This is a genomic window from Rhodococcus sp. ZPP (assembly GCF_017656075.1).
Lineage (GTDB): Bacteria > Actinomycetota > Actinomycetes > Mycobacteriales > Mycobacteriaceae > Rhodococcus_F > Rhodococcus_F oxybenzonivorans.
The window spans coordinates 115,344-230,686 of sequence record NZ_CP058640.1; the positions used below are offsets into that span (position 1 = coordinate 115,344).

General features: G+C 63.6%; 80 protein-coding genes and 27 pseudogenes (1 of these 107 only partly in view). 68 read left to right on the forward strand and 39 right to left on the reverse strand.

Annotation, left to right across the window (positions count from 1 at the left end):
• Positions 1–60 precede the first annotated feature (60 nt).
• From HYG77_RS36115 to HYG77_RS36130, 4 genes and pseudogenes are all read left to right on the forward strand, one after another.
• Positions 61–1,113: a site-specific integrase gene (locus tag HYG77_RS36115; protein WP_208964140.1), complete on the forward strand. Its 1,053-nt coding sequence runs from the start codon at positions 61–63 to the stop codon at positions 1,111–1,113.
• Positions 1,114–1,115: 2 nt separating this feature from the next.
• The gene (locus tag HYG77_RS36120) at positions 1,116–1,433 is read left to right on the forward strand and encodes a helix-turn-helix transcriptional regulator (protein ID WP_208964141.1); all 318 of its coding nucleotides are present in this window, start codon (positions 1,116–1,118) and stop codon (positions 1,431–1,433) included.
• Between the two features lie 563 nt (positions 1,434–1,996).
• The gene (locus HYG77_RS36125; RefSeq protein ID WP_244461510.1) at positions 1,997–3,046 is read left to right on the forward strand and encodes an integrase; all 1,050 of its coding nucleotides are present in this window, start codon (positions 1,997–1,999) and stop codon (positions 3,044–3,046) included.
• A 48-nt stretch (positions 3,047–3,094) separates the two neighbouring features.
• Positions 3,095–3,694, forward strand: a pseudogene (locus HYG77_RS36130) (IS256 family transposase); the annotation flags it as partial.
• Positions 3,695–3,803: 109 nt separating this feature from the next.
• Here the strand turns inward: HYG77_RS36130 and HYG77_RS36135 are convergent.
• Positions 3,804–4,685, reverse strand: coding sequence for a dihydrodipicolinate synthase family protein (locus HYG77_RS36135; protein WP_208964374.1), 882 nt, complete (start codon positions 4,683–4,685; stop codon positions 3,804–3,806).
• 52 nt (positions 4,686–4,737) lie between these two features.
• Entirely contained in the window at positions 4,738–5,523 is a 786-nt protein-coding gene (locus tag HYG77_RS36140) for an aldolase (RefSeq protein WP_208964375.1), read from the reverse strand.
• Between the two features lie 187 nt (positions 5,524–5,710).
• On the opposite strand from HYG77_RS36140, the gene HYG77_RS36145 reads away from it, so the two are divergent.
• Positions 5,711–6,262 (forward strand): XRE family transcriptional regulator, encoded by a 552-nt coding sequence (locus tag HYG77_RS36145; RefSeq protein ID WP_208964376.1) that lies wholly within the window; start codon positions 5,711–5,713, stop codon positions 6,260–6,262.
• A 281-nt stretch (positions 6,263–6,543) separates the two neighbouring features.
• On the opposite strand, the gene HYG77_RS36150 is transcribed toward HYG77_RS36145, so the two are convergent.
• Both HYG77_RS36150 and HYG77_RS36155 read right to left on the reverse strand, forming a co-directional pair.
• Positions 6,544–7,749 (reverse strand): IS4 family transposase, encoded by a 1,206-nt coding sequence (locus HYG77_RS36150; protein WP_208964377.1) that lies wholly within the window; start codon positions 7,747–7,749, stop codon positions 6,544–6,546.
• Between the two features lie 649 nt (positions 7,750–8,398).
• Positions 8,399–8,695 carry an antibiotic biosynthesis monooxygenase gene (locus tag HYG77_RS36155; protein ID WP_208964378.1) on the reverse strand — a complete coding sequence of 99 codons (297 nt, stop codon included), beginning with the start codon at positions 8,693–8,695 and terminating at the stop codon, positions 8,399–8,401.
• 103 nt (positions 8,696–8,798) lie between these two features.
• On the opposite strand from HYG77_RS36155, the gene HYG77_RS36160 reads away from it, so the two are divergent.
• Positions 8,799–9,797 (forward strand): helix-turn-helix domain-containing protein, encoded by a 999-nt coding sequence (locus HYG77_RS36160; protein WP_208964379.1) that lies wholly within the window; start codon positions 8,799–8,801, stop codon positions 9,795–9,797.
• A 1,529-nt stretch (positions 9,798–11,326) separates the two neighbouring features.
• On the opposite strand, the gene HYG77_RS36165 is transcribed toward HYG77_RS36160, so the two are convergent.
• On the reverse strand, positions 11,327–11,869 hold the full coding sequence (locus HYG77_RS36165) for a DUF779 domain-containing protein (RefSeq protein ID WP_208964380.1): 543 nt from the start codon (positions 11,867–11,869) through the stop codon (positions 11,327–11,329).
• Complete coding sequence (gene adh, locus HYG77_RS36170) at positions 11,869–13,392, reverse strand: aldehyde dehydrogenase (protein WP_208964381.1); 1,524 nt, start codon at positions 13,390–13,392, stop codon at positions 11,869–11,871. The genes HYG77_RS36165 and adh (HYG77_RS36170) overlap by 1 nt, the downstream gene beginning before the upstream one ends.
• A 664-nt stretch (positions 13,393–14,056) precedes the next feature.
• Here adh (HYG77_RS36170) and acs point away from each other — a divergent pair.
• From acs to HYG77_RS41085, 5 genes are all read left to right on the forward strand, one after another.
• Positions 14,057–16,048, forward strand: coding sequence for an acetate--CoA ligase (acs, locus tag HYG77_RS36175; protein ID WP_208964382.1), 1,992 nt, complete (start codon positions 14,057–14,059; stop codon positions 16,046–16,048).
• A gap of 276 nt (positions 16,049–16,324) precedes the next feature.
• The gene (locus HYG77_RS36180; protein WP_208964383.1) at positions 16,325–19,870 is read left to right on the forward strand and encodes a serine/threonine-protein kinase; all 3,546 of its coding nucleotides are present in this window, start codon (positions 16,325–16,327) and stop codon (positions 19,868–19,870) included.
• Between the two features lie 793 nt (positions 19,871–20,663).
• Positions 20,664–20,852: an IS110 family transposase gene (locus HYG77_RS40290; protein ID WP_244461557.1), complete on the forward strand. Its 189-nt coding sequence runs from the start codon at positions 20,664–20,666 to the stop codon at positions 20,850–20,852.
• 180 nt (positions 20,853–21,032) lie between these two features.
• Positions 21,033–21,389: a transposase gene (locus HYG77_RS40295; protein ID WP_244461558.1), complete on the forward strand. Its 357-nt coding sequence runs from the start codon at positions 21,033–21,035 to the stop codon at positions 21,387–21,389.
• A 603-nt stretch (positions 21,390–21,992) separates the two neighbouring features.
• Positions 21,993–22,157 carry a hypothetical protein gene (locus HYG77_RS41085; protein WP_348273609.1) on the forward strand — a complete coding sequence of 55 codons (165 nt, stop codon included), beginning with the start codon at positions 21,993–21,995 and terminating at the stop codon, positions 22,155–22,157.
• Positions 22,158–23,058: 901 nt separating this feature from the next.
• On the opposite strand, the gene HYG77_RS36195 is transcribed toward HYG77_RS41085, so the two are convergent.
• Entirely contained in the window at positions 23,059–23,985 is a 927-nt protein-coding gene (locus HYG77_RS36195; RefSeq protein WP_244461559.1) for a GAF domain-containing protein, read from the reverse strand.
• Between the two features lie 603 nt (positions 23,986–24,588).
• On the opposite strand from HYG77_RS36195, the gene HYG77_RS36200 reads away from it, so the two are divergent.
• The 3 genes and pseudogenes from HYG77_RS36200 (at position 24,589) to HYG77_RS36210 (ending at position 28,013) form a co-directional block, all read left to right on the forward strand.
• On the forward strand, positions 24,589–25,365 hold the full coding sequence (locus HYG77_RS36200; protein WP_208964384.1) for a 3'(2'),5'-bisphosphate nucleotidase CysQ: 777 nt from the start codon (positions 24,589–24,591) through the stop codon (positions 25,363–25,365).
• Between the two features lie 342 nt (positions 25,366–25,707).
• Positions 25,708–26,899, forward strand: a pseudogene (locus HYG77_RS36205) (IS630 family transposase).
• A gap of 49 nt (positions 26,900–26,948) precedes the next feature.
• Positions 26,949–28,013, forward strand: a complete 1,065-nt coding sequence (locus HYG77_RS36210; protein WP_208964385.1) for an IS630 family transposase — start codon at positions 26,949–26,951, stop codon at positions 28,011–28,013.
• Between the two features lie 2 nt (positions 28,014–28,015).
• Here the strand turns inward: HYG77_RS36210 and HYG77_RS40300 are convergent.
• Positions 28,016–28,200, reverse strand: a pseudogene (locus HYG77_RS40300) (IS630 family transposase); the annotation flags it as partial.
• A 310-nt stretch (positions 28,201–28,510) separates the two neighbouring features.
• Here HYG77_RS40300 and HYG77_RS36215 point away from each other — a divergent pair.
• From HYG77_RS36215 to HYG77_RS36280, 13 genes and pseudogenes are all read left to right on the forward strand, one after another.
• Positions 28,511–29,027 (forward strand): annotated as a pseudogene (locus HYG77_RS36215) (IS30 family transposase); the annotation flags it as partial.
• Positions 29,028–30,318: 1,291 nt separating this feature from the next.
• Positions 30,319–31,899, forward strand: coding sequence for a methane monooxygenase (locus HYG77_RS36225; protein WP_244461560.1), 1,581 nt, complete (start codon positions 30,319–30,321; stop codon positions 31,897–31,899).
• Between the two features lie 107 nt (positions 31,900–32,006).
• Positions 32,007–33,233, forward strand: coding sequence for a toluene hydroxylase (locus HYG77_RS36230; RefSeq protein ID WP_208964387.1), 1,227 nt, complete (start codon positions 32,007–32,009; stop codon positions 33,231–33,233).
• 105 nt (positions 33,234–33,338) lie between these two features.
• Entirely contained in the window at positions 33,339–33,773 is a 435-nt protein-coding gene (locus HYG77_RS36235; protein ID WP_208964388.1) for an MmoB/DmpM family protein, read from the forward strand.
• A 374-nt stretch (positions 33,774–34,147) separates the two neighbouring features.
• Entirely contained in the window at positions 34,148–35,164 is a 1,017-nt protein-coding gene (locus HYG77_RS36240; protein ID WP_244461579.1) for a 2Fe-2S iron-sulfur cluster binding domain-containing protein, read from the forward strand.
• The gene (locus tag HYG77_RS36245; RefSeq protein WP_244461561.1) at positions 35,161–35,751 is read left to right on the forward strand and encodes a methane monooxygenase; all 591 of its coding nucleotides are present in this window, start codon (positions 35,161–35,163) and stop codon (positions 35,749–35,751) included. Before HYG77_RS36240 ends, HYG77_RS36245 begins: the two co-directional genes overlap by 4 nt.
• 77 nt (positions 35,752–35,828) lie before the next feature.
• A complete protein-coding gene (gene groL, locus HYG77_RS36250) occupies positions 35,829–37,415 on the forward strand; it encodes a chaperonin GroEL (protein ID WP_208964390.1) in 1,587 nt (528 codons plus the stop codon).
• Between the two features lie 152 nt (positions 37,416–37,567).
• Complete coding sequence (gene adh, locus HYG77_RS36255) at positions 37,568–39,091, forward strand: aldehyde dehydrogenase (protein WP_208964391.1); 1,524 nt, start codon at positions 37,568–37,570, stop codon at positions 39,089–39,091.
• 250 nt (positions 39,092–39,341) lie between these two features.
• On the forward strand, positions 39,342–40,070 hold the full coding sequence (locus HYG77_RS36260) for an energy-coupling factor ABC transporter permease (protein WP_208964392.1): 729 nt from the start codon (positions 39,342–39,344) through the stop codon (positions 40,068–40,070).
• Positions 40,067–40,444, forward strand: a complete 378-nt coding sequence (locus HYG77_RS36265; RefSeq protein ID WP_208964393.1) for a PDGLE domain-containing protein — start codon at positions 40,067–40,069, stop codon at positions 40,442–40,444. The genes HYG77_RS36260 and HYG77_RS36265 overlap by 4 nt, the downstream gene beginning before the upstream one ends.
• Positions 40,445–40,447: 3 nt before the next feature.
• A complete protein-coding gene (locus HYG77_RS36270; protein WP_208964394.1) occupies positions 40,448–41,218 on the forward strand; it encodes an energy-coupling factor transporter transmembrane component T in 771 nt (256 codons plus the stop codon).
• Positions 41,215–42,012: an ABC transporter ATP-binding protein gene (locus HYG77_RS36275; protein ID WP_280123343.1), complete on the forward strand. Its 798-nt coding sequence runs from the start codon at positions 41,215–41,217 to the stop codon at positions 42,010–42,012. The genes HYG77_RS36270 and HYG77_RS36275 overlap by 4 nt, the downstream gene beginning before the upstream one ends.
• A gap of 1,230 nt (positions 42,013–43,242) precedes the next feature.
• Positions 43,243–43,380, forward strand: a complete 138-nt coding sequence (locus HYG77_RS36280; protein ID WP_208964395.1) for a hypothetical protein — start codon at positions 43,243–43,245, stop codon at positions 43,378–43,380.
• Between the two features lie 114 nt (positions 43,381–43,494).
• Here the strand turns inward: HYG77_RS36280 and HYG77_RS36285 are convergent, their stop codons facing one another.
• Positions 43,495–44,601 (reverse strand): IS630 family transposase, encoded by a 1,107-nt coding sequence (locus HYG77_RS36285; RefSeq protein ID WP_208964396.1) that lies wholly within the window; start codon positions 44,599–44,601, stop codon positions 43,495–43,497.
• Positions 44,602–44,831: 230 nt separating this feature from the next.
• Here HYG77_RS36285 and HYG77_RS36290 point away from each other — a divergent pair.
• The 8 genes and pseudogenes from HYG77_RS36290 (at position 44,832) to HYG77_RS36320 (ending at position 55,544) form a co-directional block, all read left to right on the forward strand.
• Positions 44,832–46,254: pseudogene (locus HYG77_RS36290) on the forward strand (IS3 family transposase).
• A gap of 290 nt (positions 46,255–46,544) precedes the next feature.
• Positions 46,545–47,549: an IS110 family transposase gene (locus tag HYG77_RS36295; RefSeq protein WP_244461563.1), complete on the forward strand. Its 1,005-nt coding sequence runs from the start codon at positions 46,545–46,547 to the stop codon at positions 47,547–47,549.
• A 58-nt stretch (positions 47,550–47,607) separates the two neighbouring features.
• Complete coding sequence (locus HYG77_RS36300) at positions 47,608–49,371, forward strand: IS1634 family transposase (RefSeq protein ID WP_244461564.1); 1,764 nt, start codon at positions 47,608–47,610, stop codon at positions 49,369–49,371.
• Between the two features lie 84 nt (positions 49,372–49,455).
• Positions 49,456–49,605, forward strand: a pseudogene (locus HYG77_RS40305) (IS110 family transposase); the annotation flags it as partial.
• 530 nt (positions 49,606–50,135) lie between these two features.
• A pseudogene (locus HYG77_RS36305) lies at positions 50,136–51,351 on the forward strand (IS110 family transposase).
• 249 nt (positions 51,352–51,600) lie between these two features.
• Positions 51,601–52,785 carry an iron-containing alcohol dehydrogenase gene (locus HYG77_RS36310; protein WP_208964449.1) on the forward strand — a complete coding sequence of 395 codons (1,185 nt, stop codon included), beginning with the start codon at positions 51,601–51,603 and terminating at the stop codon, positions 52,783–52,785.
• Positions 52,786–53,304: 519 nt separating this feature from the next.
• Positions 53,305–53,946 (forward strand): response regulator transcription factor, encoded by a 642-nt coding sequence (locus HYG77_RS36315; RefSeq protein ID WP_208964450.1) that lies wholly within the window; start codon positions 53,305–53,307, stop codon positions 53,944–53,946.
• Between the two features lie 149 nt (positions 53,947–54,095).
• Positions 54,096–55,544, forward strand: coding sequence for a PepSY domain-containing protein (locus tag HYG77_RS36320; RefSeq protein ID WP_208964451.1), 1,449 nt, complete (start codon positions 54,096–54,098; stop codon positions 55,542–55,544).
• A 708-nt stretch (positions 55,545–56,252) separates the two neighbouring features.
• Here HYG77_RS36320 and HYG77_RS36325 read toward each other — a convergent pair.
• The 6 genes and pseudogenes from HYG77_RS36325 to HYG77_RS36350 all read right to left on the reverse strand — a co-directional run.
• Positions 56,253–56,591, reverse strand: coding sequence for a transposase (locus tag HYG77_RS36325; RefSeq protein ID WP_244461565.1), 339 nt, complete (start codon positions 56,589–56,591; stop codon positions 56,253–56,255).
• 94 nt (positions 56,592–56,685) lie between these two features.
• A pseudogene (locus HYG77_RS36330) lies at positions 56,686–57,087 on the reverse strand (transposase); the annotation flags it as partial.
• Between the two features lie 55 nt (positions 57,088–57,142).
• Positions 57,143–58,362 (reverse strand): IS3 family transposase gene (locus HYG77_RS36335; protein WP_208964443.1). Its coding sequence is split into 2 segments (ribosomal slippage): positions 57,143–58,053 and positions 58,053–58,362, totalling 1,221 coding nucleotides; the frame shifts between segments, so codons are not numbered across the junction.
• 51 nt (positions 58,363–58,413) lie between these two features.
• Positions 58,414–59,595: an ISL3 family transposase gene (locus HYG77_RS36340; protein ID WP_244461566.1), complete on the reverse strand. Its 1,182-nt coding sequence runs from the start codon at positions 59,593–59,595 to the stop codon at positions 58,414–58,416.
• A gap of 136 nt (positions 59,596–59,731) precedes the next feature.
• Positions 59,732–60,397, reverse strand: a pseudogene (locus HYG77_RS36345) (transposase); the annotation flags it as partial.
• Between the two features lie 113 nt (positions 60,398–60,510).
• Positions 60,511–60,666: pseudogene (locus HYG77_RS36350) on the reverse strand (IS256 family transposase); the annotation flags it as partial.
• An 845-nt stretch (positions 60,667–61,511) separates the two neighbouring features.
• Between HYG77_RS36350 and HYG77_RS36355 the strand changes: the two are divergent.
• The 6 genes and pseudogenes from HYG77_RS36355 to HYG77_RS36370 all read left to right on the forward strand — a co-directional run.
• Positions 61,512–62,084, forward strand: a pseudogene (locus HYG77_RS36355) (reverse transcriptase N-terminal domain-containing protein); the annotation flags it as partial.
• A gap of 146 nt (positions 62,085–62,230) precedes the next feature.
• Positions 62,231–62,578, forward strand: coding sequence for a ribbon-helix-helix protein, CopG family (locus HYG77_RS36360; RefSeq protein WP_208964397.1), 348 nt, complete (start codon positions 62,231–62,233; stop codon positions 62,576–62,578).
• Between the two features lie 113 nt (positions 62,579–62,691).
• A pseudogene (locus HYG77_RS36365) lies at positions 62,692–64,171 on the forward strand (recombinase family protein).
• Positions 64,172–64,250: 79 nt separating this feature from the next.
• Positions 64,251–64,554 (forward strand): annotated as a pseudogene (locus tag HYG77_RS40310) (helix-turn-helix domain-containing protein); the annotation flags it as partial.
• Between the two features lie 613 nt (positions 64,555–65,167).
• The gene (locus HYG77_RS40835) at positions 65,168–65,293 is read left to right on the forward strand and encodes a hypothetical protein (RefSeq protein WP_280123344.1); all 126 of its coding nucleotides are present in this window, start codon (positions 65,168–65,170) and stop codon (positions 65,291–65,293) included.
• A 254-nt stretch (positions 65,294–65,547) separates the two neighbouring features.
• Complete coding sequence (locus HYG77_RS36370; protein ID WP_208964399.1) at positions 65,548–66,807, forward strand: ISL3 family transposase; 1,260 nt, start codon at positions 65,548–65,550, stop codon at positions 66,805–66,807.
• Between the two features lie 299 nt (positions 66,808–67,106).
• Here HYG77_RS36370 and HYG77_RS36375 read toward each other — a convergent pair whose 3' ends face one another.
• From HYG77_RS36375 to HYG77_RS36405, 7 genes are all read right to left on the reverse strand, one after another.
• Entirely contained in the window at positions 67,107–67,646 is a 540-nt protein-coding gene (locus HYG77_RS36375) for a carboxymuconolactone decarboxylase family protein (RefSeq protein ID WP_208964400.1), read from the reverse strand.
• 3 nt (positions 67,647–67,649) lie between these two features.
• Positions 67,650–68,237, reverse strand: a complete 588-nt coding sequence (locus tag HYG77_RS36380; RefSeq protein WP_208964401.1) for a peroxiredoxin — start codon at positions 68,235–68,237, stop codon at positions 67,650–67,652.
• 1,806 nt (positions 68,238–70,043) lie between these two features.
• Positions 70,044–71,579 carry an AMP-binding protein gene (locus HYG77_RS36385; protein ID WP_208964402.1) on the reverse strand — a complete coding sequence of 512 codons (1,536 nt, stop codon included), beginning with the start codon at positions 71,577–71,579 and terminating at the stop codon, positions 70,044–70,046.
• A 508-nt stretch (positions 71,580–72,087) separates the two neighbouring features.
• A complete protein-coding gene (locus HYG77_RS36390; protein WP_208964403.1) occupies positions 72,088–72,345 on the reverse strand; it encodes a hypothetical protein in 258 nt (85 codons plus the stop codon).
• An 88-nt stretch (positions 72,346–72,433) separates the two neighbouring features.
• Entirely contained in the window at positions 72,434–73,714 is a 1,281-nt protein-coding gene (locus tag HYG77_RS36395; protein WP_208964404.1) for a methane monooxygenase/ammonia monooxygenase subunit B, read from the reverse strand.
• Between the two features lie 4 nt (positions 73,715–73,718).
• A complete protein-coding gene (locus tag HYG77_RS36400) occupies positions 73,719–74,489 on the reverse strand; it encodes a methane monooxygenase/ammonia monooxygenase subunit A (RefSeq protein WP_208964405.1) in 771 nt (256 codons plus the stop codon).
• Positions 74,490–74,706: 217 nt separating this feature from the next.
• Complete coding sequence (locus HYG77_RS36405) at positions 74,707–75,588, reverse strand: methane monooxygenase/ammonia monooxygenase subunit C (protein WP_208964406.1); 882 nt, start codon at positions 75,586–75,588, stop codon at positions 74,707–74,709.
• 346 nt (positions 75,589–75,934) lie between these two features.
• Here HYG77_RS36405 and HYG77_RS36410 point away from each other — a divergent pair, with 346 nt between their 5' ends.
• On the forward strand, positions 75,935–77,182 hold the full coding sequence (locus tag HYG77_RS36410) for an IS256 family transposase (RefSeq protein ID WP_208964407.1): 1,248 nt from the start codon (positions 75,935–75,937) through the stop codon (positions 77,180–77,182).
• Positions 77,183–77,802: 620 nt separating this feature from the next.
• Positions 77,803–78,039 (forward strand): transposase, encoded by a 237-nt coding sequence (locus HYG77_RS36415; protein ID WP_208964408.1) that lies wholly within the window; start codon positions 77,803–77,805, stop codon positions 78,037–78,039.
• Between the two features lie 693 nt (positions 78,040–78,732).
• Here HYG77_RS36415 and HYG77_RS36420 read toward each other — a convergent pair.
• Positions 78,733–79,953, reverse strand: a pseudogene (locus HYG77_RS36420) (IS3 family transposase).
• Between the two features lie 570 nt (positions 79,954–80,523).
• On the opposite strand from HYG77_RS36420, the gene mdo reads away from it, so the two are divergent.
• The 5 genes from mdo to HYG77_RS36445 all read left to right on the forward strand — a co-directional run bounded on the left by mdo (position 80,524) and on the right by HYG77_RS36445 (position 86,538).
• Positions 80,524–81,816 carry an NDMA-dependent methanol dehydrogenase gene (mdo, locus tag HYG77_RS36425; protein ID WP_208964409.1) on the forward strand — a complete coding sequence of 431 codons (1,293 nt, stop codon included), beginning with the start codon at positions 80,524–80,526 and terminating at the stop codon, positions 81,814–81,816.
• Positions 81,817–81,882: 66 nt separating this feature from the next.
• Positions 81,883–83,073, forward strand: coding sequence for a MoxR family ATPase (locus tag HYG77_RS36430; protein ID WP_244461580.1), 1,191 nt, complete (start codon positions 81,883–81,885; stop codon positions 83,071–83,073).
• Between the two features lie 3 nt (positions 83,074–83,076).
• Positions 83,077–84,603, forward strand: a complete 1,527-nt coding sequence (locus HYG77_RS36435; RefSeq protein WP_208964411.1) for a VWA domain-containing protein — start codon at positions 83,077–83,079, stop codon at positions 84,601–84,603.
• 343 nt (positions 84,604–84,946) lie between these two features.
• Entirely contained in the window at positions 84,947–85,174 is a 228-nt protein-coding gene (locus HYG77_RS40315; protein WP_244461569.1) for a hypothetical protein, read from the forward strand.
• 5 nt (positions 85,175–85,179) lie between these two features.
• On the forward strand, positions 85,180–86,538 hold the full coding sequence (locus HYG77_RS36445; RefSeq protein WP_208964452.1) for a hypothetical protein: 1,359 nt from the start codon (positions 85,180–85,182) through the stop codon (positions 86,536–86,538).
• 155 nt (positions 86,539–86,693) lie between these two features.
• On the opposite strand, the pseudogene HYG77_RS36450 reads toward HYG77_RS36445, so the two are convergent.
• Positions 86,694–87,578, reverse strand: a pseudogene (locus HYG77_RS36450) (DDE-type integrase/transposase/recombinase); the annotation flags it as partial.
• Positions 87,579–87,688: 110 nt separating this feature from the next.
• Between HYG77_RS36450 and HYG77_RS36455 the strand changes: the two are divergent.
• The 4 genes from HYG77_RS36455 to HYG77_RS36470 are packed head-to-tail and all read left to right on the forward strand — an operon-like array spanning position 87,689 to position 88,491.
• Entirely contained in the window at positions 87,689–87,961 is a 273-nt protein-coding gene (locus tag HYG77_RS36455; protein WP_208964413.1) for a transposase, read from the forward strand.
• A gap of 26 nt (positions 87,962–87,987) precedes the next feature.
• Complete coding sequence (locus tag HYG77_RS36460) at positions 87,988–88,134, forward strand: hypothetical protein (protein ID WP_208964414.1); 147 nt, start codon at positions 87,988–87,990, stop codon at positions 88,132–88,134.
• A complete protein-coding gene (locus HYG77_RS36465; RefSeq protein WP_208964415.1) occupies positions 88,131–88,304 on the forward strand; it encodes a hypothetical protein in 174 nt (57 codons plus the stop codon). Before HYG77_RS36460 ends, HYG77_RS36465 begins: the two co-directional genes overlap by 4 nt.
• Positions 88,288–88,491 carry a hypothetical protein gene (locus HYG77_RS36470; RefSeq protein WP_348273610.1) on the forward strand — a complete coding sequence of 68 codons (204 nt, stop codon included), beginning with the start codon at positions 88,288–88,290 and terminating at the stop codon, positions 88,489–88,491. The genes HYG77_RS36465 and HYG77_RS36470 overlap by 17 nt, the downstream gene beginning before the upstream one ends.
• A gap of 791 nt (positions 88,492–89,282) precedes the next feature.
• Here the strand turns inward: HYG77_RS36470 and HYG77_RS36480 are convergent.
• Together HYG77_RS36480 and HYG77_RS36485 are read right to left on the reverse strand one after the other, a co-directional pair.
• Positions 89,283–89,477, reverse strand: a complete 195-nt coding sequence (locus HYG77_RS36480) for a hypothetical protein (protein ID WP_208964416.1) — start codon at positions 89,475–89,477, stop codon at positions 89,283–89,285.
• A 216-nt stretch (positions 89,478–89,693) separates the two neighbouring features.
• Positions 89,694–89,994: pseudogene (locus HYG77_RS36485) on the reverse strand (IS701 family transposase); the annotation flags it as partial.
• Positions 89,995–90,525: 531 nt separating this feature from the next.
• Between HYG77_RS36485 and HYG77_RS36490 the strand changes: the two are divergent.
• Together HYG77_RS36490 and HYG77_RS36495 are read left to right on the forward strand one after the other, a co-directional pair.
• On the forward strand, positions 90,526–91,965 hold the full coding sequence (locus tag HYG77_RS36490) for a GAF domain-containing sensor histidine kinase (RefSeq protein WP_208964417.1): 1,440 nt from the start codon (positions 90,526–90,528) through the stop codon (positions 91,963–91,965).
• Positions 91,946–92,218, forward strand: a pseudogene (locus HYG77_RS36495) (response regulator); the annotation flags it as partial. The gene HYG77_RS36490 and the pseudogene HYG77_RS36495, both read left to right, overlap by 20 nt.
• Before the next feature lie 30 nt (positions 92,219–92,248).
• On the opposite strand, the gene HYG77_RS36500 reads toward HYG77_RS36495, so the two are convergent.
• Complete coding sequence (locus HYG77_RS36500) at positions 92,249–93,556, reverse strand: IS256 family transposase (RefSeq protein WP_208962146.1); 1,308 nt, start codon at positions 93,554–93,556, stop codon at positions 92,249–92,251.
• Positions 93,557–93,672: 116 nt separating this feature from the next.
• Between HYG77_RS36500 and HYG77_RS36505 the strand changes: the two are divergent.
• Positions 93,673–94,104, forward strand: a pseudogene (locus HYG77_RS36505) (response regulator transcription factor); the annotation flags it as partial.
• A gap of 287 nt (positions 94,105–94,391) precedes the next feature.
• Positions 94,392–94,799 carry a VOC family protein gene (locus HYG77_RS36510; RefSeq protein ID WP_208964419.1) on the forward strand — a complete coding sequence of 136 codons (408 nt, stop codon included), beginning with the start codon at positions 94,392–94,394 and terminating at the stop codon, positions 94,797–94,799.
• A 489-nt stretch (positions 94,800–95,288) separates the two neighbouring features.
• Here HYG77_RS36510 and HYG77_RS36515 read toward each other — a convergent pair.
• A pseudogene (locus HYG77_RS36515) lies at positions 95,289–95,419 on the reverse strand (steroid 3-ketoacyl-CoA thiolase); the annotation flags it as partial.
• Between the two features lie 166 nt (positions 95,420–95,585).
• Between HYG77_RS36515 and HYG77_RS36520 the strand changes: the two are divergent.
• From HYG77_RS36520 to HYG77_RS36550, 7 genes and pseudogenes are all read left to right on the forward strand, one after another.
• On the forward strand, positions 95,586–95,951 hold the full coding sequence (locus tag HYG77_RS36520; protein ID WP_208964420.1) for a metalloregulator ArsR/SmtB family transcription factor: 366 nt from the start codon (positions 95,586–95,588) through the stop codon (positions 95,949–95,951).
• 120 nt (positions 95,952–96,071) lie between these two features.
• A complete protein-coding gene (locus tag HYG77_RS36525) occupies positions 96,072–96,953 on the forward strand; it encodes a hypothetical protein (RefSeq protein ID WP_208964421.1) in 882 nt (293 codons plus the stop codon).
• A 194-nt stretch (positions 96,954–97,147) separates the two neighbouring features.
• Positions 97,148–98,271 (forward strand): annotated as a pseudogene (locus HYG77_RS36530) (phosphoenolpyruvate carboxykinase domain-containing protein); the annotation flags it as partial.
• A 145-nt stretch (positions 98,272–98,416) separates the two neighbouring features.
• A pseudogene (locus tag HYG77_RS36535) lies at positions 98,417–99,716 on the forward strand (SulP family inorganic anion transporter); the annotation flags it as partial.
• Positions 99,713–99,979, forward strand: coding sequence for a DUF5313 family protein (locus HYG77_RS36540; RefSeq protein WP_244461571.1), 267 nt, complete (start codon positions 99,713–99,715; stop codon positions 99,977–99,979). The pseudogene HYG77_RS36535 and the gene HYG77_RS36540, both read left to right, overlap by 4 nt.
• Before the next feature lie 393 nt (positions 99,980–100,372).
• Positions 100,373–100,561, forward strand: coding sequence for a hypothetical protein (locus tag HYG77_RS36545; protein WP_208964422.1), 189 nt, complete (start codon positions 100,373–100,375; stop codon positions 100,559–100,561).
• A 164-nt stretch (positions 100,562–100,725) separates the two neighbouring features.
• Positions 100,726–100,983 carry a hypothetical protein gene (locus HYG77_RS36550; RefSeq protein WP_208964423.1) on the forward strand — a complete coding sequence of 86 codons (258 nt, stop codon included), beginning with the start codon at positions 100,726–100,728 and terminating at the stop codon, positions 100,981–100,983.
• 91 nt (positions 100,984–101,074) lie between these two features.
• On the opposite strand, the pseudogene HYG77_RS40320 reads toward HYG77_RS36550, so the two are convergent.
• Both HYG77_RS40320 and HYG77_RS40325 read right to left on the reverse strand, forming a co-directional pair.
• Positions 101,075–101,228: pseudogene (locus HYG77_RS40320) on the reverse strand (IS256 family transposase); the annotation flags it as partial.
• 21 nt (positions 101,229–101,249) lie between these two features.
• Positions 101,250–101,710: pseudogene (locus HYG77_RS40325) on the reverse strand (site-specific integrase); the annotation flags it as partial.
• 267 nt (positions 101,711–101,977) lie between these two features.
• Between HYG77_RS40325 and HYG77_RS40330 the strand changes: the two are divergent.
• On the forward strand, positions 101,978–102,172 hold the full coding sequence (locus HYG77_RS40330) for a hypothetical protein (RefSeq protein ID WP_244461572.1): 195 nt from the start codon (positions 101,978–101,980) through the stop codon (positions 102,170–102,172).
• Here the strand turns inward: HYG77_RS40330 and HYG77_RS40335 are convergent.
• Positions 102,164–103,156 (reverse strand): hypothetical protein, encoded by a 993-nt coding sequence (locus HYG77_RS40335; RefSeq protein WP_244461573.1) that lies wholly within the window; start codon positions 103,154–103,156, stop codon positions 102,164–102,166. The genes HYG77_RS40330 and HYG77_RS40335 overlap by 9 nt on opposite strands.
• Positions 103,157–103,283: 127 nt before the next feature.
• Here HYG77_RS40335 and HYG77_RS40340 point away from each other — a divergent pair, with 127 nt between their 5' ends.
• A complete protein-coding gene (locus tag HYG77_RS40340) occupies positions 103,284–103,646 on the forward strand; it encodes a hypothetical protein (protein ID WP_244461574.1) in 363 nt (120 codons plus the stop codon).
• A gap of 675 nt (positions 103,647–104,321) precedes the next feature.
• Here the strand turns inward: HYG77_RS40340 and HYG77_RS36565 are convergent.
• Positions 104,322–104,657, reverse strand: a complete 336-nt coding sequence (locus HYG77_RS36565) for a helix-turn-helix transcriptional regulator (protein WP_208964425.1) — start codon at positions 104,655–104,657, stop codon at positions 104,322–104,324.
• Positions 104,658–104,729: 72 nt separating this feature from the next.
• On the opposite strand from HYG77_RS36565, the pseudogene HYG77_RS36570 reads away from it, so the two are divergent.
• The 3 genes and pseudogenes from HYG77_RS36570 (at position 104,730) to HYG77_RS36580 (ending at position 107,670) form a co-directional block, all read left to right on the forward strand.
• A pseudogene (locus HYG77_RS36570) lies at positions 104,730–105,300 on the forward strand (PAS and ANTAR domain-containing protein).
• 150 nt (positions 105,301–105,450) lie between these two features.
• Complete coding sequence (locus HYG77_RS36575; protein ID WP_208964426.1) at positions 105,451–105,825, forward strand: transposase; 375 nt, start codon at positions 105,451–105,453, stop codon at positions 105,823–105,825.
• A 1,458-nt stretch (positions 105,826–107,283) separates the two neighbouring features.
• On the forward strand, positions 107,284–107,670 hold the full coding sequence (locus HYG77_RS36580; protein ID WP_208964427.1) for a hypothetical protein: 387 nt from the start codon (positions 107,284–107,286) through the stop codon (positions 107,668–107,670).
• Between the two features lie 83 nt (positions 107,671–107,753).
• Here the strand turns inward: HYG77_RS36580 and istB are convergent, their stop codons facing one another.
• The 7 genes and pseudogenes from istB to HYG77_RS36615 form a co-directional block, all read right to left on the reverse strand.
• Positions 107,754–108,527, reverse strand: coding sequence for an IS21-like element helper ATPase IstB (gene istB / locus HYG77_RS36585; protein ID WP_208964428.1), 774 nt, complete (start codon positions 108,525–108,527; stop codon positions 107,754–107,756).
• A gap of 651 nt (positions 108,528–109,178) precedes the next feature.
• Positions 109,179–109,997 (reverse strand): annotated as a pseudogene (istA, locus tag HYG77_RS41090) (IS21 family transposase); the annotation flags it as partial.
• A gap of 314 nt (positions 109,998–110,311) precedes the next feature.
• A protein-coding gene (locus HYG77_RS36595) for an IS3 family transposase (RefSeq protein WP_208964082.1) occupies positions 110,312–111,531 on the reverse strand; the annotation gives its coding sequence in 2 pieces (ribosomal slippage) (positions 110,312–111,276 and positions 111,276–111,531; 1,221 coding nt in all).
• 282 nt (positions 111,532–111,813) lie between these two features.
• Positions 111,814–112,796, reverse strand: a pseudogene (locus tag HYG77_RS36600) (site-specific integrase).
• 100 nt (positions 112,797–112,896) lie between these two features.
• Complete coding sequence (locus HYG77_RS36605; RefSeq protein WP_208964429.1) at positions 112,897–113,898, reverse strand: alkylmercury lyase family protein; 1,002 nt, start codon at positions 113,896–113,898, stop codon at positions 112,897–112,899.
• Positions 113,895–114,296 carry a MerR family DNA-binding protein gene (locus tag HYG77_RS36610; RefSeq protein WP_208964430.1) on the reverse strand — a complete coding sequence of 134 codons (402 nt, stop codon included), beginning with the start codon at positions 114,294–114,296 and terminating at the stop codon, positions 113,895–113,897. Before HYG77_RS36610 ends, HYG77_RS36605 begins: the two co-directional genes overlap by 4 nt.
• A gap of 92 nt (positions 114,297–114,388) precedes the next feature.
• Positions 114,389–115,343, reverse strand: a pseudogene (locus HYG77_RS36615) (Tn3 family transposase) (its annotated part continues 862 nt past the right edge of the window); the annotation flags it as partial.

Consider the following 115,343-nt stretch of genomic DNA (forward strand, 5'->3'; position numbering starts at 1 on the left):
AGGTGTAAGCCCGCAAGTTAAGGTACTGCCATGAAACCCCAGGTGTGAGGAAGGTGTGCGGTGGGTGACGGGCGACTGCGGGTGATCCCGGGCGAGGTCGCGCCGGTCGTGGCGACGCGAGATCCGCTGCGGTTCCAGGCCGAATGCGTGGAGGCGTTCGTCGCGTCGTGGACCGTGCGTGGGTTCGCGGACTCGACGATCGCGAACGATGTCGGTGTGCTGGAGCGGATGCTCGCGGGGCTGGGTCGGCCGGTGTGGGAGGTGACCGCCGCCGATGTCGACCGGGTGGTGGGCGAGCTGGCCAGCTCGGGCCGGGCGGTGTCGACGCGGCGGAACTATCTGCAAGTGTTCAAGGGGTTTCACCGGTTCCTCGAGGTCCGCAAAGCGGCGGAGATCGAGGCAGCGTTCGGGGTGCGGCTGGCCTGTCCGCTGGACGAGTTCAACGCCGCGCGCCACGTCAGCGACGACGCACCGGCCGCGGAGGCGCCGCCGGCGCCGGAGCGGGTGGCGGCGTTCTTCGAGTTCCTCAAGGCGCGGATTGCGACCGCCCGCAAGTACGGCCCGGCCGCCCGGGACTATGCGTTGTTCCGCACGCTGTATCACGCCGGGCTGCGCGCCGAGGAGGTCGTGATGCTCGACCGCGGTGACGTGCACTTCGGGCGCGGCACGTTCGGCAAGCTGCATGTGCGGTTCGGGAAGGGCGCCAGGGGATCCGGGCCCCGGCCCCGGTGGGTGCCGATGTTGGACGGGCTGGATCTGGTTCTGCGTTGGTATCTCAATGACGTGCGTGGCCGGTTCCCGGACAGCTCGGTATTGCTGTGCGACGAGTCCGGCGGCCGGATGGCCGCGGCCACGATCCGCAACCGGCTGCGGCACCTGATGGGTGTGGAAGGACGGCCGGAAGCGGAGTGGTTCAGCCCGCACGCGATGCGCCGTGCCTGCGCCACCCACAACTACGAGCGAGGAGTGGATCTCGTTGCTATCCAACAACTCCTAGGCCACTGGACGGTCGCGTCGACCATGCGGTACGTGCGCCCGTCGGAAACGTTCATCGAAGACGCCTACCAGCGCGCGATCTCGTCGACGCTGACCGAGTTGACCGGACAGGAGTGAGCATGCAGATCAGGTGGAAACTCCGGATGGCCGCCGCTCAACGCGAGGTCTGGACCGGCACCCAGCTGCAACGGTTGCTCGCCGAGAAGGCCGGATTAGAACTGTCCTCGGCGTCGGTGTCGGCGTTGTTCACCAAACAACCCAGCCAACTCAAGCTGACCACCCTGATCGCGCTGTGCACCGCCTTGGACTGCACACCGAACGACCTGTTCGACATCGATACCACCCCAGTCGCACAACCGATCTCGTCGAACCCGGCCAAGATCGCGGCGAACGACACACAGGCGTCGCGGCGAGGCCGGTCGATGCCGCCGATCTGAGCATGACCCGCCGGATCCGGGACTGCCGCCGCTGCGGTCGCGCGGTCGGCAAACCCGATCGGGACCTGTGTGCACGCTGCCACTGGGCGGCCTCGCACGCTCCGGCCAAACATCGTTGCCCAGGCTGCGGTGCCGACCGGGTGCTGCAGCCGGGCACCGGTCGTTGCGTGCGCTGCTCGCGCACCTGCCGACAGTGCCAGGCCCCGGTGTTGTTCGTCGACCGTGACCTGTGCAAGGAATGTCTCCGACGTCAACGGCGAGACGCCGATCGAGCCGACTGCCCACGCTGCAGCAAACGCAGGATCTTGCGATCCGACACCGGCTGGTGCGGCCCGTGTTCACATCCGGGCCGGCCACCAAATCCGGATGCGGCCTGCGTCGACTGCGGCCGGGTCACCCGGCTCTACGGTGCCGGGCGGTGCCGATACTGTTGGGAACGCTCGCCACACAGGATTGCCGTCCGCGCGGCCAATCTTGCTGAAACACTGAATACTCCGCCAGGCTGGCTGTGTGCCTTCGCCGCCTACCTGATCGGCCGCCATCACCCCAGCCGCGCGTGCGCCATGCTCACCCGACTCGGCAAGCACCTGACCAACGATGCCCCGGTGCATCCGCAGGTACTACTGGACGCTGTCGCCACCGATGTGCCCCTCGCGCGGGCCCTCGAGGACTTCCTCACCACGAGCAAGCTGGCTCTGCCGCCGGACCGGGACGAACGCCGCGCCGCCGTCCGCCGACAGTCCCGCATCGACGCGGTCCCCGCACCCCTGCAACCAGCCGTGGCCGGATTCGCCGAGCACCTGGTCGCCGGCCGCGACCGCGCCCGCCGCACCGGCACCCAGCCCCGCGGGCACGCCACGCTCGAAGCGCGCTTGACCGCCCTGCGCGACTTCACCGAGTTTCTGACCACCCGCCGCGGCAAAACCGACTGGGCCGTCGTCGATGTCGGCGACGTCGAAGCGTTCCTGCACGCGCATCCCCGCCGGCGCTCCTTCTATCTGACCGGAGTGCGGCAGTTCTGCCGCTACGCGCTGCGCCGACGGTTGCTGCTCATCGACCCCACCGCAGGGGTGCAAGCGCCGCAGACCATGGCATTCCGCGGACCGACGCTTCCCGTCGACCGCCAGCGCGAATTGTTCCGGCGATGGAGCACCGACCCCGACGTGCACCCGCACGAGGCGTTCGTCGGGCTGGCCGCCCTCCTGCACGGCGCGACCACCCAGGACCTGCAGCACCTCACCGACGACGACATCGACCATGACCAGCGCCGCATCAGGCTGGGGCGTCGACCGCAGCCCACTCCGTTGGACCCGTGGACCTGGACCGCGCTGCACCGCTGCCTGCAGCACCGGCGGAACCTGAGCAGCAGTAACCCCCATGTGCTGATCACCATGCAGACCAAGGCCACCCGCACGGCCGCCTCCGACAGCTACGTCAAGCACACCCTGCGCGCGGTCGATATCCAACCCAGAATCCTGCGCTCCACCCGGCTGGTCGACCTCGTCGGCACGGTCGACGCCAAACTCGTCGCCGCCGCTTACGGCATGACCAACGAGGCCGTCATCGCCTACCTCTTCGACCACGTCGACACCGCCCGCCTGGCGAACCCGTGACAGTTCAGGCGCCACCTCGCACACGTTCGCGCGAACATGTGCGCTTTCGCGAAGTTCTGGCTCGCCGTCCTCACCGAGCTCAAGCATCGAGGTGTCGCCGATGTGTGCATTGTGGTGTGTGACGGGCTGAAGGGCCTGCCGGACGCGATCACCGCGGTGTGGGATCGAACGATTGTCCAGACATGTGTCATTCATCTGCTCCGCAACACGTTTCGGTACGCCTCCCGCAGATACTGGGACGAGATGGCACGAGATCTACGACCGATCTATACCGCTGCAAACGAGGCTGCGGCGCGGGAGCAGTTCGACGAGTTCACCGGCAAGTGGGGCTCGCGGTATCCGGCGATCATCCGGCTCTGGCAGAACGCCTGGACGGAATTCATTCCCTTCCTCGACTACGACGTCGAGATCAGGCGAGTCATCTGCTCGACGAATGCCATCGAGAGCCTCAATGCCCGGTACCGGCGGGCAATCCGGGCACGCGGGCACTTCCCAACGGACCAATCGGCTCTCAAGTGTCTGTATCTCGCGACCCGGGCCCTGGACCCGACCGGGAAGGGCAGAGCACGATGGGCAATGAGGTGGAAGCCAGCACTGAACGCATTCGCGATCACGTTCGAGGGCCGGCTCACCCCGAGTGAGAATTAAACGATGTGCCAGATCCAGATCCACCGAATATCTGATAGTCCCTTCAGAGTTACACCGTTGTTCTTACAGTCCCATGCCTGAGCCTGGGGAATTTCGTGACCGCTGACTCTCATCTGGTGGAGTCAAGGAGATCGGAAAGCGTGGTGCGGTCGGCTTCGTCTAGTGGGAGCAGAGGCGCGCGGGGATCGCCAACTTTTGTCCCGAGGATATCGAGACCTGCCTTGACAGTGGTCGGGAGACCTCCCGCGACAATGAACTCAAGGAGGGGGCGCAATGACTCGTAGATCTGTTGGGCGCGGTTGAACTCTCCGGCGTCCATAGCGGTGAACAGGTCGAGGCACGGCTGGGGTCGTAGACATGGCGCTGCAGTGCACCAGCCGGCAGCCCCTGCTTGAAGTGCCTTCAGAATTAGTGGGTTGCTGCCGTTGAAGAAGGGAAGCTCACCGTCGGTAAGTGCTTTGATGCGATTCATGCGGGTGATGTCGCCCGTTGACTCTTTGATCATTGTGACGTTGTCGACTGTCTCGAACAGCTCCGCCAACAATTCCGGGCGCATGTCTATACCGCTCGTCGCCGGGTTGTTGTACACCATGATCGGGATGTCGATCGCATCGCTGATGGCCTTGTAGTGTGCTTTGATCTCGCGGTCGGAGAGGGGCCAGTACGACACCGGCAGGACCATGACCGAGTTCGCGCCAGCTCGTTGCGCATATTCGGCGCGGCGGATTGTGTTCGCGGTAGTGAGATCTGAGGCGCCCACAACTACGGGTAGGCGTTTACCAACCGCCGCGACTGTGGTGTCTACTACTGCGTCCCATTCGTGCTCTTCGAGATAGGCAGATTCGCCGGTGCTGCCTAGAGGCGCGATCGCGTGTACCCCGTCATCGACAAGTTTGGTTACCAGGGCATGGAGTCGTGGGGTGTCGATCTTCCCGTCCTCAGAAAAAGGGGTGACAGGGTAGGCGACGATGCCTACGAGGGGCGTAGTCATTGATCATTCTCCGTCTGCTCGGAAGGGTGTGGGCGGAAGGGTGTGGGCGGAATCAGTTGTCGAGGGCGTCGGGGTGGCGAGTGAGTGCGCGACGTGCGTAGTAGGTGAAGTTCGCAAGGCTGCGGCGGGGGGTGAGTGTCCAGTCGTGTGCTTCTCGTGCAAGGCGTTCCGGCAGTGGCGCGATTTCGCCGGCGCTCATGGCGAGTAGCTGGAGCTGGGCGCCGCGTTCGATGAGCGTTGCTAGGGAGCAGGCTTCCTCGATACTCGCGCCGGCTACGACATGGCCGTGGTGAGCGAGGAGAATGGCCTTCTTGGCGCCCAGTGCTGCTGTGATAATCTCCCCCTCTTCGTTCCCGACCGGCACGCCAGGCCAGTCGGGAAGGAACGCGCAGTCGTCGTAGAGCGGAGCAATATCCATGTGAGACACGGCGAGCGGAATTTCGAGCATCGACAGTGCAGCGACATGTAACGGGTGCGTATGGACGATGCAGTTGACATCGGGACGTGCACGGTAAATCCAACTGTGAAAACGGTTGGCCGGGTTGGCCATTCCGCTTCCTTCGAGAACATTTAGCTCTTCGTCCACGACCAGGAGGTTTCCAGCCGTGATCTCGTCGAATCCGAGTCCTAGGCGTTGGGTGTAGTATGTACCGGGCTCTTCTGCGCGTGCGGTGATCTGCCCCGCGAGGCCGGAGTCATGGCCGGCATCGAACAGTGCCCGGCAGGTCAGGGCGATTTTCTCCCGTGGGCTCCACTCGGACGCGCCGAAGTTTTCCTTCATCTGGTTCTCGGCGCGCTGCATCAGTGTGGACTTCGACTCGTTCAGCGTCTTCGTCATCGCTATCACTCCGTTCATAGCCGATTGGGATGGTGGCGCTACACCTGAGGACACTAGATGTACGATAGGACACAATGTGTCGTCTAGCAATGGTTTGCCGGCCCGGAGTAGGAGGTGCAGGTATCTTGACGCGTCGTACAGTGGCCTGTCGGTCTCCGCGTGGAGAGAAGATGTTCGAGGTGGTTGGGTGACCGCGCTTCTACGTACAGTTCGTACACAACGGGGTCTGACATTGGATGCCGTTGCGGAGAAGACCGGACTCACCAAGAGTTACTTGTCGAAGATCGAGCGCGGCCGGAGCGTGCCGTCGATCGCGGTGGCGCTCAAGATATCGCAGGCGCTTGGAGTCGACGTCAGTCTGCTGTTCTCGGATCCAACCGCCGACAACCGTGTTGCGGTCTCCCGCGCAGGCGACGTCACCGAGAACAGCGGTCTGGGGTACCGGGCGATTGCTGCGGGATTGGTCGGTAAGGTCATGTCCCCGTTTCTTTTGCGGCCGGAATTCGACTTCAAAGGGGAATTTCATGATCATCCGGGACAGGAGTTGGTCTTTGTCCACGCGGGTGCGATCGACCTCGACCTAGATGGCCGAACGGAACGCCTCGGGGTCGGAGACGCAACCTACTTTGATGCCTCCATCCCGCATCGGATCAAGTCGGTTGGTAACGATCGAGCTGAGGTGGTCATAGTCGTCGAAAACGTTCCTGGTCGTGCACCAGATCACGAACCGCATCCCTGATGTGCGCGACCGTCTGGCGGCCGGTGCCATCGGAACAGGCTTGGCGGCCGGTGCCATTGGAACAGGCTTAGACCCAATACCGTTCAGTTAGCGTCCGCGGATGGTGCATAACGGTGACTGGGTAGGTTGCGGATGGTGTTGGTGGTGCGCGCGTTTGGCCGGCCCATTTGAGGACTTTGCGTTTGACGACGCGGGGGTTGGCTCGGAGTCGGCGTGCCGGGTTGACGCGGCGCAGTAGTTTGGCGATGCCCTGATCCCACAGTCGGATGACTGCAGTGTGGTTATGAGGGGGAAAAAGAACTGTGGGACAGCGATCGTCGGGTGATCCGCAGGGCGGCGATGAAGGACATCCGGTCGGGGTCGTGACGGCCGGCGGTTGCGGCGTCGCGCATCAGGGTGCGGATGGCGTAGTGGCAGCAAAGGTGCCCCCAGATTTCCTGGCGGACCAACGGTGGGGATTTCGACCGCAGGACGGCGCGGGGGCCGCGTTGGTGGGTTTTGAGTTCGTCGAAGGTGTTCTCGATTTCCCAGCGCTGGGCGTAGGCGAGGGCGAGTTCTTCCGCGGGTGCGTCGGAGGGGTCGAGGATCGTGGTCAGCAGTCGGTATTGCTCGGGGTTTTCCCGTCCGTCGCCCTGGGTGTAGTCGATTACGCGCACCGTGAGCGGTGTGCGTTGCTGCCGATCCGTGCCGGAGGTCGGGACGATTTGTGCCAGCCAGGATCCGTCGTCGAGGGTCTCGAGGTGTCGAGGTGTGAGGGTCGATGTGACCCTCCACAGCAGGTCGGCGCCGGTGGCGGCCGCTCGGGTCCACATGTCGAACCCGTAGAAGCCGCGGTCGGCGAGCAGCAGCATCCCGGGTTCGAGGGTGTCCATCAGGTCGTGTGCCAGCTCCCGCTCGGAGGTGCGGCACGGTCCGATCGCGGCGTCGAATACCGCGTGGGTGCCGCATTCGGCGACCGCCACCAACCGTGCCTGCGGGAACGCGGACTTCTCGCCGCGGCTCGATGCCGGCCGCCCGAAATGCTCGACGTTGGCCGGTGTATCGGGCAGGTCGAGGCAGGTCCCGTCGAGGGCCACCAACCAGCGCCCCGCGAGCCAGGATCCGGGTGTATCCGTGTCGGCGAGAGGTCGGGCGACCCGGCGGAACAGCTCCCGCACCGGTTCGTATCCCAGGCGTGAACGGGCCTGGAAGATAGCCGATTTCGTCGGCGGCGACCAGGACTGCGACCATCCTGACGACCACGACAAACCGTCGGTGAGCTGCTCGAAGACCTCCTCGTAGGAGCCTTCCGAATTCAATGCCATCCCGATCGCGAAATACGCCGTCACACGAGCGGTCAACGTCCGACTTCGCTGCTCCCGACGACCGCATTCCGCGATCACCTCATCGACCAAGGACGCGGGAAACACCCTGGTCAACAACCCTACCGACACCACATCCGATAACCGCCGATCCGATACCGGCTTCACCCATCCACTCCGAGGCACGCCTCATCATAACCCAAGCCTCACTAACTGAACGGTATTGGGCTTAGACCACTGGGGGTCGGTGGAGCGGCGGCGGCATTCCAGAGTCGGTGAGGGCCATGAGCCAGCGACCAAAGACCTCAGCCGCGACAGCTTCGAGGCGGTGCCCGAACTGGGTAGCGTCTCGTCGAGCGGCGTTCAGGTCGACTCCGGTTGTGGATAGCTCATGGGCTGCGTGTTCATACAGAACATCACGCGGCGTATGGGCTCTGGCTTCGGAGAAGTCCCTGACCCTGCGGCGCGCGGTCCACGTCACCGGTGTCGGCCGGTTGCGGAGGCACACGAGGATCGGGGACTGTTTCCCTGACTGTCGTCCCGCGTCGGGGTTAAGCCGTGAACACCCGATCGGAGGCTTCGGCACGAAGGTGATGTTCGTCGTCGCCCGGTGTGTCCGAATGGTTTGGTCAGCTCGTCGAGAAGGATGTATCCCCCGTAGCCGAGGCCGGCGACGGCGAGGACCGCGGCGTACAGTCGGTCGAGCATCAGTTCTCCGTATCGGTTTCGGAACCCGAGTCGGCCAAGTGTGCCGCGGCGCGTGCGCCACGGACCCCACCCGTTCGGCTAGGTTTCCGGGCAGTATTCGCTGACCATACGTTCGGAAACCTGGCGACTACTTGACGGCGATGACGTCGACGGGCCGAATGTCGGGATCCCGGGCGAGTAGTTCGGGGCCGACCTTCCCGAGTGCTTCGGGGATGGGGCCGGTCAGGTGCGCCTGTCGGCCGTCCTCGTTTTCAAAGGTGTCGAAGATGCCGTAGGTGGTGTCGCTGATCTTGAACGCGTACCAGGTGACGGTGCCGTTCTCTGCCGCCGCCAGTGCGCGTCCCTGTTCCAAAAATGCGGCCAGTTCTCCGCCCTTTCCCGGCTTGGCCTCGAGCAGCGCCAGTAGTCCCCTGTCGATTGCCATGATGTCTCCTCGTGGTCGGTTCCGGCTGCGTCCACCTCTGACGTTAGGGGCGCCGAAGGGCGAGCGGGGCGGCGGATGCGCCACTTTTGTTACCGTTTCCGTCATGAGGGTGGCGGTTCTCGCCGTGGACGGCATGTTCGATTCGGGCCTGAGCGTCATGCTCGATGTCCTGGCGACGGCCGACGCCCTGCGCGGCGACTCGGAGGCCGTCGAGCCCCCGTTCACGGTGACACCGGTCGCCGTCAGGTCGTCGGTGCACACCGGTCACGGACTGACACTGGCGACCACGCCGCTGGCGGAAGTCGCGGAGCCGCCCCACATCCTCGTCATGCCGGCGATCGGGGTGAAGACCCCAGCGCAGATCGTCGACGTGGTGCGCGGGCATCCGGCCCTCGACTGGGTGGTCGAGGGGCGCAGCGGGGGCGCCGCCCTGGCCGCGGCCTGCAGCGGCACCTTCTTCCTGGCCGAAGCGGGCGTGCTCGATGGGCTGGCCGCGACGACGAGCTGGTGGCTCGGGCCGGCGTTCCGCGCCCGCTATGCACGCGTCCACCTCGACGAGCGCCGCACCCTCACCCAGGACGATCGGGTGACGACGGCAGGGGCAGCGTTCGCCCACATCGATCTTGCACTGACGATCGTCCAGCAGCACAGTCCGGCGCTGGCCGACCTGGTGGCGCGGTACCTCCTGATCGGGGACCGACCGTCTCAGGCCATCTTCGCCGTGCCGTCCCTGCTCGCCACCGCAGATCCCACGATGACCGCGTTCGAACGATGGATCCGCGACCATCTCGCCGAACCGTTGCCGATCAACGGTGTCGCGCGTGTGATCGGGGTCAGCGAACGAACGCTGCAACGCACCACCGCCGCAGTCCTCGGCATGTCACCGGTGGAGTTCGTCCAGGAGATCCGACTCGATCAGGCGACGTTCCTCCTACGCACCACCCAGCAGAGCGTCGACACGATAGCTGGCGCGGTGGGGTACCGGAACGCGGCCACGCTGCGCGCGTTGATCCGCCGTCGACGACACACGAGCATCACCGAGATCCGTCGTGGCAAAGACGCATTCGGACCCGCACATCACCAGGGTCGGGCCGGAAGGTAGTCGGCGCTGGCGCGGAAGAGGCCATTCCGCGGGCGAATGGATATCGCGCAGGCACCCACCCAACTGGTGGCGAGATTCACCTACTCAACTTCCCGCCGCCGAACTTTTGCCCAGAACATGTGGTCCTATGCCGGTATCGCCCCGAAATCACCGTCACACAGTCGCTCCGATTGGCCTACTTCGTTCGGGCGGCATCAGGACCGTGCTCAGCACTACTGTTCCCGGGGTGATGTGGGGACGACACGAAGCGGTGAACGCCAACGTGATGTTGAGTCGCTACCCAGTACCGATGTTGCCTGAACACCCGCGAACTGCGGAGCTGAGCATTCAACCCGCCCATGGACAGGGCATCCGTCAAGGTGTGTACGGCGCATCCGTGCCACTCATGGGCGTTGTCAAGGGCGAAAATCTTCACCGCGGTCGGGTCTCAATATGAGACAGGATGGAGACTTCATGCCCTGTGCAGGCACCCTCCGGGCCCGCGTACTCGAGGCCTCGGCGGGACTCATCCACGACAGAGTGGAGTACTTGTGGGGTGCCTGCGGCCGGCAGGGATGCCCGGGTGCAGCCGTTCAGCCGTTGTGCCGCCCAGCCGTCCGCAGCACTGGTCAGTGGTGGTGAGGCGCCCGCTTGCGGTTGCCTGCGGTCGGGCGCCGGGAGGCTCGAGCCGGTGAGGCTGCCTGCCGCCCAGGATGAGCGTTTGTTGGGTCTGGCTGGGTGCCGGTGAGTGCGGTGAGGACGCAGGCGAGATCGGTGACGGTGAGGGTGCTCGGGGCCGGGGCCGGGGCCGGGGCAGGGGCAGGGGCCGGGGGCGGGGGCGGGGGCGGTCCGGGTTCAGTGCGGGGACGGCCGTGTGGCCGGTGGTTTCCTGTCATCGACGTGGCCTTTCGTCGCCGGAAGAGCGGGGATGAGGGGTTCGCTGTAACCCAGCGGCGCACGCAGCGAGAAGACGGTGCTGGAGGGAGTCGCCGAGGGCCGGGAAAGGGTGCCGGACGCTATTTTGCAGGCGCTGAAAGTACTGCGTCTCGGTCCACCTGAAGGTGGCGAATGTCTTCGGCGCTGCCGGCGCCGAACTGTGCCCACCGGGTGGCGCTGTGAATCGAGTGTCGCGCTGCCTCGGCGGTGGTGAAATCCGGGTCGAACGGACTGCCCGCGGTCGGTCCGTTGCCGCTGCGACATGGTCCCCGCGGCTGCGGCCATGAGGGACCTCCACGAGATCGAACGAGGCGTGCAATTTTGCCCAAGTAGCAGCGCGTCGGCCATCTGGGCTGCGGTATCTGTTGCCCCGGTCGGGTAACCAGGTGCGCATCAGATCGTCGCGCACGGCGGGTCGGTCGGCGGGTTTACGCTGCTACTCAAGGCGGCAACGAGCCAGACCCGCGCGGAGGGTGTAATCGGATACGCGCACATGGCGTTTGCCCTGTGCCCGTTCGTCGAGACAGTCATAGTGGTTGGCCTTTCCCCATTCCCGCTCGCTGTTCCGCGGTGGGAGTCGTGGCGAACTTCGAGGACCTGCGGCGCTTCGGGTGCTAGGGACTCTCGCGGCGGGCAGGCACGGGGCACGCCTCCACGGCTTCGGCGACCACCTGCGGCTCGGCGGACGGGGCGGGCCGCCAGCCCTGCTCCCACCGCTCACCGACGATGACGTCTTCGGCTGCGAGGCTGGTGTTCTCCTCGGTTGTGAAGGCGCGGGCCCGGCTGAGGAACCGCATCCCTTCGGGGCTTTCGACGCTGAAGCCCGACCCACGACCCGGCACGACGTCGAGTACGAGCTGCGTATGCTTCCACGCCTCGAACTGCGAACCGGAAATCCACACCGGAACCGCGTCGACGCCCTCGGGGCGCGTCGGCAACGTCTCGCCGACGCCGAGACGGAGGTCCAGGACGCCGAGCAGCACGTCCCGGTCCCCCACGATGAACTCGCCGTCCGGGTAACACATCGGCGCGGAGCCGTCACAACATCCACCCGACTGATGCATCATCAGCGCGCCGTGGATACCGCCGAGGCGGCGGAGAAGCTCCACCGCCCCGGCGGTTGCCTTCAGGCGCGCGGGCGCCCGAACCGCGTCCATCAGAAGAAGCCCTGAGCCTTCGCGGCGTAGCTGACCAGCAGGTTCTTGGTCTGCTGGTAGTGCTCGAGCATCATCAGGTGGTTCTCACGGCCGATGCCGGACTGCTTGTAGCCACCGAATGCGGCGTGCGCCGGGTACTGGTGGTACGTGTTGGTCCACACCCGGCCGGCCTGAATGTCACGGCCCGCGCGGTAGGCGACCCCGCCGTCACGCGACCACACACCGGCTCCCAGGCCGTACAGGGTGTCGTTGGCGATCTCGATGGCCTGCTCGTAATCCTTGAACGAGGTGACCGACACGACGGGCCCGAAGATCTCCTCCTGGAAGATCCGCATCTTGTTCTGGCCGGTGAAGATGGTCGGCTGAACGTAGTACCCGCCCGACAGATCGCCGCCGAGCTCCGCGCGCTCGCCACCGGTGATGACCTTGGCGCCCTCACCCTTGCCGATCTCGATGTAGGACAGGATTTTCTCGAGCTGATCATTGGACGCCTGCGCGCCGATCATCGTGTCGGTATCGAGCGGGTCACCCTGACGCACGGCCTTGGTGCGAATGGCGGCCATCGCCAGGAACTCGTCGAAGATGTCTTCCTGGATCAGCGAGCGCGACGGGCACGTGCACACCTCACCCTGGTTGAGGGCGAACATAGTGAATCCCTCGAGTGCCTTGTCCTGGTAGTCGTCGTTGGAGGACAACACATCCGAGAAGAAGATGTTGGGGCTCTTGCCACCCAGCTCGAGGGTGACCGGAATCAGGTTCTGCGAGGCGTACTGCATGATGAGCCGGCCCGTGGTGGTCTCGCCCGTGAACGCGATCTTCCTGATCCGGGGGCTCGACGCCAACGGCTTGCCCGCTTCGACACCGAAGCCGTTGACGATGTTCACCACACCGGCAGGCAGAAGGTCACCGATGACGGAGATCAGGTGCAGGATCGACGCCGGAGTCTGCTCGGCGGGCTTGAGCACTACCGCGTTTCCGGCGGCCAATGCCGGCGCCAGCTTCCACACGGCCATCAGGATGGGGAAGTTCCAGGGAATGATCTGGCCGACCACGCCGAGCGGCTCGTGGAAGTGGTACGCGACGGTGTCGTTGTCTATCTCCGACAGCGCCCCCTCCTGCGCTCGAATGGCCCCGGCGAAGTAGCGGAAGTGATCCACGGCCAACGGAATGTCCGCGTTCAGGGTCTCGCGGATCGGCTTGCCGTTGTCCCAGGACTCGGCGAGCGCGATGGATTCGAGGTTCTCCTCGATACGGTCGGCGATCTTGTTCAGGATGATCGCGCGCTCGGCCACGGACGTCTTGCCCCAAGCCGGTGCCGCGGCGTGAGCGGCGTCGAGCGCGAGCTCGATGTCCTCGGACGTAGACCGGGCGACCTCACAGAACGGCTGGCCGGTGACGGGTGTCGGATTCTCGAAGTACTGGCCCTTGACGGGCGCAACCCACTGGCCGCCGATCCAGTTGTCGTAACGCGATTGGAAGGACATGACGGCGTCGGGCGAACCCGGGCGGGCATACACACTCATCGAAAAGCTCCTGGTCGTGGACTTCAGTGGATTCTGTTGTGACCTACGACACTAAAAGTCGTACCGTTGCAACTACGTTGCAACTCTGCTGGGTGCACCTTTGTCAGGTCCCTGGTCGGTAGCGGCCACCGACAGGTCGAGAAGCAATGTGAACCACCACCTCGGTAGTCAGAAGCTGGTACGAGAACATGGTGACCACAAACTTGGTCACCCATATTCGCGTATCAGGTCCGGGTAGCACCGATGCCCGCATATTTCAGACTATGGGCGTTCAACCGCAGATGTGCGCGATACCCTTCCACCTCCTGCCGTGCGATCGACACCGAGTGGCTTGTCAAGCCGACCGCCGCCGTCCGCTGTGGAGAAGTCTGGTGATCGCTTGACGGCCGTGCCACCCGTTCGGACGTGGTGGCTGCAAACTCCCGCTGGGAACTCAAGACAGGGATCCGTGAGTCCTAGCGACCAAGTTTCGACTTGCGCACTGTGGCCTTCGCGGGGGTGGCGGTCTTGATGCACTTGGAGGCACCACAGTGGCGGACGGACGCTTTACGTTGCCGTTGACTCGAGTAGCAAAGGGGCTTGCAACCGTGTTGCAACGGTGTCCGTGACTACGCTCACGTGCTAGATGTGCCGTTTTCGAGACTGGAAAGAAGGCCGGGCCACAATGACCAGTGCAGCACAGGCGAACGGGTCGACGGAGAAATCCGCACAGCCGGATGCCGTCCCGCAGGTGTACCCGCCGAGCCCCGAGTTCACCGCGACCGCGAACGCCGGACCCGAACTCCAGGCCGAGGCAGATGCCGATCGCCTCGCATTCTGGGCGAAACAGGCGCAGCGACTGCACTGGCACGCACCATTCACCGAGGTCCTCGACTGGTCCGATGCCCCCGTGGCGAAGTGGTTCGTCGGCGGCCGGCTCAACGTCGCATTCAACTGCGTCGACCGCCACGTCCTCGAAGGCAACGGCGACCGCGTCGCCATCCACTTCGAGGGCGAACCCGGCGATACCCGCGACCTCACCTACCACGACCTCCTCACCGAAGTGAGCAAGGCGGCCAACACCTTCAGCGACCTCGGACTGGTCCCCGGCGACCGCGTCGCCATCTACATGCCGATGATCCCCGAGGCCATCGTCACCATGCTCGCCTGTGCACGCCTGGGCCTGACCCATTCCGTCGTCTTCGCCGGTTTCTCCGCCAGCGCCCTGCGCTCCCGCATCGACGACGCCGAAGCCAAACTCGTCGTCACCGTCGACGGCCAATGGCGCCGAGGCCAGGCCGCCCCCCTCAAACCCTCGGTCGACGACGCTCTGGCCGGCGCAGCCGATGATCCGACGGATGCTGGCGCCGAATCCGTCAGGAACGTGCTCGTCGTCAAACGCACCGGCATCGACGTCGACATGGCCGAGGGCCGGGACCTGTGGTGGCACGACACTGTCGAAAAAGCCTCCGACACCCACGAGCCGAAGCCGTTCGACTCCGAACATCCCCTGTTCATCCTTTACACCTCCGGCACCACCGGAAAGCCCAAGGGCATCATCCACACCTCCGGCGGCTACCTCACCCAGGCCTCCTACACCCACCACAACGTCTTCGACCACAAAGTCGGACAGGACGTGTACTGGTGCACCGCCGACATCGGCTGGGTCACCGGGCACACCTACATCGTCTACGGACCGCTGTCCAACGGCGTCACCCAGGTGGTCTACGAAGGCACCCCCAACTTTCCCGACGAGCACCGCCACTTCCAGATCATCGAAAAGTACGGTGTCAGCATCTACTACACCGCTCCCACCCTGGTGCGTACCTTCATGAAGTGGGGCCGGGAGATCCCCGACGCCCACGACCTGTCCTCGATCCGGCTCCTCGGCAGCGTCGGCGAACCCATCAACCCCGAGGCGTGGAAGTGGTTCCGTGAGGTGATCGGCGGAAACACGGCACCGATCGTCGACACCTGGTGGCAGACCGAGACCGGGGCGATCATGATCTCCCCGCTCCCCGGCATCACCGCCACCAAACCCGGATCCGCCATGGCACCGCTGCCCGGCATCTCCGCCAAGATCGTCGACGACGACGCCAAGGAACTCGGCAACGGCGAATCCGGCTACCTGGTGCTCGACAAGCCGTGGCCGGCGATGCTGCGCGGTATCTGGGGCGACATGGACCGCTACCGCGACACCTACTGGTCCCGCTACCCCGAGCAGGGCTGGTACTTCGCCGGTGACGGCGCCAAGTACGACGAAGACGGCGCCCTGTGGGTCCTCGGCCGCGTCGACGACGTCATGAACGTTTCCGGCCACCGCATCTCCACCTCCGAGGTCGAATCCGCCCTCGTCGGACACCACGGAGTCGCCGAAGCCGCCGTCGTCGGAGCCGCCGACGAGACCACCGGCCAGGGCATCGTCGCGTTCGTCATCCTCCGCGAAGGCGTCGAGAACACCGGCGACGACCTGATCGCCGAACTCAAAGCCGAGGTCGCGCGGGAAATCAGCCCCATCGCGAAGCCGCGGCAGATCACCGTCGTCCCGGAACTACCCAAGACCCGCTCCGGCAAAATCATGCGTCGACTACTCAAGGACATCGCCGAAGGCCGCGACCTCGGCGACACCTCCACCCTCGTCGACCCCAAAGTCTTCGACGCCATCCGCGGCAAGTAGGGCGCTCCGACGCGTACCCAATCACAACAGCGGGCGGGCTTGCCCGCGGCCGAGGTCGGGTGCGGGCTTGCCCGCGGCCGAGGTCGGGTGCAAGCCGCCGGAGGGTCCATTTCGAGCAATCGGCCGCCTCTGATTAGACGCGAGGTTGCCGACCGCTGGTAATGCCTAACTCCCAGGCACTGAACAGTGATCGGCCGTGGGGGTAATCTCAACGTTCGGCATAATGAGTGGTAGGACGATGTTAGCTGTATCGCAAAGCGCAGAGGTGAGTCGCTTGTGACCGACTCTGAACCGGGTGTGGATGCGCGCCAAAAGAACGCTCTTACTGTGGCCGACCTTGAATCGGAGGGCTTCGAAGACGCCCGAAAGATTGGGCAAGGGGGGTTCGGCGTCGTGTATAGGTGTCTTGAGCGTGCCCTTGACCGCGTCGTCGCGGTCAAGGTCCTGTCGGCAAACTTCGACAGCGACAGCCGTGCTCGGTTTCTCCGTGAGCAGCGAGCAATGGGCCGCCTTTCCGGCCATCCCAATATCGTCGATGTCCTTCACACCGGGGTGACCTCGACTGGGTACCCATATATTGTCATGCCGTATCACCGGCGGGATTCGCTGGATGCGTCGATTCGTCGATACGGTCCCCTGGGATGGCATGAGGCGCTTCGGGTTGGGGTCAAGCTGGTCGGTGCCCTCGAGACCGCGCACCGGGTGGGGATACTGCACCGCGATATCAAGCCCGCAAATATCCTACTCACAGAGTACGGAGAACCTCAGCTTAGTGATTTTGGCATCGCCCGCGTACCTTCCAGCTTCGAGACGGGCACCGGTGTGGTGACAGGGTCTCCCGCCTTCACCGCACCAGAAGTGCTTGCTGGTGAATCCTCGACCATCGCCTCCGAGATATACGGTCTCGGTGCCACACTGTTTTGCCTGATCACCGGGCACGTTGCCTTCGAGCGACGAGCGGGTGAGCGCCTCGTCTCCCAATTTCTGCGGATCTCGACTAAGCATGTTCCGGAGATACCGCGCGAAGGAATCCCCGATGATGTGTGCGCCACTGTTGAGCGAGCGATGGCACGTGATCCGTCCGACCGCCCCACGTCAGCAGCCGAATTCGGGGAGCAACTGCGCGAGCTGCAACGCCGCCATGGCCTCGACGTCGACCATATTCCGCTCCCGGCCGCACTGAGGCTCGAAGAACCGCCGTCCCCAAAATCGACCGCGAGCCCGTCAAAAGAATCCGGCGACAAGGCCACCCAGCTTGATGTGGGATCACGACGATCTCCGACACGCTCGCACCGGTATCAAAGGAGAACGCCACCGAGCGCCTCGGCGAAGTACCGGCCACCCACCCTGGTCCGCACTCTTGTCGAGCGCGACAGGCTCATAGAGCGGCTACACGGCGCACACCGGCGTCGGTTGATCTTGATTCACGGCCCCGCAGGCTTTGGAAAGAGCGCACTGGCCACCCAGTGGCGTGACGCCCTCGTCGACGAGGGGGTACATGTAGCCTGGCTGAGCATTGATTCTGACGACAACAATGTGGTCTGGTTCCTGGCGCACCTGGTCGAGTCAATCCGTCGCGTGCGTTCAGACCTGGCAGGCGCGTTGGGCGAGGCACTCGAGGAACAGGGCGACGAGGCCGAACGCTACGTACTCACTTCTTTGCTCAACGAGATTCATGACCGCGGGACGCGACTGGTCGTCGTCATCGACGACTGGTCCCGAGTAACTGACCCCGCGACGATTGGCGCAATGGGATTTCTGCTCGACAACGGCTGCCATCACCTTCAATTTGTCGTGACCAGCAGGACCCAGTCGGGTCTTCCGCTCGGCCGGATGCGCGTGCGAGACGAGCTGGTTGAGATTGACTCGGCCGCCTTACGCTTTGATGCCGACGAATCCAAACGGTTTCTGGTCGACATTTGCGGTCTGGTGCTCGAACCGGAGAACATCGCGGATTTGTGTGAGTCCACCGATGGGTGGATCGCCGCCCTGCAATTGGCGTCGCTATCCTTGCGCGATCGAGCGGACCCAACCGAATTCATCAGCCACTTGTCCGGTCGCGATCGCGCCATCGCCGACTACCTTGCCGAGAACGTTCTGGATTCCCTTGAGCCGGACATTCTCGATTTCATGCTGGTTACGTCTGTGAGTAAGCGAATATGTGGTGATCTCGCCTCGGCGCTCACCCACGTCGATCGGGGACAGGCCCTGCTCTACGAGATCGAGGAGCGCGATCTGTTCCTACATCCTTTGGATGAGGACAGGAAGTGGTTTCGCTATCACCATCTGTTCGCCGATTTCCTGCAGCGTCGGCTGGAGCGTGACCAACCAGGGCGGCTGACCGAACTTCACCGTTGCGCATCGCGCTGGTTCGCCGATGATGGACAACTGAGCGAAGCTGTTGACCACTCGCTGGCTGCGGGTGATGCGGGGCGGGCGGTCGATCTGGTCGAGGCGCAGGCCTCCGGGCTTATCGAGCATTCCCGGATGGCCACACTGCTCGGATTGATCGCCAAGGTGCCGTTACAGCTGGTGAACTGTCGTCCGCGTCTCAAACTCGCCGAGGGCTGGGCGCACGTCTTGCTCCACCACACCCCTGCGGTGGTACAGAGGACGATGGAGTCCGTTGATGCATCCCTCGCCAGGCTGCCCGCCACGGACGGCAACGTCCAAGACATGCTGGTCGAGGCCTCACTCATCCGAGGCGTCGCGGGCGGATTCGAGGACCGAATAGACAATGTGGATCAACGGGTCTCGGACTGCCTCGTGCGGCAGGACACACTACGCCCGTTTGTTCTTTCTGTCGCCGCCGACCTGGCTTCCTTCGACGCGATATATCACTTCAACTTCGACGCCGCACGCCGATGGCAGGGCTGGGCGGCGCCACTCCACGCGCGAACCATCGGCCCTCTGGTCCCTACCTATGGGTATTGTTTCGCCGGGATTGCGGCTAACGAGCAACTCGACATCGAGGCGGCCGAGTCCTACTTTCGCCAGGCCCTCGAGCTTGCACAACGATCGAGTGGACGTCATTCGTACGCCACAAGGCTGGCCGGCGCGGTCCTCGGCGATCTGCTGTACGAGCAGGGCCATGTCGACGAGGCAGAACGACTGCTCGACGAGAGTCATCAACTCGGCTCCGAGGGAGGGCTAGTCGATTTCATGCTCGTCACTTATGGCACTGGAGCTCGAATCAAGGCCCTCCGCGGCGATCGCGAAGCAGCATCCAGCCGGCTCGACGAAGGAGCCAGAATCGCCCACACCCTTGGACTCCCGCGGCTGGCGGCGCGGATCAAGAATGAGCGGATCCGGTTGGGACTTTCCCTTACTGATGTGCGAGACAGGAAGCTTCAACCATCTCATGCCGGCACGGACTCGTCGGGCGTGCTGCTAGCCGGTGCGGACGGAATCGCGACCATCACCGCTGAGCTGGAAGAGGACTCTGCGATCCGCTTGTCGCTCGCGTACGGCGCTTTCGCCGAGGCGTGCAGGCGGTCTGAGGCACTACTGCGGAATCTAATGTCACAGGATCGTCCGAGAGCGCTGCTGCGGGCACAGCTCGGTCACGTCGCCGCGTTGTTCGCTGCAGGTCGCATTGATCAGGCCAAGGACGAGGTTATTCCCCTTGTGGCCATGTGCGCCGAACTCGGATTGGTTCGGATCGTATGCGACGAGAACCCGCAGATCGGCCGACTCATCGCCTTGCTCAACGAGGACCACAGGCAACATCAGTTGCGGTCACCGTGGCCAACGGTGCCTACATCCTTCATCGACGCGGTGTTGGCTGACTTGAATAGGACAGCACATTACTCCGACGGGTGAAACGTGCGACCGAAAACTCTCTCCAGATCTCCGGCGAGAGGGCGGACGACCGGCGGGTTCGGTGAGGCCGAGGGCGGAAGGTCAGCCCCGTCAGCGCCCGCGCCGGCTCGCCGAGATGGACCCGATCGCCGGCCGCTGCTACAGCGTCGTCACGTTGGCATCCCCAGCTCCGCCGACGTCTCCAACCGCACTATCACGAACCCACCGTGCGACAAGAACCATCAACTGGCCGAACCCGCTGACCACCCTCAGATTGCAAGATCATTTATTAGTTCGGAGAAGAGCGGGCCACGCGGTCTGGCTGGCGGAAGTGGCGTGGCAGGTGTCGGCCGTAGCTGGTGCGGCCCCCCGAGTCCGCCGGCTACGCGACCTCACCCTACAGCCGCGCTCTGGTGCATCTCGCCTACCATGAACATGGGACCACATCCCGCTCCTCGTGGTTCCCGGCGAATGCTGGGGGTGTCATATCCACACGTGTCGGAGGAGTGAGTATGACGGAAAACAGTTCGTTGGATCGATCTGCACCGGCAACGCTCGGTGATCCTCCGGCAAACCGATTCCGGTGAGCAACTCGCGGTGGCGCGAATCGTCAACGCCCCCGCTTCACTGGCCCTGCAGCTTGAGAAGGCCGGAGAGCATCCGGAGGTGCGCTCGAGGCAACCTATGGCTGGTACTGGGCGGCCGACGCTGCAGGCGGCCGGTGCCACGGTGCACCTTGCGCATCAAGGGATCCGCTACAGGCGGGTGAAGAACGACGTTCGCGACGCCCGGGAATCTGGCGGATCTGTTGCAGATGCACCGGTTGCCCGAGGCATGGATCGCCCCGCCACCGACACGGGAGCTGCGGGAGTTGGTGCGCTACCGGGCCAAGCTCGTCGCACTGCGCACCGGCCTCAAGGCCCAGGTGCACTCGGTGCTCGCCAAGGCCGGGGTGCTGATCCCGGTGTCGGACCTGTTCGGCGTCGAGGGCGGGGACGTCTGAAGCAGGTGCCGCTCGGTGTCGCGTACGCGCAGCGGATGATGTCGCTGCTCAAGCTGATCGACGTCCTCGACGTGCAGAGGGACGATTCTCGACCAGATCGCCGCCGAGTTGCGGGGCCATCCCGGTTATCGGGCGATTCAGCAGCTGCCCGGGTAGCACCTCTGGTGTTGTTCGTTTTCGTTGGCGCCACCCCTGGCGGCGGTGTTCATCGCGGAGATCGGTGACGTCCACCGCTTCGCCGGCCCCAGCCAACTGTGTTCGTGGGCGGGTCTGACCCCAAGCACCTTGAGTCCGATACCCTCGTTCGCGGAGCACATCACGAAGCAGGGCTCCAAGCTGGTGCGCTGGGCGGCGGTGGAGGCCATCCAGCGGCAACCGGCCGGCACGAAGACCTCGGTCGACCGCAAACGCATCGAGGCCCGCCGTGGCCGCAACATCGCCAAGGTCGCCGCGGCCCGCAAACTGCTCATCCTCGTCTACTACGGGCTGCATGACGGACAGATCCGCGCGCTGGCGCACCACAAGGCGGCGGCGTGAGCATCCCGGACGCAACACGCGCGCGGCCGCAATCAGGTCTGCCCCCGTGTCAACGGCGTGGTCGTCGTTCTGAATGACCCCGCGTATTGCCAGCGCACCGCTCCATGCCCGCACCGCCGGGCGAAGAGATGACCGACAGCCGAGGGAAGCCTGTCCCAAACCACCAGCATCACATTGGACCATTCACTCCCACAACCGAATCATCGTTTGCGGGGCCGTGACCAGTCTGCGCCGGGCCGGGCCACGGTCAAGACCGTTCGTCCTCACTGCGCTGCGGGCGCTCCGTCCTGACCGAAGGGGCTCTCACCCAGCGTTGCTCACATAGAGGCCGAAAACGGGCAAAACATCAGGTCGGACAGGAATTGACAGAACCCCGCCCTTTCAGGGATGACCCGATTTTTGCCACCCTCATGGGACCACTCAGATCGCCAGTTATGGGACCACCGTCCCGTCCGATGGCTCGTTTGCTCGTCGTGTTGGGATTTCCGGTCACGGACGCTAACGGATTTTGGGAGGTCAACGTGAAAACGAAGTCAAGCAAGTGCTTCGGTATGCCCCGGGTCCCGGCCGCGGGATTGCGCGCCATCGCGCTGCACTGCGGGGGTGGACCGCAAAACGGCCCGGCGGTATGTCGATGCCGCCCAGGCCGCGAGGCTGCTGCGCACCGACGGGGTCGAGGCGCTCGACGACGGGCTGATCGGTGCGGTGATCGAGGCGGTGCGCCCGGCCGCCCGAACGGGCACGGGTCCGCCTGGGACCAACTGCTGAGGTTCGAGGACCAGATCACCGCGTGGGTAGCCGGCGAGGGGAACCATCCACCGTTGACGATCACCAAGATCGAAACGCTGCTGGCCCGCCAGGGCAGTGCGGCGGCGGCTGCTCGATGACCGGTTGCCCTGGACGCGGATGCGGGCGGTCTACGGCTGCTCGGGCTGGTCCGCCGCTACGGGCCACTCTGATCGCGGAGGCGATCAGCCCCTTCTCCCCACAAGCGACGCCTCGCTGACATCGTCGACCTGAACACCGTTGCCGCCACCGAGTTGATCGCCGAGACCGGGGTCGACATGACTCGATTCATATCCGCCCCGCATCTTGGTGCGCCTAGGTGAAGTTTTGCCCGCAGACACCAGTCCGCTGCCAGTCCATGAGCAACGGCTCGCGGCAAGGGCGACCCCTGGCTTGTCGGGCACTCTTGGCCGCAACGCGTTTGCCAACTCCCGCGCCGACACCTTCCTCGTCACCCGCTATCGGCGTCTCGCGCGACGCCGCGCCAAGCAGAAGGCTATCGTCGCCACCGGCAACTCAGTACTCACCGTCGTCTACTACGTGCTCCGGACCCAGACGCCGAACTCTCTGACCTCGGGCCCGGATACTACAAATCCAGGATCAACAAACACCGCCGCTCCTGCGACCTCGCCACCCAGCTCAGGCACGCACCGCCAGCACATCGCTGTCCACGCCCGGCAAAGCTGTCATCACCGACACTGCCGCCTGATCCCAAACTCCACGCGGAAGAACAACACAACCTGGCTTGCGCGGGCGCCTTCGGCCTGCCCAACTCACCATCCCATTTTCGGGTCCGGGTCAGATGTCGACCGTAGTCCGTGTCGCCAACGGCAATGTCGAACCCGAGAGGTGAAACGATGGCAGGCGTCGCGGGCGACCGCAGTCAGTCCATCGAGGAGATCGGCGTAGCAGCCCCCTGGAAAGAACGGGACTCTGCCGGAGGCTCGATGGGAGGCGGTCCTGCCGAGCAGCGCCAGCGCACGGGGGAGTTGACATGCACTGGGGGCGCGCCATACCGCAGGAGCCTGCGATCTTGTGTCGATGGGGATTTTTCCGGCGGAAGCAATACTCCACCCTCAGCGGGGCTCTCGACAGCAAATGGTGTCGAGAGGGCACCGGCGACCATGCTGTGGTCCTGCAAACGTTGTGTGAAGACACGTGGGATCTCGACCTCTCCCCACGATTGAACGGCGAGTAACCGCTGCTCGATCTCATATGCCGCGGATCGGGCCAACATGGTGAGAAGCGGTTCCCCACCGTTGTCAAGTAAGCCAGTCAGGTCCAGCGCACCGAGAAGGGCGCCGGAGATTGGGTGGATGATCGGGGAGCCGGCGCACGTCAACCGGTCGAGACGCTCGGAGTAGTGTTCCGCACCCCTCACTAGTGCAGGTTGGCGGGTTGCGAGCGCCGTACCGATCCCATTGGTCCCGGCAAACTGTTCGGAGTAACTGTATCCGGGGACGAGTAGAACGCCATCGAGGGTCTTGTACAGGAACCGGCTGAGGACGGTTCTACTGAGCACCACTCCGTCAGCAGAGGTCAAGATCACGCTGACTGGTTCGTCCGCTAATCCGTCTGCTAGATGCCGCAGGACCGGCGCCGCGGCCAGCCCCAGCGGGTCGTCCAGATTCGGTCTACGTATGAAAGGTGGGTCGAGGTGATCGGCTTGTACACTCAGCGCCTGCGATCGACGCCAAGACGTGAGAATGCCCTCTCGCACCGAACTTTCGTCCTGCTGATCAGCGCACAGGAAATGTTCGCGCGCACTCTGCGTATCCTTGAGCGCCAGCACGGGTCGACACTCTGTCATCGTGTTCACCACCTCGCACTCCGCTGAGCAAATCCCCAGCGAATCGGGTCGAGGCTCTCTCTACTTCTTCAGTATAGATGGTGGCCCCTCGCGTCGATGTCTCGCACGTGGAAGTTGCACGCACCTCAGGCCAGCAGCACGACCTCGCCCGACGGCCGTGTAGGCAGGGAGTCCTTATCGCAGGGGCTTCGTTTTCCAGGCGCCGGCATCGATGCGCATGTTCGCTCCCGCGACGACGCTCCCCGCCCTTGAGATCAATCACACTCATTCCGGAAGTCGGCCGACGGCGGGCTGGCCCGCCAAGCGTGTCCACCTGACGCCCTTTCACCCCGCGGGTGGGCTCCTCATATAGCGATTGGTGTTGGTGTATGCCTGCAGACAGATTCCTTGGTCGCAAAACGCTCCTTTGCGTCGCACCATCCGGTAGCCATGATCCTGATTACGAGGAGATCCGATTCGACAGATAAATTCACCGACGAAAGAGCGAACATCACGGGACTCGATCGCCGTCGTTGCCTACGAACACAGAGAGAAAGGATGGTGATGTGCCATTTAGGCGGGACGATACTGTCCAGTGAACACACATGGCAGGAGCATCGAACGATGACGAGTTGGACGAGCGAAACGACAGGGAATGTGACGGACGCAAGATTGGCCTCCAGTATCGCTGTGGAGGCGGGGAACCTGCTGTTGAGACTGCGCCAGGAGCGAGCCGGTGCGATCAGCAGTCGAGCGCTCGGGCGGATGGGGGACGAGTTGTCAAACGTGCTATTACTCGACAGGCTCGCTGTCGCCCGCCCCGACGATGCGGTGCTGTCCGAAGAATCGATCGACGACAAGTCCCGGTTGAACTCCGACCGGGTGTGGATTATTGATCCACTCGACGGCACACGTCAATATGGAATGCTCGGGCGCGAGGATTGGGCAGTGCATGTCGCACTGTGGGATGCGCGCCGCGGTATCATCGCCGCTGCTGTCGCGCAGCCTGCTCTCGGTGCGGTGTATGCCAGTGATGACACCGCCAAATACTCCCAGATGGTGACCTCGGATCCGCTTCGAATTATGGTTAGCGACAGCAGAATACCCGCGTTCGTCGACACAATCGAGAAGGTGCTCGGCGCGCAAATCATCCAAATGGGGTCCGCTGGGGCTAAGGCGATGGCGGTACTCCGTGGCGAGGCGGATGCGTACGCGCATGCCGGTGGTCTATGGGAATGGGATTACGCAGCGCCGGTTGGAGTTGCGCAGGCGGCTGGGTTGCATTGCTCACGTTTGGACGGAAGTGCGCTGCGTTATAACGAATCAGATCCCTATCTCCCCGACCTGCTAATTTGCCGAACGGAAGTCGTGGACCGGATCTTGTCGGCGATCGCGGGATGATCGTCAGGCCAGATCAGCGCCGCCCCCTCTCCATTGGGGCGCTACTGGGACCTCCGAGACAACCAAGTGACCGCGTTCGGACTGTCGCGTAGCGGCGACCCTCTGTAGTCCAAATGGAACGGAATGCAACGTTTTTCTCGACTCCACGATCAACTCATCTAGTGTGTCGGTCCGGAAATTATCACTGTAATTACCTATGGTGTTGTAGTGGCGGATTTCGGGCGTGATGTCGAGTTTGTGTTGACCGGTGACGAGCGTGATCAGCTTCTGGCCTGGTCCCAGGGACCGTCGAGGTCGGCGATGCGGGCGCGGATCGTGCTGGCGTGCGCCGAGCCGGGGGTGGTGTACGAGCGGCTGGCCGCTGATCTGGGTGTGACGACGATGACGGTCACCAAGTGGCGCAGGCGGTTTGCGCAATCTCGAGTCGACGGGTTGCGCGATGAGCAGCGTCCGGGTCGACCGAAGTCCGATCTGGTGCTGACCGAGGGTGAGCGGGAGCAGTTGACGCGCTGGGCGCGACGAGCGAAGACCTCGCAGGCGTTGGCACTGCGGTCGAAGATCGTGCTCGGGTGCGCGGCGGGCGCGTCGAACAAGCAGGTCGCCGAGGATCTGCGGATCACGCAGAGCACCGTGGCGCGGTGGCGGCGCCGGTTCGTCGCCGACCGACTCGAAGGCCTGGTCGACGAGCCCCGCCCCGGCCGGCCGCCGTCGATCCTTCTTGACCAGGTCGAGGACGTGGTGATCGCAACGCTGGAACAGACACCGCCGAACGCGACGCACTGGTCGCGAACCTCGATGGCGAAACGCAGCGGCCTGTCGCGCACCACGATCGGCCGGATCTGGGGCAAGTTCGACCTGAAGCCGCATCTCGTGGACGGGTTCAAGTTGTCCAGCGATCCGCAGTTCGTGGACAAGGTCGTTGATGTTGTTGGTCTGTACCATAATCCGCCGGAGAAGGCCGTGGTGATGTGTGTGGACGAAAAATCCGGCATGCAGGCGCTCGATCGATCCCAGCCGGTGCTGCCGATGATGCCCGGCATGCCCGAACGGCGCAGTCACGACTACACCAGGCACGGCATCACCAGCCTGTTTGCAGCCTTCAACATCGCCGATGGCACGGTGATCTCGGAGATCCACCGGCGGCACCGAGCGGTGGAGTTCAAGAAGTTCTTGATCGCCATCGACTAGGCCGTCCCCGCTGACCTCGACGTCCATCTGGTCTGCGACAACCTCGCCACCCACAAGACCCCCGCCATCCGCGCCTGGCTGCAGCGTCACCCTCGATTCCACCTGCATTTCACCCCGACCGGATCGTCCTGGATCAACCAGGTGGAACGATGGTTCGGGTTTCTCACCGACCAGATGATCCGCCGCAGCGTTCACAAAAGCGTTGTCGCACTGGAAAACGACGTCCGGACTTGGATCGACAACTGGAACCAAGACCCCAAACCCTTCGTCAAGGCGCAAGACCGCGGAGGAGATCCTCGACTCCCTCACCAAATATATGGCGAAGATTCCCGGACCGACACACTAGTGCGGCGTGGGGTAAGTGATTTGACGGTCTTTGTTTGAGACAATGAGGCATGCGAGCTGCTCCTTTGGTGTTGCGTGACGGAGATCGGGATGTGCTGACCGCGTTGGCGCGGTCGAAGTCGGTGCGTGCAGATTTGGCGCAGCGGGCGCGGATGATGGTGTTGGCGGCAGACGGGGAGTCGAATGCGCAGATCGCGCGGACGGTCGGGGTGTCTCGGCCGACGGTGATCCTGTGGCGTTCGCGTTATGAGCAGTTCGGGACCGCGGGGCTCGAGGACGAGTTGCGGTCGGGGCGGCCTCGGAAGGTTGACCACGCCGCGATTGTGACCGCGACGTTGGCTCCGCCGCCGAAGAATCTCGGGGTGACGCACTGGAGCAGCCGGTTGCTCGCCGACCGATTGAAGATCAGTAACACCACGGTCGCGGCGGCATGGCGCGAGTACGGTGTCAAGCCCTGGCGCAGTGAGACGTTCAAGTTCTCTACCGATCCGGAACTGGTCGCCAAGGTCACCGACATCGTCGGGCTGTACTTGAATCCGCCCGACAACGCGATCGTGCTGTGCGTGGACGAGAAGTCGCAGATCCAGGCCCTGGACCGGACGGCACCGATGCTGCCGATGCGGATCGGTTCGGTCGAGAAACGCACCCACGACTATGTCCGACACGGGACCTCGACCCTGTTCGCAGCCCTGGACATCGCTACCGGGAAGGTCACCGGACTGTGCAAACCGAGGCATCGTCATCAGGAGTTCCTCGTCTTCCTCAAACACCTCGCCCGCGCCTACCCGGACCGGGAGCTGCATCTGGTGATGGACAACTACGCCACTCACAAGAAGGCCGAAGTCCGGGCGTGGCTGGCCGAACATCCGCGTATCCATGTGCATTTCACGCCCACCTCGGCATCGTGGATGAACTTGGTGGAGGTGTGGTTCGGGATCATCGAGCGTCAGGCCATCCACCGCGGAACCTTCGGTTCCGTCAAGGATCTGACCACCAAGATCCGCGCCTTCATCAACGGATGGAACACCCGCTGCGCACCGTTCGTCTGGACCAAGACTGCCGACCAAGTCCTTACCAAGGCAAACCGTCAAGATACTTCAACAACAAGCCACTAGTGTCACGCGTCGGAAATTCGTGAGATATATTGGCGAGGGAATCGAGGATCTCCTCGGCGGTCATGTGTCAGACGAACGGATTCGGGTCGTCGTTCCAAGTCTTGATCTATTTGCGAACGTCTTTCTCCAGTGCTGCAACATTTTTGTGTACACCACGGCGGAGCAGCTGATCGGTCAGGAATACGAACCCCTCACCACTCAGTTCACCCGCCAAACCCGAAGGGCCTGGGTGCGACAACGATCCCATCAGGACTGATCAATCCGAGGAGCGGGTACGGTAGTCGGCGGGACACCCTCCGGCCGCTGGATCCGCCGCTACCGGGCCGGCGGATCGGAAATGTTGCAGCAGAGTTGATTCCGACGGCGCCCAGCCCGCCGAGGCCCGCAAGGTCCGGCCCACCTGAGCGGCGGTGCGGGCCGGGTTCTCCCGTTTCAGCGACGCCGCAAACTCGGGTGTCGCCGGTGTCGGTCGGCGGCGACTCGCCCGCAGGAAGGGAATCATCGGGACCGGCCGGTGCGCAATTGGCACGCTCGTCGAGCGCAGCAGCCGATCCACGATCCTCCGTGCGCCTGCCTCGGCTGGAGGGCTGGGGCGAGAAGCCGCCGTGAAGAACGGTCCTCCCTTCGGCGGCTACGGCGCCGCCGCGATGAACGCCGCACTGACGACATTGATGAACACCCTCCCCGAACAGCTCAACAAGACCCTCTCACCTGGGACCGGGGGAAGGAACTCTCCGGTCATGCCCAGTTCGCACTCGATACCGGCACGAGAGTGTTCTTCGCCGACCCGCAGTCGCCCTGGCAACGACCGACGAACGTGAACACGAACGGCCTGTTGCGCCAGTACTTCCCGAAGGGCACCGATGTGTCCAGGTGGTCCGCCGGGACCTTGAAGTCGTCGCCCTGGCGATCAACAACGGGCCCCGCAAGCTCCACGACTGGCGAACCGCGGCCGAGGTCTTCGCCGAACAGCTGCGCTCACTGCAACAGCCAGGTGTTGCATCGACCGGTTGAAGCCGCCCAATATCGAGCTGTTCGCTACACCCAGCACCTCGCCGACGCCGGCGCGGTAGCCTCGATCGGCAGCTGTGGAGAAACGATAATGCTCCCGCCGAGGCGTTCAACTCACTGTTCAAGGTCGAACTGGTCCGCAACAAGGGCCCGTGGCGGTCGATCGGCGACCTCGAGATCGCGGTCGTCGAGTACATCGACTGGTTCAACCACCGGAGGATGCATGGCGAGATCGGGATGATCCCACCTGTCGAATCCGAACAGTCCTACTACCATTCACACAAACCCCGCCGGAACGACCGAGCGGGTCGTCGAGAGCCTCTACCGGAACCCGGGCGCAACACCCTTGCATCGCCCGCAAGATGCAGGCCTGGTTCACCCCTCGCTGCACGAAGGCGGTCTCCTTGGACGTCGACACCTCCCACTAACGATCGTGCCACGTAGTACGAGGCCAGCACGGCGGTAATGGTGACGTCCCACAACGCACGCCTCGACAACGGCCGGCTCAGCCAGGCGTAGTAAGGTCCTCGCTGCGATCGTGCATCCGTGCATGGTGAGCACTCGTCAGATCGGTACGACCCCGAACCGATCGCGGTGTTCGGCGATGACTCGGCAGATCATCTTGCATGGCGGGTCGCACTCCCGCTCGAAGAAAGACGTTGGAGCTTCCAATATTTCGATGATCTTCTCGAGCTCGGTGTTCTTCGGCCGCAGTGCCCGCAGTTCGGCTTCGGCCTCGGATGCCGACGTACCTGGGCATGCCGCCACCCGCCGCATCGGCCTTATGGACCCACACCCGCACCGTTTCCGTCTTCAGTGACATCCGCTCGGCAATCGTACGGATCGGCCCCGGTCTCCGAGGCGTACTCGTCACGGTTCCTCGAGGACCGGACCCACGGCCTTCTCCCGCACCCCGGCTGGATAGACATTCGGCAAAGGGTTGACCCTCCAAGAAAAACGGTGTGCATCACACTCTGGACGATTCACGCGATCGTCTCAATACTGACCCGGGTTCAGCCGATTCAGGCTCAAATTCTTCGTCCGGTGGGATGGGTTTGTTGTGGGCCGCGCGGAGGGGGCGCTACCTGTCCAACTGGACGGGTTTCCTGTTCCAACTGGATGGACTGTCCGCGGAATACTTGACCCTTCCGTTCTGGGCGGACGAGACTGTGATCACAGGCCGCAAGACTCTACGGTATGCGAAGTCCTCGTTCCGTGAAGGACCCATCGTCCAGTGCGCGCTTCCAGCACCGTAACGCTCTAACGACATCGAAGAAATATGAGGAGAGGGCCCATGACGACCATGCTGCCTAGGACAACTGCCACTAATGGAGATCTCAAGCTCGACGGCCAGGATGTGCACAAGTGGCTGATGGATCTGGGTTGGGACTCCGACACACTCCGTGGCAAGTATCCCACGAAGTACACATACGATCCCAATGCGCAGGAACAGTTCAAGCTGATCGTTCGAGACTACGCCCGGATGGAAGCTGAGAAGGATCAGCGTCAGTACGGCTCGTTGCAGGACGCACTCTCACGGTTGGAAGCGGGCCGACGGGTGGAGCCCCGATGGGGCGAGATGATGAAACTGCTGTCGGGCGCCTTGGAACTCGGCGAGTACACCGCGATGTGCGGTTCTGCAGCCTTGTACGACACTACGCGATCGCCGGAACTTCGTAACGGCTATCTGAATCAGGTCGAGGACGAAGTTCGCCACACGACCCAGGTGCAGTCGCTATCCAAGTACTTCGCCTCCCAGTACAACGACCCGGCCGGTTTCACCGATATGCGCCGTCAGCGCTACATCAACCCGTTGTATCCCCCCACCGCACAGGCCTTCGGCGAGAACTTCGTGAACGGAGACCCTGTTTGGATCTCGCTCAACCTCCAGCTCGTTGCGGAGGCATGTTTTACCAACCCGCTTATTGTGGCTATGACCGAATGGGCCGCGGCAAACGGTGACGAGGTGACCCCCACGGTCTTTTTGTCGATCCAGTCGGACGAAATGCGGCACATGGCGAATGGGTATCAGACAATCGTCTCACTCGCCCACGATGCCGAGAACTTCAAGTACCTGCAGACCGACCTCGAGAATGCATTCTGGTTGCAACACCGCTTCGCGACACCGGTGATCGGCGCCGGGTTCGAATATGGTGCCGTAAACCGGGTCGAGCCGTGGGCGCAAGTGTGGAATCGCTGGGTCTACGAGGACTGGGGTGGAATCTGGCTCGGGCGCCTGGAGAAGCTGGGACTCAAGTCTCCCCGGAATCTGTCTGACGCAAAGAAGGAAGCCTACTGGAGCCACCACTTCACGTTTGCGGCTGCGTACGCGCTGTGGCCCCTGCTCGGCATTCGTATGGAAATGCCAAACAGCCGAGACAAGGATTGGTTCGAGAATAACTACCCGGGTTGGCACGACCAGGTAGGCAAGCTCTACGACCTTTGGCAGGAGCAGGGCGTTACCGATCCGGCCAACCGGATGCTACCCGCCGAAACTCTGATGCAGATGGGCGCAAACGTCTACTTCTGCCGTGTATGCCAGTTCCCGATCATCACCCCCATGCCTTCTGCCGGCGAGAACCTGCGAATCATCGAACATGGAGGACGCCGACACGCGCTGTGCTCGCAATGGTGTGAACGAATGTTCCTCACCGAGCCGGAGCGCTTCGACGGTCAGAATCTCTTCGAAGTATTCGACGGCTGGGAACTTTCTGAGGTCGTCAAGGCAGGCCGGGCGGTGCGCAGTGACGAAAGCACTCTCCTTGCCCAACCACATCTCAGCGACGAGCGGATGTGGACCCTAGAGGACCTCAAGGCATGCAACCTCGTAATCCGAGATCCCCTGACTGCGGGAGTGTTCCTGGAGAAGCGCTGAATCAGCGGCCTTGCACCAACCGAGATGTTCGTGAAGCCACGAGCATCTCGGCAAGGTCGATGTTCACTAGGGCGACCATCGGACATCATGAGAAAGAGAACATCGCAATGACCACACAGCTCGACAACACCGCCACCGAATCCGAGGTGGATGACGTTGCTCCACACTCCTCTCTGGTCCGGCGGCATTTCCTCAATCCGGCATTCGACCAGGAATTGCCAGTTCTGGACACGCAGCGTACGTCCCAGTACTACGCAAAGCCCGCCGGACGTCGAATCTCGGAATATGAACAAGTGCTCCTGTACGCACAGCCGAGTCCGGATTGGATTCCTGGAGGACTTGGATTTGGAGGCTGGAAGAACCGCTCGGTTGGCGGGCGCGGCGCCTGGGAGAACTACTTCACCGAGGCGAAGTCGTCGGACTGGTTTGCCTTTCGCGATCCGGGCGCAAGATGGCAACGCCCGTACACGCAGCAGAAGGCCGAGGAATGGGAAGAGTTCCAGCGACTCCTGAGCGTGTTCGGTCGGCAGGGACTGCACCGAGACATTGACGACGAGTGGCTGCATCAGGTGATCCCCACGTACTTCGGGGCCTATGCGCACCATGAGTACGGTCTGCAAATTGCACATGCCAGTACCTCCCGCGACGCCCTCACAGATGTCATGCGAGTCGCGTTCATCACTGGAGCTCTCGATCACCTCGACAACGCGGAAATGATCCAGGCCGTGAAGGTGGCGCTGTCCCAGGTGCTCGAAGGCTTCTCTGCGGAGGTCAAACCTGGCAAAGACGTGTGGATGGCAGATCCAATCTACAAGGGCGCCCGCGCCGCGGTGGAAGAGATTTGGGGCGGGACCTACGACTTCCTGGAAGCAATCTTTGCCATCTACATGATCTACGAGCCCCTGTTCGGTTCGTTCGCACGGCAGCAATTCTTCAGCCGGGCGGCCGCCGCACACGGAGACGTACTGACGTCCGCCGTGATTTCTTCGACGCTCAGCAACGCCGAAATCGATGCACAGTGGGCCTTCGAGCTCTTCGAGCGTGTATTGGCCGGCGACCCAAAATTCGGTGCCTACAACAAACAGGTTATGCAGATGTGGGCCGAGAAATGGCTGCCGATCACGATCAACGCGATGGCCGACTTCGCTCCCATGTTTACCAAGACGAAGCGTTTGAGAGACGGCGCGCTGGCGGGCGGGGCACCGGTCGCAGCCGACCGTGTGATCGGCGACTGGGTCGCTCGATACGCCAAGGTCTTTGACTATTCCGTCGACCAGAACGCGCTCGTCGGACAGATCGCCGGTACGCCGACGCCGACTACGCAGACGACTTAAACAAGTTCTCGCGGCGGATTGAAATCAGGCGATCAGCGGCGGCAGAAAGCAAGCAAGACGCCTGAAAGCAACCGATCCGAACCAGGAAGTGCAGGAGGCCCGCACATGACAGCAACAGAACCGGTCAAAGGCGTTGTACGAAAGAGAGCCGCATCGACAAATGAGCGGATCGCCGCCTTTGATCCGCAGGCACTCGCGGCGGCAATGCAAAGTGACGCGGGGGTAGTAGAAACATCGCGTGTCGTTCTATGTTTGATGAAGAGCGAAGAAATAGAGCAAGTCATCGAGTACCTTGAGGAAGAGTACGCCGACGAACCATCCTTTCAGATCGAAGACTCGGGTACATTCTACCGCCTTGACTGCGATACCGATATCGTCATCGACTGCACGGAAATCGAGCCTTTGGTCGGACATCGATACAACGTCTTCGACTTCATGGTAAACGTCACGACGACGATCGGCCGAGCCTACAACGACGGCCAGACCTTCATCATCACCACCGATCTCATGGGTATCGAGAAGGCTTTACCCCGTGAATAGATTCAGCGGCCAGTGGGACCGTCTTCCCCCGGCATATTCGCTCCAGAATTAGAGGTCGACGGCATGTCCACAAGCGATGAGGACGGACCAGAGTATTCGGACGATGTTAGACCGGACGGTCCTCTGGAAATTGTCGTGGACGAAATCGGCCCGGTGTGGCGGTGGGTCATAAAAGAAAATGGGGTTGAAATCCATGAAGGAGCTGCCCTGTCCCGGCGCACCGCGCAACGCACAGCGGAAATGGTCCAGCGCCTGATGCGACCGACGTGAGTTTGTCGATGGAATGGATCGGCGCAGTCCGGAGATCAATAAACCAGCAATTTCCTGCAGCTCGTTACGAATGGTAAGGCAAGAAAATGACACACCAGGTGAAGATGTTCTTCGAGGACGACGGCGAGGCCGAGATCTCGTGCGGAGAAGACGAAGATGTCGTAACTGCGGCACTGCGGCAGGGTGTTCTCCTGATGACGGAATGCCGCGAAGGCGTCTGTTCGACCTGCAAATGTTACCTTGCCGAGGGTGACTACAGCGATCTGCTTTCCCATTCGGTGCATGCCTTGTCACCGGCAGAAGAGGAAGAAGGGTTTGTTCTTGCCTGCCGACTCAAGCCGGCGAGCGATCTCGAACTTGAGTTCGACTATCCATACTCGCTGGTCCAACATTTCGAGGCGAGCACATGGAAGGCGAGCATAGAAGACATCCGATGGATGTCTGAAACAACTGTATCTCTAACGGTGCGCACCCTAGCGGCCCAGGAGCCGGTCAATTTCACCCCTGGACAATTCGTGCGTCTCACGCTATCGAATGGCATCAGCCGCGATTTCTCTATGTGCCATTTACCCAGAGGTGATCGGCTTCTGAGCTTTCAGATCAAGGTGTATCCCGATGGTCAGTTTTCCTCGTATATTGGTTCGAAAGCGCAGGTCGGGGATCCGATCACCGTCGAAGGCCCGATGGGGAAGTTTGTGTATCGGGATACCGGTCGGATCCCTGTATTCATCGCTGGCGGTACAGGACTCGCACCAATAATCGCCATGTTGCGAGCGCTGGAGGAGACCTCGCCGTCACAAGAAGCGATTCTCTTTTTCGGAAACACGAATCCAGGCGATGTCTACTACACCGACGAATTGAAGGAGCTCTGCACTTCATTACCGAATTTGAAGGTCTCCTTCAGCCTGCTCCGCCCAGATTCGACATGGGGCGGCGAAGTGGGTTTGGTAACCGAATCACTCGCGAGGTATATCTCGCCCCGAGCACCGTCATACGAATACTACTTCTGTGGTGCTCCCGTCATGATCGATGCCGTGACAAGGATTTTGGAAGAGCTGGGAGTTCCCCGCAACCAGCGTCACAACGAGGATTTCGTCCCTAGTAAGAAAGAAGCGGAATGATGGCTGATTCTACGACACGTCGCGTGCGTCGCAAGCGCGGCGGTAGCGAGACAAAAGGCGCCGACTTCATGGTCGAGGAGTCCAAGTACGGCAATCGTGAGGTGCGCCGTGATTGGCAGAAGAAGGTCGACGACATCAAACTGCTCCATGATGCCGTGCACGCGCTCCAGGATTTGCGCGACGCGCACAGGGGCGACGGACTAACTGACGTCGACGACCTGTGGATGGAGGCCCTTCTCGAAGAGAAGGTTGCGGTGCTCCGGTTTGTCGCAATGTCGAACAGTCAGGTACGGACGCGGACACTAGGCGGCATCGGGAAGGACGCCCAGAAGGTCTGTGACGACTTCCTTGCCCGTGCCGACTCCGCATCGGACTATTTTGAACTAGAGCGGATCAACGAAGAGTTCCGTCATACGTACAAACCGCCGATGATGCCGACCAACTTCTTCATGCGGACAGAAGTGCTGCTCGCAGAGAAGATTATGAAAGTTCGCTCCTTGAACTGGTTCGACAAGTCGATCGAGACGTTGCGTTCCGAACGTGGCGTCGTGGTCCATAAAGCGGAAGCATCATCGGCGGCGTCCTGAAGACTGAATGTGCGCCTTTTATTCGGCGCATCGCCTGCACAATCGATATGCCCCGTGAAGAGGAAGGTTAACGGTCCATGGCCAAGGGAATCACCTTTGATGACGCCGCCAGACGCGCGTTGGAAAATGGGATGAACAAGCTTGCCGACGCTGTGAAGGTCACCCTTGGCCCGAAGGGCCGCAACGTCGTTCTGGGTAGCGATTTCGCCGAGCCAACCGTGACGAACGACGGCGTCACCGTGGCGCGGAGCATCGAGCTAGCCGACCCCCATGAGAAGATGGGCGCTGAACTGGTCAAACATGTCGCTCAGAAGACCGACGATGCGGCCGGCGACGGCACAACGACTGCAACTGTGCTCGCGCAGGCCATGGTATCTGAGGGCCTACGCAACATTGCTGCCGGAGCGAATCCGATGGCGATGCGACGCGGAATCGAAAGTGCAGTAGCCGCCGTGGTTGAGGTGATCAACCGAGCTGCGAGGAAAGTCGACACGACCGAACAGATCGCGTCGACCGCGACCAATTCGTCCGGGGACGCAGCAATCGGCGAAATCGTGGCATCCGCCCTCGAACATGTCGGACCCGAGGGCGTCATCACCGTCGAGGCGTCGAACACGTTGGGTCTGGCTCTCGAGCTCGCGGAAGGTCTGCGTTTCGACAGGGGCTATCTCAGCCCATATTTCGTTACCGATCTCGAGCGCATGCAGGTGGTGCTCGAGAACCCGTACATTCTGGTCACGTCCTCCCTCATCAACAGGGTAGACCAGCTAATTCCCGTTATGGAAAAGGTGACGGCCGAGGGAAATGGTAGGCCGTTGCTGGTCGTTGCCGAAGATATCGAGGGTGTCGCCCTGTCGACATTGGTTGTCAACACCGTTCGCGGCAACTTCAAGTCTGCCGCGGTGAAAGCACCAGGGTTCGGCGACAGGCGCGAAGCTATGTTAGAGGACATCGCTGTTGTAACAGGGGCGCAGGTGATTTCTGATGCGATTGGTGCATCGCTCGCGACGATCGATCTTGATTTCCTTGGGACTGCGACCAAAGTATTCATTACGACCGAGGAAACGACGATCGTGGGCGGGGGAGGCGATCCTCAGGCGATCTCAGGTCGCGTGAGCGAGATCAACGCCGCGATTGAGAGTTCCAGTTCCGACTACGACATGGATAAGCAGCGCGAGCGTTTGGCGAAACTGGGGGGCGGTGTCGCGGTAATCAACATAGGCGCGGCAACCGAGATCGAACTCAATGAACGTAAACATCGCGCTGAGGACGCCGTGCGCAATGCACGGGCGGCGGCGCTGGAGGGGATTGTCGCTGGAGGAGGGGTCAGTCTGCTGCAGGCCGCCGTACCTGCATTTGCAAACCTCGACCTGCACGGCGATGAGGCGGTCGGCGCCAATGTCTTGAGAGTGGCGCTCGAGGCCCCCCTACGGCAGATTGCGCTGAACGCGGGTTTGGAGGGCGGGGTTGTTGTCGAGAAGGTGCGCCACTTACCGATCGGTCACGGTTTGAACGTGTTGACCGGTGAATACGGCGACATGCTCGAGTTCGGAATCATCGACCCTGTCAAGGTGACTCGTTGCGCGCTCCAAAATGCTGCATCCATTGCGGCGATGTTTTTGACCACAGAAGTGGTCGTTTCTGAGAAGAAAACGAAGGGATAGCGCCGACGGGGCGCGCGCGACGGTGTTGCTGAAGGAGGAAATAGCACACCGCCGCCCTTGGGTCCGTGCAAGCGACGACAAGTTGCAACCCCAAGCTCCCAAGTGTTCTCAATCAAATAATTTTATTGTGCTCGAACCAAAGGAGCTTTTCGATGAGTGTGTATGCCCGCCCGGGTTCGCCCGACGCCGTCATGTCCTTCCAATCGCGTTACGACAACTGGATCGGCGGCCAGTGGGTTGCGCCCGTCAAGGGCCAGTACTTCGAGAATCCGACACCCGTCACCGGCCAGCCGTTCTGTGAGGTCGCCCGGTCTACGTCCGAGGACATCGAGCTCGCGCTCGACGCCGCTCACGCCGCGGCACCGGCTTGGGGCAAGACGTCCGTGGCCGAGCGCGCGATCATCCTGAACAAGATCGCCGACCGTATCGAGGAGAACCTCGAATCCATCGCGCTCGCCGAGTCCTGGGACAACGGCAAGCCGATCCGCGAGACCCTGAACGCGGACATTCCGTTGGCCGTGGATCACTTCCGCTACTTCGCCGGGGCCATTCGAGCGCAGGAGGGGGCGCTGTCGGAGATCGACAACGACACCGTCGCGTACCACTTCCACGAGCCGCTCGGCGTGGTCGGCCAGATCATTCCCTGGAACTTCCCCATCCTGATGGCCGTGTGGAAGCTGGCGCCGGCATTGGCCGCCGGAAACGCGGTAGTGCTCAAGCCCGCCGAGCAGACTCCGGCGTCGATCCTGCACCTGATCTCCGTCATCGGTGACCTTCTGCCTGCCGGTGTGGTGAACATCGTCAACGGCTTCGGTGTCGAAGCGGGCAAGCCGTTGGCGTCGAGCCCCCGGATCAGGAAGATCGCGTTCACGGGCGAGACCACCACGGGCCGGCTCATCATGCAGTACGCCTCGCAGAACCTGATTCCGGTCACCCTCGAGCTGGGTGGCAAGAGCCCCAACATCTTCTTCTCCGACGTCATGTCCGCCAACGACGACTACCAGGACAAGGCACTCGAGGGATTCACGATGTTCGCCCTCAACCAGGGTGAGGTGTGCACGTGCCCGTCGCGCTCGCTGATCCAGGAAGACATCTTCGACGAGTTCCTGGCGATGGCCGCCATTCGCACCAAGGCCGTGCGTCAGGGTGACCCGCTCGATACCGACACGATGATCGGCGCGCAGGCGTCCAATGATCAGCTCGAGAAAATCCTGTCCTACATCGAGATCGGCAAGGGTGAGGGTGCCAAGGTCATCACCGGTGGCGAGCGCGCGGAGCTCGGCGGCGATCTGTCGGGCGGGTACTACGTTCAGCCGACCATCTTCACCGGCCAGAACAAGATGCGGATCTTCCAGGAGGAGATCTTCGGGCCCGTCGTGTCGGTCACCTCGTTCAAGGATTACGAGCAGGCCATCGAGATCGCCAACGACACCCTGTACGGCCTGGGAGCCGGTGTGTGGTCGCGTGACGGCGGGGTCGCCTACCGCACGGGCCGTGACATTCAGGCCGGCCGGGTGTGGACCAACACGTACCACCAGTACCCGGCGCACGCCGCATTCGGTGGCTACAAGCAGTCCGGCATCGGCCGTGAGAACCACCTGATGATGCTCGAGCACTACCAGCAGACCAAGAACCTGCTGGTCAGCTACGCCGCGAAGGCTCAGGGCTTCTTCTGATGGACACAGCCTTGTCGCTACCGCGGTGGCAACCTCTCGGTGCCGCCGCCGTAGCGGCAAGGCCCGGTGCTGAGTGCCGAAGAAATTGGAAATAAACAAATATGCCGATTCGACGACATGTTTTGCAGGGACCTTTAGCTGCATACCTGTTCATATGTTCAATGGCAAATATTTATGATGCAGGTGTCGACAGGAGGAAACCGTGTTTCCCACCCTTGTGCCAGTCGGAACACACACTGATGTTGTATCGATGCATATGTCGGACGGATTGGTGAACGCTCGAATCTCGCTGCTGTTCGGCGTCGTTGCTGGCTTAGGTATAATTTTCGCAGGTTGGAAGGCAAGAGAAGAACTCACTGAGCGCTCAGCGCCGATGGCAGGATTGGTCGCGGCCTTCATTTTTGCAGTTCAGATGATCAACTTTCCCATTCTTCCCGGAGTCAGCGGCCATGTCTTGGGGGGAGCTCTAGCCGCAATCCTGGTCGGTCCCTATACCGGAGCACTCTGTGTTGCTATCGTGCTGCTCATACAGGCGCTGCTTTTTGCCGACGGAGGGCTCACCGCTCTCGGAACAAACATCACCAACATGGCATTGATCGGCGTGACAGTCGGATACATCGCGGCCGCCACTCTCTGGGCTGCACTGCGCCGATCCAGGGCCGGTGGTGGCGTGCACGAGCGACCGACCCCTTCGGTGCAGAAGAAGTTAGATCTACAGTTGGGCGCGCTCGCCTTTGCCTCCGCGTTGATCGGGACGATTGCAGCCTCGCTCGGCTTCCTCATGGAATACCGTATGGGAGGCGACGGGACGGGCTCGATCCCGGCGGTTGCGGTCTACATGATCAGCACTCATGCGCTGATCGGGATCGGCGAGGGTGTGATAACCGCTCTCACGATCGTTTCGGTTGCGAAAACTAGACCCGATCTCGTATATCTGTGCCGAGCGACAGAACCGCCGGTGCAGGCAGTCCACCTATGACTACCAAAGTTCAGCGTCCCACTCGGGCCTTCCTTCTCGTATTCGCTGTAGTCGCCATGAGCATCGCGGGCGTCCTCTCCCATTTTGCCGATTCTGATCCAGACGGACTGGATTCGGCAACTCTGAGAGGTTGTGACGTTGTTCAAACCGCGGAGGGTCAAGAACTCAACGGGAGCTGCATGGCGCAGGGTGCTCGGGAGCACCATCTTGCCGCGACGCCGTTGGCCGACTACAGCGTTGCAGGTAGTGCTGGCACGACAGGTGTAGCCGGGGTCGTAGGCGCCTCGACGGTGTTCGTTATATCAGGAAGCTTGTTCTGGTTTCTGACGCGTGTTCAGCGGACCCGCCGACGCTCGAACGATGCGAGGGAGTAGACGATGGGAGCGGGACATGCGTACGCCCTGTATCTGGAGGGCGATTCACCGGTGCATCAGCTACCGGTCGAGGTCAAGATTGTGAGCGCGTTCGCATTCACCGTTGCGGTTGTTGCCACACCCAGAGACACCTTCTGGACCTTCGCCGTGTATGCCGTCGTCCTGCTGCTGGTGTGGCGGGTCGCACAGATCCAATTACGGTGGATTCTCCCGCGGATGGGTTTCGAATTGCCCTTCGTCATTCTGGCGGTGCTGCTTCCGTTCACCGAGGGAGGTGAGCGTACGACTGTTCTCGGCGTGTCTGTCTCGCTGTTCGGGCTGCAGGCGGCATGGGGCATCCTTGTCAAGGGAACATTGGGACTGATGACGGCGTTGACCCTGGCCGCGACGACTCATCGTCACGATATGCCCCTCGGATTGTCCCGGCTAAGGATCTCAGGAATGGCCACCACGATAGTGGTGCTGATGCTCCGATATGCCGATCTTCTTGCAGGTGAGGCACTCCGTATGCGACGAGCGAGGCTTTCGCGTGGTGACGATCCGCGCACTATCCAACAAATCGGTGCGACTGCGCGCGGAGTTGGCGGTCTGTTCGTGCGATCCTATGAGCGCGGTGAGCGGGTGCACCTGGCGATGCTCTCCCGTGGATTCACCGGCAAAATACCTGATCTAGGATTCCCACCAGCTAGCCGCCGGTCGTGGATGTTCGGTCTCACTCCGGCGATCGCCGCCACAGCAGTTTCGTGTGTTGCTCATCTGGGAGTCCTCCGTTGAAGCCTGCCGTGCGACTCAGAGATGTCAGTTACAACTACCCTGACGGAACCCACGCGCTGGAGTCCGTGGACCTCGATTTCGCAATGGGTGAGCGGGTGGCGATTCTCGGCCCCAATGGAGCAGGCAAGACCACGTTGATACTGACGTTGAATGGTGTACTGACGCCAGCCGCTGGATCGGTCGAGATCAGCGGAATCCTTGTTGATCGATCCACACTCCACGATGTCAGGCGGCGGGTCGGCATCGTTTTCCAGGATCCCGACGATCAGCTGTTCATGCCCACCGTTTCACAAGACGTCGCGTTCGGTCCCGCGAACTTCGGTGTGCCACCGGAGGCTCTTCCCTCGCGGGTCAACGCAGCTCTCTCTGCAGTCGGAATGTCAGATCACGCCGACCGATCGCCCGGGCACCTTTCGGGAGGCCAACGACGGCGGGTGGCCCTGGCAACCGTTCTCGCGTGCGCCCCCGAGGTCCTCGTATTCGACGAACCGTCGGCAAATCTGGATCCGGTCGCACGGCGTGAACTGGCCGAGGTGTTGGCGCAACTGGAGACCACAATGCTGCTAGTCACCCATGATCTGCCTTACGCAGCGCAGCTTTGCGACAGGGCGGTAATCCTCGATGCTGGACGAATCGTTGCTGACGGCGCTATCCAAGAAATTCTTGGCGATGAAGAGCTCCTCGCGTCCCACCGCCTGGAAATGCCGTGGGGGTTCTCCGCCCAAGCGATGGATCACTTCGGTCGAAACCAAATTGCCGAAGATGACGAAGGCCGTAGAGTGGATGTCAGGTGACCAATTGATTGCACGAGGCTTGATGACCTGGTGGTCGCGGATCCTGACGTGGATCGCATCGACAAACACGACCGGACTACATCGCGTGGCCGGGTTCTTGGTCTCGGTGAGCACCGACAGTAAAAACCTCGGTTCGCAAGGCGCACGGGTACGCGAAAGTGTGCGGGGGTGACGCCTGACTGTCGCGGATTCCACTTGCCGGCCGTGTCGACGTGGTCGGAGAGATAGGCGACGACGGCCTCGTTGGTGTGTTTTTGCGACGATTTGGCGTCGACTGTACCGACGAGTTCGACGGCCGGGTGGAGCGAGCGGAGCATTCAGGGTTACTGCCGGCCCCGTGCAGGTCGTTCCTGACGTAGCTGTTGGAGGTGGCCGCGCGGGTGGCCCTGGTGCACGGTGATGGGTACGTGGGAGTTGTTGCTGACCGCACATCTACGGTGCCGAAGGTGACGTTGGAGGGCGGTCCGGGTCCAGCGGGAGTGCGGTCGGCTTCCCAGCCGGATACGCCCGCGGACTGCCATGCTCTGCGGCGCTCGCAACCGGCGGGTGCGATCGATCAGCAGCAACCGGCGCCGCAACCCATAACAGCGGAACTGACGTAGCCCGTCTTAGGGGATTGGTCAATGCCACAATGAGATGGGAGCGTGGGCGGTGGTTCTGTGCGGAGACCGTCTCTCCAGAGCATCTGCACCGTCCGGCGGCGATCAGTCTGGGGACCCGCCGCAGTCGCCGCACGCTGTATCCGGATTCGGTGGACAGGACGCCAACACGACCGCATCAGCCGTTGTCGGATCACAGGACCCGGCGTTTTGTCGGAGCGCGAGCATTCGGCTCGATTGGCGTCTCGGCGTTTCGTCGGAGACATTCCTTGCACGTGCCATTCGTCACAGCGACCTGCGGCACTTGATGAGCGTGGAAGGCCGGCCCGGAAAGCGGAGTGGTTCAGCCCGCACGGGTTGCGTCGCGCCTGCTCCACCGACAAATACGAGCGCGGCGGGGACCTCGGAGCTATCCAACTCTTAGGCCACTGGACGGCCGTCGGACACGGTTCTCGAACACACACCTACCAACGCGCGATCGTCGACACTGACCTCCTGCCGGCGGCTGCGGTCGCCAATCCGCCGTGGAACTGATCGGGATCTACACACAGGGACGTCTGTCGTCAGTCATCGCGCCGAGTATTGCGATCGCACGAGCGTCAGTACCGTACATCGTGCGGACGAGCCGTCAATGATGCCGACGATCGACTACATTCGCGTCTGCAAACTCGATGACGCCGTCGTCCGCAGATACAGTGACTGGCAACAGTCTGAGGCGGCGGCAAAGGAACGATTCGTCGACCTCTCGACCCAGTGGGGATGGTTGTAGTCGGCGATCACGCGTCCGTGAGAACTCGCGTGGAAGTGAGTTCGTGCCGTTTCTCGACACGACGACGAGTTGACGGGTGGGATTCGGGGTATCGCAGATTTCTTCAGCTGGGAGCTAGTGTCCTGAGTCGTTGTTCAGTTGATTAATTCGCGTGCAGTAGTTGGCGAGGTTGTCCAGGATTTCGTCTGCGGTTTTGGTCCACACGAAGGGTTTTGGGTCGTCGTTCCATGCGTCGATCCAGGCTTGGACGTCGGTCTCAAGTTCTTTCACGCTGCGGTGGGTGGATCGGCGGAGCTTGCGGTTGGTCAGCTCGCCGAACCAGCGTTCGACGAGGTTCAACCAGGAACCGCTGGTCGGGGTGAAATGCAGATGGAACCGCGGGTGGGCGGCCAGCCAGGTCTTGATCGCCGGGGTCTTGTGGGTGGCGTAGTTGTCACAGATCAGGTGCAAGTCCAGCTCGGCGGGGGTGTTCTTGTCGATGGTCTTGAGGAACCGGAGGAACTCCTGGTGGCGGTATCGTCGCTGGTGCTGGCCGATGACCTTGCCGGTGGCGATGTCGAGGGCGGCGAAAAGGCTTGTGGTGCCGTGGCGGATGTAGTCGTGGGTCTTGCGGCCCGGCGCGCCGGGCATCATCGGCAGCATCGGGGCGGTGCGGTCCAACGCCTGCATCTGCGATTTCTCGTCCACGCACAGCACCAGTGCCTTGTCGGGCGGGGCGAGGTAGAGGCCGACGATGTCGCGGACCTTCTCGATGAACTGTGGATCGGTGGACAACTTCCAGGTGTCCACCAGATGCGGCTTGAGGCCGAAAGCGCGCCAGATACGGGAAATCGCGGTCTGGGACATGCCGGTTGTCCGGGCCATCGACCGGGTCGACCAGTGGGTGTCCCCGTTCGCCGGCGTCTCCTCCAGGGTCTTGACGATCACCGTCTCGACCTGCTCGTCGGTGATCGTGCGAGCCGCACCCGGCCGCGGCTCGTCCGCCAGGCCCGCCAGTCGATCCTTGACGAACCGGGCCCGCCACTTGGACACCGTCTGCGGCCAGATCCCCAGTCTCGCAGCGACATCCTTGTTCGTCACGCCCTCCGCACACGCCAGCACGATCTTCGCCCGCAGCGCCAACGCCTGCGACGTCTTCGCGCGACGAGCCCAACCCAGCAGCGTGTCACGCTCGACATCGGACAGAACCAACTCCGCCTTCGGGCGACCAGCACGTGTCATCACCCGATGATACCAAAATATTCAACGAATCAATAACTCAGGACACTAGCAGTCCTTCTTCGCCTAATGGGAGTCGATCAGCGTGCCTACGACAGGTAACTGCCCATCCACCCTGCGTGCCAGGGTGAGTTGAGTCCAACGGTTCACAGCAACCCCGCCTGCAGGGCGAGATACGGATCAACCCCACCATGACAATCTCCAGCATCATGCCGGTCGAGGACAATGACCACATGGTCTCCACACACCCCCGAGCCGACGGCCCCCGCAGGCGGCGCGCGTTCACCCCGACCGACAAGCTCGCGCACTTGGCCGCGTACGAGCAGGCCTGCGAGGACGGCGGCGGCGGCGCCTACCTGCGCCGCGAAGGCCTGTACTCGTCGCTGATCAGCGAGTGGCGCAAGCAACGCGACGCCGGGGTCCTCGACGGCACCCAGCCGAGCGCGAAAGCTGGCAAGCTCACCGACGAGCAGGCCGAGATCGCCCGCCTCAAGCGGGAGCTCGCGCGCGCGAACAAGCGGCTGACGACCACCGAAGCCGCCCTGGACATCATGGGAAAAGCACACGCTCTCTTGGAATCACTTTCCGAGAGAGCGGATTTAGACGACAATCCGACCAAGCGCTGACCGCGGCATGGGCCGAACTGACCGAAGCTGGGGTATCGACGAGAACAGCCAGCACGTTGACCGGTGTGGTGCGTTCGACCGCGGTCCGGCGTCGCGCCGCCGCGACCGCGCCGACACCTGCGGTGACGCGCACTCTCGCGGCAGAACCAGCGAACAAGCTCACCGCCCTCGAACGCCGGCGGATCCTCGAGGTCCTCAACAGTGACCGGTTCGTCGACCAGGCGCCGCTCGAGGTGTATGCGCAGCTGCTCGACGAGGGTGTCTACCTGTGCTCGGTGTCGACGATGTACCGCGTGCTACGTGAAAATGCGCAGGTCAGTGAACGTCGAAGGCTTGCCCGACACCCGGCGAGGACCTGCCCGGAGTTGGTCGCGTCCGCACCTCGACAGGTGTACTCGTGGGACATCACCAAGCTCGCCGGACCGGTGAAGGGACGGTACTTCGATGCCTACGTGATGATCGACATCTACTCGCGCTACATCGTCGGTGTCCATGTCCACGCACACGAATCTGGTGTGCGGCACGGGAATTGATGGAACAGATCTTCGCGGTACACGGAATTCCCCAGGTTGTGCACGCAGACCGGGGCACGTCGATGACCAGTAAATCCGTCGCGACGTTGCTCGCCGACCTCGAAGTCACCCGCTCGCATTCACGGCCGCGGGTCTCGAACGATAACCCGTACTCGGAGTCGGTATTCAAGACTCTCAAGTACGGGCCGGGGTTCCCTGATAGGTTTGGATCACTCAGTGAAGCAAGAGAATTCATGATCCAATTCACCGAGTGGTACAACCACGACCACCGCCACACCGGCATCGGTCTGCACACGCCCGCAGACGTCCATTTCGGTTTGGCGGCCGGCAAGGCCGCCGAACGTCGGCAAGTGCTCGATGCCGCTCGCGCACGGCATCCGCACCGCTTCGGCACTACCACCGCTCCGAAGATCCTGGACCTGCCCGACGCCGTCTGGATCAACCAGCCAGCCGACGATTCCGAAAACACCATGGAGGCCGAACCGTCAGCAGCTTAACACCCGCTGGACTCAACTCCCTTGACAAGTTCCGCCACGGCAGGCTGATCACTGAGCCGCCGGCCCGGTGGGCACTGTTCACGCCTGGAGTGATGGTTGACTCCTACGGTTAGATCGTGCCCCGGCCGGTCGGTGAGGTCGCCTGTAGCGCTGATGGGGTGTCGTGCCGCGAGCACTGATCCATTAGACGGTATGGAGGTAATGGCTGGGGCCTCGCGCGACATGTGATCGTGGGTTGCCGACAGGAAGCGGTCCTGGCCGGTAGAGCCACAGATGTGGGAGGCCCAGCAATGAATCAGCGTACGAGTGTTGGGTTGGATGTGCACGCGCGGTCGGTGGTCGCGTGTGGACTCGACGGGGATTCCGGCGAGCTGTTAGAGCGGCGGTTGACGCCGGATCGCCACGAAATTCTCGGATGGATAGGTACCTTGCCGGAGCCGGTGGCGGTGACCTACGAGGCCGGGCCGACCGGGTTCGGGTTGGCGCGGTTCCTGCTGGCCGCGGGGATCGAGTGTCTGGTCGCGGCACCATCGAAACTGCAACGTCCCGCAGGTGACCGAGTCAAGACCGATAAGCGAGACGCACGGCATTTGGCACGACTGCTGCATCTGGGTCAGATCGTGGCGGTATCGATCCCCGATGTCGAGCAGGAGGCCGCGAGAGATCTGGTGCGGGGCCGGGAGGACGTGCGCCGCGATCTGATGTCGGCACGGCATCGTGTATCGAAACTGCTTCTGCGGCAAGGAATCGTCTACTACGAGGGTAAGGCGTGGACGAAGGTACATGACACCTGGTTGCGTCGGCAGAGGTTCGAGGTGCCGGGGTTGCAGCTCGCCTACGACACCGCCTACGACACCATGACTGCGGCTGTGGATCGCCGCGACCGCCTCGATGCCGCGATCGCCGAGATGGCCGCGACAAGTGTCTACACCCCGGTGGTGACCCGGCTCGGGCGCCTGCGCGGGGTGTCCACGCTGACCGCGTTCGGATTGGCCGTCGAGATCGGCGACTTGCAGCGGCTGACCGGCCGCTCGATCGGCGCCTACCTGGGCCTGGTGCCCACCGAATCGTCGTCGGGCGCGACGCGGTCACAGGGAGCGATCACCAAGACCGGCAACGGGCACGCGCGCCGACTGCTGATCGAGGCCGCCTGGCAACACCGTCGGCCGTATCGTCCCGGGGTGGCTCTGCGGCGGCGATGGAACAACGCCTCACTAACCCGAAGTTGCGGTAGCTCTCAGCGGAGATTGCATGATCGACCTGAGAAGACGACGGAAATCGATTCGGAAATGTAGCCACTAATACTGCGTATCGTTGCGGTGTTTCAACCGATAATCGATCTAACATGAAGACATGGCCCCATACAGCGGCGCAATGCACGTAGCCCGAAACAGGCGCAGCTATGTGACGAAGTCGGGTGAGGAGCGGGTCTACGAGTCGGTGCTGCTGCGGCGCACCTTCCGTGAGGGCGGCAAGGTCCGTCACGAGACGCTGGCGAACCTGAAGGCGCTTCCGGAGGCGTCGATCGCGGCGATCGAGGCGACCTTGAGGGGGCAGACGCTGGTCCCCGCCGCGGAGGCGGCCACTGTGCTCCGCTCGCTCCCACACGGGCACGTCGCCGCGGTCTGGGCCCAGGCCAAGGTGTTGGGCCTGCCCGAGATGCTCGGCCCGGCCGGCCGGATGCGGGATCTGGCGATGGCGTTGATCCTCGCCCGGGCGGTGGCCCCGGCCTCGAAACTGGCGACCGCCTGCTGGTGGGCCGACACCACCCTCGGTGTGGACCTGGAGGTGACCGGGGCGGGCACCGACGAGATCTACGCGGCGATGGACTGGCTGACCGGCCGCCAGGACCACATCGAAAAACAGCTCGCCGGAAAGCATCTGGACCCGGTGGCGAATCCGTCGCGGATCGCGATGTTCGACTTGTCCTCCTCGTGGGTGACCGGCCGGCACTGCGACCTGGCCGCCCGCGGCTACTCCCGGGACGGGAAGAAGGGCTGCGAACAGATCGAATACGGGCTGCTCACCGACCCCTCCGGTCGCCCGGTCGCGGTCCGGGTGTTTCCCGGCAACACCGCCGACCCGGCCGCCTTCACCCACGCCGTGACCGCGGTCAAGGACACCTTCGCGCTGGAGAACATGCTGATGGTCGGCGACCGCGGCATGATCACCAGCGCCCGGATCACCGCCCTGGCCGAGCTCGGCGGACTCGGCTGGTTGACCGCGCTGCGGGCCCCGCAGATCGCGGCGCTGGCCGCCGATGACGGACCGCTGCAGATGAGCCTTTTCGACGATCAGAACTTCGCCGAGATCACCCACCCCGACTACCCCGGGGAACGGTTGATCGTGTGCCGCAACCCGGCGCTGGCCGACGAACGCGCCCGCAAACGCACCGAGCTGCTCGACGCCACCGAGACGGAATTGGGCAAGATCGTCGCCGCGGTGACCGCGGGCCGGCTGTCCGGGGCCGGGAAGATCGGCCTACGGGTCGGGAAGGTGCTGGGGAAGTACAAGGTGGGCAAACACTTTCGCCTCGACATCACCGACACCTCGCTGACGGTGACCCGCAACCGGGAGCGGATCGACGCCGAGGCCGCCCTCGACGGCATCTACACCCTGCGCACCACCGCCAGCGCCGACGAACTCGGCACCGCCGCCGTGATCGACGCCTACAAGAACCTCTCCCGCGTCGAACGCGACTTCCGCTCCCTCAAGGCCATCGACCTCGACCTGCGCCCGATCCATCACCGACTCACCGACCGGGTGAAGGGTCACGTGCTGATCTGCATGCTCGCCGCCTACCTCACCTGGCACCTGCGCCAGGCGTGGGCGCCGTTGACCTACACCGACGAGAACCCGCCGCACCGCGAGGATCCCGTCGCCCCCGCGGCCCGCTCGGTCGCCGCCCGGGCCAAGGCGGCCCGCAAGACCACCACCGACGGTGACCTGCCGGCCCGCTCCTACCAAGCCCTGCTGGCCCACCTGGCCACCCTGACCCGCAACGACCTCCAATACGGCGACGACGGACCGATCGTGACGACCCTGGCCGTCCCCACGCCCACCCAACGACGGGCCTTCGAACTCCTCGACACCACCATCCCCCACACGGTCAGGTAGCCAGAACAACCACAACCGAAAACAACGAACCCCCAGCTCAACCGGGGGTTCGCTCGTTCTCATAGCAGTAACTTCGGACTAACGGCCCGGGACCGAGGTCAGCAAGGTAACCGGCGCCTGCACGCCCGGTGGAACGACTTCGAGCAGCGACGCAAGCGGCCGGCGGTGGCCAACACCGCGATCGCCCGGGAACTCGCCGGTTGGTGCTGGTCACTGGCCGTCCTCGACGACTGAGGCGGGCGGACGCCACGAGCATTCCTCGAGGCCCTGATCCTGATCGTCACTTGCCCGGGCGACAAGGTCGGTTCTCCTCGCTGCGCTGCGGGGACTCCACCTTGCCTCTCTGCCGCGTGACGATCCGACAGGCCCGGGACCGAGGTATGCCCACGGCGCCCGACAGATGTCCGAACGACCTTCCGCGGTGGTGACGGCAGCGCCTGGGAGTGACCCGCGAGCGACCTATGAGCAATCCGCAACTCCGCGTTGGGACCACGCTCGCCATTAGACCCGCGAACCCACTCCAGCCGAACAGTCCGTCCTGCGGTAACCAACCCGCGCATATCAGAGTGACCGCGCGTCGATACAGACACGCTCGCCACCACCTCCCGGTCATTCGGTCAAAAGGAAGCGGCGTCCGCGACGACGGTCGTGGGCGCCGCTTCTCCCTGCCCTCTTGACAAAGTCGGTTCCATATCAGGTTGCCGCCGGGTGCCTCTGGGCTCAAACAGGTTCCACCCAGAATAGGAGACCAAAGGAGGCGATCGATGATCTTCGTCGGAGACGACTGGGCCGAAGACCATCACGATGTCCATTTGATGGACGAGTCCGGGCGACGGCTGGCATCTCGGCGGCTCCCCGAGGGGCTGGCCGGCTTCCGGCAGCTGCACGAACTGATAGCCAGCCACGCCGAAGAGGCAGGTGAAGTAGTTGTCGGCATCGAAACCGACCGCGGCCTGTGGGTGCAGGCGCTGACCGCCGCCTGCTATCAGGTCTACGCGATCAACCCCCTCGCGGTCGCCCCGCTACCGCGACCGCCACCACGTCTCCGGCGCGAAATCCGACCCCGGTGACGCCAAGCTGCTCGCGGACCTGGTGCGCACGGACCGGCATAATCACCGGCCGATCGCCGGAGACAGCCCGGACGTGGAGGCGATCAAGGTCCTCGCCCGCGGACACCAGAACCTGATCTGGTCCCGCACCCGGCAGACCAACGCGCTGCGCTCGGCGCTGCGCGAGTACTACCCGGCCGCGCTGGAGGTGTTCGACGACCTACACGACCGCGACACCCTGGCCGTACTCGGTCGCGCCCCGACACCCGCCGAGGCCGCGCACCTGAACCTGCCGGCGATCCGATCCGCGCTCAAAAAGGCAGGTCGGCAACGAAATATCGACGGTCGGGCCCGCGAAATCCAGGCCGGACTGCGGGCCGAGCACCTGACCGCGCCGGCGCCGGTCGCTGCCGCGTTCGCCGCCACCACCAGAGCGGCGGTCGGTCTCATCGTCGAGTTGAACCGGCAGATCACCGAACTCGAGACCACCCTCGCCGACCATTTTGAGGCACACCCGGACGCCGACATCTACCGCTCCCTGCCAGGACTTGGTGTTGTGCTCGGCGCCCGGGTGCTCGGTGAGTTCGGGGATGACCCCGATCGCTACACCACCGCCAAGTCTCGCAGAAACTACGCCGGCACCTCGCCGCTGACGATCGCGTCCGGCAAGAAACGCGCGGTGCTGGCCCGCCATGTCCGCAACCGGCGCCTCTACGACGCCGTCGACCAGTGGGCGTTCTGCGCACTCTCGTCCAGCCCCGGCGCCCGCGAGTTCTACGACCAGCGCCGCGACGCCGGCGACCTGCACCACCAAGCCCTCCGCGCCCTCGGCAACCGCCTCGTCGGCATCCTCCCCGGCTGCCTCCGCCACCACACCCACTACGACGAACACATCGCCTGGGACCACCGCCGCACCGCCCAAGCGGCTTGACTACTTACGGCCCTGGGATGTCTAACTGTCTGAAAGGATAGGTAAGGACTATCCGTCCGTCCGTTTGTCTGCGGTTCTGCTCCCGGTAGCGTCTATCTCGGCAACCATCCTGCATCCGCATGCCCAGCACGGGCGAACGCACATGATCGGTTTGAGGTGATTACTTTGCTTCATCAAGCGATGGACGATGCTGCCCTCTCCGATGCTGAATCGTCCGCACCCGACCCGGATGATCCGAGTAGTGGGGGGATGAGGGGTAATGCACTCAGCCGCACCATTTCCACGCATCGGCTACTGAAGTTTCATGCACCGGAGATCGTGTTCGGCGAAGACGCGCTGGTAGAAGCGGCGAATGCCGCCCAACGGTCAGGTGGTCAGCGGCCAATGCTTGTCTCCGACGCGGGTCTGATTGACGCCGGATGGTTCTCCGAGTTGCTCGTCTATCTGTCCCGAGCAGGTTTGTCGGCGCAAACCTGGTGTGGGGTGACGCCAAATCCGAAGGATCATGAGATCCAGGAGGGCTATCTGGCCTACGCTCATCACGGGTGCGACGTCCTGATCGCGCTCGGGGGAGGCTCGGTCATCGATGCTGCGAAAGGTATCGCAATCCTCGCAGCCAACGGTGGCAACATCCTGGATTACGAGGGAATCAACAAGGCACAGAACGCCATTCCTCCACTGGTGGCGGTTCCCACTACGTCAGGTTCGGGCGCCGATGTCTCGCAGTTCTGTATCGTGACCGATACGGCACGTAAGACAAAGATCACGATTCTCGGTCGTACCCTAGTACCGGATACCACGATCATCGATCCCCGTCTGCTTGTCACCATGCCTGATTGGCTCAATGCCGCAACTGGATTGGAGGCAATGTCGAACGGTATCGAGGCCTATGTATCCCTAGGGCACAATCCGCTCACAGACCATCATGCTTTGCGTGCTGTGTCGTTGGTGGCCCGTAATCTGGTCCAAACGCTCGAGGAACCCAAGTTCTTGCCCGGTCGGACATTGATGGCTCAGGCGAGCCTGGAGGCCGGACTTTCATTCACGAACGCGATCCTCGGTGCTACGCAGGCAATGATTCACCCAGTGGGGGGCCTGCTCGATCTTCCCTACGGCGTCATCGCCGGTGTTGTGCTTCCACATGTTATTCGTTTCAACGCGGAGACCGACCCGCGGCCGTATGTCGCAATCGCGAGTTGTTTGGGACTGCCCGAGTGTATGGGGCGTCCCAGCGAAGCCGCGGCGGCTGTTGCCGCGTTCGTTGAGAGACTGGCGAGACGAGTTGGATTGCCGAGTCGCCTTCAGGAACTGGGCGTGCGCGAGGAGGACATCGCGGGGTTGGCGTCGTTCGCAGTGAAGGCACCGTGCATGATGACAAACCCGCGGTCGGCAGATGAGCGAGAAATGCAGACCCTGTTTAGGACGGCGTTATGACGGCGAGTCACCCCGGGACAGTATTCGGGCCAACCTCTGGATTGCGATCAGTCTGCTATGGAGTGGGCTGGGGAAGAATTGTGAAAGAATCCGGGCCCCCAGGGGCGGCGAAGCGATTGGATCGGGTCGCGCACACTCGCGACGTACTCTCGTCGGCGTCGATTCGGGCGACGATGGTGGCCCCCGGAACGATGAGTCCACACGGTCGGCGACGCGCCTTGTCTCCGCATCGATGCCCATTCGAACCTCGCCGACCACCGGCACGCCGATGCCTACGCACGAGGCGCTTGTGTTGGACAATTTTGTCAGTCTGCACAGGTGACGTATTCACCAGCCGAGAAACAACCATTGCGAAGGCCGTGACGATCTCGAGGGTGCCGACAATTCGTCACGATACCTCATTCACGAATGCCGCCGTCTCCTCGCAAATCGACCGTCGTATCAAGCTACGGGGAAGAGCCTGACATGTCCGATTTCGCGGATACGCGTGCTGATGAGGAGAGCGGCCCTGTCCGCTCTATGGACCGCGTTGTCCGTCTCGTGCTCGTAGATAATCATGCGATTTTGCGCCAGGGTCTGCGTTCGATCCTGGAAATGGAACCGGGCCTGAAGGTAGTCGGCGAGGCCTCGTCCGAGTCTGAAGCATTAACTGTTGTAAGAGAGGTAGAACCCGATTTGGTGGTGTTCGATCTTAATCTCTCCGCTGGTTCGGAATACGACGGGCTTACGCTGTGCGCCAAATTGTCGACTGAACATGAGGAGATTGGATTGCTCGTGTTAACCACATACCTCGACGACGATTTGGTCGTGCGCGCTATTCACGCGGGAGCTCGGGGATACGTGGTCAAAGACGTCGACACCACTGAACTGATACGAGCAATCCGGGCGGTCTACGCCGGGGAGAGCGCATTCGATCCGCGAAGCGCGGCCGCGGCGGTTCGGTCGATGACCGGCCACTCTGCGGCGCTTGACCTGCTCACCCAACGAGAGTACGAGGTGTTGTGCCTCATGGCGGCCGGATCAACAAATGCCAGAATTGGTGAGCAGCTATATATTTCGACGACCACGGCTAAGTATCACGTCAGCAACATCATGCGTAAGCTCCGTGCGACCGGCCGGGCCGAAGCGGTCTACAACGCTAGTAAGAACGGCCTGATCTAATTTATCCCGATCTACCTCCCGTTCAAAGGGTGCGGTTTGGTTGGCGGTGAGCTCATCCGCCTGCGGTCAGGTCATGAATGGCCCCACAGAATCGAGATACGTCCGTGTCCATTCCAGAATTCGACAGCGGCATCGCCGTCGCTGAGACCATGTCCCCTGCGGACGCGAAGGATTCCCCGCTGCCGCGCGGTTTCCGGCCGCTGATCATGCGGCTGCATTTCTACGCCGGGATCCTGGTCGCCCCGTTCCTGCTGATCGCCACCATTAGCGGCGGCCTCTACGCCATAGCCCCGACGATCGAGCAGTTCGTCTATTCCGACTACCTACATGTCGATTCTGCCGGCCCGGCGTTGCCGGTCGCAGAGCAGATCCGCGCCGCCCGAAAGGAACGCCCCGATCTAACCGTGGCTGCAGTCCGTCCCGCCACCGACCCGGGCGAGACCAGCTGGGTGCTCTTCACCGACCCCAGCCTCGGCGAATCCGAGCGCCTCGCCGTGTTCGTCGACCCCGCCACTGCCCACCCGGTCGGTGAGTTGGTTGTCTACGGCAGTAGCGGAGCGCTGCCAATGCGCACCTGGATCGGCGACCTGCACCGCAACCTGCACTTGGGCGAACCCGGCCGCATGTACAGTGAGCTCGCCGCCTCTTGGCTGTGGGTGATCGCGATCGGTGGCGTCTATCTGTGGGCGGCGAGGTATCGCACCATGCGCGCCCGGGGTACCGCAACAGCCAGGTTGTGGACCCTCGACCGGGTGTCCCAAGACCGTAACCGCACCGTGAGCTGGCACGGCGTGGCCGGGCTCTGGATCGCCGCCGGACTGGTGTTCCTCTCCGCCACCGGTCTCACCTGGTCGACCTACGCCGGCCAGCATGTGAGCGACTTGCGGTCCTCGCTCAGTTGGACGACACCTACGATCATCAAAGCCCTCGGCAACACACCCGCCAGTGCGCCGGCAGGAGACCACGGCGGGCACGAAATGACGCTTGCGGCCGAACGCGCCGTGAATATCATCGCCGCGAATGTCGGGCACATGGACTCCGTCCTCGCCCTGGCGCGGGAGAACGGGATCACCGGCAAGGTCGAAGCGAGCATTCCATCGACCACAGATACCGCATTCACGGTCGCACAGATCCGCCAACCCTGGGTGATGGCCAACAACTCCATAGCCATCGACGGCACCACGGGCACGGTCACCGACACCCTGTGGTTCGCCGATTGGCCGCTGGCGGCGAAATTGTCCGCTTGGGGGATCCAGGCGCACATGGGCATTCTGTTCGGCCTCGCCAATCAGCTCGCTCTGGCCGTGCTGGCGGTTGCGCTGGTATCGGTGATCGTCCGCGGTTACATCCTGTGGTGGCGGCGCCGACCAACGCGAAATCCCTTGCGACCGGTGGGCCGGCCTCCGGCGCGGGGCGCGTGGCGGCACATCCACCCGGGCGCGCCCGTCGCCGTGGTTTCTGGGGCGGTCGTGGTCGGTTGGTTCGTTCCGCTGCTCGGTCTGAGCCTGCTCGCGTTCCTACTCGTCGACGGCGTACTCGGTACTCGTCAGACGCCTATTTTCTCGAGGGTCGTGAGCAGCTTGCGCCGCTTGAAGTAGATGTGATCACACGAGGCGACGACCTCCGGGACTGTCAGGAAGACATTCACACCTCGGCGGTGGAATTACCGTTATCCATGTCGGAGGTGTCGACGGAGAGCGCTGTCGACGGAACGTGAAACACGGTATGGTCTTGCGTTCGAGTATTCGTCGCGAAGCCCACTTGGCAAGAAAACCGGTGGAGATGGGACGACCGGGACGCAAGCGCCGCCTGGGTCTGGAGGACGCGTACTGGGAGATGATGGCCTCGAGTATCGGGACCGACCGTCGGGGCCTGTCCGCGGCTGGGTATCGCGCGCGATATTGTCATCCCTAAAGGGGCGGGGCCTTGTCAAGGACTATTTTGGCTGTTTCGGTCTCCATGCGGGCAACCCTGAGTAAGGGCCAGGGTCAAGACACAGCGCCCGCAGCGTCAGCGTGGACGAATGGTCTTGACGATGGCCCTTACCAGTGCAGACTGGTGAGAACCGAAGGCCCCCAATTCGGCTTCGGTTTCACTCTGTTTGGTTGTGGTGCGGCGTCTCCAGTGTGATGCGTATGGGGTTGGGCAGGGCCGAGCTCCCTCGGCTGCCGGTCATCCCTTCGCCCGGCCGGTGCGGGCATGGAGCGGTGCGCTGGCAACACGCGGGGTCAATCAAAACCGCGACCACGCCGTAGTTTCGGGGGTCAGACAATATAGCGGCCGCGCGCGTGTTGCGTCCGGGGTGCTCACGCCGCCGCCCGCTGCCGAGCCAATGCGCGGATGTGTCCGTCACGCAGCCCGTAGTAGACGAGGGTGAGCAGTTTGCGGGCCGCGGCGACCTTGGCGATGTTTCTGCCGCGGCGGGCCTCGATGCGTTTGCGGTCGACCGAGATCTTCGAGCCGGCCGGCTGCCGCTGGATGGCCTCCACCGCCGCCCAGCGCACCAGTTTGGAACCCTGCTTCGTGATATGCCCGCGGCGAACGACGGTATCGGACTCGCGGTGCTTGGGAGTCAGACCGGCCCACGAACACAGGTGACTGGGGTCGGCGAACCGGTGCACGTCACCGATCTCCGCGACGAACACGGCACCGAGGGTGGGACCGACCCCGGGCAGCGCCTGTCGGCGGACATGAAAAACGGATCTGGCGCACTTTTCGTGAAGGTGTTGGCGGCCTTAGTTATACGTTGTGGATGACACGCTTGCGGAGCAGGTCCAGGTTTGCGCGTCCGTACATCTGACGTTTGAGCATCTTGATGCGGTTGATGTGTCCTTCAACAGGGCCGGAGCTGTAGGGCAACGTCAGCCCTGCGGTGACGGCATCGAGATCGCGACGCAAACCTGCGACGAAGGACCGCAGCGCCCGATCTCCGTTGGCGTCAACGGCGGTCATCCAGGCGCCGAGGTCGCTCCCGCGCCGCTCGATCATGATCTCGGCGAAGCCTTGGACGAGGTCTCGGGTGGCGGCCAGGGCGGGACTGCGTTCCAGCAGCGACTCGAGCCCAGTGCGTTCGTCGTCGCTGAGCCGATCCGGGTGGCGGGTCAGCCAGCCGGTTGCCTGCCGGACCGATGGCGAAGCGGGTCCTGATGGAAGCGGATTCAGAGGGGGGTTCCCCCCGAGATGTGGACACCAATTCCTATGCGGCGGTGGCCAGCGTAGCCGATCGCTGCTCGTACTCGATCGGACAGATCTGACCGAGCGTGGAATGCCTCCTTCGCGTGTTGTAGCGCGTGATCCAGCGGAACACGGCGGCACGCGCCTCACCCGCCCCGTTCCAGCGCTTTCTGCCCTGCAGCGTCTCCCGTTTCAACGACGCGTTCAACGATTCGGCAGCAGCGTTGTCCGCCGACGTTCCGACCGCACCCCGGGACCGGGTCACCCCCAGTTCGCGGCACACATCCGCGAAGTCCTGCGAGACGTATTGGGCGCCGTTGTCGCTGTGAAAAATTGCCCCATCGAGCCCGGCGGCACCGCGTGCGGCGGCCGCCGCACGCAGCGCGTCGGTGACCAGCTCGGTGCGCATGTGTGGGGCGATCGACCACCCCGCCAGCCGTTTCGAGTTCAGGTCCAACACCGTTGCCAGATACAGGAAGTCACCGTCCCCGATGGGCAAATAGGTGATGTCGCCGACGTATTTGGTGTTCGGTGCGCTCGCGGTGAAATCCCGCCGGATCAGGTCCGGAACCGGGGTCGCGGACGGCTCGGGGACCGTGGTGCGGACCGTCTTGCGCAGGTGCACCCCGACGATCCCGTTCTCGCGCATCACCCGTTCCACCCGCTTGTGGTTCACCTCGATCCCGGCATCGCGCAGCTCGGCCGTGATGCGCGGGGCACCGTAGGTGCCATCGAAGTCGTCGTGAATTTCGCGGATCCGCTCGACCAGCTCCTGGTCGGCGCGGGCGCGTTCGGCGCGGGCCGGTGCGGCGGCACGCCACCGGTAATATCCGGACCGGGACACCTCGAGGATCTGGCACAGCCACTTCACCGGAGCGGTGTCGCGGTGGTCGTCAACGAACAGGAAGCGGCTCACCAGTTCGTCTCGCCCGCGAAATATTTCGCTGCCCTGCGCAGGATCTCCCGCTCGGTCTCCAGCTTGCGGACCTGGGCCCTGAGCTGCTTGATCTCGTCCTCCAACACGGACTCGGACGATACCTCGCCCGCCGATGCCGGCCTCCGGGGTCGGTCGGCCGCGGACGGAGTGCCGGTGCGTTTGCGCTCGGTCCGCACCCAGTTGCGTAGGGTCTCGCGACTGACCCCCAGGTCGTTGCCGATGCCCTCGAACGTGTGGCTCGGATCGGACAGGTACAGCGCGACAGCATCGGCCTTGAACTCCGCCGAGTACGCCTTCATCACCATTTGTGACATCACTTCCTCTGGACCCTTCACGGCCCAGTGTTCAGGATGTCCTCACTCAGGGGGCAACCCCCGAGTGCTCCGCATCGGCTGCAGGTAACGGCGGACGGTCTTGTCGCTGCCGCGGTATCCCAACAGGGCGATCTCACGAGTAAGTCGGGCGGCATCGGTGCACCCGGCGTTGAAGCGTTCGTGGAGGTGAGGCTTGAATTCGTCGAGCAGGCTAGCGCGGGATTCCGTCTTGGTCAGCAGCTCCTCGACCTCGGTGGCGCGGGCGAACCGCCGCACTGTCCTGCGGTCGAGTGCGAGCTTCCGCCCGATTGCGGAGATCGACATGCCCTGGGATGCCAGTTGCCGGACAGCGGCGTGCCGTTCGCGGGTTCGGGTGACGAGCCGACCGTCGATCGGCTCGACTTCGGCGTGCACGATCTCATCGATGCCACCCGTGACGACGCCGACCTGATCGGCGTCCTCATCGGGCAGACGCAGGTCGGCGCGGTGACGGGTGACGGTCTTCTCCACCGCCTCGGCCAGGTTGTGCCACAGGTGCCAGCGGTCGGCCACCTGGACGGCGTCGGGAGCACCGATCCGGATGCCTTCGGCATAGGCACCGGCGCGGTCACGGCACACCACCTCGGTGCCGGGATGCTCCTTCAACCAGGCGGCAACGGTGTCCGCAGTGCGGTCGGCGAGCAGGTCGATCGGCTTGCTCGTGACCATGTCCAGCACGAGGGTGCCGTACACGTGACCGCGACGGATCGCGAAGTCATCGATGCCCAGGACGCTGACCTCGCCCACCTTCGGATCGCTCATGGCCCGGACCGCCCGCAACAGGGTGTCCCGCCCGACGGCGACCCCGAGGTGAGTGGCCAACCGGGCCCCGGCCCGCCCGGCCACGGCCAATCCGATCGCTGTGACCATCGCGCCGAGCACGGGCGTGCGTCGTGACCGTGATGTGGTCAGACCCGGTACCTGCTCGGCGAAAGTCTTTGCCGTGCAATCAATGGTGTCGCAGAAGAACCTGCGCACCCGAAGGTCGATCATGACCGGATGCCCACCGATCGCGGTGTCGGCCAGCTGTCGGCGGTACCGGGAATGCACGCGAGCGGACTCGCCATCACAGCGCGGACACCGTCCCCGGTCGCCCTTTGGCTCTGCGGCGATGCGGATCGTAGAACCGACCCGACGAACCCCCGCGACAACGACACCAACCAGATGGGGCAGCAACGCCCGCACGCCCTCGAAATCACACGCCGACGATCCTCACCGACGCAGGTCAGCGCACCGTGGCGACACGCCCAACACCTTCACGAAAAGTGCGCCAGATCCAGGTTTCGTGTCCGCCAGTGGGCGGGAACGAATGTCCGTTGACAAGCGCCTGAATCGCCCGATACCCGGGATGGCCACGCAACTCGGCGGCGATCCGGTCGAAGAATCGTCCCTCGTGCGCGTCGAGGACGTCGATCAGCTCGAGCAACGAAATCACCCGCTGCGCGTACGCGACGCCGAGCGGCACCTGCGTCAGACGCTCACGCCCCTCGACGCCGAACAGGTCCGACACCGGGATCAACACCCCGGCCTTGGCGAGCACCGAGTGCACCTGGGCCTTGAGACCCGACCGCAACGCGACGAGCTTAGCTCGGTAGCGCACCAGTTCCCGCAGTTCCCGCGTCGGTGGCGGGGCGATCCACGCCTCGGGCAACCGGTTCATCCGCAACAGATCCGCCAGGTCCTGGGCGTCGCGAACGTCGTTCTTCACCCGCCTATACCGGAATCCCTTGACACCCAACGGGTGTGCGAGGTGCACCGTGGCACCGGCCGCGTGCAGGGCATCGACCGCCCAGTACCAGCCGTAGGCTGCCTCGAGCACCACCTCCGGATGCTCACCGGCCTGCTCGAGCTGCAAGGCCAGCGAGGTGGGGTCGTTGACGATCCGCGCCACCGCGAGTTGCTCACCGGAATCGGTTTGCCGGACGATCACCGAGCGCTGCCGGTGCAGATCGATCCCGACGAACTGTTTTCCGTCATACTCACTCATAGGGGCCTCCTCCGAACGTGTGTGGATGTGACACCCCCCAGCATTCGCCGGGATCACGAGGAGCGGGGAGGCCCCGCCCCTTCATCGCATCAAAACCTATGGATGAGTGAGTTTCAGGCGACCTCCAATCCGGTGCTTGCGGGCTCGAGCGCCCCGGCGTTCGGGCTGATCTCGGTGGGGCGTTCGAGCAGTCTGCCCTTGTGGAACACCGCGCCGGCACGCACGAGCGCGACCAGATGTGGTGCGTTGACCGCACGCAAGCGAGCCTGGCGGCGTCGAACACTGCACTGCTGAGCATGCATGACGACGAGCGCTCGAGCAATGACCAGGTAGCGTCCGGATAGAATCCTCGGGCAGCACCGTCCGAAGCAATCCAATTCGCTGGGGCGCCAGCAATAGCTGGTGAGCAATGATCAGAACTTGTGGGTGCGACACATGTCGCGCATGTGAGTGAGCTCGTGGATTGGAGGTCGGCAATGCCGGTCACGTAGTTCTCGGTTGGCGTTCGCGACCGATCCCCGCCCTGACGTGCGTCGACGGGTCCTGCCCGTGGGGGTGCGAAGCTCAGGGAAGAAGCCCAAGGGCCCCCGTTCCGTCCGGGGGAGCGACCGGGCGAGGGGAAGGCCGGACGGGCGAATGCGAATGAACCCTTGATTACGCCTCGTTATTTGAAGCCTGGGAAGACGGGTCGAGAACCCGGGTGATAGCACCTGGCCGCTGGCAGTGGCGGCAAGCGGCGATCGGAGGCCACAGGCCGATCGTGCGAACACCGCTGGTCTCGGGGTATAGAGGGGCGCCCTCCCCGGTCGTATCTCGTGTGCGTGGAACGTGGAAACCCCGTCGGGTCCGGCCTTCGGGCCGGTAGGCCGATCGTGAGAGGGGCGGAATCCCTCGGCGGGAACAGGATGCTCAAGAAGCGAATGCCGATGGCCGAAAGGCGACGGGACTTGTGGTCGTGATGCCGCCGCTCCTCCTGGGCGGCGATCATGGGGAACCGGTCGGATACCAGCGGTGGTGGCTGGGCTCGAAAGGGCGCTGACGTGGGCAGGTGAGCCTTTGAAATACCGAGGCCGAGAGCCTCGCGAACCGGAAGGGCAAGTTGGACACCGTTGAGGTGAACGGACCGGAGGGCGTTTTCGATTGGAGCGTCGTGGATTGGCGCGTCCATGAGGAAAACGTAGCGAGGTTGCGGCGCAGGATCTTCAAGGCGACGCGGGAGCAGGACTGGGCCTCGGTCCGGTCGCTGCAGAAACTGATGCTGGGTTCCTGGTCGAACACGTTGGTCAGTGTGCGACAGGTGACTCAGCGCAATACTGGGCGTCGAACGGCCGGGATCGATGGGGAGGTTGCCCTGTCGCCCGAGGCGAGAGCGAACATAGCGGTGCGTGTCCATGACTCGCGGTCGTCGTGGGAGCCCTTGCCGGTTCGGCGCGTGTACGTACCGAAGGCCAACGGAAATCAGCGTCCACTCGGTATCCCCGTGATGATGGATCGCTGTCATCAAGGGCGGGTCCGCAACGCGTTGGAGCCCGAGTGGGAGGCCCGGTTCGAGGCCCGTTCCTACGGGTTTCGCCCGGGCCGCGGCTGTGCCGATGCGATCCAGTCACTCTTCCTCACGCTCAAAGGGCCACGATCCCGACGGGTGTGGATTCTGGACGCCGATTTGTCGGCCGCGTTCGACAAAATCGGCTCTCTTGTCATGAATGTGGATGGGTTGCCGTGTGATACGGGAGGGTGAGGGTGACGGGTCCGCAGGCGAGCAGGATCAACGCGAGAGCATTCTCGGCGGTGTGGAATCCGTACATGTGACATGTTCAGTAGTACGATTATGTCATGTCTGATGGTCGTGCGCGTGCTGGCGCTGCGGTGTACGCCCAACGGGTCAACGCGGCGGCGGAGCTGCTGGAGTCGGGGGTGCCGGTGGCCGAGGCCGCGCCCATCCTGGCGGAGCGGTTCGGCTGCTCGGTGCGGCAGGCGCGGCGGTACGCCGACCGCGCCGCTGAGGGCGGACGGGCCATCGTTCCGGAGGAGACGACGGTGTTCACCGTCAAATTACCTGCGGCGCTGGCGGTTCGGGTGCGCGAGCAGGCTAGGGAGTCGGGGAGCACGATCTCCGCCCTGGTCGCGCAGGCGTTGACCGAGTTCTTGGCGCGGGGCCGCAGAAAGCCTCGGCGCAGGTGAACGACCGGGTGGTCGAGACCACGCGGCCACGGATGTGTCGGTGGCCTACGCCATTCTGGTACCACAGCGACGGGCCCGTATCGAACGGGCCGGTCAGGAAGGACGACCGCCCCATGACGAGCGCGGTGATCTACGCCCGGGTGTCCTCGGCCCGGCAGAAGAAGGACGAGACGATTCGCTCACAGACGGCGGCGCTGCGCGCGCACGCCGAGCAGCTGGGACTTGAGGTCCCCGACGAATGGGTCTTCGAGGACGAGGGGCACTCCGGGGCCACCCTGATCCGCCCGGCCCTGGAACGGCTGCGGGATGTGGTTGCCGGGGTCGGGGTGGATGTGGTGCTGTGCTACTCCCCGGACCGGCTGGCCCGCAAGTTCGCCTACCAGGCCCTGCTGATCGAGGAGTTCACCCGCGCCGGAACCCGGGTGCAGTTCGTCCAGGGCCCGCGCGGCGACTCCCCGGAGGATCAGCTGCTAGTGCAGTTCCAGGGCATGTTCGCCGAATACGAGAAGGCACAGATCCTCGAGCGATACCGCCGCGGCAAGACCCACCGCGCCAAGACCGGGTCGATCAACGTGCTCTCCGGCGCCCCGTTCGGCTACCGCTACGTCCGCAAGAGCGACCACGCCGGCGCCGCCTACGAGATCGTTGAGCACGAAGCGGTGCTGGTCACCGAGCTGTTCCGCCGCTACGCCGACGACGGCGCCTCCATCGCCGAGCTGGCCCGCTGGCTCACCGACCAGGGTGTGCCCACCCGCACCGGCAAGCAACGCTGGGACCGCTCGGTGCTCTGGGGCATGCTGCGCAACCCCGCCTACGCCGGACGCGCGGTGTTCGGCAAGACCATGGTCGTGCACGAATCCCCCGGGCTGAACCGGGTCGCCCGACTGCAGGGACGATCCACACCCCGCGCGTCCAAGACCGTCGACCGGCCCCGCGACGAATGGACCGAGATCGCCGTCCCGGCGATCGTGACCGACGAGACCTTCGACCGGGTCGCCCGGCGCCTCGCCGACTATATGTGGCAGCTCACCTTCGGGTGGGCACGCCGAACGCATCCGAAGAAGCCGAAGAAGTGGATCGCGCGCCGCTACTGGGGCCGGTTCAACAAGTTCAGGAACGATCAGTGGGTGTTCGGCGACCCCGACCGCCCGCTGGAGACCGTCGCGAAAACATCGCGTGTCTGGTCAAATTCGCCTGGACTCCTATCGTCCGACACAGGCTGGTCATGGGCCGGGCGTCTCCCGACGACCCGGAACTGGCCGGCTACTGGGCCGAACGGCGACGCAAGGTCAAACCCGCACTGGACAGCTACAACCTGCGCCTGCTCGCCAAGCAGGACGGCCGGTGCCCGCTGTGCGGCGACCATTTGCTGACCGCCGATCAACCCCACAGTCGCCCTCCGAGTGGGAACGGTGGTGGCTGGGAGTTGTCAAGCGAGCCATCGCCGCCGACTATCTCACCCACCACGGGCGGGCGACCCGGTCGGACGAGACCCACCTTGTACACGCCTCCTGCCATCGCAGCCTCCGGGCTCGGCTGCGCAGGAGCCCAACGGATTCCGCAGTTCCCGCAACGTCCCCGGGGCTTGCTTGAGCCGTATGCCGGGACGACTGGCACGTACGGTTCTGAGGGGGGGACCGCCGCAGCAATGCGGCGGTCCTACCCGACATCCCGGGAGGGCGTACCTTCCCGGAAGATGACCGATGGTGAGGCCAATGCCGCGATCGGACGGGCGTTGTCCGTGTTGCCTGGGTCGGTATCGAACTGGCGGGCATGGTTCGCAGAGGATGGGGTGACCCGGTTGGGTGAAGTCCGTAAGGGCCGTGGCCGCAAGGCGTCGATTCCGCAGGAGAGATCGAGAAATTCTCGATCAGAGGCAGAATTATCGCCCCGAGGGCGAAACGCATTGGAGTTGCCGGACAATGGCCGACGCAGTCGGGGGCTCGGAAGATACCGTGCAGCGCGTATGGTCGTCAGGGGCCTCAAGCCGCATAGCGCGCCGGGTGTTTCACTCGGTGCCCGAGCTGATCTATAGATCAGCTAATTCAGAGATACCCCACTAGCATGATGGATGGGGGGTGACGTGACCCGGTCGTACACCGACGCCTCTATGGGGGACTGTTCTTAGATGGATCTGTCCGTCACCTCGTGGCTGCGCGCACCGACCGGGCAGGCTGATTCAATAGGTGATTGACTCCGGCAGTCTCGTCTATGTGCTGTCTGCCCGCCCGGTTGGCGCGTGTCCACGCCGATTGAGGGAGGGGCATCATCTGTAGGCACCGACCACGAGAGCAAGATCAGCGTCTATGGGGGAATCGACACCCACAAGGGACACCCATCACGTCGCGGTCATCGACGAACACGGACTAGCGCGCATACTGCACCGTGCCGGGATGACCCTTCTCGAGGTCGCCCGGCCCGACCGCCGTGTACGCCGCCTGCACGGCAAGTCCGACCCCCTCGGCGCGTTCCGGGCGGCCGTCACTGCACTGTCCGGGCGCGGGTCGCCTCCCCGAAAGACGGGCTTGTCGAATCGATACGGATCCTTCTCACCAGCGGTTCCTCGGCGCGCAAGGCGCGAGGGTGGCGATGAACCAGATCCATGCTCTGCTGGTGACCGCACCAGAACAGATACGCGCCACCTACCGCAATCTGGGCAGCGCGAACTCGCTGCCGCACTCGCTCAATCACGGCAGCTCGCGAATCCGCCATTAACCCAGGGTCGATGCAAGTGTGGTCTCGGCAAGCGCGGGAACGACAGTCGTGGCGTGCCGCCTCGTCCAAACTGCACGATAGTCAGGAACCTCGCCCGGCGGACGCAGAGGGTGGCGACCCGGGATATTTTTGGCTCTTCTGCCATGAATGTGGATGGCCCTGCATGTGATAAGGGCAGGTGGTGTGGGGGTGGGCGCACGGGCCGCCCGTAGGGTCGAAAGCTCCTACACATCCGTCACCATCGGAGATGACCCGTGCGCGCTTCAACCCTACTCAACAGGCTGCTGTGCCTACCGCAGGCCACCGTCCGCGACGTCGAGATCGCCGACGATCGGGTGCGGGTGGCGGTGCGCCCCCACCGCCGCCGGATGCGGTGCCCGCACTGCGACTATTCAACCCTTCATCGCTACGACACCCGGGAGGTGGACTCGTCGTGGCGGCACCTCGACCTGGGTGGACGCGTCTGTGTGCTCACGATGCGCCGCCGGCGGCTGCGATGCCCCGAGCACGGGGTACTGGTCGAGGCGGTGGACTTCGCCCGACCCGGATCCGGGTTCACTCGCGACTTCGAGGACCTGGCGGTGTGGTTGGCCACCAAGACCGACAAGTCCACCGTGTCGGTGTTCTGCCGGGTCACCTGGCGCACCGTCGGCGCGATCTGCGGCCGGGTCGTCGCCGACAAACTCGACCCCGACCGATTCACGAATCTGGTCGAGATCGGGGTGGACGAGATTTCGTGGCGCCGCCACCACAAGTATCTGACGCTGGTGTCCGACCACGAGACCGGCAAGATCGTTTGGGGCACCGAGGGCAAGCACGCCGCCGCGTTCGGCACCTTCTTCACCGACACCCTGCCCGCGGGGGCCGCGGAGCGGATCGAGGCGGTGTCGATGGACCTCGGACCGGCCTACGTCAAAGCGGTACGCGAGCATGCCCCGCAGGCGACGATCTGTTTCGACCCGTTCCATGTCGTCAAACTCGCCACCGACGCCCTCGACGACGTGCGTCGCCAGGTGTGGCAGCACGCCCGCAGTCTCTCGGACAAGCAGATCGCCAAGACCTATCGAGGCGCGCGGTGGGCGCTCTTGAAGAACCCCGAAAGCCTGTCCGCCAAGCAGGCTTCGACACTGAAAGCGCTCAAACGGCAGGGCGGCGCACTGGTCCGGGCCTACGACCTCAAGGAGGCGTTGCGCGCGGTCTTCGCCGGCGATCTCGACGACGAGGAGGTGATCGCGATGCTCGCCCGATGGTGCGGGTGGGCGCAGCGCTGCCGGATCCCGCAGTTCGTCAAACTCGGACGCACCATCCGAAAGCACCTCGACGGCATCACCGCCGCGGTCGAACGAGGCCTCGCGAACGGACGCCATGAGGGACTGAATAACAAGGTGAGGCTGATTATCCGCCGGGCCTACGGATTCCACACCGCCGAGAATGCTCTCGCGTTGATCCTGCTCGCCTGCGGACCCGTCACCCTCACCCTCCCGTATCACACGGCAACCCATCCACATTCATGACAAGAGAGCCATATTTTTCGAACCGATCAACAAATCACCTTCGAGCTATCCTAGTGCGCTGCCGGACTGCGCGGTGTAGGGACGGTCCTCGATCGGCCGAGCATCGATGATCTGTGAACCGGCATTTCCCGAGAAGCTGTGCCGCTCGCTCTTCCGAATCGGTTCAATGGCGGTGTCGGCCATTGTGTCCATCGAAGCCTTGGGCTCGACCGAGGAATCAACGCACGGTGTGTTCCGCAGTTCCCGGCGACGATGGCAATATCGTCCTCTTCACCGGACAGCTGTTAATACGGGAGGGGTCAGACTGCAACAACGTCAAGTGTGCGGCCGGCCTCGACGGCCTGGGCGACGCCCGCGACGATCGAACCGGCGCGGATCGCTTCGAAGATCACCTCACGGTCGACGCCTTCCTGCCGGAGGGTGTTCTCGTGGGCTTCGAGGCAGTGGTTGCAGCCGTTGATCGCGGAGACCGCGAGCGACCACAGCTCGAAATCGGCCTTGTCGACACCCGGGTTGCCGATGATGTTCATCCGCAGGCCCGCACGGAGATCGTCGTACTTACCGTCAAGGTAGCCCTTGGTGCGGTAGAAGACGTTGTTCATGCCCATGATCGACGCGGCACCCAGAGCTGCGTTGTAGGCCTCGGCCGACAGCGAGTCGGCCGCCTCTTCGGCGATCTCCTTCAAGGTGGTCGCCGACTTGGTGGCAGCTGCGGTGGCGAGGAGGGTGCCCCACAGCTGCTGCTCGTTCAGCACGGTACTGCGCGCGATGGAACTCAGATTGAGCTTGAGGTCCTTGGCGTATTCGGGGAGTGAGTTCTTCAGATTCTCGACAGTCATGACTCAGACGCTCGCAGTCAGCAGTTCGCCGGCGTCGATCGTCGGATCGCCCTTCTTCCAGTCGCAGGCGCACAGCTCGTCGGACTGCAGGGCGTCGAGGACACGAAGGACCTCGTCTACGTTGCGGCCCACGGAACCGGCGGTGACGGAGACGAACTGGACCTCGTTGTTGGGGTCGACGATGAAGGTGGCGCGGTCGGCGACACCGTCGGCGTTGAGAACGCCGGTGGCTTCGACCAGTTCACGCTTGAGGTCCGAAAGGATCGGGAAGGGAAGGGTCTTCAGGTCCTCGTGCTGGGCACGCCACTGGAAGTGGACGAACTCGTTGTCGACGGACGCACCGAGCACCTGCGCGTCGCGGTCGGCGAACTCGTCGTTCAGCTTGCCGAATGCGGCGATCTCGGTGGGGCACACGAACGTGAAGTCCTTGGGCCAGAAGAAGACGATCCGCCACTTGCCGGCGTGGTCGTCGCTGGTGATCGTGGTGAAGTAGTCGTCGGGCTGCTGGGCGTCGACCTTGGAGAGGTCACCGCCGATGACGGCTTTCAGGTTGTACGCGGGGAACTGATCGCCGATGGTGAGCAGAGCCATATTCGTCCTCCTCCTGTGTTGGGTTTGTTCGCACGCGCCACGGCCACGCGGACTGGAGTGAGCGATAACGATGATCCCATGTAACGCGAAACCGATCGGCAATGAGCAATCGCCGCATCGCGAACTTGCCAGACGCCAGTGCCGTCGCGAACTTCGTAGACCTGCGCCTTGATCGGTGTTGAGAGGTAACGCTCAGCGCGACCGAAAACGCTGGGTACGCGCTGACATGTCCAGAGTCGGCATCTCCCCGCTGCCCATAGGCGAACTTACACTAAATATAAGATCTCGCGGAAATGCGGACAATGTCAGATATCAGGTACCGGGATGATTGATGAATGCTCGTCGAGCATGTTCCGAATACGGCAAGCCGTTTCAGTGATTTCTCCCGCAAGCAGTCTGCCTAGATCCGCACGGTTCGCTGCGAATGATTGACTCCATGCGCCCCACCAGGTCCCGAGGCCAGGGGTGGGTTCTCGCACGCTTACTTCCCATTTCGTGTCCCAAAGTGGTTGGGACGGGCGCTTCCGGAGTTTGATGACAAGGTCTGCATGGGAGTAGCAGACATGGATAGTATCGTCAACTGATCGGATTTCAGGTGCCCCGGGAAGGCTCTGCGACTTGACGAGCGAGGCGAGATCAACTGATGTAGCGGCTTTCGCTGACTGTGACATTGTCTATGCTTCTCCACATGCGACCGACAGATGATTTGTGCTTCCTCCGGGGGCGCTCAGGAGTGCCTCCGCCGCGCTGAGTTACTGCACCTCAGCTGTTGTCACCACGATACGTAGAATGCTGGCAGAGCGGACTGGCGTTCCGGGTAGTTCTCAACCTGCCCAATCGGACAATCTGGTCCACGAATGGGCTGATTTCGGGCTACACCAGGTTTCAGACTCCAGACGCGCCAGCGTCCCACTTTCCAGGTGCTTCTCAGAGCCGGTAGAGCGCGCACATAGTCAACCCAACTCCCGATCGTTGGTTTGCCCGTTGGGCGAAGAGTCCAATCTGCACGCTTCAGCGGGTGGGCGGCACTGACGACCCCCCGCGGCCTCGCATTCCCGCAAAAACGATTCGAAAAGTCAGTTCCGCCACATACGATAACTCCATCCTCGCGACGCTCAAGTCCCGCGAGGTCGTGTGCAAACCGTCATCGTGCGACTCCTCATATGGTTGATGCGGTCAGTGCCGCTTGAGTTCACCTTTGCGTAGATTCGGTAGCCAGTGTCGTCGGCGGGCGCCGCGGGACCTGGCGAGCACTTCGAGGCCGAGGTAGCGGCGGGCTTAATCCACTCGTCGCGCTATCGGCGACGACCGCGCCGACCAGCTGAGGCGCTCCCAGTCCTGGCTGTTAGTCCGCGTTGCCTCGGAACGTTCACGGAAGCCGGCCCCCGCAGCGGTGTTGGCTTCGACGCCCATCATCAGCGCATCGAGTGAGCTCGGTCAAAACTGGTGTGCAGTGCGACATCGTGGCAGTGCGCATCGCGTGCTCTGACGCTCGAGTGGAGTTGGTAGCTCTATCGAGGGACGCTTCTACGTTTGTCAATGAGCACAGTGCGTCAGAGTGCAGAAAGCTCGCGCGCGTTGCAACGCTTGAATGAGCGTCGGATTTCGGTCGGACTTGCCCCGTGCGCGTCCCGCGGCGATGTAAGCGTGGGTGTGCGTATCCGCCAACGCGTGACCACGACGTCCCGGCCGGTCCCTGACGGTCACCGCCACCGCCCCGACGGTGCCGGGGGGGGGGCGTTCGCTGCTAACCGGCAGGGGCTTAGGCCGGCGGGGATCGCAGTCGGCTGCAGAGCAGAATGAGGCTCAATTCACTTGTCGATCGCCGGTCCAGAATTGTTCGCGGAGCTTGAATTTCTGTATCTTCCCGGTGGCGGTATGAGGAATTTCCGAGCGGAAGAACACCTGTTTAGGAATTTTGTACCCGGCGAGCTTCGTGCGAGCGTAAGCGATCAGTTCGGATTCGGTCACCGTTTCGCCGTCACGCAGGACCACCACGGCCGCGACGGATTCACCCCACCTGTTGTCGGGTACGGCGAAGACCGCGGCATCTGTCACTGCGGGATGCGCGAAAAGTACGTCCTCGACCTCGATGGAGCTGACGTTTTCTCCGCCGGTGATAATGACGTCCTTTTTTCGATCGGTGATAGTCAGGTATCCGTCCGTCCCAATGGTTCCGCCGTCACCGGTGTGGAACCATCCCTCCCTCAGCGCACTGGCCGTCGCTTCTGGCTGATTCCAGTAGCTGGCCATTACCGTGTTCGACGCCGCCAGCACCTCGCCGGTGTCGTCGAGCGTGAGCGAGGTTCCCAACGAAGGTGCGCCGGCTCGGGCGAGCTTCCTCGCGCGCTCGAACGCGGGCAAGTCGTCGTATTCGGCGCGTGAACGGTTCACCGCAAGTAGCGGTGAAGTTTCAGTGAGACCGTAGATCTGGTTAAATTGCCACCCCAGTTCTTGCTCGATCCGCGCGATGGTCTGCGAGGGCGGTGGCGCTCCAGCGCAGACCAGACGCACCCGGCCATGTCCCGGTATCGGTCCTTCCCACTCCTGGGCGGCGTCGAGCACCATGCTCCACACCGTCGGAGCGCCGCACATGAGGGTGACTCCATGTTCCTCGACACGGCGCAGTATCTCGGCACCGTCGACCTTACGCAGAACGATCTGCTTTACCCCCATGGCAGTGGCGGTGTACGGCATTCCCCACCCGTTGCAATGAAACATTGGCAACACGTGCATCAGTACATCGCGATCGCTGACCTGCATGTGCATTCCGAAGGTGACCGAATTGATCCAAATGTTGCGGTGGGTGATACACACGCCCTTGGGTTTGGCAGTCGTGCCGCTGGTGTAGTTCAGCGTCGCGGTGGCGTTCTCGTTGGGTGCCTGCCATTGACGTGGCGCGATGCCGAACCGTAGCAGTGCGTCGTCGGACTCGTTCCCGAGGACGAATTTATGGCGGGCCTGGACCTTCGAGAGTACGTGGTCCAGTTCGGGGTCGATCAGCAGGACATCGGCAGCGCAGTCGTCGACGATGTACGACACTTCGTCGGGCTGCAACCGAAAGTTGATCGGAACTAGGATTCGCCCTGAAGAGGGAACCGCCTGCAGCATCTCGAGCAGCCGTGCGGAATTGTGGCTGACGACGGCGACCCGTGCCCCTTCGGGGACATCCATACCGTCAAGGCCAGCCTGAATCGCCCTGACTCGGCTCGCCAAGGACTTATAGGTCAGTTCCTTGAGGGAGGCAGCCGGTTGCACTGGCTCGTCCACCACCCCGACCCGGTCGCCGTACACGGCTTCAGCCCGGTCGATGAAGTCATTGGTAGTCAACGGAACACGCATCGTTGATACGTTCCCTTCCTCAGTACTGTCTGCGCCGACCCGTGGGGTCGGCGCAGACAGTGTGTCGAGCACCCGAAGGTGCGGATCCTAGGTTCCTGACCTTGTTGCGTTGGGATGTCGAGGCTTCTGTTCGCGGTGCAGGAATATCGCGAAAGTGGGCCCAACGTCAGCCGGGCGAATCATCATGAGGGTAGTTCTTCTTGCTGCCAGCTCGTCCGTTTCGCGACCGCGCAGGGTGCATCCCTGTCGGCCTCCAGAGACGATAACGTGATGGTGCCTTGTTCGACGTTGGCGATAAACTGCCACATTTCGTCGTGCAAGCTGACAGTTCCCAGACCGATTTCCGAGTCTGACCCCGATGGGGACGGGGTCCGTAGGACAGAAACAGCAATGGTCGACATGGGTATCAGCACCGCGAGTATTAGGGCAGCGAGGCTGATCAGGACGCCGAAGGAGGATGTATTTTCGGCAGCTGGTGCCATGACTGTGGCGAGGTGGTCCGCAGGATTCACAATTCCTCCGTTGGTGTGTGTCTACCGGTGTTGCCGTGCGCCGCCCCTATACGTAGTTGCTGGTCTTCGTCGCGTGGCTCGTGAAGATCCTCCTCTGGTGGGGCAGGGTTCGCCTCCGCTGGTTTGCGTGTTCGCCGTGTCGCGATGAACAGCACTGCAACCGGGAAGAGCAAGGCGAAAAGTAATCCGCCCCCCATCAGGGCCATTTCATCGCCGGTCATCTGTCCGCCGTGGGCGAGGTAGGTCACATCCATCAGCGCGACTCCCTTTTGACGCTTGTTGCAGCTTCGCCTGCTATCCGGTGCGGTGCGATCCGAGGCGACCGAACCGCACCGGACTCCTTTATCCGAACTGGGGCAGGATGCCTGAGGTCAGTTCGTTGATCTCCGCCGCGGACGTCTGTCCAGCCGCGTCGCGGAAGAACATCAATCCGGTGAGCCGAACCTGTGCCTCGTTCAGCGGCAGCAAGTTTCGCGACGCCAGCTCGGTAGCATCGAGTTCGACCGTCAGGTCGCGGGATGCCCCGGGCTCGATTGCCTCGCTCGGCGAGACAATAGCTGCGTTCGTTCCTTCGGCCACTGCCTGCGGTGCGACGTCCTTGTTGACTACCTCGTAGTCGGCGAACTGCAGGTGGTCCAGTTTGACTGCCGAATCGGCATTGTTTTGCACCTGGATTTTCATCACCAGTTTTCCGGTCGCTTCTTGGAATACTGCGCTGTCGACCTTGGTGTCGAGATGCGAGGCTAACGAGCTCGGTGCTTCGGGTTGTGGTGCATATCGGGCGACTTGGAGCGGGACGTGCGGCCCGTCCGATGCGGTCGCGTACGCAAACCCTGCGGCCCCGATTAGCATTGCGACCCCGGCGAACGCGATACCGACCTTGAGGTCGCGCCGTGAAACCAGAGTTGATGCGCGACCTTCGCTGACGACCAAAGCGCGTTGCAAGATGGACTTTCGTAGCCAGTAGGCGAGATATAGAACTCCGAGCACAAGCCCGATTACGTGCCATGTTGCGACGCGGGGAAGACCGAACGTCGCCAGATCGACCGTTCTTCCATCGGCTAGCGTTTGGGGTTGGGTGAAGGTACCGACATCGTTGATGGTGACGTGCTGGCCGGCGCCGACCAGGGTGCCGGTGCCCTCCATCGCCATCGCTGGATGGATATGCCAAGTCCCTGGCAGTCGCGCCTTCAGAACCATCTTGTACGGGTAAACGCCGCCCTTGACAACCTTCACCGATTGGGGGGTGAACATCCCTGAAAGTTCACGGTTCTCGATGAAGAACTGCGGTCCTGGCTGGTTCACTGTCAGGAAGCCCAGCTCCGGCGGCTTAATTGTATGCTCCGGCCACGCGTTCATGACCCGCATGGTGCCGGTGATAGTAAGATCCTCACCGATATTTAGTTGATCAGTCGAAAAATGTGTGTCGTAGAACAAGATTGTCGAGGTTCGCTCGAACGCCTGCTGGCTCTGCTCGCCGTGAGCGGCAGCGATCGGCGGTGGCGTCAGCAGGAACAGGAATCCGACGACACCCAGAAGCGAGGTGAGTCGCCTGCGTCGGAGTCCGAGCCGGGGAATGTTGCGGGGGGAGGCCCCATTCATACGAAACATCTGCGTTGCCATCGATTCAGTCGGTTGTCAGCTTGAAGAACTTGCCCGTCGGCTTGACGGCAAGATACTTCCCGATTGCCAAGCCGATCCAATAGGTTGCCGCGCACAACATCCCGGAGAAGAAGGAGACGACAATCGTGATATTGCCCACGAGTGCCTTCAGATGCCCTTCCTCGATCATCCGAAGATATTCCGGGGTTTGGGTTCGCCCGATGTGGAAGGACATTGTGTCCGCCACCGTCAGCAGGGTGCCGTGGAAATCGACCGGAGACAGGAACGGCGAGAGCGCGGGGAAGTTGAAGAACCAGAAGAGCCCACCCCAGATCAAACCTCCGATCACCGATGTCAGTAGGTAACTTTTCGTAACCAACAAGGTGACGTCGAGAAGAATCGCGGCGAGAATGAAGGTTTCGGGCCAGGTGAAATTCAGGGGAATGCCCGCCCACAGGTCGAAGCTTCCCCAACGGGAGAGCCACTGGGCCAACAGCAACACGACTGCACATAGGGTTGCGCCGAGCGGCAGTCGAAGCCGGTCCCACGTGATGTATTGGACCGCCGCGGGAATGATGATGCCGACGGCCGGGGTGACCAGGGGCCAGAACTCGCGATCCTTCCAGTCAACCCAAAACGACCAGTCGCCCGAGAACAACATCTGATTTATGTGAAAGGCGCCGCCGATCAGTAGAGCGGCACCCACCACTAGCAGTACGTCCCACCGCCGGCTCAACAGTGGTCTGGCACTGCCTGTTTGCGGGGGTGAATCGACGGGCGGAGTAGTGATAGTCATGGAAATCGGCTCCAGCTTTCGGGCAATTTATTGTTCGGTGCGACAGGCGGTAATCGAAGTTGACACAGCACTCGCTGTGCAAGAGCAACAACGCTAAAGGGGTGTTCCGGTGGAACAGAAGCCTCCAACGGGATAGCGCAGCGGGGATGAGCAGAGCCTCGATCGATCGGCTCTCCTCCACCCCCACTGCGCTCCCCTCAAACCCGCTAGGGGAAACTTATCGATGACCGACGGTGGTGCCACCGGGCTCAGTCATCGTCGCCACCGCCGGTTCATTCGGAGATTCCGCGGCTTGAATGGACGACAGTTCCCGCTCCTGGCGGGCGAGCTCAAAAATGCGCGGCAACGTCTCGAACCAGATAGCGAAAGTTGCAGCGAGCAGGTAGGCGAAGAATACGAACGGCCAATGCAACGGTGCTGCGAACACTTCCTCAGCCTGGAAGAAAGAATGACCGAACTCGTTCATGGCCACCTGGAACACAAGCAACAAGCTACCGCCAACAATCATCGCGAAGGACACCGGCAGTCGCTTACCACCATAAATGTGCGGCAAACGGGTACGTCCGTAAAGGTAGACCCCAGCAGATAAGTAGATCATCAGCGGGAAAGCACCGTAGAACAGCACATCGTGGCTGGGAGTGAAAGCTGTGTCGCGGGTGACGATCTGATGCCACGATGCATCTTGTTCAGCGGCGTAGCTTCCTCCGAAGAAAACTGCAGCTGTGAATACCGCGACAAGAAGCCACAGATTCCACAACCGCCGACCCTCTTCCTTTCTGGTCATCTCCTTAGGAATCCGCCGTGCCGAAGTCCACATCCACGCGTACCAGACAGCCGCCGCTGACGGAAGCAGGATAATATTGGCTGCAGCGAGACTTAGCCAGTACTTGTTGAAGTTGGGGTCGTGCGAGTCCAGGCCGTTTTCCAACGCCCAGATCTGCTGATACGTACGCCACACCAGCGCGAGCGCGGTAACCGACATGACCGCAAGGACGATCGAAAAGATCGAACCGCCCCGCGACACCGGAGCTGGATGATCGACCGGTGAAGAGCTACCGGGTTGCGCTGATCTTAAGCGCCGAGTGGCTGCTGTCGTCATTTACGTGCCCCTTCATTTGCGGACGTTCCCTTGGCGACGCGGAAGCCGATTTGGCGGATGAAGCTGAAACCGATTGGCCGGCGCGGCTGAGAACGATGCTCGGCAATACCTCGAGTAGATCCGAGGGTAATGTGCGGTGGCCGTCATGCCTATAGTCCGATCTCAGAACCCACCGAATGGATAGGTGGATACTGCCCAGCTGGTCGATGAGATGGGATTGGGTTGCGTCCATGAAGATGGTGTACGGACCGGATTCGGATCTGACCGGCGTGTCGTAGCCCAAGAAGGCGGCCATCGCGTGACTCTTCGAGAGACCGACCAAAGTCACTCGATGAAGGACCACGCGATGACCACTGCCCACGATATCGACCTGCACCAGTTCCTGACCGACCGCCTCACCGACGCCAGCCCCGACCTGCTGCGCAGCCTGCTGTCTACGTTCATCGACGCTCTCATGGGCGCCGAGGCCGACAGCCTGTGCGGCGCCGGTTTCGGTGAACGCTCCGAGGACCGCGTCAACAGCCGGAACGGTTACCGCCACCGCGACTTCGATACCCGTGCCGGCACTCTTGACGTGGCGATCCCGAAGCTGCGTCAGGGCTCGTATTTTCCGGACTGGTTGCTGCAGCGCCGCAAGCGTGCCGAGAAGGCCCTGACGTCGGTGGTGGCCACCTGCTACCTGCTCGGCGTCTCGACCCGCCGGATGGAGAAGCTCGTCGATTCCCTCGGTATCACCTCGCTGTCGAAATCGCAGGTGTCGGTGATGGCGAAGGATCTCGATGCCCAGGTCGAGGCGTTCCGCAGCCGCCCGTTAGATGCCGGCCCGTATACGTTCGTCGCCGCCGACGCCCTCGTGCTCAAGGTCCGCGAGAACGGGAGGGTGGTCAACGTGCACACCCTGGTCGCTGTCGGGGTCAACGCGGAGGGCTACCGGGAAATCTTGGGAATCGAGGTGACCTCCGCCGAGGACGGTGCCGGTTGGTTGGCGTTCTTCCGGTCGTTGGTCGCCCGCGGTCTGTCCGGGGTGCGGTTGGTGACCTCCGACGCGCACGCCGGCCTCGTGTCGGCGATCGGCGCCACCCTGCCCGGGGCCGCTTGGCAGCGCTGCCGGACGCATTATTCGACGAATCTGATGTCGCAGACGCCGAAGAATTCGTGGCCCTGGGTGCGTGCGCTCCTGCACTCCGTCTACGACCAACCGGACGCCGATTCTGTTCATGCTCAATACGATCGGGTGATCGACGCCTTGTCGGAGAAGCTGCCGAGGGTCGCCGACCATCTCGACGCGGCTCGCCCGGATCTGCTCGCGTTCACCGGCTTCCCGAAGCAGATCTGGCGTCAGATCTGGTCCAACAATCCCCAGGAACGGCTCAACAAAGAGATCCGCCGCAGAACCGACGTGGTCGGAATCTTCCCCGATCGCACCGCCCTGATCCGGCTCGTCGGCGCGGTACTCGCAGAGCAGCATGACGAGTGGATCGAAGGCCGCCGCTATCTCGGGCTAGACGTCCTGGCCCGCTCCCGCGGTGTCCACCCCGACGGAACCGCCACCGAACCCGCTCAGGAGGTGACCCAAGCGGCGCTGACCGCATAACCATCCCGACGAAGACTCACGCGACAATGTCGTACACCACCCCCCAGGACTTGACCTGGGATTGCCGGAGTTCAGTTGACTGAGGCTGCACCCTTTGAGTGGACACCCTTGACAATGGTTCTAGGAGAGCCAGGAGGGATGTCGAGGCGGGATGCCGGTCTCTGTACACGGAGGAATTCCGGAAGGACGCGGCTGCGCGGTGCAGAGAAGGAATGGCAGCTCGAGCGCGAGATTCTGCGCCGGGCAGCCGCGTATTTCGCATCAATGTCATCCTGGAGAGGTCCGGTGGGATTCGTTCGCTATTTCGCTGCCCCGGCTCACGGGCTGGTGACTTGTCCTGATGTGCGGTCCGACCGGGCCCGGAGGGTCGTTCGTGTGGCCTGAAGCCTGCCGCTGGTGCCCGATTGAGGCCTGCCCGCGAAGCACCGATCCGGCGCCAACAGCCCGTCAACCGGGTTTGGAGTCGCAAGTTGATCGTGATCGGAGTCGACGCCCACAAACCAACACTTGTCGCTGTCGACGAACTCGGCCGTCAGGTCGGGCAGCGGACCGTCAAGGCCACCACCGAGGCCATCTGACTCGGCGGATCGAATCGGACCTGCTGCCGGGGCCACGCGGTCGTGCGGGTCAAGACCCAGTTGATGGCCCTGTATCGGCGCAGCGCCCGTCAGCCGGGAAAATCCGACCCTATCGACGCGCACGCCGTGGCGATGGCCGCGCTGCGTGAGGAGAATCTGCCGATCGCCCGACTGGACGAACCCACCCGGGAGGTCAAGCTCCTGTCCGATCGCCGACGCAATTTAATCTGTGAGAGAACGAAACTCATCAACAGGCTCGCTGGCACCTGCGCGAGCTAGACCCTGAACTGGTGATTCCCGTGTGGGGGATCCGGCGGTACTGCGTCATGGACGACCCCGCCGAACGGCTGACTGCATTCACCGGTGTGGTCGCCCAGATCGCGCGGACTCCTCGACCGGTGCCGGCAGCTGACCGAGCAGGTCATCGATCTTGAGCGCCGGATCCGCGACCGCGTTCGGCGGATCGCGCCGTCGCTACTCGCGATACCCGGGTGCGGGGTTCTCTCCGCCGTACCGCAGCGCCTGCGGCGCCCCGCGGGTGCATGCGCGACCTGCGACGGAAGTAATTCGGTGGGCGTCCCGAACGCGGCGTGTCAGGGAGTCCTTCGATTCCCCGCTCGTAGAACTGGGCCCGCCACAACACCACCTGGTACGGGCTGACCATCACCACGATCCATCCGCCGAAGTACAACTTGATCACTTACGACACATACACCACACCGGCCGCAGCACTTCCCGAAGCAGCGACACGGGCCACACCACGAAAGCCACGCCAATCAGGCGCCATCACACACATGCCGCACCACCGGAATCGATGAAGAGCTCGCTGCGCTGGAACTGCTGGATCGGGCCCGGACCAGGTGGCCGCAACTGCCAAGATCAACACCCGCTTCCGCAGCAACTTCGCGGCGTGCTGACCGACGGCGCGGTCATCCCGTTGGGGGGTTCCCCCCGAGATGTGGACACCAATTCCTATGCGGCGGTGGCCAGCGTAGCCGATCGCTGCTCGTACTCGATCGGACAGATCTGACCGAGCGTGGAATGCCTCCTTCGCGTGTTGTAGCGCGTGATCCAGCGGAACACGGCGGCACGCGCCTCACCCGCCCCGTTCCAGCGCTTTCTGCCCTGCAGCGTCTCCCGTTTCAACGACGCGTTCAACGATTCGGCAGCAGCGTTGTCCGCCGACGTTCCGACCGCACCCCGGGACCGGGTCACCCCCAGTTCGCGGCACACATCCGCGAAGTCCTGCGAGACGTATTGGGCGCCGTTGTCGCTGTGAAAAATTGCCCCATCGAGCCCGGCGGCACCGCGTGCGGCGGCCGCCGCACGCAGCGCGTCGGTGACCAGCTCGGTGCGCATGTGTGGGGCGATCGACCACCCCGCCAGCCGTTTCGAGTTCAGGTCCAACACCGTTGCCAGATACAGGAAGTCACCGTCCCCGATGGGCAAATAGGTGATGTCGCCGACGTATTTGGTGTTCGGTGCGCTCGCGGTGAAATCCCGCCGGATCAGGTCCGGAACCGGGGTCGCGGACGGCTCGGGGACCGTGGTGCGGACCGTCTTGCGCAGGTGCACCCCGACGATCCCGTTCTCGCGCATCACCCGTTCCACCCGCTTGTGGTTCACCTCGATCCCGGCATCGCGCAGCTCGGCCGTGATGCGCGGGGCACCGTAGGTGCCATCGAAGTCGTCGTGAATTTCGCGGATCCGCTCGACCAGCTCCTGGTCGGCGCGGGCGCGTTCGGCGCGGAGCCGGTGCGGCGGCACGCCACCGGTAATATCCGGACCGGGACACCTCGAGGATCTGGCACAGCCACTTCACCGGAGCGGTGTCGCGGTGGTCGTCAACGAACAGGAAGCGGCTCACCAGTTCGTCTCGCCCGCGAAATATTTCGCTGCCCTGCGCAGGATCTCCCGCTCGGTCTCCAGCTTGCGGACCTGGGCCCTGAGCTGCTTGATCTCGTCCTCCAACACGGACTCGGACGATACCTCGCCCGCCGATGCCGGCCTCCGGGGTCGGTCGGCCGCGGACGGAGTGCCGGTGCGTTTGCGCTCGGTCCGCACCCAGTTGCGTAGGGTCTCGCGACTGACCCCCAGGTCGTTGCCGATGCCCTCGAACGTGTGGCTCGGATCGGACAGGTACAGCGCGACAGCATCGGCCTTGAACTCCGCCGAGTACGCCTTCATCACCATTTGTGACATCACTTCCTCTGGACCCTTCACGGCCCAGTGTTCAGGATGTCCTCACTCAGGGGGCAACCCCCTTGATGCGACTGCGGTACGGCGGATTCGCCAGTGTGTGGGGATTCGCGGCAGCATCGGCGAGTACCAGGACTCGGTCCCGCTCAACGGAAACGTCGCAGGCAGTGTCGAGGACGCACTCGACTGCGCCTGCGGCCTGCCCGGGGGGCGAACACCTACATCGGCGACCCGACCGCTTGGCAACAACCCCCGACGAATTACGGATCAGACCACTAAGCCTAAATCCATGGAGGGGCACAATGGGCAGGAAGACGCAGCCTGATGCTCACCGATCCGCCACCGGGGTTCCACGGAACCTCGGGGTGTTTCATACCTAGTGATACTACCCGAATGGGTAGGGAACGCCCCCGTCTATCGGGTGGTTTCCGTCGTATAAGCGAAGGGTTTCCTGCATATGTTCTTCCCTCCCTCATCCTTCCCGTCATAGCGTCGATCTTGCAGCGCGGCATAGGGCCGCGCTGCGCGAATAACATTCCATCGCCCGCGGAGAGGATCCACGCCATGCAGGTCGACGAACTGCTGAAGCCATTTCCCATCAAAGAGTTCCACCCATTCCCCCGCGCCATGATGGGCCCCGGCGCACACGAGATGATCGGCCCAGAGGCCCTGAAGCTCGGCTTTAAGAAGACCCTCGTGATGACGTCCGGATTGCGTGGCACCGATACCGTACACAAGATCGTCGAATCGATGCGCTACCACGGGCTCGAAGTGGTTGTGTACGACCAGGTCGAGTCGAATCCCAAAGACTACAACGTGATGGATGCCGTCGCGATGTACACCGAGGCCAAATGCGACAGCTTCGTCTCGATCGGCGGTGGATCAAGCCACGACGCTTGCAAAGGCGCGCGAATCGCGGTCGCCCACGATGGGCGTAATGTCAACGAATTCGAAGGCTTCAACAAGAGTGAGAATCCCAAGAATCCGCCGCATATCGCCGTTTCCACCACCGCAGGTACTGGCTCGGAGACATCGTGGGCCTACGTCATTACCGACACCACGACCGATCCCGAGAAACCGCACAAGTATGTCGCGTTCGACGATGCGAGTGTCACAACGCTCGCCATCGATGACCCGGTCCTGTACTACACCTGTCCCACCGATTACACGGCTCAGTGCGGATTCGACGTCCTCGCTCACGCAAGCGAGCCGTACGTCTCAAGGCTGAATTTCGAACCCTCGCTGGGTAACGCGCTGCACGCAATCAAGCTGACGTCGGAGAACTTGCGCGCAGCCACATGGAATGGTTCGGACCTGGCCGGCCGCGAAGGCATGATGTACGCCCAGTACATCGCAGCGCAGGCTTTCAACTCGGGCGGACTGGGAATCATCCACTCGATCAGCCACGCCATCAGCGCGTTCTATGACACACACCACGGACTCAACAATGCAATCGCTTTGCCGCGGGTGTGGGCGTTTAACATGACGGCGAGCTACCGGAAGTTCGCAGACATTGCGGTCGCGATGGGAATCGATACCCACGGCATGACAGACGAGCGGGCGTCACACGCGGCGTTGGAAGCTGCGATTCAGCTTCTGCGCGACGTCGGTATCCCGGAGAAGTTCACGGACGTCACAAAGGACTCCTACAGCAAGAATCGACTTGGCACCGGTCCGACAAAGTTCTACGAGAACTCACCGACCATTACTGGTAACGGTGCGGACATCGATCGCATCACCCACCACGTCCTTGGCGATGCCTGTACGCCGGGCAACCTCAAGGAATGCACCTTCGAGACGGTGCGTCCGGTAGTAGAGCACTGCATGACCGGCGATCTTGACGATCTGATCGGCTAAATCCGCGAGGCGGTCCCGCCCCGAGCTGGGCGGGACCATCGCCACCTGAAAGGAGCGCACGTGACAATCTCGCAACCCGACTTCAGCTCGGTCGCCGATGTGATTACTCGATTCGCTGCACACGGCTACATTGCTGACGATCGCCTGGCGACCACGGTGTTTGTCCAGACGAAACTTGACAAACCAGTACTGCTGGAGGGGCCTGCTGGGGTCGGGAAGACCGAGTTGGCGAAGACGCTCGCACTGGCGACCGGCCGGCGGCTGCTGCGTCTCCAGTGTTACGAAGGTCAGGATGAGTCGAAGGCACTGTACGAGTGGGATTACGGCAAGCAACTGCTCTATACACAGGTGCTGAAGGATAAGATCGGTGAGCTCGTCGCCGATGCGGAGACGCTGGGTGAAGCTGTCGACCGGATTGCGGCTCAGGAAAGTGTGTTCTACTCCGAACGTTTCCTTGCTCCTCGTCCGCTGCTCGAGTCCGTTCGATCAGAGTTGCCGGTAGTGCTACTCATCGATGAGGTTGATCGCGCAGACGAGGCCTTGGAAGCCGTCCTGCTGGAGTTACTGGGAGAAAATCAGGTTTCAGTGCCTGAGATCGGCACCTTCACTTCGTCGACGCCGGCGTACGTCGTGCTCACGTCCAATAACACGCGCGATCTCTCTGCCGCCCTCAAGCGGCGTTGCCTACACGCCTTCCTGGACTACCCCTCCGCGGAGCGTGAACTGGAGATCGTCCGAACCAAGGACACGGGGCTGGCCGATGCTCTCGCTGAGCAGTTGGTTCAAATCGTTCGAGGGTTGCGTGATCTCGATCTGCGTAAGTCACCGAGTGTCTCGGAGACCATTGACTGGGCCCGGACTCTTGCGGTCCTCGGCGCTACGGAGCTGACAGCAAAGCTGCTGAGCGACACAGTCTCTGTCGTAGTCAAGTACGACAAGGACGTGCGGAAGGCAGTCGCGGCGCTGCCGAAGCTTGTGGATCCAAATGCCGTGATCGACGAACATCAGCATGTCCATGGCCATGGACACGGCCACGGTCCTGAATCTGCCGCAACGGATGTAGACGAAGACCACGGGCCGGACGGAAGGGCGGTTCGAGCCGCGAAGGATGCGCCTGGTCGGCACAACGACAATTACTACGGTGGTTCCGGTGCGACAACGCCGGCGCAGGTAAGCACAGTGCCGTCCAGCCAGGGAAGCCGATCCTTCGCCAAGGGATTCGGAAACAGTGGGCGGCGTATGGGAAAGCGCAACTGAACCATGGAACAGAGCTTGCATCGCTTCATCAGGCTGCTGCGACTGCGTGGAATGCGTATTTCGGTTCCCGAAATGCTCGACGCTATGAGGGCTGCGGCGTTGCCCCACGTGCTCGCCGACCGCCAGCTTCTCCGCGAGGTTCTCCGGGTTTCGTTGGTCAAAGACTGTGCCGACGATCAGGTATTCGACGAAGTGTTCGACTTGTATTTCTCATTGGTTCGTGTGAATCCGAACGACGGCGGTCACGGGCACGGTCACGGGCACGACGATCTGTCAGACACCGGGCACCTCGACTCTTTCACCCTGTCGGAAGAACCTGGGCAGCTACCTCAACAAGGCCATGAACACGGTGCTCCGTCGGATATCCGTGAATACTTCGACCCGGATGACCTAGCTACTCAGTACAATTTGCATCAGGAAGCCAACAAGATCGATCTCGCTTCATTGACCGACGAGATCGTATTCAGCCAGGACGCCACGTCCGTCCTGGGTGAGGGCAACCGGGTCCAGATTGAAACTGATCACCTCCGCGGCGCAGTCGCTCCGGGTTCCCTTTCGACGACCACAGGCACTCGAGTAGACGCTGATTTGTCGATCGCGGAACAAGACGCACTATTCGGGTGGCTGGACGATGTTCCTGACACCCCACAAGGAGATGTGCAAGACGAGGCCAACGAGTTGCGTCAGCGCCTCGCTGGGGTTCTTGCCAACCTGCCCGCAGCGCTGAAGAAGCATCTTGAATCCCTTCTTGCGCTGGAGGATCGGGTGATCGAAGGTAGAGAAGACGCTGTCGCCAAGGTGGATCACGTCGGCGAGCGAGAACGCGCGGAACTCGAAGAGACGTTACGCCGACTCGCTCACAGTCTGCACGGCGCGCTCACACATCGCCGTAAGGTTGGGGCACGCGGACGCGTCGATTCCTCACGGACGATGCGGCGGAATATGCGCTACGACGGTGTTCCTTTTCGCCCCGTGACCGTTCAGCGCAGCGAGGACAAGCCGCGCCTGGTGCTCCTCACCGATGTCAGTCTTTCTGTGCGCGCGACAGCGCGATTCACGCTGCACCTGGTGCATGGCCTGCAGGACCTTGTGAGCCAGGTCCGCACGTTTGTCTTCGTTTCGGAGTTGGCCGAAGTCACGGAGTTGTTCTCAGACTATTCAGTCGAGCATGCGCTTGGTCTCGTCTTCGGTGGCACCGTGCTAGATGTGGATGCCAACTCCGACCATGGCGCAGCATTTGGCCAGTTCCTCGAGGAGTTCGGCAATGCAGTCGGCAGGCGGACGACAGTGCTTGTCCTTGCTGACGGTAGGAGCAATGGACTCGACCCGAACATCGAGGCGTTCGCCGAGATCACACGGCGTGCAAGGGAAACGATCTGGCTGACTCCGGAGCCGCGCTACTCGTGGGGACTCGGAGCATGCGATCTGCCTCTATACGCGGAATACTGTCAGCGCGTTCGTGTAGTTCGGGACCTCTCAGGTTTGACGAGTGCAGCGGAAGATCTGGCGAACGAACAGGTCGGTAGGTGACAAGCCTCGAGTCGGCCGGACCCGACCAAAACGCAACAGGCATGATCGATGAACGCGCCTGAACCCGCGGCGCTGCCAGAAAAGGCGACCCTAGTCGCGCGTGGAATCCTTGGCGTGCACGAAACCTGGAGTACAGATGATTAAAAGATCGTGGAGTGTCCGAAGTCTCGCCGTGGTGGGCTTGTTGGCCCTGCCCCTGACAGGGTGTGCGTCAGGTTCGGATTCTGGATCAGGTGACGCAACTTCTGCTGTTTCTGCCGGGCCGGCTTCGGTTTCTTCTACTACACCGGCACCACCGGAGGATGGCGGATTGGTGATTCCGGTTAGGATCGAAGGCAGCGAGGTGACACCATCCAATGAGCGCATCGACGCCACCGTGGGGGAGAAGATCACTCTTCGGGTCGATAGTGACACCGATGAGGAAATTCACGTCCACTCCGTTCCCAATTACAGTTTCACTGTGCAACCGACCGCTGATCAGCTCTTCACGTTCAGCGTCGACGTTCCCGGTCAGGTGGCGGTCGAGGTGCACCACCATGACAAGACGTTGGCTACCTTGATCGTGCGGTGAGAACCCTGGGCGATCCGCTTCTGGCGCACGGACTCGGCGGCAGCACGGACCTGCCCATCCCATTTGCATACGCGTTCGTCGGCGCCGCGTGGGCCTTGAGCGTTTCCTTCGCGATCCTCGTCTTCGCTTGGCGCACTCCCCGTCTGCGAGCAGACACACCAGGGTGGGATTTGCCGGGCTGGGTCAATGCCGTGGCAACGTCGGGGGTGACGCGGGCCGTCATTGCGGGAGCGGGATTGATCCTCACGTCGTGGGTGGGTGTGGCGGCGTTCTTCGGCCCCGCCGAGCCCGCGGCCAATCCGCTTCCGGGAACCTTCTATGTTCTGCTCTGGGTGGGTTTGGTTGCTTTGTCGCTGCTGTTCGGTCCCGTGTGGAGGGCCGTTTCGCCGGTGCGCTCACTTCACTGGCTGCTTTGTGCAGTCCTGCGCCGATCCCCGGAGGACGCGTTCGTTCAGTATCGGGAGCGGTGGGGCTATTGGCCTGCAGTCGCCGGCTTGTTTGCCTTCGTCTGGCTGGAACTGGTCTCGCCTGATCCGGGTTCGGTTGCAGCGATACGGACTTGGTGCGTAGCCTACCTCGGGGTTACCTTGACCGGGACGATCGTGTGTGGAACCCGATGGTGCGAACGCGCAGACCCGTTCGAGGTATACAGCACGCTGGTCTCGAGATTGTCCGCGGTGGGCCGGGGAACCACCGCGGGGACGTTCGTTCTGCGCATGCCTCTCAACAATCTGACGGCGACCGAGGTTCGGTCCGGATCGGTGGCATTGACCGCAACACTGCTTGGGTCCACCGCGTTCGATAGCTTCTCGGCACGATCGTGGTGGCGCAATGCCGTGGACCACTTGTCCAGCAGTACCGCGATCGTGAATCACGAGTTCACTTCGACTGTAGTGCGCACCGCGGGCCTCTTGTTGTTCGTAACCGTGGTCGGCGTTTCTTTCTGGACGGCGGCACGCGCGGTACCGGGGTTACAAGCCGGCGAACGGGCAAAGCTGCCCGGATTGCTTTCCTATTCACTGACTCCCATCATCGTCGGATACGTGTTCGCACATTATCTGACCTACCTCGTGGAAAAGGGTCAGGCGACGGCGGTACTCCTCGTTGATCCACTCGGGCGCGGGTGGGATCCCTGGGGATTGTCCGAGCAGGATGTCTCCTATGTGTTGTCGACGCACCCAACGTTGCTGGCGTCGCTCAAGGTCTTCTTTGTTCTGATCGGTCACGTTCTCGGGGTGATCGCTGCCCACGATCGCTCTTTACGCCTTCTACCCAAGCGCCACCAACTCAGTGGACAGCTTGCCCTCTTACTCACAATGGTCTTCTACACAGTCGGCGGGCTCTACCTACTCTTTGGCGGATGAGTCATCTGTTGAATGATCAGGCACTCGCACCTCCTCCGAATGAGGACCCACACATCCAGGGCGGGTGCTCAGAACGGTTGTGAGCGGGCCTGACGACCTGGGCGATTGGCTTTGCTCGCATCGGAACTTGTCAAGGGAGTTGAGTCCAGCGGGTGTTAAGCTGCTGACGGTTCGGCCTCCATGGTGTTTTCGGAATCGTCGGCTGGCTGGTTGATCCAGACGGCGTCGGGCAGGTCCAGGATCTTCGGAGCGGTGGTAGTGCCGAAGCGGTGCGGATGCCGTGCGCGAGCGGCATCGAGCACTTGCCGACGTTCGGCGGCCTTGCCGGCCGCCAAACCGAAATGGACGTCTGCGGGCGTGTGCAGACCGATGCCGGTGTGGCGGTGGTCGTGGTTGTACCACTCGGTGAATTGGATCATGAATTCTCTTGCTTCACTGAGTGATCCAAACCTATCAGGGAACCCCGGCCCGTACTTGAGAGTCTTGAATACCGACTCCGAGTACGGGTTATCGTTCGAGACCCGCGGCCGTGAATGCGAGCGGGTGACTTCGAGGTCGGCGAGCAACGTCGCGACGGATTTACTGGTCATCGACGTGCCCCGGTCTGCGTGCACAACCTGGGGAATTCCGTGTACCGCGAAGATCTGTTCCATCAATTCCCGTGCCAGCACACCAGATTCGTGTGCGTGGACATGGACACCGACGATGTAGCGCGAGTAGATGTCGATCATCACGTAGGCATCGAAGTACCGTCCCTTCACCGGTCCGGCGAGCTTGGTGATGTCCCACGAGTACACCTGTCGAGGTGCGGACGCGACCAACTCCGGGCAGGTCCTCGCCGGGTGTCGGGCAAGCCTTCGACGTTCACTGACCTGCGCATTTTCACGTAGCACGCGGTACATCGTCGACACCGAGCACAGGTAGACACCCTCGTCGAGCAGCTGCGCATACACCTCGAGCGGCGCCTGGTCGACGAACCGGTCACTGTTGAGGACCTCGAGGATCCGCCGGCGTTCGAGGGCGGTGAGCTTGTTCGCTGGTTCTGCCGCGAGAGTGCGCGTCACCGCAGGTGTCGGCGCGGTCGTGAGGTTCCCCCCGGAAAGTGGACACCGAATTGGCGGGACGCCGGTCCCGCTGAAAGGATGTCCGTATGCCTCCTCGCAAGCGTCGGTCGTTCACGGCCGAGTACAAGGTCGAGGCTGCCGATCGTGTGACTGATTCCGGTCGCACCATCGCCGACGTCGCCCGGGAACTGGGCCTCAACGAGAGCCTGTTGGGTGAATGGGTCAAAGCCGAGCGACGCAGGACCGCCGCCGCCGAGTCCCATGGAGAGAAACCTCTGGATGCGGCCGAACGCGCCGAGTTGCTGCGATTGCGACGGCAGGTCGGCGAGCTTGAGAAGGACAACGCCTTCCTGGTATAAGCCTCGGCTTATGCCGGTGATCGTGGGTGGGGTGCGTACTTTGCCTCGATGCAGAAGTACCGACCCGGGTCGATCTGATGGTGATGTACGCCGGCCCCGACGACATCGCGGAGACCGCCGGCGCCGCCGCACCGGAAGGTGAGCGCTTCTCGATCACGCGGAGCGACTATTGAAAGTGTCCACATCCGGCTACTACCAGTACGTCAAACGCAGGGCGACCACGGTGTTGACGCCGAAGCAGCAGCGTCGCGCCGACCTCGAAGTCAAGATCATCGATCCACAAGGATTCGAAGGGTACCTACGGGTCACCTCGGGTCACAGCCGAGTTGCGCGCACGCGGTGAGGTGGTGAACGAGAAGACGGTGGCCAAGATCATGGCCGCGATCGGTGTGGAGGGCATCTCTCCGCGCACGTTCAAGGCCAAGACGACGGTGGTCGATCCGCAGGCGTCGTTCCCGCCGGATCTGATCGACCGGCACTTCGACAGGGCCGGCTCGATGCGGTCTGGCTCACCGGCATCACCTATCTGACATCCGGTGAAGGTGACATGTTCTTGTGTGCGATCCGGGATGGAATCTCGCGGAAAGGGTTGGGATACAGCATTTCTAATCACATCGGTGCCGAGCTGGTCACCACGGCCATCGATCGGGCCGTGGCCGGGCGCGGTGGGCGGTGTCGTGAGACGATCCTGCACTCCGACCGGGGCGGGGAATATACCGCCCACCTGACCGCTGCCTCGTGTCCGTCACGGATTGCGTCGGTCGATGGGTGCGACCGGGATCTGCTGGGACAACAGTCCATCCGAATCGTTCTGGTCGACGTTCAAGCACGAGGAATACTATCGGCACGTCTACGCGAGGAGATCCGATCTGGTGGGTTGACAGCTGGATCATCTTCTGCAACACCGTTCGACGACACTCGGCAGTGGGGATGCGAAGCCCTGACAGCTATGAGAAGTCACTTCAGGCTGCAGTTGCGTGAAGTATGTAACCCTCTTGTCCACCGTTCGGGGGGAACCTCACTAGAACCATTGTCAGGGGTGTCCACTCCAAGGGGGCAGCCCCAGGTCGAACCGACGCTGAGGCGGCCGCTTTCCCGCAACAGGAATGCCACAACGTCTGCCCGGTGAGGTTTCCGACCCAGTAACTGTCCTCGGTTACCCGCTGCGACAAGAACACGCGCCAACTTCGCGTAACGCGCAACCGTCGCATCCGCCAATCCCCGATCGGTGACGAGCCAACTACGATAGTGCTCCACCAGCTCCTCGACCGGTGTGGCCGGCGCGGTGGCCGCGACCAGCACACCACGTGTTCCAGATAATTCAGTAGGGGATCCAACCCGCGCGGGGCGCGCAATGCACTCCGGCGTCGCGGCACGCACTGCGGAACTCTGCCACCACGACCCAGTCGAGGCCCTCGGGAGCGAGGCCTCGTACATCCACCCACCTGCCGAGATCGCCCGCGATGGCCAGCATATTCACAACCGAGCCCAGCGTGTATCCCACCCCAACGGTCACGTCCGATCGCCCTCGATAAGTGGCCCCGTCCGACAAGACTTCCTTCTCGTGCTCATGCGCGGGTCATGACCCGCCTCCATTCCCGGAGCACCGTGCTCGACAAAGAAGCGTCAACCCGCCGACGAGACTATGCCGACCCGTTCGAGCGTTCATCATCCAGACCGCCACTCCCGGCACGGCAGATCACATCACCCCAGCCGCACCTCGACATAGTTACCGACTCAGCATAGGTCGACGATAAACACACCCCTTGTCGGCGTCACCGATCGTCTCGACCACGACCTCACACACGTCGTCGCGGAGCCGTCGCAGTCCCAAGAGGTAAGGTTCAGCAGCCGCTGCATGCCCTCCGGGCCCGCATCACCGGCCGACTCGGCCAGTGTGCATCCGTTCTTGCGTTCGACCTCACCGACAGTCCGTGCATATACGGACCCATCCGCCGCCGCGACTCCACCCGCGAAAACCGGTGGGCGAACCGTGCACAGATCGCAGTGAACCACGCTGACCACTCCAGCAACTCTGACTGCGCACTGGATCAATTACCACATCGGTAGTCACACTGTCGTTGCCGTACTTAGCGCGGGTTCTTGAAGCTAGCCGTCGAGCGCTCCGCCACGTCTCGACGAGACATTGCCCTACCCAATTGGCCAGGTTGGGTCCTACCCGACAGCAGGTTGGCCGTTACGTTGCAGCCCAGTACCGTTGAAGTACGACAACGTGAGCCCAGTTGCGGCCGGTGGGAGCTCCGTAGGACAGGGGGTGAGCTGACAATGACGGATCTCGCGGTAGATGGTGGACTCAGGTTCAATACCTTGCCGGAGCCGACCGCGTGTGAACTCTGGGATTCCCGCACGATGCCGCCCTCCCAGACGCCCGGGACAGATCAGGTCAAGAGGTCAGCCCGCGGAGTCGATGACCCGCGCAGGCTATATGACCGTCTGTCAGCAGACCGCGGGACGACCATGCACACCTCTCCTCGCCATGCAACACACGTGTACGTTCACCAACCCGTGTGTTTTGGGATACAGGCCTTTTTGCGGAGCGTGTCATGAATTTTCCTTCGAATAGGCCAAGCGTGCCCGAGTCGCGCGTGATCGAACTCCTCACAGGCGTCCGATCAAGTAAGGGCACCTTTTACACCGCATTTCGAGGCGCGACCGAGCGGCTCGAACGCGCAGTTCACGCCCTCGATACGATCTCTCGGGCGCTTGTGCAGACGGTAGAAGGCCCCGAGCAGTTGGTCCGCGCCGTAGCAGAAGCAGCCCGCACGCATCTCTCCGCCGATTGGGTGCTGATAGCTCTGGCAGACGGGGCGCTACCGGAAGCTCAGCCCCGACACCTTATCCTCGACGCCGCTGGTCGCGTCTATGCCTTTGAGGGTGTGCAGAACGCGTTGGACCCCGGTGCCAATCTCCCGTCTGCCGTACTGAACCGGTTGAACGACCTCCTGCGCGGGCAATTGCAATGCGTATGCCCCGTGATCGAGGATCACCAAGCGTATGTTCCGATGAAACTGGACGGCGGCGTGATCGGTGCGTTCGCCGCGTGGACGCCCCCACACCGGACCTTGGACAGCACCGATGAATCGGTGATGCGGATATTGGCCAGTCAGACAGCCGTCGCATTGCAGAACTCGTCATTGTTTCAGAGGTCGCAGAACCTGCTGGAGCAGGCTGAACGTGGGTTCGCCGAGGCCAGTCGGCATGCTCTGGAACTCGCTCAACGCAACGCCGAACTACTTGCGGCCCAACGCCAACTCGGCACGGCCCAACAACATCAGGTACTCAACTCGGAGCGTCATCGGATCGCCAGGGAACTACACGACAGCGTCACCCAATGCGTGTTGTCGGCCGGAATGCAGATCGAAGTGTGTCGCACGGAGATTGCCGAGAAGGAACGCGGCCAACGGCTGGAACTCGCCAAACATCTGACCCGCGACGCTGTGGAGCAACTTCGATCCGCAATCTATGCCTTGAATCGTCCGGCAGATTCGACTCGTTCAACCCTGCCCGAACTGCTCGAGCAACTCTGCACTTTACACATGCCGGAAGACTTGCGTGTCACGTTGCGAGTCGATGGCTCGGCGGTCGAGTTACCGAACGATACCGAGCACGCGGTGTTGCGAATCGCAGGGGAGGCCCTGTTCAACACCGCGATGCACGGCAACGCGACTCGAGCAATTGTGCGACTTTTCTATCGACCGGACAGTGTGTCGCTATCGGTCGCAGACAATGGCGACGGCGATCCGGCGAAGCTGCGGTTGATGGTGCGCATGGCATGTGCCGGGGACGTGGACGGGCATCATCGCGGTCTGGCGAATATGACGGCGCGCGCTCGCGACCACGGTGGAGTGCTCGAAATACGACGGTCACGGATAGGCGGTGTTCAGATCGTGGCTACGATTCCACGGTCGGATGCATCGGCCAGTGTGCAGCTGTCGAACCCGAACGAAAAGGAATCGGAAGATGATGAGTTCGACGGCTGTTGATGCGGGTACGGGGATTCGGCGGGGTCATCGCTCGCCCGACGTGGTGCGACTGGTTTTGGTTGATGATCACGCAATGCTCCGGGAAGGATTACGCTCTGTCCTCGAACGTGAGGATGATCTGGCAGTAGTCGGTGAAGCGGGGTCGCAGGCGGAAGCCGAAGCAGTGATTCGTGCGGTCTCACCGGATGTCGTCGTTTTGGATCTAAAGCTGTCGGCCGGCTCGGATTACGACGGCCTTTCGCTCTGCGCCGAGATATTGTCAATACCTGTGGATGAGTGAGTTTCAGGCGACCTCCGATCCGGCGTTGGCGGGCTCGGCAGGTGAGGTGTCGGGGGTGATGTCGGTGGGACGCTCGAGCAGCTTGCCCTTGTGGAACACGGCGCCGGCTCGGACGAGCGCGACCAGATGCGGAGCGTTGACCGCACGCCAGCGAGCCTGTGCGGCGTCGATCAGCTTGTAGGCCATGGCAAGTCCCGCCGCACGGGATCCGGGGCCCTTGGTGACTTTCGTCCTCAAACGCACCGTGGCGAAGGTAGATTCGATGGGATTTGTGGTGCGTAGATGCACCCAGTGCTCGGCCGGGTACTTGTAGAATTCGAGCAGCACATCCGTGTCGTCGGTGATCTTCTTCACCGCCTTCGGATACTTCGCGCCGTAGTCGAGTTCGAAGGCTTTGATCGCCACTTGCGCCTTGTCGATGTCCTCGGCGTTGTAGATTTCCTTCATCGCCGCGAGCGCCCCGGGATGTGCCGTCTTCGGTAGCGCAGCAAGTACATTGGCCTGCTTGTGGAACCAGCACCGCTGCTCCCGGGTTTCGGGGAACACCACCCGCAGCGCCCTCCAGAACCCAAGGGCACCGTCACCGACCGCGAGGACCGGGGCGGTCATGCCGCGGCGGCGGCAGTCCCGCAGCAGGTCAGCCCACGACTCGGTGGACTCGCGGTACCCGTCGGTGAGGGCGACGAGCTCCTTGCGTCCGTCCGCACGGACGCCGATCATCACCAGCAGGCACAGTTTGTCCTGCTCGAGCCGCACCTTGAGGTGGATGCCGTCGACCCACACATAGACAAAGTCGGTGCCGGAGAGGTCCCGATCCTGGAAGGCCTTCGCCTCGTCCTGCCACTGCGTCGTCAACCGGGTAATCGAGGCCGCCGAGAGCCCGGCACCCGATCCGAGGAACTGCTCGAGTGCCGGGCCGAAGTCGCTGGTGGAGAGCCCGTGCAGATACAGCAGCGGCAGCACCTCGTTCATCTGCGGGGACTTGCGCACCCAGGCCGGCAGGATCGCGGACGAAAATCGCTGTCGCTCGCCGGTGTCCGGGTCGACGCGCTTGTCGTTGACCCGCGGGGCCTTCACGTTGACCGCACCAGCGGCGGTCAGGACGTCGCGTTCGTGGTGGTAGCCGTTGCGCACCACCAGGCGGCGACCGTTCTCGTCGACCTGGTCAGCGAACTGTTCGATATAGGCGGCGACCTCCGCCTGCAGCGCGGCCGCGAGCATCTGCCGGGCACCGTCACGGACGATCTCGTCGAGCAACGACCGCCCGTCGTCGTCGTCGGAGCGGTCGTTGTCGTGTACTACCGTAAGCACGGGCGTACCTTCCCAACCAGCGTTGCAGCGCTGGCCTTGATCGAATACCTGTTTTCTTGCAGATCATCATCCGGGAAGGTGCGCCCTCCCCGATCCACAGGTATTGATCATTTCTCCTCTGCGCCAAGTTGTCCGCTGTGCACGACGGAATTGGCCTGCTCGTGCTGACTACATTTCTCAATGACGAACTAGTGGTGCGTGCCGTCCACGCCGGTGCGCGGGGATACGTGGTCAAGGATGTTGATACCACTGAATTGGTGCGGGCTATCCGGGCGGTTTCGGCTGGCGAGAGTGCGTTCGACGCGCATAGTGCTGCAGCTTTGGTGCGCTCGATGAATAGCCATGCAGCGCCCCGTGAGCGCTTAACCCACCGCGAACAGGAGGTCCTTCGATTGCTCGCGATCGGGCTGCCAAACGCAAAGATCGCGGAGCGGTTATTCATCTCCTCCACAACCGTCAAGTTTCATGTCAAGAACATTCTGCGCAAGCTGGGCGTCGCCGGGCGTGCGGAGGCAGTTTACGAGGCCAACAAGCAAGGCTTGATATGACATCACGTCGGACCTTCCTGCCGAAGAGTGCCCAGATCAAACCCTTATGCGGTATGTCATTCACGACATGTGTTGAATTGCGAAGGGTAACCGACCGGCCCATCTACCTGCTCCTTTCACGCCGCGGCTCGACCGGAGCGAAGAGCACGCCCGGCGCCACACTGCGCCCGCCCGGCTGCGGTGTCAAGCCCTCCGCTCGGGCAGGGTTCCGTCGTTGTGCCTCACTCGAGGTGCCGGATCGTTAGGGTCGAAAAAGAGACCGTTCCGCCGAGAGAGAGTAGTCGCCGATGTCCAGGTTCCCGGGCCTCACCCACGTCGCGATCACCGTATCCAACCTATCGGCCAGCACCGCCTGGTACGCTGCACTCTTTGGATCGGCCCCCGTACTCGACGAGGACGAGGAATCGGGGAGCTTCCACCACACGGTGTTCGCGCTCGACGGCGGTATGCTCTTCGGCCTCCACACGCACCCCGACAGCGGCGCTCCCGCACGATTCGACGAACGACAGGTTGGACTCGACCACCTCGCGTTCCAGTGTTCGCCCGAGGCGCTACCCCGGTGGGTGGAGCGGCTCGATGCTCTAGGCATCGAGCACGGGGGCATCAAGACAGCGCACTACGGTTCGGGCATCTCGTTCCGTGACCCCGACAACATCGCACTCGAATTCTTTGCCCTACCCGTGAGTACTTCTTAACGTCGGGGACGGTAATAAGTGCTCAGTGATACTGGAGCGGTCCGGTCGGTACGAGATCTGACTCACAAGTACTCCGGACGTCCACCGCGGCCTGTCTTTCCCGTGATGTGTCGGCCTCGTGCGGCCCGGACCGCCCTGATACGGGCCGCCGGGCAGGGTGTTGACAGGAGGGTGACGCGACCAAGTCCCATCGCTGTGCTGTCCACCCAACCTCGACCGGCACGTGGCCAAGGGATGACCTGTGTCCAGCTGTCAGGCTCGAGATTTTCGTCGGAGTCGACACTCACAAAGACATCCACCACGCCGCGATCATCGATCACCTCGGACGTCCGGTCGCGGATCACCAGTTCGACGCCACATCGACCGGGTACGAAAATTGGTCCTCCACCACCAATCCCTCGCGGCGCGACGGGTAGCCAGGGCTCGCGCTGAGCTGTTGTCCGCCCCTTTTCCCGGATTTGGGGTTGAAGGTTGCTTATAGGGGAGTGCGATGCCCGCCCGCTCGGGTAGGCCGACCTGGACCGCGCCCAGGGTCTCCGCTGCGTCCAGGCCGGACAGCCACCCACCCCGCTTGCCGATCGGGGTACACGAACTGCCTCGACGATTACGGGTGTGCCCATTGCGGACTACCTCTCAGAGAAAAACGGTCACAGCTAGAACACGTTCTTCATATCAGCAGAGGCCAGTAAATTGCTAAGATTCGCAAGTGGCATTCGGGTGTGGGATGATCCCGACACGGCACGCTGTCGTGGGCGATCGGTTCCGACAGAACGACAGGAGGGCGCCATGGCCGCGAACTCGCGCCAACCGCTATATCAGATGAAGGCGGACTTCTTCAAGACGCTGGGGCATCCGGCACGGATCCGGGTCCTCGAACTGCTCAGCGAACGCGAACACGCCGTCTCCGAAATGTTGCCCGAGGTGGGGATCGAGCCGGCGAACCTGTCCCAGCAGCTTTCGATCCTGCGCCGGGCCGGGCTGGTCACGGCGCGGCGTGAGGGCCTGTCGGTGTCCTACGCGCTGACCTCTCCCCGCATCGCCGAGCTCCTGCGGGTGGCGCGGGGGATCTTGACCGGGGTGGTCGCCGGTCAGGCCGAGGTGCTCGAGGACATGTCCGAACCTCCTGCCTTGGTGGGCGAGACCGGGGGCTGACGGGGGCTCACCAAGGAGGACTCCCCCAATTACAGATGTTGGTTGCTAATCTTCTTAAGTGCGTACTCATGTGAACGAATGGCACGGAGATTCAGCCCGATCGGGAAAGTGAAGTCAAGGGTGACGAACAATCACGATGGTGATGCCAGCGGGCCGCCCGACGACCCCGGGATGGCGTTGACCGGAATCAGCGTGGCCGTCGTCGCGGTGTCCACCTCCCGCTCGCGCACGTCCGGGTCGGCGCGGACCCGGACGCCGTGGGTCGCGATGGAGGATTATGCGGCCCTGATCCGGGAGCGGACCCCGATGCGCGCGCTGCACCTTCCCCTGACCACGGGCGACCCGCACGTGGTCGCGGACCGGGTCATCGGGCTGGGGACCGGGGTGTCCGCGGTGTTCGTGGTGGGATTGGGGCCGGTGGATTCCGCGGCGGTGGCACGTGAGGTGATCGACCGCGGCGGCCCCCTGGTCACCTCGGAACTCGATGTGCTGACCGTGGCGGTGGCGGCGGCGACGATCACCCTGTTGCGTCGCCGCGGCGTGCCGCCGCGCGCCGGCCGGGTCGTGATCACCAACTCCCCGTGGGCGCCGTTGCTGGCGCCGGTGTTGATGGCCTCGGGGGTGGGTGATCTGAGCAGTTGGCACGAGGGCGATGCCGAGGCTTTTCCGCTGCGCCGGTTGATGGAACACAACGACGTGCTGGTCGATCTCGCCGGCTGCGCGCCGGAGGGGGCCGCGCCCGGTCGCACGGTGGCGATCCCCGCCGACGCCTTCACCTATGGCGCCCTGGTGCTGCCCGGGCTGCTCAGCGCCGTGTGTGGACACGGCGTGCCCGCGCTGACCGTCGATGTGGTGGCCGCCTGTGTGCGGGCGTTGGCGCTGATCACCCCGGTCGATCGGGAACTGCCCGCCCTCGACGATCGATTGCTGGTCTCGGCCGTCGCCCGGCACGCGGGCAGGACGATCGGGCACATACCGCCGTTCAGCAACCAGCACCAGTAGGCCAACGCGAGCGGTTGAACCCAGCCCGCTCGAATGACGAAAGCATCTCGAGGAGAACATCGTGTCAACCTCCGCCGCATCCGGTCTGGGCGCCGCCCCACCGCGCATCCCGGCATCGCGTCCTGGGTAGAAGAGATCGCCGACCTCACCGCACCGGATGAGGTGGTGTGGTGCGACGGCTCCGACGACGAATGGCGCCGCAGCAGAAGGTGCACTACATCGCCGCCGCGTTCCCGTCGTCCTGCGGCAAGACCAACCTCGCGATGCTCGACCCCACCCTCGAGGGGTGGACGGCCGAAACCATCGGCGACATCGCCTGGCTGCGATTCGGTGACGACGGCCGACTCTACGCGATCAACCCCGAGGCCGGGTTTTTCGGCGTCGGTGCCCACACCAACCCGCACGCGATGGCCCACCATCGAGCGAGGCAACTCGATCTTCACCAACGTCGCCCTGACCGACGACGGCGACATCTGGTCGGAAGGCATGACCGATCCGCCGCCGCCGCATCTGACGGACTGGAAACGGCGGGACTGGACCCCGGGCTCCGGAGAGCCGGCCGCGCACTCGAATTCGCGGTACTGCACCCCGATCGCCCAGTGCCCGACCGTCGCCCCCGAATGGGACGACCCTGCCGGGGTGCCGATCTTGGCGATCCTCTTCGACGGCCGCGCCACCACCATCCCGCTGGTCACCGAATCATTGAGTTGGCGGCACGGGTGTTCCTGGCCGCCACCCTGTCCTCGGAACCACCGCCGCCACCACTGGGAAGGTCGGTGTCGTGCGCCGCGGCCCGATGGCGATGCTGCCGCTCCTCGGCTACCACGTCGGCGACTACTTCCAGCACTGGCCCGACATCGGCGAGAAAACCAGCGCGGAGCTGTTGCGGAAGATCTTCTACGTCAACTGGTTCCGCCGCGGCGACACCGACGAGTTCCTCTGGCCGGGCTTCGGGGAGAACTCCCGGGTCCTCGAGTGGGCGTTGCGGCGGATCGAGGGCACCGCCGAAGCTGAGGAGACTCCGATCGGTTTCGTGTCCACCCTTGATGCACTCGGCCTGACGGGCTTGAAGTTCGATCACACCAAGATCGCCTCCACCCTGACGGTCGACCGGGCCGAATGGGTGGCCGAGCCCAGGTTGATCGACGAGTGGTACGCGAGGACCTGCGGCGACAGACTGCCCGACGTCCTGTGCGAGGAACTCGGGACCCTCAAGCTCCGACTGGCACCGCTCGACCTAGGCGACATCCCGCCCCGCACGGGCTCCCAGGCAACGCCCCACGACGAGGATACCCGTTGGGTGCGACCGCGGTTCTGACGCCGTCTGGGGATCGATGGCGGAGCACGTCACCGGCCGGGGTCGGGGTCGTCGGGTCGGGCTCGGACGGCGCCGGGGGCAAAAGGGACGACCGGTGCCGGCGACGACCAACGCCGGGCGCGCACACCACGGACAGCCGTCGTCGCCGGCTCCGATGATCGAGGGCTTCACCGCCGGGATCGCCGTCGTCATCGCCCTCCAACAGGTTCCCGCCGCGCTGGGCATCACCGAGGCGGAGGGGGCGAAGGTGTGGCAGAGCGCCGCCGACGCCGTCCACCGGTTCGCCCAGGCCCCCTCCCTGCTGACTCCGGCGGCCGCGCTGGTGGTGGCCGTCGCGATCCTGCTCGGCGGCCGCTACCTCCCCCGCGTCCCGTTTTCCCTGATCGCCGTCGCCGTCGCCACCCTGATCGCGCAACTCTTTCACCTCGACATCGCCCGCATCGGCGCCATTCCGACCGGGTTCGCCGCGCCCACCCTGAGTTTCCTGCACCTCGGCGAGCTGACCTCGCTGATCGCACCCGCCCTCGCCGTCGCCGCGCTGGCCGCGCTCGAATCGCTGCTGCCGCCGCCGACTCGATGGCCGTGGGAGCCCGCCACAACCCGGACCGGGAACTGTTCGGGCAGGGGCTGGCGAACATCGCCACCTCCCTGTTCGGCGGCGTGCCCGCCACCGGGGCGATCGCCCGCACCGCCGTCAACGTGCGCTCCGGCGCCCGCACCCGGCTCGCGGCGCTGACCCACGCGGTGATCCTGGCGGCGATCGTGTATCTGGCGGCCGGGTTCGTCGCGCAGATTCCGCTCGCCGCCCTGGCCGGGGTGCTGCTCGCCACCACGGTGCGGATGGTCGAGACCGCCTCGATCCTGGCCATCACCCGCGCCGCCCGCGCCGACACCGTGGTCATGGTGGCCACCTTCCTGGTCACCGTCGTCTTCGACCTGGTCACCGCGGTGGCCGTCGGGGTCGGGTTCGCCGCGATCCTCGCGCTGCGAGCGGTCGCCCGATCCGCCCGCATCGAACAGGTCCCCCTCGAACCGACGACCACCTGGCCGAGGAACACGACCTGCTCCGTGAGCACATCATCGCGTACCGGATCGGCGGCGCCCTGTTCTTCGCCGCTGCGCACCGGTTCCTGCTCGAACTCGCCGACGTCGCCGACGTGAAGGTGGTGATCCTGCGGATGTCGCGGATCACCGTGATCGACGCGACCGGTGCGATCGTCCTCAAGGACGTCATCACCAGACTCGAGCACCGGCACATCACCGTTCTGATCTCCGGGGCCAAACCTGAACATCTCCGGCCGCTCACCGCGCTCGGGGTGTTTACCACCACCGACAGCGAAGACCGGCACCTCTTTGACACCACCCCGCGCGCCATCGCCTACGCCCGCATGCTCGTCCTACCCGCACACCACTACACCTCCACCACGAACGAGGACCGATCATGACCGGAACCCCCGCAACCACTACCGTCCCCACCGCGGGACAACGCCTCGGCTACGTCCTGGGCCGCACCTTGCCCGCCGAGTTCCACCGCTGGGTCATTGCCGACACCACCGGCCCCGGCGCCACCCGCCGCTACGCCACCCGCTGCCTGATCCCGCTGATCCCTATCCTCACGGCCCTGCTGCTCATTCCGGGCCCTGGATCATCCGCACCGGCGTGGTCCTGCTGCTGTTCCTGCCCTTCGTGTACTTCCTCCTCGCCCTGAAGAACATCTACCTCCGCCACCGCCTCGTCAGCCACGGCCTCGACCCCGCGCTCCTCAACCTTCACAAACAACGCTGACTCGACCAGGAACAGGCCTCCTACGAATCCCGCTACCGCTCTGCCCCCTGATCCCGCAAGACCCCCGGATGCCACCCCAGACCCTGGGCTGGCACCCGTTCACTACCGACCGATCAATTGCTAATCTTCGTAAATAGAAAAACTGGAAGTGACGGTGAACTGGGATCGATCGGGGTCGTGCGCGCCTCCCGAATCGAGCGAACCGGGAACCGGATCTCGGTGAAACCGCTCAAGCTGGGCCGGCGCGAAGGGCGCGTACCCGTATCCATCCGGCAGTGCGCCCGGTCGCCGCCCACGCCCGCAAGGAAGGATCGTCATGCCACATTTCCGATACGTCGGCACCCACGAGAGAATCCATCTCGGCGCTGCGACCCGCATGGTCAGCTACGGCGACATCGTCGCGGCGCGAACCAATCCCGATCCGCGCTACTTCGAACTGGTGGAACCGGACCAGATCACCGAACGGTTGAGTCGCCGATCAGTGCGAGCGCCGGACCGCGAGTAGATCCGCATCCGTGCAGCCCGGACCGAGCGCGTCCACCACCCCCGCGCAGTCCCGTGCCCGACCCCCTGTCCTGCCGGCGCGCCGCCCGCGCGACGAGGCCGGTCACCACCCAATTCCCGCCGAGACCGCCGACCACCAGCCACCCACCAAACAGAAAGGACCCGATGAAGACCCGCACCATCGACGCCACCGACCTGCAGTGGCACTCACTCTCACTCTGGATTCTCGATTGGGAAGACGTCGACAATCCCGAACCGACCCTGAGCGAGTGGAGCACCGCGCTCGCCGCCGCGGCCACCGGGATCGACCGCCGAATCATCTGGAACCCCACCCAGGACACCGTGACCGCCCGCGAGGACGTCGACCTGCCCCAGATCGAACACGCCCTCCGCGGCGCGGTCCGCCGACTCGCCCGCGGCTGACCCTCCCACCTCCGGCACTACGAGATCCCCCTGCCGATCTCCGGACTAGGGACTATCAGTTATTCGGTGGATCTGGATCTGGCACATCGATTTAGTTCTCACTTGGGATGAGCCGGCCTTCGAACGTGATCGCGAATGCGTTCAGTGCCGGCTTCCACCTCGTTGCCCATCGTGCTCTGCCCTTCCCGGTCGGGTCCAGGGCCCGCGTTTGCGAGATACAGACACTTGAGAGCCGATTGGTCCGTTGTTCTGTGGAATCAAGATTGTCAAGTTCGTGCTGGTCGGCCATGGTTGACAGCGACGATCGGCAACGGGGTGGGGGTCAGTTGGCGTGGTGCTGTTCCGGCCGGGGTCGGGACGTCGGCGAGGCGTAGCTGCTCGAGGGCGGCTTGACCGTCATCGACGGCTGCTTGTTCATCGTCGGTGAGCGGGATGCTGACGAGCATGCGCTGAAGTTCGCTGTGCAGAAGTTGGCTTTTGCTGGACTCTTTGGGTATGTAGAAGTCGCAGCGGGCGCAGGCCATGCGGTGCGGGCATTGCTCGAAGAAGGTGTAGCTGCAGAATCCGTGGCCGAGGTCGTAGTGCTGCCAAGGCTCACCAGCGGCGGCGGCACCGGAGGTCGCCGCGTCGCGGTCAACGAGGACTTCGATGGTGCGGACGTTGCGGGCGAAGTAGCCGGCGTCGTTGTATGCCTTGGCCAGGGTATTCGGGGTAATTCGTAATGGCGGAGTCGGTTATCAGAACTGTCTGAATGCCCCCGAGCCTGCTGTGGCTTTGCTGCGGTGGATGAGGATCGCCCGTTGCTTATGCGGGATCTGGGTGTGTGAGTTGTGGGGTCGTGTGGTCATCGCTGGGTCGGGTTGCTCGGCGACCACGTCGATGACGTGGTGGTGGTGTCGCCGTGTGGGTCCGCGTTTGGTGGAGCTGATCAAGTCGATTCGTTGCGGCGGCTGACGTTGGCGGCGTAGTTGGTCCAGTCGCCGCTGGAAGCGCGTTGCCACTGGACGGCGACGTCGATGTGGATGCCGAGCGTGCGGGCGAGGACCGCGGCCGGCAGTTCGGTGGCCAGTTGGAACAAGGCGGTGGAGCGGGCTTCGGCGAGGCGGATCCCGAGCCCACGCAGGCGCTCTCCGAGTCCGTCGCCGCTGATCGGCCGGCCGGGCTGGCCGCCGGGGAAGAGTCAGGGTGAGGTGCCCTGCTCGCCGAGGACGGCGTGTCCTCGCCTGGTCGCGATGAGGGTGCGTGTGAGCGATGCCAGCGGTTCGGGCAGCGTGATGGGCGTTTGACCGAGGCGGAGCCGGACCTGGTGGTCGGTGGCGTCGACGTCATCGACGGTCAGCCTGCTGATCGCCGACGGCCACTGTGCGTAGAGCAGGAGCAGCAGGCCGGCGACCCTGTCCTCGGGTCTGAGGGAGTCGTCGTGGAGCAGCCGTTTGGCGTGTTTCCAGCGTTCGTCGTGGTCCAGCGTCCGGGACGGGCCGTGCCACCTGACGGCGGGGTACTCGATCGCGCAGACGCGTTGTGCTGTGGCCCACCGGACGAACTGTCCAGCTTCGGCCAGGTGCGTGGCGTCCGGACTGGTCAGCCTGGTGTCAATGTCGGCTTGTCGGCAGGAAGCGAGAGTCACCTCCCGGGCGTGGAGCCAGTCGAGCAGCGCGATCGCGGCCCGCACTCGCTGTCGGACTCCGGCGAACTGGCTGTGGGTCGTTGGTGTTCCGTTGTTGCGCTGCCGGAGTCGGCGCAACAGATGCCAGAGCGCGTAGCGACGCAGCAGCTCCCTGTCGTCGCGCCCGCCGCGTTCGTCGAGGGTCGCGTGGATCCAGCGTTCGAGTCGGGAAAGGTGCTCATCGCGGGCAGGCAGCGCGCCGGTGGCGACCAGGACGCTGCGCAGGTGCTCGAGCGGCTTGCTGTGGGGCATCTCGTCGAGGGCTTGGTGGGTCAGCGGCCTTGTGCCCGTGGCCAGGTCGGCCAGGACCGCGGACGCGGTGTTCTTCGACAACCAGTCCATCACCGTCTGAGGCCGGTCGGCCGAGGCCAGGGTTTCGTGCAGCCCGCGCAGCTCGGTGCGGATACGCCCGCTGCCATCGTCGAGCAACTGCCGCAGGCGGTGGTCGAGGGCGCAGCGGGTGCAGCGGCCGGAGACCCGGAGCCGTTCAATGCCCCCGCAGTTCACGCAGGGAGGCCACGGGACCGCGTCTGAGGACAGACATTCCGCGCAGAGCGGAGTATCCACGGTGCCGCCGCGGACGGCGCGGACCTGGCCGCAACCAGAGCAGCTGGCCCAGCGCTTCTGACATGCCGTGCACCAGGGCTGGCCGGTCGCGGTGGAGACCACGCAGGGCACCGTCCGGCCGCAGATCGCGCAGTCCATTCGCTTCCAGGGCCGACAGCTGCCGCAGAGCGGCCCGTCCGCGCTGTGGGTGGCGACACGGCTGCGCCTGCCGCAGGCAACGCATTCCTCCAGGTTGACGGGATCGTTGACCAAGCAGTTGGGGCACAAAGGTTTTCCGTCGTTGTCCCGGGCGGCGGGCTCACGGATGCCGCCGCAACGTGAGCAGGGCACCGCTCTAGCCTTGGCGACACAGCTGCGACACACCCACTGGCCGTCGAGTCGTTGGCTAACTGGACCACCCGCCGGCAGCGTGGACAGGCGGGCCGAGTGATCTTCTCCGCGCCGAGCTCGCAGAGCTGGTCGATCAACCGGAGCACTCCAGGGATCGGGGCCTGTGCCCCCTCGCCGGTGAGCAGGCCGGGCTGGTCCTTGACGACCCAGGCCAGCCGCCGTAACTGATTGGCCCTGGCGAACACGCGGCCGGTGGCCGCGGAGATGGCCTGCGCGGGCAGGGACGGGTCCAGCCGTCCGATCACGTCAGTCAGGATCGATAGTGGGTCACGCTTGTCCGAGTCGGGGCACTGGTCGCAGCGTGGCCGGCCCTGCCGGTCCCGGGTGGAGATCACCCTGGTTCTCCCGCACGAGAAGCACGGTTCGGGCCGGACGGCGCAGCCGGCGCAGTACCAGTGCTCGCCTCGTCGGGACAGGGTGCGCAGCTGCTTGCCGCATTCTGCGCAGTGCGGCGGCGACACAGCTTGGGAACCGGCGCGGCGCAGGGCGATGAGCAGGTCCCCGACGGCCCGCGGGGCCGGTGACCGTCCGTCGCGAAGTAGTGCCGGCCGAGCGGCCAGGGTTTGCGCAAGTCGGCGGCTCTTGGCCCGTCCGCCGGCGACGCCGATCACGATGTCCTCGATGAGATCGGCGGTCAACACCGGTTCGACCGCGACGACCAGACGGGTGATCGTGCCGATCGGGTCGAGCAGCGTTTGCTCCGCAATATCACCGGTCATGAATCGACGCCGGTGATCCTGGCGCGCTTCGGACGCAGACCGCAGACCCCCGTTTCGGCGCCGACCGCCTTGGCCTTGGGCTTTCGCTCGGAGCGGGCGTCGGCAACGGGCTCGATCAGCTCCTCCATCGTGGTGTCAAGGATGTCGAGCAATGCCATGAGGATCTTCAGGCTCAGCCGCTCGGGACGTTCCATGACCAACCGGTAGACCTGACTGGACGACAGTGCGATGCCACGCTGCGCCAACGGCTCGATCAAGTCGGTCGTTTGGAACATTCCCCGGCCGGCCATGACTTGGCGCAAGTGCCAGCGGTAATCGAGTTTGGCGGACATCAGTGGTCCTTCCCGTCGGGAGCATGTTGGGGGTCGAGTGCCGGTGCGAGTGCCTTGCGCAGCGCGGTGTTCATGAAATCGTCCGACGCCGTCACCAGGATGCACGGCTACCGACCGGGTGCGGTGACACCGACCACCGAGCTGGTGCTCTCCCACAAGCACCCCGACGACCAGCCGCGCGTCGCCCGGGTCCTGGACCGGATGATCAACGATGCCGAACCGTTCAGCAGCAAACACCGCATCCTCGACACCGCCGGCACAGTCCACCACGTCGTGGTCGTCGGCGACCGCCTACACGATGACACCGGCACGGTGATCGGCACGAGCGGCTTCTACATCGACATCACCGACTCGCATCGCGACGACGTGAACGTGTCGGTCGACGAGGCGGTCGCCGAGCTCACCGAGTGGCGTGCGGTGATCGAACAGGCCAAGGGCGCCCTGATGCTGGTGTACGGCATTCCCGCCGACCGCGCCTTCGGCGTCCTCGCCTGGCGCTCTCAGCACACCAACACCCGGCTCCGCGTCCTCGCCGAACAGCTCATTACCGGCCTTTCCGGGTGCGAACCCGGCCACCGACCTACGGACCCGGTTCGACCATTTGCTGCTCACCGCCCACGAGGGAGCCCGGCGACCGGAGTAGGTGGGACCGGTCCCGCGGGCTGGGTAGCGCCGGGCGCGGTTACGGCCGAGCGACCAGTTTTCGATAAACGGAAAGGCGCAGCACCTGCGCCGCCTCACTCTCGAGATCGATGAACTCGCGTGTGAGATCACTTCCCGGACCCCCGCGCTGGTGCCCTCCTTGTTGGCGATTCCTGGGTGCGGACCGCTCATCGCGGCGAAGTTCGGCAAGACCGCCCCGGTCGATCGACTCCACTCCAAGGACGCTTTGCTCGGCGCAACGGGACCGCGCCGCTTCCGGTATGGTCACCGAGCACGCTCGACATGTCGCTCGCGCACTGGAAACCGTCAGCTCAATGCCGCCATTCACCGCATCGCGCTCACCCAGGCCCGCTGCCCCCGACGCGCGAGCATTGTTGCGCCCAAGGCCAGCGGTGACGGTGGAATGGAGCACTTCGTCAAACGCAGACTCTCGGACGTCGTCCTCAAAGCGATGGCCGCGGATCTATCACTGATGGTCACCCCCACCCGTCCTCACCCGCGGTGATCACCTATTTTTCGTAAGAGTGTGTCAGCACTAGAACTAGACTTGGCACCCCGTCAAGCAGACGTGCGGCGGCAGGCCAGTCGATTTCACTGGGCGGGAAACCGCGAGCGCGTAGGTGGCCGTGATCGCTCATCCGACCCTCCCTGATGGTCGACGTCGAAGGTGGTCGCCCGGTCAGGGGCGTCACCGAGAAGGTGGTCGCCCGGTCAGGGGCGTCACCGAAATGAGCGGTCCGGATCGGCATCTTCGCTCCGCCCCGATATTTGGGGACCGACTTGGTGCGATTGCCACCCCAGTGACCCCAACTGCTCACACCGCCATCGTGCCGCCAGGCGCAGACAAAGGTCCCGGAAATCTCCTGCACACCGTGCACTCGACTGCTGAAATCGACAGCCTGGCAACCGAAAGCGTGTGTCGATCGCGCCCCATCACCGGCGCCGGCGGCAGCTACGTCCGGCTTGTGAACTTCCCTGGTCGTGTGTGTAAACACTGGCGTGAAACGGTGCTTCGGCATAGGTGCTCGTCGCAGCCCCGCTTAGGCTTGATCTGTCACAATTCCCGAGTAGATCGGCGGCGGTCATGCAGAAAACCACCCCACAGGTGTTACCTGGGCCGGCCCACACGCGTGCCGGGCAACTCACCACGGACGATGTCGCCGGTGTTGTCGAAGCACTGACTGGCGAACGCGTAACCCCGCGCCCCGACCGGCACACCGGCCCGGCGGCCGGAACCCACCGGAAAACCGAGCCGCGGCACCGTCCGAGCGGCGGGAGCCTAGGAGAGCCCGGTGAGCAGAAGAACGCGTCATGTCGCGATCCGGATCTATAGCGAGTCGGGCAGTGTGACACAGCAGGATGTTCAGCCTATTTCCCCTGTACGCAGGATGTCTCAGACCGCCTGCCGTGAACTCGCGGCACTCGAGTCGACGACGACCCGAGATTCACCCCAGCGCACACCACGATGAGCCTCCGCGCGTGCTGACGACGAAGCGCTGAGGAGACTCCTGGAGCGTTCGGCTCACCGAGCTGATCGCACAGTAGGTCCCGCATCGCTGATTGATTGTTTGATTTGCGGCACTGAAACGTGACACTGTCGAGAGGAGGACCGTACGTCGTTCGCGATCGCAGAACTGATTCGCTCCGTGGTATCGGTGACCTATAGGCGGCCCCGCACGTGCAGCTGGCACCACCACCTGAGCGAGCAGGGAAATCAATTGAGGTGCGTGGACCGAGTACCGAAGTCGATGACGCCGACGTTCATGTGGAGTGACGTGAAAATCCCCCGTCCATAGGGGCTTTGATGAATCCGTTGTCACCGATCTCACTATGGTGTCGATCGCGCGTTCGAGGTCGTCGTCGCCGAAACCATGCGCCGCACCGTCGTCAAGCCCCTCCGGCATTTGTCGGCGAATCCGATCTGAAACCCACTCCGGCGGTCGATTTCACCGAGGCAGAACTGGTGCGCATCGACTTGCTCCTCGTCGGCAGCCGGGACAACGCTCTCTTGTGCGCCAGCGCGCTCCGGCCGGTCCTGGACACCTTCACCCGGTGGCAGATCATCGGTCCGCGCGAAGCGCCCGCGCAGCAGACCGCCGACTACCGGAAACAGAATCGAGATCTCGACGTGGGAGAGCGGACCGTCCACCGAATCCAGGTCGGGCTGAGAGGAGTGGGCGAACTCGAGGCGGTCGTCGATCTGCTCGAGGACGCGCTACGGTCCACGGTGTTCAGACCCGCCGGCGAAGTCAGGTACGCAGTGCTCCACGACCGAAGAGACCAGGCCGAGGCGCTCGAGGAGTTCCCCGACTGTCAACGGACACGAGGAAGCCCGGGCCGGCGGACATGAGATTTCCGGATCTGTGGACATCAAAAGTCCGGATGTGGAGTCGTTGAAGGCCGGTGGCGGCTGGTGCCGTTGGTCCGGCGTCGTTAGTCGAGTGGGAGCACTCCTTTGCCGGCGAGGGCGTCGGCGAGGCGGTGTGAATCGCCCTTGGTCACGATGACGTGGGCGTGGTGCAGCAGACGATCGACGGTGGCGGTGGCCAGGGTCTTCGGCATGATTGTGTCGAATCCCGAGGGATGAATATTCGACGTCACAGCGACCGAGCGTCGTTCGTATGCGGCATCGACGATGCGGTAGAACGCCTCGGCGGCGTCCTGCCCGGCGGGCAGCATGCCGATGTCGTCGACCACGACGAGATCGCAGGAGCAGACCTTTGCCACGGTTCGGGCGACCGACCCGTCGGCCTTCGCCTTGTTCACCGTCTGGGTGAGGGTTTCGAGGGTGAACCACTGCACCCGCAGGTCCGCCTCGATCGCGGCGTGCGCGAGCGCTTCGACGAAGTGACTCTTGCCCGTTCCGGAGGCTCCGGACACGGCCAGGTTCTCCCGGCGGTGCACCCACTCGAGGGTGGTGAGCGCGTTCTGGGTGGCCTCGGGAATCGAAGATTCCTCCGGGCGCCACGACGAGAACGTCTTGCCGGTAGGGAATTTCGCGTTCTTGCGGCGCATCCGCCGGGTGGCGGCGTCCCGGCCGACGACTTCCTCCTGCAGCAGTACCCGCACCACCTCGGCCGGGTCCCAGCGTTGGGCCCTGGCGGTCGCGAGTACGTCGGGGGCAGCCTTGCGCAGATACGGCAGCCGCATGCGGGTGCAGATCTTGGCGAGCTCGTCCGGGAGGGGCGGCGCCGAGTTGCTGTTCATGCGCCCACCCGGCCCCATCCGGCGGTGCCGGGCCCAAGTGGAGTGGGTTTCGTCGACCACCACCACAGGTCCGGGTTGTTCGGCGGCGAGGTGGTCGAGGATCGAGGCGAGGTCCCCGTCGCCGAACCGGCCCGCCGCCGCGGCCACGGCCAATGCCTGATCGACCCGTCCGGCGTCGAGGATGTGGGCGAATTCGACTGCCCTGGCCATCTTGTGGCGGATCCGGACGACACCGCCCGCGGCGGCGTCGGTCAGCCAGCGGTGTGCGCCCTCGCCGAGGGCGAGGAAGTCGATCTCGGCCGCGGTGCGCGGGCAGGGTTTGGGCAGGCGCAGCACCGATCCGTCGTCGGGGTGATGCGGATAATGCGCGGCGACGATCCTCGGGTTCCCCGGGGTGGACAGTCGGTGGCGAGCGATCTCCGCGACACCGGTTCCGGTGCGGGCGACGATCACTAATTCGTCGCCGGTGACCCGGCACCACGCCTTCGTCCCTTGGTGTCCGTCCGGGGTCGAGTACCGCACGTTGCCCCAGCTGACGGTCTGGTCGAACCCGACGAGGCGCTCCTCGCCGAGGGCGAGCAGATGCGGGTCCTCGGGCAGCACGTGCAGTCGGCCGAGTTCGGTGGCCAACCGCTCGGCCGGGGCCGCCCCGACCGCGCGGTGCGGGCGGGCGTTGACCTTCTCGCACCACCGCTCACATGCGTCGAGGAGCTCGGCGAAACTCGGGTATTCCTCGAGCAGGTTCGCCTTGGTCGGGACGAGATCGGCCTTCGCGATCTTGACCGTGTGCTCGGCGCCGCCCTTCGCTTCCGGGTCGAACGGTTCACAGGTGTGCACGACGCAGCCGTAATGTATTCCTGCGGAAACGATATCGGGGTGGCGGACGGGGATACCGGCGATCCGGTCCATCGTGACTGTTCGGGGATTGTCGGTCAGCAGATACGTCGGTGCCCCACCGATGCGGCGCAGTGTGGTGTCCAGGCAGGCGATCAACGTCGGGAGCTGCTGGTCCCACGCCGGCACCACCACCCGGAATCTCGACCACGACAACCATGCGCAGAACAGTTGGGTTCGCCGGCCACCCACCCGTGGGCCCTCACCCCAATCGAACTGCAGCCACATGCCCGGCTCCGGGATCCAGGGCCGATACTTTCGGCGGTGCCCGGCCCGGTAGGTCGCCTTGAGCTCGGCGACCGCGCGGCGGGTGGTGCGGTCGGTGCCGTCGAAGCCCATCGCGGTGAGCTTGTCGTGCACCACGTCCGCCCTGATCCGACCCTGTGAGGCATCCACCAGCTCCTCGATCTTCCCGAGGAAGGGGTCGATCGAACGTGCACGACGCGCGCGGTCGGCCGGGTCGTGGCCGGTGTCGCGGAGCTCGACATACCGGGCCACCGTCTTCTCATCACACCCGACCAGCTGCGCCGCCGAATGCGCACACTGGGTCAGGTCGTAGGCTTCCAAAATCTCCATCACTTCCCTGGCACACTTGGGTCTCGGGGTTCCTTCGGTCGGTTGGTTTGCGCGGCAAACCAAGCCAACTCGGGCGAAGGAACCCCGCCCGGTATTTACGCCAGCGTGTCAATCAGCGGTTTTCGTGGCCGCCGACCCGGAATTCTCGTGTCCACTGATCCGGAGAAACCGTGTCCGCCCAACCGGAGCGAACTGACCGCCTACAAGGATTCTGACGTGTCCGTTGGCACCGACCTTGCTTGACAACGCGTCCTGGCCACAACGACGTTGTGCGCTGATCCCTGAGGTTGCCCCTTGAAGGTGGACACCGGATTTCATGCGGCGACTGACAGCGTAGACGACACGATCAGTCGTTGTTCGAACTCCACCGGGGTGAGGTATCCGAGGGCGGAGTGACGGCGACGCCGATTGAAGTACGAGAGCCACTCGAACAGCTCCAGCCGTGCCTGCGATTTCGACGTCCAACTCCGTCCGTGCAGCCACTCCCTCTTGAGTCCCTGGAAGAACGACTCGGCGAGAGCATTATCGTAACTTGACCCGACCCGTCCTCGACTCGGGCGGATCCCATGACGGCGGCATACATCGACAAAAGCTGCTGCGGTGTACTGCGTTCCGCGGTCACTGTGGAAGATGACGCCACCGACGTCACCACCGCGGGTGCGCACCGCCATCTCGATCGCGTCCGTGACGAGATCGGTGCGCATGTGGTCGGCGATGGACCAGCCCACCACCCGGCGTGAGCAGATGTCGATCACCGTGGCCAAGAACAACCACGAGGATCCCACCGGAATGTAAGTGATGTCCCCACACCACTTGGTATCTACAGCCGTAGCGGTGAAGTCCCGCATCACCAGATCCGGCACCGACGGAGCCGACTTGTCGGCGATAGTTGTGCGCTTGCTGCGGCGCAGGTGCCGGCCCACCACGTGGTGGATTCGCATCAGCCGGGTCACCCGTTTGCGGTTGATCTTGCGTCCGCGGGAGCGGAGTTCGGCGTGAACGCGCGGGGCACCGTAGGCGCTGCGGTGCTCGCCATGGATGGCGCGGATCTCGGCGACTGTCGCAGCCTCCTCCGCCGTGTGCTCGGCGCGAGCATCCTCGGTGGCCAGGTGCCGGTAGTAACCGGAGCGGGAGGTTCCCAGCACCCGGCACAGCCGCTGCACGCCGAACTCGGCGCGATGGTCGGAGATGAAGTCCCAGCGGCGGGTCTTCACTTCACCTCTTTCGCGAAATACGCGGCTGCCCGGCGCAGGATCTCGCGTTCGAGCTGCCATTCCTTCTCGGCACCGCGTAACCGGGCGTTCTCTGCCCGCAGCCGCGCGAGCTCGTCCGCTTGGGTTTCCCCACCGGCGGTGCTGCGGGCCTCCGGGCGTCCATTGCGGGCGGTGTCCTTGCGGACCCACGTCCGTAGCGTTTCGCCACTGATGCCCAGGTCCGCGGCGACCGCCGCGTATGTGCGCTGGCCGTCGGCCGCGCGGTACAGCGCAATCGCGTCTTTCCGGAATTCCTCCGTATACAGAGACTGGCGTCCCACTTCGACATCCCTCCTGGCTCTACTAGAACCATTGTCAGGGGTGTCCACTCCAAGGGGGCAGGCTCACCCCTCGACCTGCCGTTCGTCGAGCGCGAACCGCTCGGAGATGTGCCGGGCCCGCCGCAGAGGACGAGACCCCGACATCAGTCACATATCGGCGTCACCGAGCGCGACCCCGAGCACAAGGAGCGAATGGGGGTCCCGGTAGTAATGGCGCCAAAAACAACGAAGTTCGCGTAGCGCCTGGTCAGCGGGTAACGGGCGAGTCGTTGTTGGTGGCCGCTATCGGTGGCTGCGGTCGGGACCGAGGAGGCTGGTGATGCCGCGCATGGCTGCCGGTGAGGGTTTGAAGTAGCGGCGCAGGTTGTCGGGTTTGCGGTGGCGGGACTTGGCCATCAGCTCGACCAGGCTGGCTCCGGCCTCGCCGAGATGCGTCAGGCCAGAATGCCGGAGTTCGTGCAGATCCCAGCCGGTGCCGGGTCCGTTGGTGGCGGTGGCGGCGTCGAGCAGGGCGCGGGCCTGACCGTAGGACAACCTGGCCAGGCCGGTGTCGGGGCAGATGTCGCGGTCGGCGACGGATTTGCGGGGTCCGGGTCGGCGGTGGGTGACGAACAGCGGTCCACGGGTGCGGCCGTTGGTGAGGCGTGGCAGGAGCCGGGCGGTGCCCGCGTCCCAGTACACGAGCTCGTGCGCGTACTCGTGATGGGCGGCGCCGCGGCGGCGGGTGCGAGGCTTGGCGCCCTTGGACTTCACCGGGCAACACCGCCCGGCCAGATCGAGGTCTTCGATGTTGACCTGGAGCAGTTCCTCGGTGCGGGCGCATGTTTCGTAAAGCATCCGCCACAGCGTCTTCTCCCGCAGGTCGATGTCGCGGCGGGCGATGAGCCGGTCGATCGCGGCGCGTGAGCGCACCGGGGCGGCCGAGTCCGGTGGGGTGGAGCGCTTCACCCCACCGGGACCGCCGGGGTGGTGTGCCCTTGCTCGCGGCACCACGCCAGCCAAGACGCGACGGCGGCGCGGCGGGCGTTCCAGGTGTTGACCGCCGCCTCGCCCCACAGGGTTTCCAGGGTGTCGCCGATCTCGTCGTCGACGACGTTGGCCAGCGGCCGGGCCTCGCCGAGCGTGGCGGTGGTCTTGTCGACGGCGATGGCGTAGGAGCGGCGGGTGTTCGGGGAGCCGATCGAGTCGAGGAAGCCGTCGCCGGCGGCGCGGACGGTGATCCGGGACGACACGGTGGTGTACCTCCCTCGCCCGGCTTGCCACATAACGGTGCCGCTTGGCGCACCGCCGGAGCGGAGTCGTCGCAGGCCGGATTTCATGGTGCCACAGATAACAGGGTGTTATTTGTGGCACGCCCGGGTGCGGTCAGCTGTGCAGCAGGTGCCCGAAAATGGTGGTGCCGAGGTGGTGGGCGTCGGGGAGTTCGACGACGACGCCGCCGATGCCGGGGTGGGTGTCTGCCCAGGCCTGGGCGCTGGCGCGGTCTGTGAAGAAGTTGAGGTAGTGGCAGCAGGTGTCGGCGGACGGGCCTGGGCCGGCTTGTGCGCCGACGAAGACGACCGTGGTGGCCGGGTCGGCGGTGACGTGCCCGCCGTCGGCGGTGACCGTGATCGGGTCGGCGGTCACCGGGTCGGCGGAGGTGATTGTCACCGGCCTGTCGAGCATCGCGGCCATACCGAGTGCGTCGACCGCGCACATGGCCGAAACCGTGGCTCCACCAGCGATCCGGACTCGATGCGGCGTCGGTGTGGCCGAGAATGGATACGCCGCCGCGATGCCCCCGGTCGCGTCGAGGCGGACGATGTCGGCGTCGTGCAGGCGGCGCAGGAGCTGCTCGACCGGCACGTCGGGCTCGGCGGCCATCTCGGTCAGCTCGTCACCGGTCGGCACCTGCCCATCGGTGGCGAAGGCACGCAGGATCGCCTGGTGCACAGCTTTTTCGGTGGGGTCTGCCGGTTGCGCGGCGGCACGCCAGGCGTGGAGCACTGTTGCCGGAGATTCGGCGGCGGGTGGCGTGCAGCATGAGGATGCGGTGTCGTCCCCGAGTGCCGCGGTGCCGTCCGGGACGAGCCGCAACGCGGCGCGCAACGCGGCGACCGAGGGTGCGCCGTCGAGCCGCCCGGCGTCGGAGGGGTAGAGGCGGCACGACAGGCTCGGGACCTGGCCCGGCGTTGCGAACGGGTCGCAGCCGTCGACCAGCAGGGTGGGTGATCCGGTCATACCCGCGGTGGCGGCCCGGCCGGGATCGTCAATCACGCGGCGGGTGATCTCGAGCGGCACCGGCTGGCCGGCGGTCGCCTGCCGGATGCGCTGCTCGAGTACCGCCACGTTGGGGCAGTCGGGGACCTGGAGGATTTCCAGTTTCACGGGTGGTCTTCTTCGTGCAGCGAGGTCAGGATCGGACAGGACCGGCGGTTGCGGGGCAGCTCGCACGTCGCGATCAACTCGGCCAGCGAGCCGCGCATGCGCTGCAGGTCCGCGATACGCCGTTCCAGCTCGGCAACCCTCGACTCGGCCAGTGCGCGGGCGGTGTCGCAGTCGTCGGGGCCGCCGTCGGCCCGCCGCAGCAGTTCGGCGACCTCGTCGAGGGTGAACCCCAGCTCCTGGGATCGTTTGACGAACCTGACCACCGCGACCGCCTCGCCGGGGTAGCTGCGGTAGCCCGCCGGGGACCGCGCCGGTCGCGCGAGCAGACCACGGCGCTCGTAATAGCGCAGGGTCTGCGCGTTGACCCCCGCCCTGGCTGCCAGCTCACCGGTCCGCATGCACACATTCTCAACCCTGTACCCGAGTACAGGGTCAAGGCCGCACACAGCCGCCGGATCCTCTCGACTGGGTGTCTCTCGGTTTCCCCGGGTCAGAACAGGGTGTCGCGCACGCGCAGCGGCCGGTACCCGGTGGGGCCGAGCTGGGCGAGTTCGGCGTCGATGTCGACCTCGATGGCACCGAAGAAGTTGATGTTCTCGCTGTGGGCCGGGGAGATGTGCCCCAGCGCCTCGTCGTCGATGCGCCGCCCGGCCCGCCGCATCTGTTCGGTCGCCAGCCCATAATACTCTGTGGTCCAGGCGATTACGGCGTTGGTCGCCAACGTGAGGCACCATGCCTGTTCGGTCTGTCCCTCCAGGTGCCTCGCGCGCACGGTTCCTTCATGCGCGTAGAGCAGGTCGCGGCGGAGTGCGTGCAGGGATTCGCCCTTGTTGAGCTGGCGGGAGATCTTGCGTCGATAGCCCGGGTCGGACAGATACCGGGCGGCGTAGATCGTGCGGCGCAGCGCCCCGTACTCCTTGAGTGCCGCCGCGAGGGCGTTCTGTCGGCCCGACGCCGACAGCTTGCCGACCAGCAGGGACGCGGTGGCGTGCCCGAACTTCAGCGACCCCGTCAATCGCAGCAGGTCGTCGTAGTGCGCCGGCGATGAGATCCAGATTGCACCGCCGCGTCAGCAGCGGCCCCGCGTGCGGAAACCTGGCCTGGACCTCGGCCCGGGGGGCCTGGCCGATACAGGGTGATCCGGCCCAGGTGCCGGATCCGGGGCGAGAGCTGCAGCCCGAGCAGATCGAACAGCGCGAAATTCACGAGCGTGACGCCGTGGGTGTCGGTCGCGTGCTCGGTGATCGGCAGATCCGTGGCATTGCCGAGGATCTCGTCCAGCACGTAGTGCGCCTCACGTTTCGTGGCGACGATGACCTTCGTGCCGTAGGTGGCATGCTGATCGGTGGCATGGGTATATGTGCTCAGTCCTTCGTTCGCAAAATGGCGGCTCAACGCTGCGGTGACCGATTTGCCGCGGGTCGGGAACCGCTGCCCATCACTGG

Excerpts from the sequence above, each read along its gene's own strand:
- HYG77_RS36120 (WP_208964141.1), top strand. The coding sequence starts at position 1,116 with ATGCAGATCAGGTGGAAACTCCGGATGGCCGCCGCTCAACGCGAGGTC.
- HYG77_RS36125 (WP_244461510.1), top strand. The coding sequence starts at position 1,997 with ATGCTCACCCGACTCGGCAAGCACCTGACCAACGATGCCCCGGTGCAT.
- HYG77_RS36135 (WP_208964374.1), bottom strand. The coding sequence starts at position 4,685 with ATGACTACGCCCCTCGTAGGCATCGTCGCCTACCCTGTCACCCCTTTT.
- HYG77_RS36140 (WP_208964375.1), bottom strand. The coding sequence starts at position 5,523 with ATGACGAAGACGCTGAACGAGTCGAAGTCCACACTGATGCAGCGCGCC.
- HYG77_RS36155 (WP_208964378.1), bottom strand. The coding sequence starts at position 8,695 with ATGGCAATCGACAGGGGACTACTGGCGCTGCTCGAGGCCAAGCCGGGA.
- HYG77_RS36160 (WP_208964379.1), top strand. The coding sequence starts at position 8,799 with ATGAGGGTGGCGGTTCTCGCCGTGGACGGCATGTTCGATTCGGGCCTG.
- HYG77_RS36165 (WP_208964380.1), bottom strand. The coding sequence starts at position 11,869 with ATGGACGCGGTTCGGGCGCCCGCGCGCCTGAAGGCAACCGCCGGGGCG.
- adh (WP_208964381.1), bottom strand. The coding sequence starts at position 13,392 with ATGAGTGTGTATGCCCGCCCGGGTTCGCCCGACGCCGTCATGTCCTTC.
- acs (WP_208964382.1), top strand. The coding sequence starts at position 14,057 with ATGACCAGTGCAGCACAGGCGAACGGGTCGACGGAGAAATCCGCACAG.
- HYG77_RS40290 (WP_244461557.1), top strand. The coding sequence starts at position 20,664 with ATGCACCGGTTGCCCGAGGCATGGATCGCCCCGCCACCGACACGGGAG.
- HYG77_RS36195 (WP_244461559.1), bottom strand. The coding sequence starts at position 23,985 with ATGACAGAGTGTCGACCCGTGCTGGCGCTCAAGGATACGCAGAGTGCG.
- HYG77_RS36200 (WP_208964384.1), top strand. The coding sequence starts at position 24,589 with ATGACGAGTTGGACGAGCGAAACGACAGGGAATGTGACGGACGCAAGA.
- HYG77_RS36210 (WP_208964385.1), top strand. The coding sequence starts at position 26,949 with ATGCGAGCTGCTCCTTTGGTGTTGCGTGACGGAGATCGGGATGTGCTG.
- HYG77_RS36225 (WP_244461560.1), top strand. The coding sequence starts at position 30,319 with ATGACGACCATGCTGCCTAGGACAACTGCCACTAATGGAGATCTCAAG.
- HYG77_RS36230 (WP_208964387.1), top strand. The coding sequence starts at position 32,007 with ATGACCACACAGCTCGACAACACCGCCACCGAATCCGAGGTGGATGAC.
- HYG77_RS36235 (WP_208964388.1), top strand. The coding sequence starts at position 33,339 with ATGACAGCAACAGAACCGGTCAAAGGCGTTGTACGAAAGAGAGCCGCA.
- HYG77_RS36240 (WP_244461579.1), top strand. The coding sequence starts at position 34,148 with ATGTTCTTCGAGGACGACGGCGAGGCCGAGATCTCGTGCGGAGAAGAC.
- HYG77_RS36245 (WP_244461561.1), top strand. The coding sequence starts at position 35,161 with ATGATGGCTGATTCTACGACACGTCGCGTGCGTCGCAAGCGCGGCGGT.
- groL (WP_208964390.1), top strand. The coding sequence starts at position 35,829 with ATGGCCAAGGGAATCACCTTTGATGACGCCGCCAGACGCGCGTTGGAA.
- adh (WP_208964391.1), top strand. The coding sequence starts at position 37,568 with ATGAGTGTGTATGCCCGCCCGGGTTCGCCCGACGCCGTCATGTCCTTC.
- HYG77_RS36260 (WP_208964392.1), top strand. The coding sequence starts at position 39,342 with ATGCATATGTCGGACGGATTGGTGAACGCTCGAATCTCGCTGCTGTTC.
- HYG77_RS36265 (WP_208964393.1), top strand. The coding sequence starts at position 40,067 with ATGACTACCAAAGTTCAGCGTCCCACTCGGGCCTTCCTTCTCGTATTC.
- HYG77_RS36270 (WP_208964394.1), top strand. The coding sequence starts at position 40,448 with ATGGGAGCGGGACATGCGTACGCCCTGTATCTGGAGGGCGATTCACCG.
- HYG77_RS36280 (WP_208964395.1), top strand. The coding sequence starts at position 43,243 with ATGATGCCGACGATCGACTACATTCGCGTCTGCAAACTCGATGACGCC.
- HYG77_RS36285 (WP_208964396.1), bottom strand. The coding sequence starts at position 44,601 with ATGACACGTGCTGGTCGCCCGAAGGCGGAGTTGGTTCTGTCCGATGTC.
- HYG77_RS36295 (WP_244461563.1), top strand. The coding sequence starts at position 46,545 with ATGAATCAGCGTACGAGTGTTGGGTTGGATGTGCACGCGCGGTCGGTG.
- HYG77_RS36300 (WP_244461564.1), top strand. The coding sequence starts at position 47,608 with ATGGCCCCATACAGCGGCGCAATGCACGTAGCCCGAAACAGGCGCAGC.
- HYG77_RS36310 (WP_208964449.1), top strand. The coding sequence starts at position 51,601 with ATGAGGGGTAATGCACTCAGCCGCACCATTTCCACGCATCGGCTACTG.
- HYG77_RS36315 (WP_208964450.1), top strand. The coding sequence starts at position 53,305 with ATGGACCGCGTTGTCCGTCTCGTGCTCGTAGATAATCATGCGATTTTG.
- HYG77_RS36320 (WP_208964451.1), top strand. The coding sequence starts at position 54,096 with ATGTCCCCTGCGGACGCGAAGGATTCCCCGCTGCCGCGCGGTTTCCGG.
- HYG77_RS36360 (WP_208964397.1), top strand. The coding sequence starts at position 62,231 with ATGTCTGATGGTCGTGCGCGTGCTGGCGCTGCGGTGTACGCCCAACGG.
- HYG77_RS40835 (WP_280123344.1), top strand. The coding sequence starts at position 65,168 with ATGAACCAGATCCATGCTCTGCTGGTGACCGCACCAGAACAGATACGC.
- HYG77_RS36375 (WP_208964400.1), bottom strand. The coding sequence starts at position 67,646 with ATGACTGTCGAGAATCTGAAGAACTCACTCCCCGAATACGCCAAGGAC.
- HYG77_RS36380 (WP_208964401.1), bottom strand. The coding sequence starts at position 68,237 with ATGGCTCTGCTCACCATCGGCGATCAGTTCCCCGCGTACAACCTGAAA.
- HYG77_RS36385 (WP_208964402.1), bottom strand. The coding sequence starts at position 71,579 with ATGCGTGTTCCGTTGACTACCAATGACTTCATCGACCGGGCTGAAGCC.
- HYG77_RS36390 (WP_208964403.1), bottom strand. The coding sequence starts at position 72,345 with ATGGATGTGACCTACCTCGCCCACGGCGGACAGATGACCGGCGATGAA.
- HYG77_RS36395 (WP_208964404.1), bottom strand. The coding sequence starts at position 73,714 with ATGGCAACGCAGATGTTTCGTATGAATGGGGCCTCCCCCCGCAACATT.
- HYG77_RS36400 (WP_208964405.1), bottom strand. The coding sequence starts at position 74,489 with ATGACTATCACTACTCCGCCCGTCGATTCACCCCCGCAAACAGGCAGT.
- HYG77_RS36405 (WP_208964406.1), bottom strand. The coding sequence starts at position 75,588 with ATGACGACAGCAGCCACTCGGCGCTTAAGATCAGCGCAACCCGGTAGC.
- HYG77_RS36410 (WP_208964407.1), top strand. The coding sequence starts at position 75,935 with ATGACCACTGCCCACGATATCGACCTGCACCAGTTCCTGACCGACCGC.
- mdo (WP_208964409.1), top strand. The coding sequence starts at position 80,524 with ATGCAGGTCGACGAACTGCTGAAGCCATTTCCCATCAAAGAGTTCCAC.
- HYG77_RS36435 (WP_208964411.1), top strand. The coding sequence starts at position 83,077 with ATGGAACAGAGCTTGCATCGCTTCATCAGGCTGCTGCGACTGCGTGGA.
- HYG77_RS36455 (WP_208964413.1), top strand. The coding sequence starts at position 87,689 with ATGCCTCCTCGCAAGCGTCGGTCGTTCACGGCCGAGTACAAGGTCGAG.
- HYG77_RS36490 (WP_208964417.1), top strand. The coding sequence starts at position 90,526 with ATGAATTTTCCTTCGAATAGGCCAAGCGTGCCCGAGTCGCGCGTGATC.
- HYG77_RS36510 (WP_208964419.1), top strand. The coding sequence starts at position 94,392 with ATGTCCAGGTTCCCGGGCCTCACCCACGTCGCGATCACCGTATCCAAC.
- HYG77_RS36520 (WP_208964420.1), top strand. The coding sequence starts at position 95,586 with ATGGCCGCGAACTCGCGCCAACCGCTATATCAGATGAAGGCGGACTTC.
- HYG77_RS36540 (WP_244461571.1), top strand. The coding sequence starts at position 99,713 with ATGACCGGAACCCCCGCAACCACTACCGTCCCCACCGCGGGACAACGC.
- HYG77_RS36545 (WP_208964422.1), top strand. The coding sequence starts at position 100,373 with ATGCCACATTTCCGATACGTCGGCACCCACGAGAGAATCCATCTCGGC.
- HYG77_RS36550 (WP_208964423.1), top strand. The coding sequence starts at position 100,726 with ATGAAGACCCGCACCATCGACGCCACCGACCTGCAGTGGCACTCACTC.
- HYG77_RS36565 (WP_208964425.1), bottom strand. The coding sequence starts at position 104,657 with ATGTCCGCCAAACTCGATTACCGCTGGCACTTGCGCCAAGTCATGGCC.
- istB (WP_208964428.1), bottom strand. The coding sequence starts at position 108,527 with ATGAACAGCAACTCGGCGCCGCCCCTCCCGGACGAGCTCGCCAAGATC.
- HYG77_RS36610 (WP_208964430.1), bottom strand. The coding sequence starts at position 114,296 with ATGCGGACCGGTGAGCTGGCAGCCAGGGCGGGGGTCAACGCGCAGACC.